The sequence below is a fragment of the Gordonia aquimaris genome (assembly GCF_026262595.1).
In the GTDB taxonomy this organism is placed as follows: domain Bacteria; phylum Actinomycetota; class Actinomycetes; order Mycobacteriales; family Mycobacteriaceae; genus Gordonia; species Gordonia tangerina.
This window is the reverse complement of record NZ_JAPKFM010000024.1, coordinates 1-96,404: the sequence shown is the minus strand read 5'-3', so window position 1 is coordinate 96,404 and position 96,404 is coordinate 1. Positions and strand designations below refer to the sequence as shown.

Sequence of the window (96,404 nt, the reverse complement as noted above, 5' to 3'; positions counted from 1 at the left end):
CCGACGACACCCAGCAGCTCATGACGTTCACGCCGCACAACAGCTACGTGATCTACGAGTGGTACGAAACAACCACCACACAGCAGGACAAGCTGGAACCGACAGTGCGCAAAGCAATCTCACTGCAGACCGCGTTGATCGACCAGTTCCCCGGCACCCCCACCAAAGAGGAAGCTGCCGCCCGCGGTATCACCGGCCCAACCCGTCCCATCGTCGACCAGGACCACGTCCTCATCTACACGCTGCCCTACACCGATGAAGAGATGGACAACGGCAAAACCGGTCTGACCCCGCAAAGCATGCGGGCGGTTTACGGGCCACGCGGTATGGCGCACTTCTCCGGCGATCCCGTCGGCACCTTCAACAACCTCAACGAAGCCGGATCCACCGCCAACGCCGTCGAACGCTCCGTCGTCTACCGCGCCGCCAGCGACGACCAAGCCACCACCCTGATGAACAGCTACCGACGCACCGACAGCCAAGACATCGGAGCGCCCCCCGGCCTGCCGGACGCAGAATGCTCCATCACCGGCGACTCCGAGAACACCACCTACACCTGCCACGTGAAACTCGGCCGCTACGTCGCCGAAATCCACTCCAACAACAAGCAAGACGCCTACCAGCAAACCGCCGCCCAATACGTCCTCTTCACCAAAGCCGAACAGAACGAAAACTGATCGGTCACCCTGCGACAGACCCATTCCCGCGGGTCTAAGTAGAAGAGTTCGGCGGCTGTGGCTGTTAACGCTTGGTAGTTAGGCTGGCCGGAGCAGGTACGCCCGGCGTTCTTTTCGTCAGGGCAACCAGTTCGTCGAGGCAATGTATGTGGGTGCCCACTTCGGCGATCCATCCGTCACGGGTGTGTGGTTGTGCAGGATTGACCGGGCTCGCAACAGTAGGGTCGACGAGGCGCTGTTTCCAGTCCGACTGCTCGGACCGAATCCACACACTCAGGTCGCTCAGATCTCGGCGGCATGTTTCGGCGCCGACAACCAGTGACCGTATCCGCTCGGCAATGGCGGTTCCCTGGCCGCGGTGATAGGCGGCAGCGCGATCGTCGAGCCGAATGACGCTGTCCTGGAACGCCAGCTGTTGGCGTGCCGCCAGGCCGGCGATGGCGGCGTTGAACCACTCGATCATCGTGCGACGTGCCGCTCTTGCGCGAAGGTCGTCGTTGTCGCGGGAAAGGCGATCGGCAATATCGGTGACGCGGTCCGTGGAGACGGCCAGCTGGTCGAGCGAGCGATTCAGCGTCTCCAGAGCTGTCTCAAGTGAGGCGATTCGGGCACGTGCAGCGTGCAGCTCGGCGTAGAGAGCGTGCTCGGTCGCGGTCCCTGCAGTCGGAAGCACGACATCGTCACGTTGATTGCCGCGTATCACACGGTCCTCCGTTCGAAGCCGAAACGGCGCCTTGCGCCTTTTACGCTATCCAGGGTCACTGACATCTCAGCACGGACGCGCGCCAAGTCCCACCGAACTCATGTTCGATGGGACTTGGGAAGTCTGTTCACCGGCGGGGTATGCCCGGAGGGAATCTGGGACCGCACGCACCCCGCCTACTGAATCCGGCCCGAGTGTGCATGGCACTCTCCCACAGACTGCGCACGCACAGGTGTCACGATGCGGTTGCACGCACAGTGAGCGCACGTCATCCAGCGTCCACGAGTGACTGAGCGTGGGCTGGATAGGCGGATCGGCATTCGTCCGCGATGTCTATCCAGCGGCTGATGGTAGTCCTGTGAACGCCGATGATCCTTGCCGTCTCCTCCCGCGGAGCGCCATTTCGTTCACGCACAAGCACGCGCGCAACAGTGGACTCATCGCTCTGGACCCGCCCTCTGCTGCGCACGAGTCGGGCGAGTTGGAGGTCGTCATCGGTGACGTCGACCTCCAACTCGCCCGCATGAGTGTGTGACTGGTCCGAGGCGCCTGCCGTCGGCGTAAGTGCCGGGTTGACCTGCGATTGTGCATGGGGTGCACCAACGGAGGTGTCGGTTTGTGCACAGTCCGAGGACGCGGGTCGATTTTCTACTGGCGCGTGAGCGTGGTCCGTTCGCGACGGTACGGCTACTCGCCCGCCGGCCCACACGTGCATGACGAGCCCGTGGATGCTCGCGAGTAGAGCAAGCGGTGCGACCATAGCGATGGCGACCGCCATTAGTCCGTGCGTGAGGCCGTGGTCACCGGTCGCAAGGAATGCGTGCCCTGCGTTTCCAGCGACGCTGACCGTCGAGAAGACCGCGAGCATGGTGAAGTGGTAGCGCTTGCCGACGTCGTCACGACGTCTGGTTGCCACGTAGACACACCACGTGGCCTGCAAGATGAAGACATCAATGACGACGGGGAGCAGCGGGGACAGGGAGTCGGGAATAGCCCCTGACATTTTCGCGAGATCGGCCAGCGCGTTGAAGCTCAATGTGAATGAGGCACCCACAACGATAAGGCTCAGGATGACCGCTGTAGCCACGCTGGCGGCGTGCGTCGTACCTTCATCCAGGTCGCGGCTGTGAGAAGTAAGGTCGGACATAGATCAACAGCTCCTTCTGTTGGTCGCCGGTCCTGGTGGTGCACCAATCACCGCCAGGACCCCTCAATCAGTGACCCATATGGGTACTTATGGGCACTATGGGTTATTGGTGTGTCCTTATTCGGAGTTTTGTCCAGGGATCGGGTCGAATGGCTTGCCGTCGTTGTATTCCTGCTCCAGTCGTGAGCAGAGTTCGTCGATACCCCACCGGATGAATGCCTGCTGACTTTTGACTCCCGTTCGCGGGGCCGTCCACGCCACGGTGTTCTCCAGACGTGCCTTTTGCTCGTCTGCGACTGACAAAAGAATGTCGCGCGAGAATGCCGGACTGCGCTTCGCGGCCGAGGAGGGCCGTGACACGGGGCTGGCCGGGGCAGGCCTCTCAGCGGGCGCTCGGTGCGCCTGTCGCGTGGGGGGCGGGGTTGGCTTGGATTCCGGCGATCGCGAGGATGCGGCCTCGCTCCCCTGCTGCCCCATCTTCTTCGGCTCGGACGTCGCCTTCTGCGATGACTTCGATGGCGCTGTCGTCGCGACCGGGGTGGCCGTGGCGAACGAGCTCCGGCGTGGCCGGGCTGGTGGCAGGTTGGGCTCTGGAATGTTACTCATGCTGCTGACTGCTCCTCTCTCAGCGCGTTCACTATGGTTTGAAATCCGGCGGCTAGAGTTCGAAGTCTGATCGACGGCGAGCTCATCTCGTCGATTCCCATCCCCACAGCGTTGAGCTTTGACAGGTCGGTACTCACGGGAATGGGATCACCGAGGATCGGGATAGAGTCGGCGGCGGATCGCTGCTTGATCCATTCGAGTTGCTTCTTGTGGTCGTTTCGTCGGTAGTCGACCTGGTTGACGACAAACCCCGCCACTGGGAGCTCTTTGCCGAGGTACCTCTGCAGGTCGTCAATGGCCACCAGGGTGAAGTCGAATCCGCGGAGTGCGTCTGCCTCGGGCTGCAGGACGATGAGAACCTGGTCAGCGGCGATGAACGCGTTCCGCGTTACCAGATCAGTAGCGGGCCGGCAATCGATCATTACGGCGGCGAACTGCCCTGCTGGCAGCGAGTCGAGGGCTCTCTTCACACTGAACTCGGCTCCCGGCCTTCCAACTAGCGTGTCTTGGACTGCCTGCAGTTCGTCGAATCCCGAGGGAACCAGAAAGAGTCCGCTTCGGCGTGTCTCGACTATGGCGTCAGCCAGTGTGGCGTCGCTTGAACGGTCGAGGACGTCGGCCATGCTGACGTTTGGCGGATCGTCTGGTGTGAAGCTGGTGAAGTGCTGCGTGAGGTTCCCTTGCGGGTCGAGGTCGAGAAGTAGGGTCGGAACCGATTGCGCCACGTTCGCATGTCCGAGGTTTCCGACTACCAGGGTCTTTCCCACCCCCCCCTTCAGGTTCGCGACTGCTGTCACCTTCATGTTCCTTCACCCTCCGTCATTGCGAGTCGTTATGGCAGGTCAGGGGCCAGTAGCTCCCCTATTGGGCATACCTACTTGTCATGTATAGCTAGCTGACATCAGCACAGCTTCGGATATGTGAGGTAAGCACATACTTCCTCACATATCGTATCCTAGCATATTCGCATAACATATTACGTTATCTTAGCACCCATATGGGTATATGCGCCTGAGTAGTATATGTAATATTGCGTTATATAAGTACCCATATGGGGATTCCTCTAAGTCGCCCCAGAGAGAGGTCGTCCTGGGGCAGCGCGGCCCCAGTAGAAACCTGCTCCGAAACACATCCGCCACTCACGGTGGCGAACAGGCTGCCTTGCGCCCGGCCAGCCACATCCGTGTGGGTCAGACGGTCTCGTAGAACTTTGAGCCCGGTCCGCATTCGTGCTCGTTCACCTGGTCCTTCTGCGTGGTAGGCCTTGCGTTCACCCACGATCCGCGCCCGGAGTTGTTTCGCTCGCTCGAACGCGCCGCTGGAGGTGGCCGCGGAGTCGACAGCGTCCTGATCTGCCTGGTCAGAGGCGACTGTCCAGCGCGTTCCCTTTCCTGTTCCTATCCGCGTCACCAGCCCAAGCGAACCAAGGGTGTTGAGCAGACCCAGCACGCCCCAGCCCGTCCCACCAGGGGGGAGGCTGGACTTAGTCGTCAGATCGGTGGTGGGGGTGGGGCTCTGGTACGTGCGCAGCAGGGACCAGAGAGCGTAGGCCGGGTGCCCGAGTTGCCCCCAGAGGGGGTGGAGCCTCAGGGGGTCTGTGACGTCATGGGCACCATCTCCCCGGTAAAAGTCATCTGGCACTCGAAGCGAGTACAGGGCAGCTTCGTTGGCTGGTCCGTCGCGCCAGTCTCGGGTCCGAATCAGCAGGCCACGCTCTTGGAGGCGTTGGAGGTGGACGAACGCGCGGCTGTCGCAGACCGACATCCAGGTTGCAAGGCAGCGCTTGGCGATCGGGCGGTCGACGAGGCCGTGGCCGTCGGTGAACCGGTGGGTGACGACGGCGACCGCGGCCGCGACCAGGTCGGGATCGTCCCAGGTGGCGACCTCGGCGAGCGCGTCGTCGACGAGTGCTTGGTCGGCGGGGTCCAGGGGCGGCCGGTAGGTGCTGGCGCGGTCAGCAATGCTCTGCCAGTGCGCGGCACATGCTGACCGGGCGCGCCGGCGGTCGGTGTCGCGGTCGCGGAACTTGGCGAAGGCAGGGCAGTGCGCATAAAACCATCGCACAGCAGCGAACGAGCGTAGGCCGACGTCCCACAACACCCACGCGGCGGCCGTCGCCGCCGCAGAGCGGTCGTCACCTCCGGTGTCGTTGAGGATTCGCCACTGCTCCGCGGAGATAGGAGTGCGACGCCGCCAGGCGCGCGGTGCCTGCCACTGCAACTCACCCGCACCGTCAGTGTCGGGGGCGAGCTCGTGCATCTGCGCGGCCGACGACAGCGCGACCATCGGACCGGGGGTGGGGGAGTGGGAGCTGAGGTCCTCAGTGACCGCGGCCCGGACACTGTCGCCGGCATGGGCAACGACCGTGCCGATACGCACCCGTTTGACTTGACCGTCGCGACGGTGGACCTCGACCTCGAGTCCGGGGCGGTACACCTCGGCGGCGAGTTGCACGCACCACCCATCGTCGTGCCGGGCGAACGTCGCCTGCACCGGTCCTGGTTCATCACTGCCGAGGGCGGCCCGCAACCTCGTGGCGGCCTGAATGGCGGTGATGGGCTCGAGGTCGTCGTCAACGGGTGTGCAGTGGCTGCCGCCTGGCTTCAGCGAGGCGCTGCCCGGCAGACGGAGCAGATGTCCTGGGTTCAGAACGTCGATGCGGCGAGCCGACAGGTTGAGTTGGCGGCGCAGCTCAGCAAGGAACTCGCGGATGCCTCGGTCAGAGGCAGCAGACGCGCACCTGAGGATCACGTGTAGGGAGTCAGGGCTGCCGGAGCGGGCTAGGTAGGCGGCGGTCGCGGCATAGTCGCCAAGCACATCGCGAAGACGCGGCCACACCTGTTCCGCGCACCGGTCGAGGTCGATGACCAGCAGATCACTGCGGATCGGGGCCACAACCGCCCAGATAGCCTTGCCACCACCGGCACGTTCGGCCTCAGTGATCAGCTCAATCGGGTTACCGCTGCGCTCCCGCCGAGCCTTGTTCGCCGTCGCGGTGCCCGCCAGCGCGAACGCCTCACCACCAGGTGCGGGCAGCAACCGGTAAATCTCGGACCACCGCGACTCGGTAACCAAGTCGTGATCCGACACGCATTCATCAGAACTGGCGCCACCAAAAGGGTGCACGCTATCCTGAGACCAGTCCGTCACAGACTGTCCCTTCGGGGATCAGGGAGCGAGATTCCAGCCTCGCCCCTCACACTTAGCGAACGCCCCTCGGCTGCAACCTGGGGGCGTTCGTCATTTCAGTTATGCGGTGTCAGGTAGTTCAAGCACCTCCTGCAGTGGGGGGACACCAGGTAGCTGTTGGCCGGTATCGGCCGCGACAAGGGCGCACAGATAGTCCACGAGACTCATGTTCCGTGCCGCAGCCTCTGCACGAATCACGTTGTTCGCCGTACGTGTGACAGCAAGCGTGATCGGTACGAGAGCTGCACCTGTGGGGTCCTTCTTGGGTCGTCCCGCCATGAGGTCCATTCTTTCTTTAAGGAATGGCGAAACCCGCGTCGACACGCCGCGACAGATGAAACATTTTGATGGCATCGTGTAGTCGCAGTGTAGTCAAACGCGGCGGCTGCTACTCGCCGTGCTTGTCGGCGCGGGTGGATAGCTAACCGGAGGTCGGTCTACAGACGTCTGCTTGCCCTCAGGACGCGAAGTACACACGCATAGGCCGTAGAACGACTTTCGAGACGCCACCGTGAATAGCCGCCACCGACACATCCAGGCGCCCAGCGGAGGCGACGTCGGCCGATATTTCCAACCGAACAGGGTCGTCGTACACGTAGACCGGAGCGGTGAAGCGTGTTTCATAGCCCGTGATATAGCCACCGATCTCACCTAGCCACTCGGCCGCGTGCGCCAGGACGATGCCTACCGTGAGAATTCCGTGCGCAACCGGCGCAGGCAGGCCAGCGGCAGCGGCCGCGTCGGGATCGGTATGAATGGCGTTGTCGTCTCCCGAGAGATTTCCGTACTGCTGCACGCGGGCACGTGTCATGATCTCTGACGCGGTCCAAGTCATAGGTCAGGCTCCTTCTCGATAGGTCAGCGTCGAGACGACCACCGCGACCGTGCCGGCGTCATCCGTGATCGTCCCGGTGGTCTCGAACTGCACTACGCCCGCGCGGTCTCGAACCTTCGTGACGGCGAGCGTTGCGTCAACTCGTCGAGCGCAGTCTGTAAAATTCCGCTCCACAGTGGTCGCCTCCGCTGTATGAACGACACCGTGTGGCGGCACTGCGCCGCTGTCCGCCAACTGACGAGCAACGCCACTCAGGATTAGGTTGGCGAACGTTGGTACCACGACGCTGGATTCATGCGCTCCCAAGACTTGACTGAGTTCATCGAGTTTCGTTCGATCGATCTCGATGCCACGTTCTACGAACGTAAGTCCTACTTCCAGGGTTGAAGTCATGACCGACAAGAGTAACTGGGCAGGAACTTCGATACACTTGACCAGCTTCTTAGGCAAGACGCTGCCTTAGGTTTAGCCAGAGCGTAGTCGGGATGATCTCTCCGGTTGCTTGCTGTGATTGTCCGCACGTTGGGCGTGTCGCGGATGCGGTAGCCTACGCCCGCAACCATGGCTGGCTTGGCAGTACGCAGAAAAGGTGCGCTCTATGAAAGTCTTCGGTCGGGAGATTTCGGATGTCGACGACCTCATTCGGTATGCGCCGCTGACGCCGCCCTGGAGCGTCAGCGACATTGCATGGTGGATCGAGCAAGAGGCTGAACGCGCGGTGCGGTTCCAGCCATGGCCAGAGATCATTACCGCCCGCCGCGTCAGTTGCACTCTGCTCGTTCGCACACCCAGTGAACTGCGCATTTTCTACGAGAACGACAGGTCGGACCGCCACCAGCGCATGCAAGCCGGCCACGAGTTCGGGCACATCATGGAGGGGCACCTCGGACTCGAAGTCGCTGATGGCATCGAAATCGGCGCAGCGTCCAATGCTCTGATCGGGTCTATGGAGATCGGAACACTCGAGTACGTCCTGGGATCGCGTTCGGCCGCGGCTTCGGCCACAGAACACATTCAGCGCAGCAATAGCCGCCGCGGACGATCCGGCAGGCATCCCTACTACTCGGCACAACAGGAGATCGCCGCAGAGATTTTGGGCACCAAGATCGGGGTCTGTATGCGAGGTTCCATCACTGATGACCAGGGACCGAAGGCATGCCGCCAAGGCGCCGGCTTCGTTGAGCGCCTCCGCCAGTGATCGCCATTGCGGCGAGCGAGCTGCTGCAGCGCGAGGCGACCTCCAGCCTCCCCGGGTGGTTGACGCTAGTACTAGTGGTGTGGGTCGGCGGGGTCGTTCTGGTCCGGCAACTAGTGCTGGTAGATGCCACCCCAGCCGACACAGCTGCGCACGTTTGGGTCGGGCTGTCACTAGTTGTCGTGGCGCTCCGCAACGCCACTGTGCAGGGCGTCCTTGCTGATCTCGGCGTGACGCTGACAGATGTCCGCTCGCTGACCCACCTGTTTGTGCTTCTCTCTGCGGCAGCGCTCGCTGTCGTTGGTTTCCTGTGGGAACGCGGACGACTCCCGTCTAGACGCCTCCCTTACTGGTTGGTCGCCGCCGCGTTCGTCATTGCAGCGGCGCTCTGGCTGCTTGCATCACCTGCCCGGTCCCAAGGGATCGCGGTGGAAGAACTGGAGGGATGGCGAACCGCGGCGTACATGACTCTCTACTCATTGCCCACCCCGATCGCCGAGTTGCCCGCACTATTCACTGCGGTTGTCATGCTGCGCGAGCGGTCTACCCGTCCGCGCCTCCTGTTCGGTGCGGTCGTCCTGGTCGCCATTGCCAGCAGCTGGCTCGACCACCTTTATCGCCTGGTCACAGGTTGGTTCCTGGCTTTCGGTGCCGACAATGACTTCACCGACGCCCGCTCAGGGAGTAACGACGCACTGTTCCTGCCGATTCTTGCGGTGCTCGTAATCATCGGGATACCGAACATCGTGTCGTCCTTCCAGGTGAGGTTCGGGCGTGACCCTGATTCGTTGTCGGTTCGATTGCTTGCTCCGCTATGGAGGTCGCTGACCAGCGCTTTGCCGGAGTACCGACTCGTAGAGACCCACACATTTGTACATCCCGCCGAGATGGCATATCGGATGCGAATTGAGATCGACGAGTGCGTGGTGGAGTTGGCCGGTTGGCTCCCCGATGGGGCAACATGGCCAGAGGACGCCACGGGACGAGCGGCACTCCTAGAGGAAGCGCTTGAACGCTTCCGCGCAGGACGTACCCGATCCCACGCGAGCGCTCCCGCATGGCTAAAGTCCGATACTCAGATAGATGACGTGGCGCGAGCCTGGCGAGGTGTCCAGCCGACGCATCTTGGGCGACCATCGACCAGAACGTCAACAACGACCAGCACGCACCTTTGACCTTTCAGGAAGGCAGTCCGCACATGACCGATCAGGCAATCCCACACCCGCCGTGGAGGATTCCGTTCATCGGTGACGTGATAGGTATCGACAGCCTGCGGCCGAATCAGAAGACACTCGAGCAGTTCAAGCGACTTGGACCGATATACCGACGAAGCATCATCGGTGCCGGCGACCTGACCTTCGTCGGAAGTTCCGCGCTGGCCAGCCAGACTCTCGACGAAGCTCGGTGGGAAAGATTCGCGGGGCGGCCGATCAAACGCCTACGGGATATTGCAGGCGACGGCCTGTTCACGGCCGACAACGACAGCGCCGAATGGCAAACCGGCCACGAAGTACTTGCTTCCGGATTCACCCAGGAAGCCATGCGTCGGTATCACGACGACATGTTGGCCACGAGCGAAGAACTAACGAAAGCGCTGGGCGAGGATCATCCCCATCAGTCTTCCGTGGAGACGATCACCAATCGGGCAGCTCTCGACGTGATCGGCAAGTGTGGGTTTGGCTTTCCGTTCTGGGAATCTGACCTGAGCGATCAGTTTGCTGACGCCCTAAAGGGCGCCCTCGCGTTCACTCAGTCCGCGTCCATTCCCGTGGTTGGTGCGGGTATCGAGCGCAAGAAGCGCGCGCAGTTCGATCGAGATGTCGCAGTCCTCCATCAAATCATCACCGATGTAATGGACCGACGTCGCCGCGGCGCCGCCGACTCGCCCCGCGACTTGCTGGAAGTCATGATGGAAAGCAAACAGCTGTCAGACCGTGCTATTCGCGATCAGATCATCACCTTCCTCATCGCCGGCCATGAAACCACGGGCAACCTCTTAGCTTTCGCTTTGTTCTATCTCGCACGAGACAGCGAGCTCGTCGAGGCTCTGCGCTCCGAGCGTGAGGAGTCGTGTAGCGACGGAGCGATCTTGAGCTATGACGACGTAGCACGACTCAAGATCACTCGCGCCGTCGTCTCCGAGACATTACGACTCTGGCCAACAGCGCCGGGCTTCTTCCGAGCAGCGCGTGAGACGACCGAGGTAGGTGGCGTTCGCTTCGAGCCTGGCGAGTGGGTTTTCCTGCTGATGTTGTCGATTCACAGAGATGAGGAGGTGTGGGGACCAACTGCCTCCCAGTTCGAGCACAAACGCTTCCTCAGTAAGACCCCGAGGGATGCGGTCTATCGACCGTTCGGGGCAGGTCCAAGAGCCTGCATTGGCCGACAATTCGCGCTACACGAGGCGACACTGCTGCTCGCAAACCTGGCCTCGGCGTTCAATATGGCGCCAGCAGACAACACACTGACGCCTGCTGTCGACGAAAACCTCACGCTTCGGCCTCGGGTTGCCATCGAGTTCACGCCGCGATGAATGCTCAGTTAGCAACTACCGAAAGATGATGCGGGCGCGTCGGCGTGTCCGCCAGCAGCGGTAGCTGCTCGACGGCAACGATGAGCACTTCCAGGTCATCCTCGGTGGCGTTACGCGCAATGAGGCCTTCGACTCCACGATCGCGTGCAGCGCTCCACAGATGTAGACGGGCATCTTCGTGCTTGATGAGTGAATCTGTTTTGTCGTCGGGGCTCGGCGCGAGGTAGAAGTCAGCTACACCCATCAACGAGCACACAGCGTCGCACACGTCAGCCGGCAGTGAACCAGACCCAGATCGCGCGCAAAGTATGTCACTCGTTGAGATCTCGCGGCCGAGCTTGTTGCCGAGCAAGAATGCAAGTGCGCCGCTGCTTAGCTCGGTCTCGGTGGCTGAGTGGAAGTAGGCGAAGAGCCGATTCAGCTTGTGCTGCAAGGTTAACGGTTGATCGTCGGGTGCAGTCATACGTGCCCACCTATCATTCAGCCTTGGCTAGTCTCCCACCGCATCTGCCAGCGTTGGCGATCGGCGGGGTCTGCATCTTCTTTTCTGCCTAGCAACCATCTTAGGTAACCAATGTCTTCGAGGTCCTGTTCGGGGACCCTCGCGGCGTCAGGTTCCTTGCGTAACTGATCACCGAGCATACGGTTGATGAGTATCTCGTTGCGCTGCAATTCGTTCTGCGACTTCCAAACTTCCGCCTGAACAATGATCCACGAACGGAGCAACCTGTCAACGAGCGTGCCCAGCTCGTCCAACTCTGCACGTCCGTTGATGTCCCGGTGTTCGTTCGCGCGCGAGACCTGATCAACCAGATCAACGAGCGACGAGAGCGTCTCGGTGCTGATCATGACCCCATCGATCGTCGCAACGATCGGCTGAGTTGGGCTGGTGCTTGGCCGCGGTGCAGGCTCAATGGTCTCGGGCAGACCCCCGTCGAACGATCGCGCTGCCGATCCGGGCTGCCATTGCAGTGCCCGGTCCAGCTTGACGAGGGTGTCTCTGCTTGGTTGAGCGACCCTTCCGGCTTCGAGCCGATTAAGGGTAGGGGTACTCGGACCGCCAGCCTTCTGCACGTCCCGCGTAGTGAGACCCAACACACGGCGGCGCTGCACGATGAGCCGCGCGAAGCGAGCGGGATCAGGTGATGACACAGCGGTGAGCTTAGGACGTCTCTGTCGCCGATTTTCCGCAACGGCCGCCGCCCCCAGTAGCGCGCCGCGGCTCGCACCTGGTGCCGAGTGGTGCAGTTTAGTCACTGCGATCCTTTGCCTTTATTGCACTGTTGTCATAGTGAGCTTAGTATTAGTCGCAGTGATAGCAATGTGGGTAAGTAGGACGAGAGACACGGAAGCGGGGTGAGCATTGTGACGACCGGTCTTGCGACCACGCAATTCAACACGGGGGCCCGGACATCGTTCGAGTGCTCCGCGCGCCGCCCGGGAATGGTGTGCGTGATCAGCGCTGAGTCCGATACTGGCGAGCTACTTGGTGCGCAATCCCGGTGCGCAGTGGGGCATCTGATGGTGCCCTACCAGTCGGCTGGTCTTGAGGGCCTCAACGCCTGGCGGAGTATGTGGCGGGCGGCGACTCGTCCGGTTTCCCTCGGCGGCGTGAGCGCCGCGGCGGGCGCCGTAAGGCCGTCGCCCCCCTCGTGCACAGATGGCGCGTCCGCCGAAGGAAGCGGAGCCCTTGGGGAGGGGCGGTCAGATTGCCGTCGAACAGTCCCTCCCCAAGGGTGGTGGCCCAGGCGAGATGAATGATTTGCCGTCGAACCTCTCGCTGGGCGCTGCCTGTTCAACCCACGAGCTCCGAAAGAGTCGGAGTTGAACTGTGTCCAGTCTAAGGGGCCTACCGCTCATGTCGCGGGCATCGCCAGCAGACGCGCGTTCCGCACCGCCTGCTGGAGCTCTTATCCCGCCATCCTCCCTCCCTCACCGACCTCTGTTGGGCTCGATATCGAGGAGTCACGTGTCGCTCTCTGTTCTTCATGACCGACAGAACGCTGTGGCTGTCGTTGCCACCCGTACTCGTCGCAACATACTCGTCGCTTTGTCGGTGCTGGCTGTGCTGCAATTCATCGCCGTCACAACCTCGGCCGCAACGGCGGCGCCGTCACAACCCGCGGGCTGTCCCGGACTGATGGTGTATGCGGTGCAGGGCACGGGCCAGTCATCGCCAGATGCTGATCCGTCGAAGGACGCGGGCTTTCTGTCCCAGGTGCTCCATCCAGCGATCACGGCCGCACGCGGGGACATGGACCGCGCATACGTGCCGTACGACGCCGGTTTCGGTGGCGCTGTAGCTGGTGGGAAGGTCCCGTACGAACAGTCCGTTCAGGGCGCAGTCGCTAAGACGCTGTCCTGGGTCAAGGACAAAGCTGCCGCGTGCCCGGACACGAAGTTCGGGTTGGTCGGTTACTCGCAGGGTGCTCACGTCACCCGGATCGTGTTGAACGACATTGTCGGCGGCAAAGCAGCGATCGGTGCTGACAAGCTGGCGCTGCTGGCTAATCTCGGCGATCCCGGGCGTCCCGAGGGGGCTTCGCTGTTCCCCGGCAAGCCGGGCCAGACCTCTCCCGACCCAGTGCCGGGGACCAGCGGCGCGAATGTGTCCAAGGTTGTGGCGGTGTCGACGACCAACGCCCCCGGTGGCGGTATCGCCCCGGTCGGCGACGTTGAGGACACGGCATATCAGGCCATCGCGGGGCGATACCTGTCTGCATGTACGCCCGGCGATCTCGCCTGTGATGCACCAGCGAATGCGCCGCTCGCGCGGCTGGTGACCAACATTGCCGGTCAGTCCGAACTCAACCCGGATGATCCGATCGGGTCGTTGTCAACGATCGCCGAAGCGCTGGCACTGACCGCAGTCAAGACCGCGGTGCCGGTTGTCAATGACGATATCCAGGCATCGGAGAACAATCTCGAATCCCTGAGTTACCAACCGCGCCAGACGCTGTCTGAGCGGTTGGCCGTGGCCTCAGACCCTCGTACGCCGTTGCCGAGTGCGCAGGATGCGCTGTCGGCGGTTATCAAGGTCGGCACGATCGGGTTCAACGCGGTCAAGACTGTTGTGCAGACGGTCGCTACCCCGAGCACCATCGCTGCGATCGCCACTGCGGGTGCCGCGAATCCGCTGGCGATCGTCGGCATTCTCGGCGCGAAGCTGGGTCAGGCGGCGGTGACCCTGGTCCCACCGGCCACGCAGGAACGGCTTGTCTCTGAGGCGTTTACTGCATTCAAGTCGGAGTTCCAAGCGAACTCCGACCTGTTCAAGGTGTCATCACTGTTGAAGTACTGGGATGCGGCCAAACAGCATGCCTCGTACTCGGAGGTGTCAGCCACACCGACCGGTCAGCCCCCGACGAGGCTGATCGCGGACTGGATCGTGGCGGCCGCACGCGACATCGCCGGCAAGGACAGTGGGTCGTCGAGCTCTCCCGATAGTCCCGATAGCGGCGGCGGCGTCGATGACTTCTCGTGGCTATTCGGCGACGGGTCCGTTGGTTCGTCGACGCTTCCGTCGGTGACTACAACGTCGGTGCCGCCGAGCGCTACGTCGGAACCGGAACCGGTGTATCCGTGGGAGCTCGACACTTCGTCACCATCGGCTCCGTCTGAGACGGTTCCTTCAATCTCCTCGCCGGTCCCGGAAGCCACGCCTCCCGGCGGTACCTCGGATCTTCCGCCGTTCCTCGGTGGGGCCGCGCAGTGAGTCGGATCGTCTCGGCCACCCCCTTTCCAAATTGTGCGGGTGCGGCTTGTGCCGCGCTTGTGGTGGTGGTCGAACCACCACCCACCTCTAGAGCCTTCCTTATTCCACCAGCGCACTTAGCGAATGACTCCGGAAGGAGCGAGTACATGTTCAGTGACAGTGCTATCTGTCCCCCGGTCGGGGGACAGGCCTCTCACAATCCCAGCTATGAGGTTGCGTGGCTGAGTCCGGTCGATCTGGTCACCGCAGTCACCGACCCGGCCACGGCGGTGGTCCTGACCGATGAGAACGGCTGCGCGTCGACTCGATGGGGGAGGGGCGAGGGCCACGGACCCACGCGGATCAGGGGGGCTTACGACGAACGGGCGCGGTGTGTGTTGCCTGGTGATCGCGGTTACTGGCTGAACGCGAACAGTGTTGTCTTGGTTATCGGTTCGAACGCATCGCTGCCGGAGGAACTGCTGGTCGGCGCCACATACCGGGACGTGTTCGACGACACGCTGCACACCATCGACCAGTTCTCGCTGACGGCGGTCCGCCGCGGTGTGTTCGGCGATGAACACCCCCTGCACTGGCACCTCGCCGCGTGCGCTCGCTGGAACAGGGCATACCACCAGGGAAGCGAGGTGAAGTTCGGATGAGTACTTGGCAGAACGACCCGAGTGTTCAGTCCTGGCTGCACACCACCGAACCTCACCCGGATCAGCCCTCCAGGTGGGACGACGAGCCTACGTCTGTTGAGCAGGTCTTCACCGCCTCGATCGATGAGGTCGACGACTTCGACGAGGTGGAGGCGCAGTACGCCGACGGCCCCCACGACGTGACCGAGACCGCCGAGGGTGGGGTCGAATCCGATCCCTACATCGGACACGGTTCTGCCACAGCGGTCATCGATCGCCGTGCAACCTCCGCAACGCCTCCGGCTCAGGGGCGACGTCGGTGGATGGTGGTTGTGGCCTCGTCTGTGGCTGTCGTCGTCGTGGCGGTGCTGCTGATCGCGTTCGCGGTCAAAGCACTCTTTGGCGGCGCCGGCGTAGACGGCATCACTGATCCGGTCGCCGCGATGGACACCCCGGACCCGTTCTCCGATGCCGTGGAATGTCCCTCGACCAGCGAGGGGGCCACCACCACTGGCCGCGACCCGGGCGACCTGACCTCGGGACCGAACGTGATCAAAGCGTTCAACTACGCCTACTTCCACTGGCGGTCGGGCCCGGCCGCGCGAGCGTTGGCCTCGTCCAATGTCGAGGGCATCGGCAGCGCGGTCGATTTGCAGTCGAGCATCGACACCCTCAATCCCCAAGCGCGGTATTGCCTGTCGATCGACGAGACCGGCGCCAATACCTACCGCGCGGAAATCACGTTGATCCTGCCAGACGGCACCCGCGACCCCGATCCCGATGTCCAGAACATCACCACCACCCAGATCGGCGAGCGCACCTACATCGCCTCCGTGACACGAGACAAGAAATAGAAAGGGAAACCCTCCATGCACACAACCACTTCCACGGCACGACAGCACCGGTCGCGCCCCACCCCGCCGGCCGCTGCGCCGCTCGTCGGCTCCGTCCTGGCCGCACTGATGGTGAGCGGATCGTTCAGCGCCACCCTCCTGGTCGACAGCCCGGCCGCAGCCTACGAGCAGGGCGGCGTCGACCAGGGCGAGGCCGACGACGGGTTCGAGCAGGGCGGCGTCGGCGGTGGTGGCGAGGAGGTAGCACCACTGGTCACGCCGCCACAGCCGCCGCAACAGACCCCGCCGAGCTACAGCTACAACCCCGGTCCTGGTGCAATTCCGGCCCCGCCGCAGGAGGCTCCGTATCGGCCCTACACCGCGCCGCAGGTGGACACCGAGCCGACCTACGAGCGTGCCTACAACCCGGCACCGCCGCGGGCCTACACCCTGCCCCGGCCGGTCGCGCCGGTCCGACCGATCGCCCCACCACCGAAGACGTTGCGGGTGGGCAACTTTCTCGTCGACGAAGACCAGCTCAAGCGCGATGCGCCGTGGCTGAGCGACCGTCAGCGGGTTTCGATCAACGAGTGGGCGGCGTTCGGTGAAGCCAAAATCGCCCAAGGTCTGATCAGTGTCGGCGTGCCTGAGGACGAAGCCTCCCGCCAGGCCGCGGCCACCATTATCGGTGTGGCGCTCGGCGGCACCGCTGGCGCAGCCGCCCTCGGCGTGCCCGCAGCGGTAACCGGTGGTGTCGGGGGTGCGTTGATCGGTACCGGGGTGGGTGCGGCCATCGGATCGACCATCGTGGTGCCCTTCCCGGGGGCGAACACCGGGCCAGGCGCGGCGATCGGTGCCGCCGCCGGCGCGGCGATCGGTGCCGCAGCACTGGGTATCCCCGCGGCGGTCATCGGCGGCGTGGCCGGCGGAACCGCCGGTGGACTCCTCGCTCACGCCCTGGGTGCGGGAGATCCGGGTGCCAATCCGCGCCAGCCCGGTCTGCCCGGTCAGCCCGACCCGAACCGCAGCACACCTCAGCCGCCCCGCCCACAGCCCGAACCGCTGCCCAATCCCGGCGCCAACCAGTTCGAGGTGCACCTGCCCGCCGACCAGGCTGCCAAGGCCGGCCTGCCCGCGGTGCACTACCAGGTCAACGTCGACGGAGATGTCAACGCCGAGGCCACCATCGCCGGACAGACCTACACCGCGAACTGGACCGCGGAGCAGGCCGACGCCCCCTACAAGGCCCTCGGCGGCGCGGCCGACCAGGTGAAGAAGACCGTCACCGACGCTGCCGTCGACCTCTCCCGGCAAGCCGAAAAGGCCATCCCCGGTCTCACGGTCACCTTCCCTCAGCTCACACCGAACGGGGCATAGCAACGATGGCCGCGAGTGTGGAGACGGTGTCGGCGCTGAACGCCGGAGCGATTCGGGGTGCGTCGATTCTGCCGCCGAGTGCCTCGGAGATGTTGGGGCGGCGTGCGACTCGGTTGCCGGCGTATCTGGTGGCGGCCGTGGGCTGTCATGGCGGTGCTGGTGTGTCCACGCTCGCGGCGCAGCTTGAGCATGTCGGTGATTCTGGCCAGTTGTGGCCTGGACGTGTCGACGAGCCGCCGTTTGCGGTGCTCGTTACGCGGGAATCGGCCCGCGGCGTGGCCGCAGCGTCTCTGGCCGCGCGGCAGTACGCGACGCACAATGCTCCAGCTCATGTGCAGTTGCTGGGTTTGGTGCTGGTAGCCGGGCGGAAGGGAAAGCCGACCGCCCGGCTTCGCCGCGATCGCGACCTGCTCGTCGGGTCAGGGCTTTTCCCGCACGTATGGCGCGTCGCTTGGCACGACTTCCTCGTCGATACCCCCCTCAACGAGTTGCCCACAACCGGCCCAGACACCGCCCCTGCGTCGCGGCGAAGCGATCCGCGCACCGTCGTCGCCCCTGACATCGCCGCAGTGGGTCGGGGCCTGCGTGACGCCGCAGTCGCGGTGATGGCGGGCGACGCCGCAACCTCTTGACCCTCGACAACCTCGCGAGAAGGAAGAAACCCTCATGATCCTGTCCACTCTGGCCTCGGCCACAGCAACCACCACTTATGTGGCGTTCAACCCGATCCCGATTCCCGGTTTGTCGGAGCGGCTCAACACTTTCGGCGGCTGGGTCACGTTCCTGGCCTACTTCGCCACTGCCGTGGCGATCGTCGTCGGCGGCGGCTACATCGCCTTCGACAAGATCACCGACCGCGGCGACAACAAGGGCGTGAAAATCGCGATCGCCGCAATTGGCGGGACAATGCTGATCGCGACCAGCACCACGATCCTCCAGGCCGCCGGCGGGCAGTGAAGCCGTGCACACCGAAAGCCTCAGCGATGAACACCACCATGACCTTGGCGTACGCGAAGCTGCCCGAGGAGGTGATGAGCAACATCACCCTGATCGGCGGCTGGTTCGTGTTCGTCGCCAACATGCTCGCACTCGTGCATCTGGTCTTTCTGGGCGCCTCGATCGCGTTCGACAAGGTGCGCGAGCATCCACTCGCACAACAGATCACCGCGGGGGAGTGGTTCACCAAGATCATCTTCGGGGTCTGGGTCGTCGCGATCGCCGGCAACATCGCGGCAGCAGTGCTGGTCTTCGGCTGATCAGGCTCCTCAGCACCGTGTGTGCAGTGATCGCCTTGCTGGCGGGATGCGGATCAGACCCCGACACCGCCACACCAGCCACGCCGCAACACATTCCGCTGACCACGCCGCCCACCGACCTGCGATGGGTGGAGTTCAACGGAATGCGCATTCCCCAAGCCGCCGAAGGCCCCGACGAGGTGTCCGATGTCGTCGCCCCCGAAGGGTTCGACCGCACACCACCCGGCGCTGGTTTGGCCGCGGTCAATGCCATCGTGCGGCTGTCGGTCGCGCTCGATGACCAGTGGCCCCAGGTCGTCCGTGAACTCATCGCACCGGGACACACACGCGATGACTTCATCACCCACCGCATTCAGCTGTCGACCACATCCGGGGTTCCCGCGGGTCAGGCACCGCAGGTGCAGGGCTGGAAACTGACCGCTTTCACCCCCGACAAGGCGTCAGTCGACATCTACACCCGACTGCCAGACGCCTCGATGACGGTCAACCACACCACGGTCGTGTGGGCACCAGCGTTCGGCGACTGGCGACTGCTCCTGCCCGACGCAGCAGCAGCGGGCGCCTCACCTGTGGACGCGATCTCAGCCACACCCACCGACATGGTCACCCTGACAGGAGCGTAACCCCACCCATGAGCACCCCCGAGCCTCGCGACGACCCCGGCCGACTCGCAGCCCTGCGCCAGTCGGGCGGCTACAAGGCGACCACGCTGGTGTTGTCGCTGCTGGTGTTGACCATCATCATCGGCATGGCCGTACTGGTCGCTATCCGCGGAGACGGTGACGATACGGCAACACCTCCTCCGCAGGTCACCGCCACGGACACACCGTCGTCGCTGCCGCCACAAACCTCGGTGACCCGACTTCCTGAGGACGCGTTCGGGGTGCCCACCACCGACACCCAGGGCCGTCGGGTGGACACCCCGACCAACCCGCTCGGACAGGTCCTCCCGCAGTCCGGGGACACCCCGGCCACCACCGACCCTGAGGCCGTGCTCCCGCCGCCGCAGGGCTTGATGTGGCAGCGCGTGTACGGCGCGACCATCCCGTTCTCGACGTCGGACGGACCGACCACGATCAGCAACGACGGGGTCCCTACCGGGTTTGCCCGCACCCCGCAGGGCGCGGCGCTGGCGGCCTGGCAGATCGGCCAACGCGCCACCTGGGCACCCGATGACCAGGCCGTCGCGCTGCTCGAACGCGCTGCGGTGGTCTCCGAGGCCGCCCGCCCCGAGGCCGACAACCTGCGCACCAACGGCGCACAAATCTATGCCGGAAACCCGGAGTTGCCCGCGCAGATGCGGGATGTGCCGGTCGCGGTCCGCATCACCACATACTCCACCGACTTCGCCCACGTCGAGTTCGCTCAACCCCTCACCCGTGACGACGGCTTCACCGCCGTCTCCGTCGGTATCGACATGGTCTGGCGCGACGGACGGTGGAAATGGGTGGTCCCCGAACCCGGCAACGAACCCAGCCGCCTACTCGTCTCGACCAGCGGCGATGGATGGACCCCATGGTGAACCACCGCAACGACTCTCGTATTCGGCGAACGCACCGCACCCCCCGACAGGTGCGTCTGCGCGCTCACCTGCCCGGCCGACGAACCCCCGCCGTAGTCGTGATGGCGCTGATCGCCGCGACAGTGTCGTCATGGGCCGGTGCCGGCAAGGCCGCAGCCAACCCGCTGTGCGCCATCGCAGGCCCGTTGAGCCAAGTCGTCTGTGACGCTGCGGGCAGCGCTGCCAGCGCTGCGGCCAGCAGTGCGGTCGGCGGGACATTCGAAAAGATCGTCAACTCACTGCTCGAGGGCTACCAGACCGTGCTGACGTGGGCGCTAGCGTGGTGGATCAAACTGCCGAGCCCACAGCTGGACAACACGTCCTCCCTCATGCAGGAAGTCCACGACCACACCTTGCAGATCCAAGTCGTGGGCCTCACGTTCTCACTGATGTTCTTCGGCCTGCGGATGATGATCGACCGCAAACGGTCGCTGGCTGACGACGCCGAAGAGGGCTTCAAACTGATCTTTCGCTCAGCGATGGCCACCGCCGCGATCCCGCTGGCACTGACCGTGGGCGGCCGCATCGCTGATGGCATCTCCACATGGCTGGTCAGCGAATCCGTGACCGCCGGCGGCGACGGCGACGTCATCAAGAACTTCCTCAAACTCGATCTGCTGACCAACTCCCCACTGGGCACCGCCGCCATCGGGATCATCGCCCTCGTCGGGTTGCTCGGCGCCTTCTTACAGTTGGCGTTGCTGGTGGTGCGCGAGGCGATGCTGCTGCTGGTCGTCGCCGCGCTCCCAGTGGCCGCAGCGTTCTCCGGCACCGGACCCGGGTCTCAGAGCTACCAACGGCTCGTCGCCTGGTCGGTGGCATTTCTGCTGTTCAAACCCGTCGGCGCGCTGACCTACTTCGTGGCGTTTCGCGCCGGGGCCAGCAAAGACAACGCCCAGCAAGTGGTCCTCGGCATGGTGCTGATGCTGCTGTGCGCGTTCGTGTTACCCGCGCTCCTGCGCCTGATCGCCCCAGCGGTGGCGAGCATGGGTGGCGGCGGCTCAGGCGCTGCAGCCGCGGGCGCGGCCATCGGTGCAGGCGTCGCAGTGGGCAAGGTCGCGGCCATGGGCGCATCAGGCGGGGCGAGCGCCGGGGCCGGGGCGAGCGCGGGCGGGATGTCCTCGATCGCCGGTCGCGGCGGCGGCGGACCCTCCGGTGGTATCTCCACGGCGTCCTCACCGTCGCCACCACCACCGTCGGGCGGCGGACCTGGCGCTCAACCCGCCCTGTCCGGCGGACAGGGCGGCCAGGCCAGCGGAGGGATCAGTGGTAGTGGCAGTGGTGGTGCGGGCGGTGGACCCGCGTCCGGTCTGAGCGACGCCATGGGATCGGCCGGCGGACTCGCGGGAACGGCAATGCAGACCGTCAACGACAGCGTCGAATCCGAAGCCGACTCCACCAGCTCCGACCCGTCACTGAGCAGCCCACCACCGATGCGGTCGGGCTGGAACGAACACGCCATGGCGCACTAGCAGCCACCTATCCTCCCATCTCTGACTGTCGAAAGAGGTTGTCATGACAGACAAATCCGGCACCCGCCGACTGCTGTACCGCCCTGCGGCGGCGTTCCGGTCGTCCGGCGCGTTCGGGTTCACCATGTTCTCGACGATGGTGCTGTTTGTTTTCCTGTTCATCACCGTCGTTGGCCTGATGCTGCCGCTGCCCGGGCTGATCAAGTTCTTCGCACTGCCGTTCACGCTGGCTGTGCTGTTCGTGCCTCTGGTGGTGTCGCTGCGGGGCCGCTCAGCCTGGGAGCTGGGCATGGGTGCCCGATCAGTGTCGAAGTCCCGCCGGGCCGGTGAAACCCTGCTGCGGTCGGGGCCGTTCACGATGATCCCTGACGGCACCCCGCCACCGGGGCCCCTGGCCACCGCCGAGACGTTCAACTTTGCACCCGGCGACGGCTCAGCACCGTTCGGACTGATCAAGTTGTCGTCGAAGAACTTCTACACCCTGGTGCTGCGGACCTGGCCCCAGGGCGGGGAGTGGAATGACCAGCCGGTGCGCGACCGTTGGGTCGCCCGCCTCGGCGACATGCTCACCTTTCTCGGACAATCGCCGGATTTCGTGGCCGCCACGATCACGATGGAAACTCTGCCGGAATCGGGAATGCGGGCCTCGACCATCGTGCGGTCGCGGCTCAAAGCCACAGCACCGGCGCTGGCCCGCAAGATCATCATCGAAGCCACCGAAGCGGTGCCGACCGCCGAAGTGCGCCTGGAAGCCCGGATCGGGTTGACCTGGCGCGCAGACACCTTGCACCGCAAACGTGACGCCACCGACATGGGTAACGAATTGGCGCGACGTCTGGGCCGGATTCGGGACTACTGCCACGCCGCCGGTCTGCGGGTACGGCCGATGCTCGAACGCGAAATCTGCGCGATCGCCCGCCGCAGTTTCTCCCCAGCCGACGAGCTCGACCTCGAGATCGGGCTCATGAGCGGTGAACCGATGCGCCTGCGGTGGGAAGACTGCGGTCCGACCTCGGCCTCAGACCAGCACAGCCGGTTCCTTCACGATGCCGCGCAGTCGCTGTCGTGGACGATGCGTAACGAACCCGAGGCGCCCTTCGACTCCAACGTGCTCGTCGACCTGCTGTCGCCACACAGCGACGTACCCCGCAAACGCGTCACCTTCGTCTACCAGCCCTACACCCCGGCCCAGGCCACCACCATCGTCAACAAGGACCACAACGATGCCCGCCAGGCCGTCCGCACCCACGTCGGCAAACTTCCCGAACGCGCACTCGTGCGCCTGGACAGCGCCGAAGACGCCCGCAAAGAACAGGCCCGCGGCGCGGGCATGACCCGGGTATCGATGATCGTGACCGCCACCTGCCCCATCAGCGCCGACACCCAAAAGATCGACACCCTCGTCACCGATCTGGGCCTATCGGCGGCCACCCCACTCGAACCAGCCCGCGACGAACAACTCGTCACCTACTGCGCAGGAATGGGTTTCGGTGTCGTGCTGTCCGAAGAGAGCACCGTCTCCGACAAGCTCGCCGCCTAACCGGGACAGAAAGGACCCCGCAATGCCTACGCTCCCGGCCCTGACCTCGCTGCTGCAGCGCTCCCGCGCCCGCCTGTCCACCTCGGCGACGACACTGCCGCAGATCAGCACCGTCCTGTCGATCACCGAGCACCGCTCGGCCGGCGGCCACGACTACGGCCTGATCCGAGCACACAGCACCGGCCACTACACGGTGGTCCTCGCCGCGACTGGCGCGACGCTGCGCGACTGGCAGCAGCTATGCGACTTCACCCGCATCGATTTCGGCGTCGAGGCCTGGGATATCGTCGCGATCACCGCCGTCGCCGATACCTTCCCACGCACCGATACCGCGCATCGGCAGTGGATGGACACCGATCACCACCACCGCCTCGATGTCGCCGACCTTGCCACCGACACCTATCTGGCGGTGACCTTCGTTGCAGCCACCTCAGCAATGAAAACCACCCCGGACGACATGGCCGTGGAAGTGGGCCGGCGCCTACACACCCTCATCGGGTCTCTCTACGCGGCCGGGGTGGCCACCACACCGCTGACCGCAGCGCAGATCGCCGAGGTCGGGGTGCGGGCCTACCGCGGCGGGATCACCGACGACCCGACTCCAGCGTTCGCCGACATTGCGCCAGAGTCGACACCACACCGGGTGCGGGATGTGTTCTGCCACAACGACCTGCTCTCGGCGACATGGGTGCTCGCCCCGCACGTGCTGGAACCTCCCCACGCGCTGGGCTCGGTACTGGCCCAACTTCTCGAGCGTGACCCGACCATCCCGCGCACCCGGCTGGCGATCACCTGGCGAGCGACCCGTATCGCCGAGACCATCGCCCCCGACGACCTCATTCGGGCGACTTTTCAGCCCACTCTGCAGCGTTTCGGCGCGACGGTGACGATCACCGAACCCCGTCCCCGCACGCCGTCGGTGGACGCCATACGCGCCAGGTTGCCGCTGTTCGCCCGCTTGGGGCTGCGCAACGGCTATGACCGCCACGCCGAACTGTTCGCCGCCAGCGTCGGCCTGGGGGTGCTGCTGCCCGAACACGGCGACATCACCGACGAGGCCCTGCGCCACCGTCACCGCTAACCGGCCACCCCTCACCGATTGCGAGACCACCACCATGACCGTCACCGATCTCCACACAGGCGTCCCTGTCACGGCCACCGACGCGGACACCCCGGCGACGTTGCGCCTGGACGCCGGCGCAACGTCGGCCGCCCCACCAAGCACCAAGGAACGCTCGGCCAAGCCGACGACGTTCTACGACGACGACACACGCGAGGACTTACTCGACACCGCACGCAGCGGTGGTGTCAATGGCTACCTCGCCCGGCAGAAACTGGGCAACGACGCTCGCCGCCGCGAACGCCATGAAGCCGCCAGTGCACGGCCGATCCAGTTCGACGTGCCCACCCTGATTCGCACCAACCGGGGCTTCGACGGCCGCGGTGGTGGCCGCGTGGCCCACGTGCGCCGCCCCAACGAACTGCGCGGCACCACCGCCCACGTGCCAGGGTTCTACCCGTTCCCCATCGGCGCCTCGGCACCCCTGGACGGCGCTCCCGTCGGCTCGCACCTCGACACCGGACAGCCCGTCGGGTTCGACCAGATCGGTTGGTTCGAAGCCGGACAGATCACCGCACCCTCGGCGATGGTGTTCGGTCTCAACGGATTCGGCAAGAGCACTCTCAACAGGCGTATCGTGTGTCACGACCTGGCCACCGGGGTCCGCCCGCTCATCATGGGCGATCACCGCCCCGACTTCGTCAACATGATGCGCCAGATGGTCGTCCACGACAGCGACGGCCGAGTGCAGTACCGCGAGGACGGCACACCGGTCACCCCGCAGGTCACCAGCGTCGGATTCGACTCCCCGATGAACCCCCTGGCCGTGGGTACCTTCGGTAACCTCATCGCCCGACTGCCCAGCGCCGCTCGTCAACTCGCCGAACGCGAGATGCGGGCGCGTCAAGTCACCGCCGCCACCGGACTGCTCGAGATCAGCTCCGGACGGCCGATCGCTCCACACGAGGAGACGCTGCTCACCACCGCGCTGCGAGTGCTCTACAGCACGGCCAACGAGTTCACCCTCACCAATGCACCGCTGCCCGGCGATGTGCTCGCCCTTCTGCGCCAGGTCCCGCAGACTCTCATCGACGCCACCACCAGCGCCGTCGACACCAATCCCGAGTTGCGTCGCGCCCACCAGGACCTCCTCGATGCCTCCGGCGCCCTGGGACGTCATCCCCACGATGCGATCGCCGTCGACCGCTACCTGCTGCTGACCGAGAACCTGCGCCAGTCGCTCGACCAGCTGGTGTCGGGGCAGTTCGGCGAAATCTTCAACGCCCCTACCAAAGAACCCATCGACATAGACGCTCTCGGGGTGTGCGTGGACATGTCGCGGCTACCGGCCAACGCTCGCAAGCTGCGCGCCGCGGTGCTCCTGGCGTGCTGGTCGGATGGGTTTTCGGCAGTCGAGGCCTCGCATCTGCTCTCCGATCACGGCCTGCAAGAGCCCCGCAACTACGACCTGGTGTGTGACGAGTTCTCGTTGGTGCTCGGTGTCGGCAACGGCATCGTATGGCGCGTCGACGAGGTCACCCGCGTCCAGCGTGAACAGGGCACCGGCAGCCTGTTCACCACCCACACCGTCAAGGACCTCCAGGCGTTTGACTCGATGGAGGATCGCCAGCGCGCCATGGGCTTTCTCGACCGCGCCCGGGTCAAGGTGTGCTTCCCACTGCCCGAGGACGAAGCCTCGCTGATGGAAGGCAAGGTCAACCTCAACGAGAAGGAGGCCGCCACCCTCGCCGAATGGGCCACCACCCCGCGCGGGGTTGACGACCCGGTCGTCGAGGAAGTCAGCGAGGAAGACTGGGCCGACGGGGTCCGCCCCGACGGCACCGAAACCAACACAGTACCACCGGGTATGGGTAAGTTTCTCATCAAAGAAGGGGAGCAGCCCGGCATCCCGGTGCAGATGCGGTTGACCCCCGCCGAACGCAAATCCGAAGTGCACAACACCAACAAGCGTTTCGCCCGCGGCCGTGGCGACGCCAAGTCCGGAGCCGCTGCGTGAGCGCCGACAGCGATCCGGCCACGGCCGCGCCTCTCGACCCGATACCTGCGGACTCGCTGCCGGTCAGCGCCTGGGAGCAGGTACAGGACTGGGTTGTAGAACCCAACCCGCGCCGTACCGCCCACCCCGAGGAAGTCCGGCGACTGGCTGTGCGCGCCGTAGCCGAGCTGCTCGCCCGCACCTCGCTATCGCTGACCGCCGCGGCCGCCGATGTCGCCGCGAACGTCGGTGCCGGAACCAACAGCGTTATGCGGTGGTGCCGGGCGGCCGGGGTGGGCCGTGACGTCACCGTCCGCGACCGCGAATGGGCCACCCGCCTCGACGTCGTCCGCTCGATGAACAAGGCCCTCACCGAGCACGTCCGCGACCTCGACCGTGAGATCACCACCGATTACCGGGACCTGCCTCGTGGGTGAAGGCAACGCCGCCAAACTGCTGGTGCCGCTGCTAGCACTGGTCATCGGGTTCTTCGCCTCGTGCACGGTCATCATTTCTGTCGCCGGTGACGACGACGCCTGCCTGCCGCTGACCGGTGGTGTCGATCAACCAGCCGACGCATCGCTGTCGCCCGGCGCGAAGGTCAAGCCGATGAAAGTCAAGGACTTTCAGATCACCTCCGGTTACGGGCCGCGCGGCGGGGCGATGCACGAAGGTATCGACCTGGCCGGCGCACTCGGCGCGCCGATCTATGCCGCCGCCGACGGCACCGTCACCGCCGCCGGTAACGCCTCGGGGTTCGGGCACTGGATCGTGCTCACCCACAACATCAACGGACACGTGTGGTCCACGGTGTACGGTCACATGTTCGCCGACGGCGTGCTGGTCAAATCCGGTCAAACGGTCACCGCCGGACAACACATTGCCAAGCTCGGCAACGACGGCCAATCGACCGGCCCGCACCTGCATTTCGAGGTGTGGGACGGCGGGCACCGCGACTTCACCGGCGGCCACTCGGTCGATCCGGCCGGCTGGGTGTCCACCAGCCCTGAGCCCGGAGCCACGCCGGCCGGACGTGCTCCGGCCCAACCGGGCGGACCGCGGGTACTCGCCGCGCCCCGGGTGACCCCCGCTGCCGACGTTGTCACTGCCGCCGACTGGGATGCGGTCGCCACGCACGAATCCGGCGGCAACTGGAAGATCAACACCGGCAACGGCTACTACGGCGGGTTGCAGTTCGCGGCGGCGACCTGGACCGGCGCCGGCGGCAGCCAGTACGCGCCGACCGCCGACAAAGCCACCCGCGAACAACAGATGGAGGTGGCCAACCGCGTCCTGGGTTCGCAGGGCTGGAATGCCTGGCCGACCACCTCGAAGAAGGCCGGGGTCACCGGCAAGAAACCCGCACCCGCAGGCACGTTCCTCAACGCCGCGACCCACCCGACGGCCGCAAGCGCCCACGTCGTCCCGCCCGCACCGTCGGGTCCGCTGCCGCCGTTGCCGACGTCCAAGGGCTCCGAAGCGCACTTCCAGGTCGACACGATCCGCCTGGCCCGCGCGATCGCCGCCAAGTTCCCCGACATCGAGACCATCGGCGGCTGGCGTGCCGACGGCGGCGGCTACAACGACCACCCCTCGGGTCGCGCCGTTGACGTCATGATTCCCAACTACACCTCCGCACACGGGATCGCGCTCGGCAACGCCGTCAACAAGTACATCCTCGACAACAAGAAGCACTTCAAGCTCGAGTACACGATCTGGCGCCAGACCTATCACCCGGCGGTCGGCAACTCCAACATCATGGAAGACCGCGGCGACCCCACCCAAAATCACTTCGACCACGTCCACGCCACCGTCGAAGGCCACGGGATACCCCGCGGCGGCGAGGTCTACACCGCCCCGGGTATCACCGGCGGAATCGGTGCCGAGGGCGCCGACTGCGGCCCGGTCGACAACCAGCACGGCGGGGGAGTCGACAACCTCGCCGCGGGGCATGTCCCGCCAGCCTACGAACCGTGGTTCCGCAAAGCCGGAAAGCTCTGCCCCCAGATCAGTTCGGCGTTCCTCGCCGGAATCGGCAAGCAGGAAACCGGGTTTAACGCCTCCCTGGTGTCCCCGGACGGGGCGAAGGGGCCGATGCAATTCATGGAGGGCACCTACCCGACCTGGGCTAACGATGACGACGGCAACGGCCGCGCCTCAGCCACCGACATCGGCGACGCCGTCATGGCCGCTGGACGGTTCTCGTGTTCCAACGCCCGCCAGATCGACGACGCGATCGCCGCTGGGCGGGTGAAAGAACCCGCCGAAGGCCGCGAAATTCTCTATGCCTACGCCTACAACGCCGGGCCCGGCGCGGTGCTGGGCGCTGGTGGCACCCCCACCGGCGGTGACTACGACACCCAGACCCGCCCGTACGGCCAGAAAGTCATCGCCTACGCCACCCAGTTCGCCGATCAAGGACTCCCGGAGAAGAACCAGTGAACCACCGACACCACCTCTTGGCTGTCATCGCGATCATGCTGATCGCCGCGCTGCCCGGATGTTCCGGCAGCGACGACACCACCGAACCCACACACAACCATGACCACGGCGAGCACTACAGCAGCCCGCCCGGCCTGCCTGATCGCGCCGAGCCGGTCGGGGTGTTCACCACCACCGTGACCACCATGTTCAGCTGGCAGCCCGGCACCGACACCTCACCCACTGATGCGTTGCGCCGCACCCGCGCCACCCTCACCGGCCAGGCATTGGCCGCCGCGGACAGCACCGCGACCGTGCGTCCCAGCGCCCAGTGGGGCGCATGGAAACAATCCCTCGACGTCATCACCGCCCGCGTCGATAACGCCTCGGCAGTGCTGATCTCAGCGGCGAAAGCCAGCGCACAGGGCACCGTCACCCAAACCGTGCTCGGTGTCGACGCCACAGTCACGCCCTTCCGCACGTTCACCGTCACTGCCGAACTCGTCCGCGTCGACGACCACTGGAAGGTCGCCACCTACCCCCGCGCCGACACCTGAACATTCGCTTCTGACGGCAACCACCCCGAACCTCACACAGAAAGGCACACACCATGCTCGACCCACACAACGTCGCTCAGGACAACAGTCGCGAAGTCGACGACATCTTCGACGAGGCGCGCTCGATCATGCGCCGATCCCGCCGCCACGCCGACGAAGCGTTACGTCAGGTCCGCAACCAGCAGCACCGCCAACGAAGCAGACAGAGCCGCGCTCAACAACGCCTGAACACCGCACGCACCGCCGACGCCCACCGCGACGCCGACACAGGAGCCGGCCGCCAGCCGCTGACACCGGATCTGATGGCCCGCTGGGCCGGGGCGCACGCCGCCGCCGACCTGGCCCGCGAGGCCGCCGCCGAAGCCGCCCGCGACGGTGATACCGCCCGGCAACCCCAGATCGAGGCCACTGCGCAACGCGCCGAGCAGTGGGCGCAAGCCTGGGATGAGCGGCTACGCGAGGCCGGCGTCGACCCCGACACCATCAAAGGTCGCGACCGCGACCAGGACCTCGGCGAGGTCGCCGACACCGGTCTGCTCGACCAGGTGTCGACCGCGGCCGCGAACTACGCCATTGACGTCAACGACGCCGCGGCCGAGGGAGGGCACCGCTGGACCGGTGAGCTCATCGCCGATACCGACCCCGCCCCCGAAGCCGCGCTGATCGCCGCCGGCGACAGCGACTGGCAGACCACCCCGGTCCCCGACATCGGAACCAGCGTCAACCTCGACACCGGAGCACAGCTGTGAGCACCACCCATCGCCGCGACCGCGGCCAACACGAATCCATGGTCGGCTACTACCTGGCCGCAGTCCTCTTCGCGCTGCTGGGCATTGTGTATCTGTGCTGGCGGGCGGGCTGCTGGCTCGCCGGGCAGCCCGGTCCGGTCCTGGTCAACCCGGCCACCGCCACCGTCGAGGGCACCTTCGAGTGGCCGGTGGCCTCCACCGTGCTCCTCGTGGTCGCGGTCATCGCCGCCGCCGTGGTCTTCGTCATCGTGGCGCGTCATCGCGCCGCCACCGCCGTGCTGCGCGAATTCGACCAGGTGGCACAGTTCCTTCCCCGTCCTCGGGAACTGCACGCCATCACCGCCCGCGACGCCAAGCACTCGGCGCAGCGCTTACGCGGGCGCGAGGCGATCACCGGTCACCTCGACTACGGGCTGGCGCTGGGATCGCTGATCGGATCGGGCAAATCCGCTCTCTACATGAGCTGGGAATGGGTCGGACTCATCATCGGCGGACCCCGATGCGGCAAGACCACCGGCTACGCCATTCCGATGATCTGCCAGGCACCCGGCGCCGTGTTCGCCACCTCCAACAAACCCGACATCTACGATGCCACTCGCTGGGTGCGCGGCCGCGACGACCTCGACGCCCCTCCCGCTGCCGCGGCCGACACCAGCCGACAAGGGCTGCGCGCACTGTGGGCCTATCGCACCCAACGGCGCGAACCGCCACGCACCCGCGGAACCATCTGGCTCTCGGACCTCCAGCACATCGCCGGCAACCAGGGCCAGGAGTGGTGGTGGGACCCATTCTGGTGCGTGCACGAACTCTCCGACGCCCGCGAGCTCGCAGCGATCTTCGCCGGCGCCGAAACCGCCGAAGGATCACGCCTGGACGCCTACTTCGACGGCGGCGCCAAAGAACTGCTGGCCCTGCATATCCTGGCCGCGTCTGTCGGCGGGGGAGACCTTAAGCACGTCGACGGCTGGCTCACCGACCCCAAACTCAAAGTCGCCCGCCAGGTGCTGACCCGCCACGGCCACCACGACGCCGCCGCCAAGATCGACACCGCGGCCAACCTCAACCCCCGCCAGCAAGACGGTCTCTACGACATGGCGCGACGATTCATCAACGTCATGACCGTGCCCGCCTACGCCCGATCAGTCCTCCCACCGCAACGGGTGCGGTTCGACGGCGACAACACTGTCGGTGACAACGACATCCGCCACGACCTGCCCCAGTTCGATCCGCAAGCGTTCGTCACCTCCACCGACACCATGTACGCCCTGTCGATGGAAGGTGCCGGCGCGGCTACCGCGCTGACCACCGCCCTGGCCGACACCATTTTCAAAGCCGCCGTCGCCCAAGCACGGCGGAACGGGGGACGTCTGCCGGTGCCGGTCGTGGCGGTGCTCGACGAGGCCGCCAACGTGTGCAAGCTGCCCGAACTTCCCGACTGGTACTCCCACTTCGGCAGCCAGGGCATCGTCATCGTCACCATGCTGCAATCGCTGGCCCAAGCCGCGAAAGTGTGGTCCAAAGACAAACTCGACATGCTCGTGGACTCCTCGAACGTCTACATCTATGCCGGATCGTCCAACAACGAGTCCTACCTGTCGGGCCTGAGCCGCATGATCGGCCAGCGCGACGTCCGACGCCGCAGCCGCTCGCACTCCAGCTCAGGTCTGGGATCGACCAGCACCAGCGAATCCTGGTCCAGCGAACCCATTCTCGGCATCGACGACCTCAAGGCACTACCCGCCGAACGGGCAGTGCTCGCGACCTCCGGTAACCGCACCGTCGTCACCACCAAGAACTCTTACTGGCTCGGCCCCTACGCCGAGCTGATCGACGCCTCCAGGAAGGCCTGCGGGACTGAACGTGCAGCCCAGCAGGCCGCACTGTCCGCAGCACCTCAACCCGCCGCCACCGGCGAAAGGACCTCCCGATGACTACCCCGGACACCGATACCCCCGATGCCGATCCCCGTGCGCACTGGCGGTTCACCTCGGGCGCCGACTGGTTCACCAACTGGCTCAGTCACATCAAGGCCGGACGGTTCGACCGGGACAGCCGCTGGTGTGCGCAGTGGTGGCGCCACGACGAAGTCGTCATTCGCCTCGAGGAACTGTGGAAGGCCTGGGAAACGGCCCGCCTGAGCGAAGACTCCGCCGCCCTCTCGTCGTGGTGGACCACCCATCTCGACGCCCACTGGCGGACCCTCACCGCCGAAAACGGGCCGCTCTACCTGTGCACCCCCGACAAACACACCACCACCGAGACGCTCGCCGACACATGCACCCCGCCCCCACCGGGATGGTTCGACCCGCCCGCCGACCACACCAATGCCGCCTAACCCCCGAGAGTCATCTCATGCCGGTGAGAACCCGCCGTGAGATGTCTCAGGCCCTGACAGGTGCTGGACACACCTGCCAGGGCACTGATCGGTCAGAGATCGAGCCTCTGACCAGTGAGAAACGATAGCCACCCACCCTTGCGCTGGCACAGTCCGGGCGGGGAGTGGACCTCACTTTGGTAGGAGCTCGACGCATGACACGTAACGCCACCCCTGATGACAACACCCCCAATCTGTTCGATCTGCTCGCCGACACCGACCCATCGGGGCAGCGGATGTCGGCACCGCAGAGCAGTATGGATACCCACACCGAGGAGGACACCGATGTTTCACGATCTGCGCACGGCACTGACCGAGCGGTACGCCCAGGAATTGACGCAGATGGACCGCACGCAGTTCGAGGACTTCCTGACCGCGGAAGTGACACGGATGGAGGCCGAGATCGCTCAGGCGCAGTCGCAGACCGAGCTCGCGACGATCGCGGCGTGGAGGGACCAGCACGGGGGCAACGACCCGGACGTGCTGACGACGCAGCGGCTGTATCAGCAGGCCCGGTATTCGGCGGAGGAGACGGTGCTGGCGACGCTGTGGGAGGGATTCAGCAGTCCCGAGGACGACGACCAGCCGGACGACGAGCCGAACCCGGACACGATGACCGGGATGCAGCGGTGGCTGACGCAGTGGGCGATCGAGGCCAGCCGAGAGACCGAACGACTGACCGAGCAGGTGTGGCCGGATCAGACACCACGGTTTCAGGTGTGGGCCGAGCAACTGCTGGAAGCACGTCTGAACGACGGACTGCCGGTGCCCGACGGGCCGGAACATCCGCTGGTTCCAGAGCTGACCGCGATGGTGGACGCAGCGCTGGCCGATCAGGATCGCGCCGACGCCGAGCGCGTGCGGAGGTAGTCGACGACGGCCAGGGACTGCTGTTTGAGTCTCTGGACGATTTGCGGATCCCGACTGACCCGGCCGTGGTCGACCCCGGCGGCACGCCGCTGCCGCCGAAGGCCGACGACGCGCTGCCGCAGGTGCCGCAGTCCGAGACGGGGTTGCCGCTGACCGCGTGGGCGAGCACCCGAGTCGCCCCGGCGCGCCGCCCGGACGGCTCGGTCGTCTACGTCAAGGCCGACCATGTGGTGGCCGGCCTCGAACCCGACCCCACCCCCGACTCGGAGACACCGGAACCGGAGCCGTCGAGCGTCGCGGCCATCGACGAGGCCACCACCCCGGCACCGACCGAGGTGGTGGCTGCGACCCGGTTCACCCATCCTGGGTCGGTGCTGGTGCCCTCCGGGGCCAAGTCCCGCGCCCGCGCCAACATCGCCGCACTCGAGGTCCTCACCGAGACAGCGCGCACCGGCCGCCCGGCGACGCCCGCCGAGCACGAGGTCCTGGCGCGGTGGTCGGGGTGGGGTGCCGCGGCCGACATCTTCGACGAGTCCAAGTCGGAGTGGGCATCCGAACGCGAGCAATTGCGTGCCCTGTTGGATTCGGAGCAGTGGCGCCAAGCGAAGGCCTCCACGCTCAACGCCCACTACACCGATCCGGCGATCGCCCAGACGATGTGGGCGGCGATGACTCGCGCTGGGTTTGACGAGGGACTGGTCCTCGAACCGGGTTGTGGCAGCGGCACGTTCATCGGTCTGGCACCGCCCGGCGCGCAGATGGTGGGGGTGGAGCTCGACCCGACGACCGCTCAGATCGCCCATCTGCTCTACCCCGACGCCCAGGTGCGGTTGGAGGGTTTCGAGACCACCCGCGTCCCGGACGGCTCGTTCGCTGCGGTGATCGGCAATGTGCCGTTCGGCGGGTTCACGGTGCACGACCCGATCCACAATCCGGCCCGCCACCGCATCCACAATCACTTCTTGCTCAAGTCGCTCAACCTCACCGCCCCCGGCGGCTACGTCATGGCGATTACCACCGCCGGAACGCTGGATGCCGCCTCGGACAAGGCGCGCCGCGACATGCACGCCGTCGCCGACCTCGTCGGCGCGGTGCGGTTGCCCTCGACGGCATTCGAACGCGTCGCCGGCACCCAGGTCGTCACCGACGTCTTGGTGTTCCGCCGCCGGGAACCCGACGCCGCCGCACCTGCGGACGCCGACTGGCTGCATTCTGACCTCGTCGCCCTCGCCGACCGGACCGGCGAGACCACCGAGATCGGGGTGAACCGCTACTTCACCACCCATCCCGAACATGTGCTGGGCACGATGCGTGTCGATCGCGGGCTCTACCGCTACGGGATGCTCGTCGTGGCCGCCGAAACCGGCAGCGATGTCGCCGCCGACCTCGACGACCGACTGACCAACATCGTCGACGCCGCACTGGAACGCGGCGACGGACTGTTTCTCTCCGACGACACCGCCACAGCCGGGATGGAGTTCACCGCCGGCGCCCTCGACACCGACGCCCTCTACGGCGAGGACATCCCGATCGGGCACGTCAGCTACGACGAGACCACCGGGGTGTTCACCCGCCGCGGGATCGACGGCGACGAACCGATGAAGGTGCCCGCCACCCGCACCACCGAGACCCGGCACTTGTTGCGGCTGCGTGATCTGTTCGCGGCCACGATCGCCGCCCAGCGTACCCAGAGCAGCCGCGCCGAGCGTGACGCGCTGCGCGCGGACCTCAACGAGGTCTACGACGCATACCTCAACACCTACGGCCCGGTGAACCGGGCGAAGCTGGTGGGCGGCAAGGAACGCACCGCCGAGGAAGCCGCGAAGAAGTTCGCAGAACTCGAAGGCAAGTGGCGTACTGCCAATCGCGACGCCGACGGCGCAGACTATCCCGGCCCGCTGCCCGAGGATGTGGCGGCCGAGCTCGATGAGAAGGCATGGCAGGTCAGCGCACCCTCGCGGCGCCAAACCCATCTCGAGGCGGTCCGCGCCGACCCGGGGATGGCCGGCGTGCTGGCGTTGGAACGCTACGACGACCAGACCGGCACGGTCAGCAAGACCGCGGTGTTCTCCCGCGACGTCGTCGTCGCGCCGGTCCCGGTGTCACGCGCGGACACCCCGGCCGAAGCCGTCGCGATCAGTCTCGGTGAACGCGGGCGAGTCGATCTCGACCGCGTCGCCGAACTGCTCGACCAACCCGCCGCCCAAGCGCGCGAGTCCATCCGTGGGCTGGTCTACGCCGACCCCGACATGCCCGAAGATCTGATACCCGCGCCCACAGCGTTGTCGGGCAACGTGCGCGCCAAACACGCCCGCGCCGCCGAAGCTGCCCGCACCGATCCCGGTAACCGGGACTGGGCAGAGCTAACACAAGCACTGGCGCAGGTGATTCCGGACGACAAGCAACCCTCCCAGATCGGGTCAGTCAAACTCGGACCGACCTGGATCGAGCCGCGCGACTACGAAGCGTTCGTGCGTGAGACCTTCGGCGCCACGAGTGCCCGAGTGACGCGCGCGGCCGGTTCGTGGGGCGTCGAGGTACCACCTGACGAACGCAACAGCGCGCTGATGCGCACCGAGTACGGCGCCGACAATGCCGACAGGAAGAACAAGGCGCTCGATGCGATCGACCTCACCGAAATGCTGCTCAACCAACGGTCGATCGTGGTCAAGAACTCGGGGCCGGCGCAGGAAGAGGGGGCACCGGAAGTCGATGCCCAGGCCACTATCCTCGCCCAGGTCCAAGCCGAGAAGATCACCACCGAGTTCCGGTCGTGGCTGTGGTCGGATGATGAGCGCCGCGACCGCCTCGTCGCCGAATGGAACCGCCGCTTCAACACCTGGGTCCGCCCCGAGCACGACGGATCACGGCTGGCATTGCCCGGTCTGTCCCCGGTGTTCGAGCCGCACCCCTACCAACGCGATGCGGTAGCGCGAATTCTCGCCGAGCCGACCGTGCTGCTCGATCACGTGGTCGGCGCGGGCAAGACCGGCACGATGTTCATGTCGGCGATGGAGCTCAAACGCCGCGGCCTGGTCAATCAGCCGTGGATCGTGGTGCCCACCCACCTCATCGAGCAGTTCGGCCGCGAAGTGAAGATGTGGTACCCCGCAGCGAACGTGCTCGTGGGACGCAAAGGCATGTCGCCTGAGGACCGCCGCGTGTTCGCCGCCCAGACCGCGACCAGCGACTGGGACATGGTCATCATCCCAGCCTCGGTGTTCTCCGCGATCCGGGTCCACCCCCAGCGCCGTGTCGACTACATCGCCGGCCAGCTCGCCGAACTCGACGCCGAATTGTCCGCGAGCGCAGGCGACATGACCCAGGCAACGGTCAAGAAGATCGAACAGGCAAAGAAGCAGCTCCAGAAACGACTCGACGCCGCAACCGATCAGGCCAAGAAGGACCACGGGGTGTTGTTCGAAGACACCGGCGCGGACTATCTGTTCGTCGACGAGGCCCACGAGTACAAAAACAAGGGCCGCCAGTGCACGATCGACTCGCTGTCACTGACCGGGTCGAACAAGGCCGAGGACCTGTCATTGAAGCTGGACTACCTGCGTGAACGCCGCCAACACCAGGCGGTCGCGGCCGGGCGGATCATCACCCCAGGGGCTGAACGGGTCGCGACGTTCGCCACCGGAACTCCGATCGCGAACTCGCTGGCCGAGTCGTGGGTGATGCAGCAATACCTGCGCCCGGATGTGCTGGAGGTGGCCGGGGTCCGCTCGATCACCGACTGGGCGGCGTCGTTCACCGCGACCCGCTCAGAGACGATCCCCAACGCCACCGGCACCAAACTGCGTGTCGTGTCGAAGGTGTCGGCGTTCGCAAACCCCAAGGAGATGTTCGCGATGGCCGCCCAGTACACCGACGTCGTGGTCCGTGAACAAGTCCCAGCCAATCTGCCCACCCATGACGGGCGGCAGATCATCACCAGCACACCCGGCCAGGAACGGCAAGACTTCATCGCCGACCTCGACTACCGGGCCGACAATCTCGACCCGCGACGCGCCGACATCGACAACGTGCTCAAGATCCTCAACGACGGCCGCAACGTCGCTCTCGACCCGGCGCTGGCCAACCTCGAACCGGATCCGGGAAACACCCGCGCCGATGCCGTGGCCGAACAGGTCGCCCGCATCTACCACGCCACCGCCGACAACGACTACCTCACCGAGGAAGGGGAGCGGTCCCCGATCCGCGGGGCGTTGCAGCTGGTGTTCTGCGATCGCGGCACCCCGCAGCCCGACGGCCCGTCAGTGTACTCCAACCTCAAAGACCTTCTCGTCGAGCAGCATCAGGTGCCCGCGGAGAAGATCGCGTTCATCCACGACGCCAAGTCACCCTCGCAGAAACTGGCGTTGCAGGCCGACTGCCGTGCCGGTCGGATCGCGGTGCTGGTCGGATCGACCTCGAAGATGGGCACCGGCATGAACGTCCAAGGCCGCCTCATCGGTCTACACCACATGGACGTGCCATGGCGACCCGCCGATCTCGAACAACGCGAAGGCCGGATCATCCGCCAGGGCAACCAGAATCCGCGGATCGAGATTCTGAACTACGTCACCGCAGGCACCACCGACACCGTCATGTGGTCGAAAGTCGAGTCCAAGGCAGCGTTCATCGAACAGGCCAAACGCGGCCAGCTCGACGACGTCGCCGAAGTCGACGACATCGCCGACGACTCACTGTCTGAGGCGGCCGCGGCGACCAAAGCCGCTGCCACCGGCGACGAACGGTTCCTCGAGATGGCCACCCTGGAAGACGAGGTGAAAAGCCTGTCCGCACTGGCCAGCGCCCACGCCGACTCCCGCTCCCACGCGCGGCGGGTCGTGGCCGCCGCCGACCGGGCCATCCCACGACTCGAAGAAAGCATCGAGAAACTCGACGTTCTGCTGGCCGGTCATCAGGAGTGGATTGATGCCGGTAAGCAGTTCGTCGTCACCGGTGCCCGTCCTCTATCGAAGCGTCCGGAGCGGTCCGAGGCGCTGTTGTCGCGGGTGACGGCGGTCTACCACGAGCTCAAAGGTGCCGGCATGAAGCAGTCCATGCCGATCGCGTCGATACCGTCGGGACTTCAGGCGCACGCTTCGCGCGAGTTCGCCCAGGACAAGGTCCATGTGTGGCTCGATTGCCCGGGGCGGCCCGGGTTCACTCTCGACGCTTCCCAGGTGTTCACCACCGCCGAGCGGCGCACCGCGACCGCATCCGGGCTCGCTACCCGTCTGGAGAACCTGTACACCGGGCTCGACGACACCCGTGCTCAACTGGTCGCTGACATCGCCAGCTACCGCCGTGAAGTCGAGGTCAATGCTCCGCGTATCGACGCACCGCTCGCCCGGGCGGATGAGTTGCAGACCAAACAGGTTCGGCTGCGGCAACTGCGGATGGAGATCGAACGGGCCCAACAGTCCGAGGAAGCGGTCGCCGCCCGCCAGGCTGCCGAGGAACGGATGCGTAGCGCCGGTCGTGAACCCGGCTGGAGCCTGGAACTCAACCCGACACCGGTCATGGTCGGAGAAGCAGGACTCGACCATGCCGCCGACTATGTCGCCGTGATGAAACGCTCCCACCAACACCAAGCAGAGCTCTACCAGGCCGAGAAGGACACCACCACAGCAGACCCGGGAGTCGGAACACTACTCGCCGACACCCGACCCCCACCAGAGGCAGAACGCACAGAGAACACCGGTTCGCAGCCCCCGCCCCACGACCCGCTCGATGACGGGACACAGCCCCACCGCGACCCGGACCTGGACCTGGACCTGTGAGTACAGCAGTGGCGTTCACCGCGCTCAGACGCAGGCGTTGGCGGGTGCGAGCTCGCTGTCGCACCCCCGCCGATGCGGTTCTCGGCCCGGCCGGAGCTGATCTCGAGCAGGCCGCCTCGGACGTGACTCGACGACAAGGGGCAACCGCTGACAAGAACCGGCCGCGTCAAGATCACCTGGCCCCCAGGAGCACAAGCCCACCCCGCGGCGGTGACCCCACCGGACAGGCGTGGCTCGCTACGCGCGACCAGCGTCGCCGGCCACGCCTGTCCCGGGTTCGTGATAGAAGCGAACCGCCAAACCCGCGCACCCATCACCAGCAACCGATACCGAACAGGACGTGACTTCATGCCTTTGCACACAGCTCGGCTCTCCACCGCCGTCAAGACCATCGTCGCCGGACTTCTCATCACCGCCGGCCTCGCCACTGGTCTCGGCCTCGGTAGTGGACAAGCGTACGCGAAGATCGACGACGGCCGATATAAGTACCAGCTGGTCATGTACGGCGTCATCCCCTACCCGGAATCCAACGCGCGAGTGATCGGCAACCGTCTGTTCCAAGACATCTACGGCGTCGGGCCATGGAATGCCACCAACAGCCACATCACCCAAACACGCAACGGCGGCATCGTCTCGATCGCCGGTGACCCAGTCGCGCACTGGTACTCCCGCATCGAACTACGCAAGACACCACACGGCTACAAAGGTGTCTTGTTCGCCGGCGGCGTCCCCACCGGCGACGTCTACCTACGTAAAATCCGCTGACCACACAAAAGGGTCACGCAGGGCTCCGCACCCGACGAAGCCGCAACCGTCCAGATCGGCGAATAGCACCCACCGAGGCGTGCGTCTCGGATCGAGGGATCATCACACTAAACGCTTCACCAGGGAGGTACTCGTGACGGCCGAAAGTGAGCAGTCACGTTGGGAGCCCGACGATTATGACCCCGACGAGTTGTACTCCGATCGTGCATCGGACGAAGAGATCGCCAAAACACGAGATCTTTTACGGCAGCAGGGTGCAGCGCCGCTGACACTGCTCGGTGGAAGACCCCATGGCGGAGCAGCATTGCTCATCGAGCACTTACGGTCTCTCCAGCCGCTTAGTCACTCCGAGCTGGTCGAGAAAGTCACAGCATTCACGCAGCGGCCCCGGCCCCACTTCCCAAGCCGGGGTACCACCGTACGATCTGTCGATCCCGCAAACTCCCGAATCATGGCGTGGGTCGACCCCCGACGCATCCTCCTCATGCGGCCGGGAACGCAGTCGTTCATCCACGATGTATCCAGCGACCGATCCGGCGCGGGAATCGGGGCAGTTGCCCAACTGGCCCAACGCATCCAAACCGAGCGTGGAGCCCCAGCCGGACTCGACAGGCTCTTTGACGCCCCAGCGACGAATGGAGCCGGGCTCATGATCGAGGGATGGGACGCAGGCCCCGACGCTGGATGGGTCTACGTCGTGAGCGTCAACGGTAATCACCGCCTGGCCGCGCTGGCAGCACTCGACGTCCCGTGTGTGCTCGCCGAGGTCACACCTGTTTTCGGGCCATTCGACGCTGAGTTGGACGGGGCACAGCGGAAGCGGACCAGACGATATCTACGCCTGCTGCATACCTTCGGGGTAGCGGCGAGCGACCCGGCACACGAGTGGGCAGCCTCGACGATTGCTACCGAGTGGCCAAGCCTGCTCACTGACCCGGACTCTGCCGTTACATCACTGAACGCCCTTGAGCGGCTTACGGGAACACGTGCGGACAAGATCGGCGAGCTTCCACGTGAGTGGTTCGACAATGCTGCCACCCTCGATCTGGCGGCGGAGGGGGTCGAGCGGCTGCCCGAGCTCTTCGTGCAGCGGATTGAGGAGCTCCTCGATGGTGGCCCGAGCGAACAACCGTCACCACCCGTGCGCGGACGATGGCGGCGCGGCCGCCGGACGTAGCTCGTGTGTCGGATACCTACGGTCGCGCGGACCCGGTAAGCGCGAGATGGCCGTCGTCGAAACCCGAACTTGCCCATGTTCGTGGCGGACGTTCAATCTCACGGTCCTGCGCATCACTAGCCGTAACGATTGGCCGCAACGACTTAGCTTAGCCGCCTGGTTACCAACGGCCTGCTGCTTAGTCGCCGATGCCACGGTCCTGGCCGTAATCCCGCTCCGGCGGTAGGGCGCGGGGGCGAGGAGCAGAGGCCGGCGGTTCGGCTGTCGTGGAGGTATCGCGGCCACCCGTGGGTGCGATCAGATCCCGGATGATGTCTTCGGCGGCACGTTGTTCGGCCGGAAGCGTGTCGCGGCGGGCTACTTCGGCTCGGGCGTGAGCGATGGCGGTGGCTGCGGCGTCGCGGTTGTCGATGGCCTTCTGTGCGAGCTGGCGGGCACGGGTGTCGGCCTGCTCGGCGGCGGCCAGTTCGCTTGCGAGTGTGGTGGTGTCGGCGGCGCGGGCGGTCAGTTCGTCCCATTGGTGTTCGGGGACACCAACGGCCCTGCGGGTCTGTTCGTGGGCGGCGGCGAGGTACTCATGCTGGCGCTCGGCCGCGGCGACCGCCTCGGCGAGGCGCTGGTGATGTTGGTCGTGCTCGGCGCGCGCTTTGCGGCCACGCCCGGCCGGCGGCAGTCCCGCCAACTCGGCGCGCGCCTCAGTGACCCGGGCGGCGGCAGCGGCCAGGGCGTGGCGGGCGGTGCGGGCGGTAGTGATGCGGTCGACAGTGTCGGCGAGTTCGGCGTGGTCGGCGCGCACCCGCGGCGTCCGCTCAGGTGCTGGTCGGCTGGTCCGCAGGTCGTCGACTGCGAGGGTGTGGCGGCGGGTGAGGGTGCGTAGGTGCGCGGTGAGCTGGTCGTCGCTCATGACGCGGAGCGGGTCCTGGTGGAGCCAGTCGCGTAGTTCGGTGTTGGCCGCTGGTTCGGCGACCGCGGTGGCGGTGACTTCGGTGGCGGGGTGGGTTGCCGACAGGGCGACCGCGTCGGTGGTGGCGCCGGGCCCGGTGGCGGTGGTGGGCATGAGGTAGGTGTCGCGGTGGTGGTGAGCGGTGTGGGTGAGGGCGTGGACGTGGTTGAGTCGGTTGTCGATTCGGTAGATGCGGGTGGTGAGGTCGGCGCGGCGGGCGCGGAGGTCAGCGAGGTTGAGTTCGTCGAGTTCGATGGCTTGTAGGCGCGCGAGTTCGACGTCGGTGTCGGTGACGCGCACACCGCCGGATTCGGCGACCGCCGTCTCGAGGCGGGCGTTCGCGTCGTCGTAGACGGTGGTGAGGGCGTCGCGGTCGACGGTCGCGGCGGTGATGCGCCAGTCCAGGGCGGTGGCGTCGGCCTCGGCGCGTAGGGCGGCGAGGCCGGGTGCTTCGTCGTCACTGAGGGGGTCGAGGTCGGTGGTGTCGGCTGCGCGCAGTTGAGCGGCGGTGCGGCGCAGGGCGGCTGCCTGGTTGGTGAGGTCTTCGATGAGTTGTTCGGCCATCATCAGGTCGTGATGGTGACCTGCGGTGTCGGTGGCTGCGGCGAATTGGTGGTCGGCAGCAGCGCGCAACGCCAGGACGTGCGGTGCCATGGCTTGCTGGTGGGCGCTGGTGCCGGTGTTGATCGCGTCGCGTAGCTGCATCACGTCGGCGTCGAGTTCGGTGATTTGGGCGGTGAGTTCGTAGCGCAGCGCGATGCATTCGGCGAGGTCGGACGGCGCAGCGAACCGATCGGGTGCAGAGACCACGTCGGCGGCGAACTCGTCGAAGTCAAGGTCCTCGTAGCGGTCCAACTCCTCGACGTCGAGGTCGTCGACGCCGGGTTCAGGTGGTGGTTCGGTGGCGGTGAGCGCGGCGAGGTAGTCCTCGTCGACGACGAGCTCGTGGTCGGCGGCGGGACCGCTGGAAGGGACCGAAGCCCAGGGGTCGGACAGTCCGGCGGCTTCGGCGGCTGCTTCGGCGGCTGCTTCGTCTTCGGGGGTGGGCGGGGTCGGCGGTAGTGGGGTGGTGTCGGTGGCGTGGCTGCTGTGGGTGACGAGCAGTTCGATCCGCCAGGTGAGCAGGCGGGCGTACTCGTCGAGCCGGACAGTGTGGTCGTCGTCGGCGCCGCTGTGGAGCAGGGTGTCGGCGAGGTCGAGTAGCTCGTGGGGAGTCCACTGGGCGGGGTCGGCGGCGCTGACCGCGGCCACGAGTGCGGGCCAGGCCCGGTCGGTGAGGATCGCTTCGGCGGCCCGGTCCCCGACGATCCCGACGAGAGCGTCTGCCCAGTCCGGGCGCAGGCCGGTGTTGGTGGCTTCGGCCGCAGCAGGAGCCAACTGCCCGGACAGGCGCCACCACAGTGCGGCGGCGGGCATCTCGGTGGGCAGCGGGTTGTCGGCGAGAGCGTCGCGGGCCAAGGTGTGCACGTCGAGGCCGGCGCGGGCGGCCAGCGACAGGTGGTCGGCGAGTTCGGGCCAGTACGGGTCGGCGAGGAGGTGGGGGTCGAGGTCGCGGGCGAGGTCGGCGTAGCGGGCAGCGTCGGCGGTGGTGGTGACCAGGGCGTCGGCGCGTTCGGTCAGCGCGGCGTGACGCCGCGCCAGGGCAATGGAGTCCGGGCGCGGTCCGGCGGGGCGGCGGTCGGTGTCGTCGACGCCGCGGGCGGCACGGAACACGGCGAGTTCGGCGACGAGCTCGCCGCCGCGTTCGGTGTCTGCGAGGAGCAGCGGACGCGCCCACATCGGGGCGGTGGTGGTGTCCCAGGCGGTCGCCTGGTCGGTGACCGTGGCGGCGAGGTCGGTGACAAGGGCGTCGCGCCGGGTGAGGTACGGCGTCCACTGGGGGTCGTCAAATCCGGCGGGGATGCGGGCCAGCCAGGGCAGGGGCCCGCCCCCGGCGGAGTGTTGCTGGGTGGGGTCCAGGCGCCAGTCGAGCACGGCGGCCGGGTCGGCGGCGGTGCCCAGTTCGCGGTGGGTGATCGCTGCCTGTAGGCGCGTGATCGGGTCGTCGCCACCGAGGGCCAGGGTCGCGAGGTGGGTGCGCAGGGTGGGCCAGGCCGCGCACGCGGTGAGCGTGCCTGCGGGGGTGCCGGTGTGGGTGCTGTAGAGGGCGTCGGCGTCGTGTTCGAGGTCGCGCATCGCCTTGGCGCCGAGGGTGTGTTCGGCGGCGGCACCGAGGGCGTGGTCGTAGGCGGCCGCAGCGCGGGCCAGGCGCCGGAACGGGTCGGCGGCTTCGCGTTGGGCGGTGGTCGCCGACTGTTGGGTGCCGTCGCGGCCGAGGATCGCAGCGAGGGTTTCCAGCCCGGTCTGGGGGTGGCGGGCTTTAGGGGTGGTGGCGTTGTGCGGGTCGGTTTCGGTGGTGGGTAGGTAGATGTGGTTGCCGTGGCGGCCGCGTGTCATCGCGACGTAGAGCAGCTGTCGGTCCAGGGCGTCGGAGCCGATGACGTGGCAGGTGTCGGCGGTCATGCCCTGGGCGGCGTGGATGGTGGAGGCGTAGCCGAGGGTGGTGTGTTCGGCGACGTAGTCGGCGGGTAGCTGCACATGCCGGTTGAGGTCGAGATGTTGGGCGGTCAGGGCGCCGTCGGCGCCGATGTGGGTGACCCGCCAGCGGTCTCCGTTGCGGACCCAATCGGTGGTCGACAGGCGCAGATCGCGGCGGTTGCTGCGGGTGCTGATGATGTCGCCGACGCTGGCGGCCAACCCATCGGACAGGCGCAGCTCGGGGCCGCGGAGGTGGGGGTCGATGCCGGCGAGACGGTCGGAGCGGGCGCGTTCGTTAAGTGCGTTGACGGTGTCGCGGGTGGCGGCGAGCATGACGGTGTCGCGTCCGGCGGCGCGGTCGCCCAACCAGGCCTGGTAGGCGTCGTCGGTGGCCACGGCGTCGGACTCGACGTGGATGCGTGCGTGGTCGGCGTAGAAACCGAGGGCGGCGGGGTCGCCGTCACGCAGGGCCAGCGACGCCGCACCTTCGGCGGCGTCGGAGAACCGCACCACCTGGCTCAGGGTGAGCGCCCCGGTTTCGTGGGCGACGTCGCGCAGCACACCGCCCGCCGAGATCGAGGCGAGCTGTTGGTCGTCACCGACCAGCCGCACACTGCCGCCGCGGCCGACGATGCACCGGATCACCTCATCGAGATCGGCTGTCGAGGCCATTCCGGCCTCGTCGACGACGACGAGGGTGTCGGGTCCGATACGGGTGAACCAGTCCGGTTCCTTGGGCGCGACATAGGCAGGGTCGGCCAGCTTCTCCTTGGCCGCGGCCACTCTCGCGGCGAGCTCAGGATTACCGACGGTGCGTGTGTGCGGGGTCGCGGCCAGGGCTCGGTCGCGGCGGGCTTCGGCGAGTTGAACGAGTTTGGCGGCGGTGTCGGTGGCGGTGTTGAGTTCCTCGCGCAGCACCGCAGCTGCGGCGGCGGTGGGGGCCAGGCCGATGAGGGTGCCGCCGCTGTCGGTCCACGCCCGTGCGAGGGTGCGCATGGCGGTGGTCTTACCGGTACCGGCTGGCGCGAGGACCAGTTGCACGCGGCGCCCGGAGGTCGCCAGTTCGCGGACCATGGCGGCTTGGCCGGCGTTGAGTTCGCGGCCGTTGGCGGCTTGCTCGAGCAATGCGATGTCGACGGTGGTCTCGTCGAGGCGGCGGCCGTCGGAGCGCTTGGCGGCGGCCACGATCCGGTGTTCGGCGGCGAGGATGTCGGTACTGGTGTGCAGGGCGACATCGTGGCGCACGAACACTGATTCGCCGTTCGCGCGACGCAACACCTCCGGTTCGTCCAGGTCTCCGTCGAGGGCGTCAGAGGACACCGCGACGCTGGTGTCGGCGGCCAGTGCGGTGTCGACGATGCGCTCCACGGCGACAGCGAGTTCGTCGGTGTCGGTGATGCCGGCGAAGTCGCGGGCGCGCAGTTGGCGTTCGGCTTCGGCACGCAGATGCGGACGCTGCCAGCGGGCGCGCGTGGCCGAGATGGTCTCGATGCAATTGGCGGCGAGCTCGGTGCACAACTCGTCGGTGAACTCCGGGTGCTCACGGGTGCGCGAGTGTGGATGGGTGGCCTCGTGCACGAGGTCACTGATCGCGCGATCGCTGCCGAGGACGCGGCGCGCTTGGTCGCGCCAGGCGTGGCGCTGCTCGGCATACGAGCGGGGTTCGTGCTTGGCGTCGCGGGTTTCCAGGGTGGCTTGTTGGGCCAGATCGAACGCCTCACCGGTGGTGGGTTCGCGGCCGTGATCGGCGTGAAATTGCTGCGACAGCTCGCCGAGACGGTCTTCGATCGCCGCGCGCCGCGACGACCACTGGGCCATCAGTTCGGTGGCGACACCGTCGATCTCACGGACGGGGCGTTTGCGTGCATCGGCCTGTGGGCGTTCGCTGAACGACACCCCGAGGTCGCGCTGGAGATACAGCTCGATGCGCGAGTTGTACACCTCCGACGCGGACACGGTGGCCTTGAACAACGGGGTGCCGTCCAGGGCCATCCATCGGGTGATCCCGGCGGCGTCGCGCACCCGCACCTTGTTAGAGATGGCGACGTGGGTGTGCAGGTCCGGGTCACCGGCACGGGAGTCGCGGTGGGTGAACGCCGCGGCGATCAAACCGTCGGTGTCGACCTGGGCGATGCCGTCGGTTCCCAACCGCGACAGGCACGCTTCGCGTTCGATGAACGCCAGTGCATCGGCGACCGCCTGGCGGTGGGCGGCCTCGATCTTCTCGGCCATCGGTAGCGGCGCAACGGCCCACAACGCCGACACCGATTTCACCGGGCTGAACGTCATGTCGTACCCGGCCACGGCCGATTGACGCCGGCGGCTTTCCTGGGCGATGAACCCTGAGAGTTCGCGCGAATCCCGCGGCGGGCGACGGTAGGTTTTCGTGAATCGTTCGCGGCCCAACTCGGTGCGCAACGCCGCCCGGGTGTCGTCGTCGATGACCGCATCCCAACGTTGCCCGCGGGCGAGGTTGTGGTCGCGGAACACCACCGCGAGTTCCTGTAGGAACTCCGGATATTCGTCGTAGACGGCGTAGGCGTTGCCCAGTTTCGTCGCCGCCAACGCCTGGGCGGTGCGGCAGTCCGAGGACGCCACGGCGTGCTGCTCGATCGCGGTGGCGTTGGGGTGGCGGCCCTCACCGAACAGGGCCTTCATCTGCGCCGCCGACACCATCGACCCGGCCTCGATGGTGCGCGCCTCGGCGAGCTCGTCGGCGACCTCGAGACCTGATCCGACGTCGGCCAATCCGGCCAGACCGGAGCCGATCCACTGCCCCGGCGAGTCGCCTTTGGCGCTGTAGTAGTCGGCGAGGGAGACCCGCCCTTTGTCGGTGGCGTCCATCGCCGCAACGGATTTCGTCAGGTACTCATACCCGTCGCCGGCGGTCAGTTTATGGATGGTCGCGGTCACTCAGGTCACCGCCGGAACGGGCGCAACTCGTTGGTGCGGGCCACCACGTGGACGCTCGCGCGGTGCGCCCGGACCAGCTCGGCGATGACCCCGCTGGCGACCTCGTCGCCACCCTCGATCCGCGCGGTCAAGCCCGCGAGGAGTTCGGCTGTGGCGGTTGGGGAGTCCAGCACCTGGGCGACCGCATCCTGGGCGGTCATCCCGGTCGCGGCGGGCCGGTCGTGGCGGCGGACCCATGCCGCGCGGCGGCAGTCCGTCGAGCACCACCGGCGCGGCCGTCCGCGTCGCGGTGCGCCGTCTCCGGGCAGCACGTCACCGCAGTGATCGCACGTCCCGGCACCGGCCATGGCTGCATTCTGGCACATTAATTTCGTCGGACGAATCCAGAATGCAAGAGGTGTGTGGGAGTGGGAAGGATTTGGCGTTCGGGGTGCGGTTTGCGTCATGGGGGCGATCGGGGGTGTTGATGCAGGTGAGGGCGGAATGAACGGAATGGGGAGGGCGGGAACGGAGGGCGATCGGAAGGGGAGGGGCGGTGAAGTGCGCACCGAGAAGCCGCGTGTGGCGGTGGCGAGTGGGCGTGGGCCGGCGTTATCGTGTCCGGTATGCCGTCGAACAATTCAAAACTCACTGCCAGTCAGGCGCGCGCTGCTGCGCGCAAACGAACGCTCGGGGCGTTGGAGGCGCGCCGAGCCGCGGAACGCGAGAAACTCGAACGCAAACTCGAAGCTGAGTTGAGGGTGATGGAAGCCAACGAGGCCAACATCGCCGAGTTCCTACAAGCCGACTCCGAACTCGCCGCTGCCGAAGCAGAACTGCGAGTGATCACCGAGCGATCAGCGAAGGCGAAAGCCACCGCACTTGCCGCGATCGCCGAGCGAGTAGGAAGTGTTAGTGGCGCGGCCGATCTCGTGGAGATCAGTGCCGCGAAAGCCAAGACGCTGCTGCGTGAGGCGGGCCTGTCCGTCGCGACGAAAAAGGCCACCTCGAGCCAGGAGCAGACACCGGCCCCGGCCACTCCGGACGCGGCCACCGATGAGAGCCGCACCGAGCCATCTGATCCCGCGGTGATGTCGGCCTAGGGTTCTACGGTTCGGCCATGAGTGTCGACCCTGACCATGATCAACTGGGCCTGTTCGCGGTGCCGGCCACCCACCGTGCGGCCGGCACCGCGACACCGTCGCCGGGTGTGGTCACCGACCCGACGCTGACGCCCGATGCTCGCGCCGAGCAACACTTCTGGCAGCACGTCGTCCTCACACCCCGTGGCTGCTGGTACTGGATCGGTGCGGTCAGCTCCCCCGACGGATACGGCCGATTCACCTTCCGCCGAAACAACCGTCAACGAGCGATCAGCGCGCACCGTTTCGCGCTGCTGCTGGTACACCCCGACCTCGGTACCGACGCCGCCGACATCGGCGAGCACTACTGCAACGAACCGCTCTGCGTGCGCGTCGATTCCGCCCACGTACGCATCGGCACCCAAACCAACAACCTCACCTACGCCGTCGGCCTCGGCCGCCACCGCGGATCACGACCAACCACCGCCATCGACCGCGCCGCGCGTTCGGTCATGCTGCGCACCTACCTGCGCGACGGCGGCGACCCCGACCAGGCGCACCGGCTGTTCCAACCGGTGCCGTCCACACCTGCCGATCAGCTCGGCCTGTTCTGAAAACTGACACCCGCCTTGTGTTAGTGCACGGCGCTCACGCGAGGGGATCGTCACCGCGCCTTGCCGTCATCCTCCCGATCCCAGATGGAGACTCCGATGCTCGAACTCAGGCCAACCGACCCGCCGGTAGTGACCGGGCGTTGGCGGTTCAACGTTTTACGCATCGGTGCGATCGTGGTCGCAGCTTGCGGCATACGCGGCCGCGTGCCGAGGAGGCTGCCGACTACCGGCTCGTGATCGGGTTCGCGTTGGCTCACGCCGTCTGCAACGTCTGCGCGGGCTACGCGACGGCGTTCTGGGTGTCGTCGCGGCGTGCGTGATCGCGCGCGGTGACGCATCGGGGCCGGACCGGTCGGTGGATCACCATGACTGCACCGCTGCGTGCTCCCGACCCTGTGCACGCCTGAGGATCGGCTATCGCGGGCACTGGCCCCAAACGCCGGCTCGGGCCGCCTGGGCGTCGCGTTGGGCGGCGTCGAGGGTGTTGGCGTGGCGTCCGGGTTGGTGGTTGTAGACGTAGGTGCGTGCCCACCCTTCGGCGACGAGTGTGTGGTTAAGCATGGTATCGCCGATCCAGACGTAGGCCAGGGCGCGGCCGTAGCGGTCGGTGTGGTCTTGGGTGGGGTCGTACTCGAGGCGTACGGCGGTGCCGGGGGCGGCGAGTGCGCGGGTGCGGTCGCTGGCTTGCGGGCCGCACGGCTGGACCGGGGTGTGGGGTTTGCGGACCTCGGGGGTGTCGATGCCGAGCAGACGCACGGTGAGGTCGGGATCGGTGTCGGTGGCGACGACGATCGTGTCGCCGTCGACGACGCGAGTGACCACGGCGGGCGTGGTGTCGGCTGATGGTCGCGACGGTGCAGCAACAGAGGTAGCCCGTGTCCAGAGGTCGCCGGGTGCGGGGAGTGCGTCGACGACGCCACTGAGGGCCGCGAAGGCCGCCACGACGAGCGCGGCGAGCAGCGCGAGGCGCAGCACGGTGCGGGAGACGAAACGGGCGAGGGTGCGCATGGGCGGGCTCCGAACGAGGCGACGAGGGTCGGTGCGGGCAGGGGTCAGTCGAACAGCGACATCTGCTGTTCGGCGGCGGCGGCGTCGGTGCGGTCGATGTAGGTCTGTGCCCAGTCCTTGACCACGGCCACGGGTTCGTCGAGTGTGGCGGCGACTTGGTCCCAGGTGAGGTTGTCGATGTGGCGCAGGGTGTAGGCGTCGGCGTGGAGCTTGGCCAGATCGGCAGCCGGGTATCGGATGTCGGTGTCGGTGGGCATGGCGGTGTTCCTTTCGGTGTGTCAGTTCGGGCGTAGGGCGGACAGGCGGGTGCGGTGCTCGCGCAAGGCGATGCCGTGGGCGCATATGTAGTCCCACAGTTCGGCCTCGGGGAGGTGGTCGGCGGCGTGGGTGATGCCGTCTCCGGCGGCGCGGTAGCGGCGGCGGTAGGCATCGGCGACGACCATCGCTGCGTAGTGGCGGGCCTGGATGCCGTCGGCGCCGGCGGAGGTCGCCGCGACGAGCGCACGGGTGAGGTGCTCGGCGCCGAGGGTGGCCGCGCGTCCTTGGCGGCGTAGTTCGTGGGCGACGGTGGTGGGGTCGTGCGCGCGGCGTGCGCCGTCGGCGATGAGCTCGGCGATGATCGTGAACAGTTCGCCGTGGGCGGGCACGTAGAAGTCCTCGGCGCAGACCAGGCCGACGATGGCGGTGAGGTTGTCGTGGTGGGCTGGCGTGGCCCACAGCACCGCCGAGAGGAACAGGACCTCTGCGTGGCCGGTGTCGCTGGCCCACCCGGGGCCGTCGGCGAGCGCCACCGCGTCATGGTGGGCGGCGCTCACCGACGGGTCCGATGGGGTCTCGACGGGCATGGGTCAGCTCACCTGGCGGCATCGTTGGGTGTCGCCGCGGCCGTCGTAGTCATGGTCGAGGTGGCTGTGCTCCCGGCGGGCGCGGTCGGCCAGTTCGAGGGCCTGGTCGAGCAGGTGGGGAAGCACGGCAATGTCGGCGCGGCGGGTGGATACTTCCGCGAGCGGGCAGCAGTTAAGGTCACCGTCTTTGTAGACGGCGATGACGATCGGGTGGACCGGCGGGCGGTGCGGGTTGCTCGGCACGAAGACGCCGGCGCCGTTGTCGGTGAGTGCCTGCCAGTCGTTGTCGATCATCACCACGCCCTCGCGCGTGCGGGTGTAGGCGAGGTGCCCGCTGCGCTGCGGGCCGAAGGTGGTGCGGGTGAACACCAGCCCGGTGGTGGCCGTGATGTCGGCGAGGGCCGCGTCGAGGGTGTAGCTCATCGCAGCCGCCGTTCGGCGCGGGCCTCGAGGGCGGCGAGCATGGCGGTGTCGTCCTGGGCGGCGAGCGCAGTCTCTTCGGCGGCGCCGATCTCGCACTCCGGTGCGTGCGGATCGCTGAAGTGTTCCCCGCACCTCTGGCAGCAGTCCGCATGGATGTTGGCCATGGTGATCTGGATGACGCCGTCGTCGACGTTGGCCACGAAGCTGAGGCCGGCGGGAACGGCGATGGAGACGACGAGATCGCCCTCGACGTCGGCGAGCGTGGCCTGCACCTGGGGTGCGGAGGTGTCGGCGGGATCATCCGCTGCGGCTTGGGTTGCCCACAGTGAGGCGTTGTCAGTGGCGATCGCGAGGCCACCGAAGGTCCACTGGGCGTGGTCGTTGGTGGCGGTGGATGGACGGCTCATCCTGGGTCTCCTTGTTCGGCGTTGCGGGTTGGGTGTCGTCGACGGCAAATGCGACACCCGTTTCTGGGGGGCTGGCGGGTCAGGCTGCGGTGGCGAGCGCCTTCACCCGGTCGGGACGGAATCCGCTCCATGACTGCTGGCCGTCGTCGATCACCACGACCGGCGCCTGCAGGTAGCCCAGGCTCATCACGTAGTCGCGAGCGTCGTCGTCGGCACTGATGTCGACCACCTGATAGGCCAGGCCCTGCTTGTCCAACGCCTTGTATGTGGCGTGGCACTGAACGCACGCGGGCTTTGTGTACACGGTGACGGTCATTTCCGAAACTCTTTCCTGAGTGGCTGTTTTCTTTCTTCTATTCTATACACTAATGGCTGTATACGCAAGGGCTACAACGTATTTCATGATCCACGTAAATGCGTACTGACCTGCTGTTAGGGGTCAGTCGAAAGCCTATCTACTCCTCTATTCGAGGATTCTTTTATGCGTTCAGAAAGCGCCACGGAAAGCGCACAGAAACACATCTCGAATGGCGCGGAAGGTGTAGTGACTGCGCCGGTGGGCAAGAGGGCTGCGGCCCTCGCCCGGCGGGCCCGTCAGCGCCGCCGGGTGTGGCGCCGCCGGGTCAGCGGATGGTGGTGATGAGTGCGCTGGGGGTGGTGTGCAGGGCGCGGGCTATCCGGGTGAGGGTGACCACGGTCGGTGCGCGCTCGCCCGCCTCGATGCCGCGCAGGAAGGTCCGGCTGGTGCCGACGGTGCGGGCCAGGGCTTGCTGGCTGATCTTGAGTTCGGCACGGCGGGCGACGATCGCTGCTCCGACGGCGGACATGACGGCGGTCTCGTCGACGCTGATTTCGGACGGGTCGCTCGACATGGATTCGGGCCTCTCGGGGGCGGTCGATGGTCGTGTGGTGTCGAGCTTGCCAGAGCCAGGGAGGGGCGAGTGCGTGCCGTGCCCGGGCCGACGGGTCGGGCACGGCGCGATCGGCGGTGTCGGTCATCGGCCGAGGGTTTCGGCGGCGACGTCGTAGCCTCCCCACAGCGATCGGCCTGGCACCGCACGCCACCCGTGCGGTCCGCGGCGGGTGATCATCGGGTACCCCTGGGGGCGATCCGAGGCGTGCAGCTCGGTGACGGTTGTCTCCCAGTTGAGGCGGGTACGGCGCTTGGGGCCGTCGTCGTAGGGCGCCGAGGGCACGATCGGGTCCTCGCGCCATCCCGGGAAGCAGTGATCCAGGCCCAGCAGTGCCGCGTCGGTGTCGTCGTCGACGACCTCCGAGTGCCAGCCGCAACCTCGGCAGAAGCTGCGCGAGACCAGATCACCCACGCACAGGCAGCCGCGGTGCGAGGTCCGGTTGCATCGGAGGTCAGTTTGCAGGGTGATCGGGATGCACGTGTCGGTCGGTTCGCGGCTGCTCGCGTACTCACCGATCGCGACGTGCCAGCCGTGCGAGTCGCGCAGACAGGCGAGATCAGGCCATGCCTTGCTCCACTGCGCCATCGCGTGCTGGTAGTCAGCAATCGTGTTGCACTGCAACGCATACAAGCTAGGAACACCGGTCGTGCGCTCGGCGTGCACACGCTCATCGCGCGCCGCCTCGGCGAACATGTCGAGTTGCAGGCCACGCGAGGACGGCGCGGTCGGCGCCGTCGGGAGTCTGGTTGCGGTCATGGCTTGACTGTACTCTATAGGGTGCATAGTGTGAACCCTATAAGGTGCATCGGTGTGTCAAGCCAAAAAGTCGGAACATGCGCCATCACAGCAACATTCGGCCACAAGGAGCCTCGATGTCGTGGAGCTACAGCAACATCGTCGCGAGTCCGAGCGCGCGTGAGATCATCCGCGCCACCAGCGTGCTTCAGACCGGACAGGCCGAGCTGGTGCCCATCGAGCACGTGCACGCCATGGTCGATCTGACCTGGTCGAGGTGGGCACTCGGTCTCGCCGAGATCCTCACCACCGGTATCGGGATCGTCCTGGCCGATGACGAGAACCGCGAATGCCTATCCCTGACCCGCACGGCGCTCTACGCCGCCGACTGACACCCCCACGACGTCATCTGAGAGGCCCCCATGACGCGGCGCACATCGTCCGACCACGACAACGACATCAACCTCCTCGATTTGCTCGACGGCACCGCCGAGCGCATCGAAGAGCAACGTCGCCTCGAGGCCGAGGTCGCGACCCTGCGCCAGCTGTGGGAGCAGCGTCGCGCCGGTCGACCCGACGGCCAACCCGTACCAACCGGTGAGGACTGGTGTGGACGCTGCGGGGAGAACACCTTCGACTACGGGCTGGTTATCAACCACGACCTCGGCTACCTCGGCTGTCCGGTCGACGTCGACCCCACCTGGTCGAGATACCAGTGTGTCGGCTTCCGTGGCGCCGTGGACTACCCATCGGGGACACTGACCGTCGAGGACCTCTGTGACCGCTGGGACCGCCAGTTCTTCCCCGACTGCGTATGCGGGCACCCCTGGGGAGTACACACCCACGCAGCCCACCCCACCTGGAGCTTCGCCTGCAACGCCTCGTGTGGCTGCCCGATCTACCGCCAGGAGACGTAAGGGCCTACAACTCGGGTCCGTGATCGCGGGAACGTTCCACCCTCGGCGCCGACGTCTCACTGGATGTCTCGGGTGCCGGTGTGCGGGTCGCCGAGCGTGGGGCGCGGGTGTCGCTGAGCAGTTCTCCGATCGAACGTGGCCTCTCCGAGGTCCACATACCGTCGTCGGGGTTCCACTGGCCGTTCCCGGTCGCGCCCGTCAGGATCGGTTCGATGAGGCTGTTGGCGGCCGTGAGCGCGGCGGCGGCCTGGTGCAGGTGCGCCGGCAACCCGCTGTGAGCGGCGCGCTCTGGGTAGTCGCGCTCCCAGGTCGGGTTGGGTAGCACCAACGGCACCGGGATCGTCAGGTCGCGGCGGTGTTCTTGGTGGCGGATCGCGGTGTGGAGCTGTTCGGCGTCGAAGGTCTGGGTGCGGGCGAGGATGACGAGGTCGACCAGATCGTGGGCACGGGTGGAGGGGCTGTCGCCGTGGGTGCCGTGCAGCTCATAGAGCGCGGCGACTTTGTCGGCGACTGCTTCGGCGGCGGCTTGCATCCGGATCACGGGCATGGGGTCGAGTTCGTCGAGCGCGAGCATCGGGTGCGGGCTGATCGTCTCGGGCGGTAGCAGCATCTCCCGGTGGGTGGCGAGGTCGAGTGTGGCGTCGGAGAATCGTTGTCCGGCAATGTTGTAGCGGATACGTCCGGCGAACAATCCTGGGCTGCGGGTCGCGGTGATCGTGATGTCGAACTCGCCGAAGTCGCCGGGTCCGGGGTGGGCGGCCTGGCGCAGCGAGTGTTGCATGTGTTCGGCATCGAGGCGGGTGGCCAGGTCGGCGTCGGTGGTGGGACGGGCTTGGGTCGGCGCCCGAAATTGCAGGGCGGTACCGCCGGTGAGGATCCACTGGTCGGCGTCGGGGGAGCGGAACAGCCGGGCCAGGAACAACTGGAGGGTCACGGTCTGCGCGAGCTCGTCGCGACTGAACCTGCTCGTGCGAGCTTGAGCGGACAGGCGGGCTTTCAGCCCGGCGCGGAACGCCTCTTCGGACGCATACGGCATCAGCCGACCAACACCGGCTCGGTCGGCATCTGAGCTTGATCGAGCAACGAGGTGAACAGCTCAGCGCCGGAGGCGTACTTCCACCGCGGCGCGGCCCGATCGCACGCCGCGATCAGCTCGTCGGCGTCGACCAGCGATTCGATCAGACAGGTGTGCAGCGTGGTCCCAATGTGCCCGCCGTCGCCGTGGGTGAGCAGCAGGTCGGCCACGGTGCGTGCGGGGGTGGTCACCGGCAGTCCGTCGACGAGGTCCCAGTCGCGGCCGCGGTACCCGATCGGCCGGCGCCAGGTGTGCACCGACGGGTCGCGGACGTTGATGCGGTGCGGGCTGCTCAGCTCAAGCCCGGATGCGGTGATCGTGCCCAATCGCAGCACCTGGGCAGCGGCGGCATGGCTCACCACGCTGTCTGGGCGGGCGCGGCGTTCCTCGATGTCGGCGGCCGGGTGGAGCGCCAACCACTGTGCCGCCCAATCACCGAAGGTCGTCCAGGCCGAGGACTCGGGAAGCTCGTAGACGCCGTGGTGGACCCGGCCGATGGCCTGGCGCGCCGCAAAACGAGCCAGGACGTACGGCGCGACGCCGAGGTGACGGGCCTGGGCGGTGGTGAACAGGCCGAACTGGCGATCCGCCAGGTCGCGAATCGCGCCCCACAGGTCAGCGTCGATCATGCAGCAATATTAGCAAATCGGCGATTGAGTGATTTGATCGCACATTGCCGCTGAAGTGCGCAGGAGCGCGGAAGAAGCGCAGCCGGAAGCGGTCGCTGGACGGTTCACCGGCAGGTGCATTCCCACGAGTCCTCTCAGCGGTCATCGCACAGGTGATCGCATGAGTACTCGCATACACCCGCTACAGGGGAAAAATTAAATGGGTTGATGCGGTTGGCTCCGCGTGCAGGATCGGCGCATAATGGTTCCATGCAGCGCACACAACAGCCGGACTCAACCGGAACAATCCCTGATGAGGGACCTGCCGATCGGTGGGACACTCTCGAACACATTTTACGGCGATCCGGCTCGTTCGACCGGGGCTACGTCCCGATCCACAAGGTCTTCGTTCAGACTCCGCGCGACGCGGTGCCGAAAGGGACGTCACGGGCTGGCCCACTTGCCAAGTTCGTCAAGGGTTCCGACGCCCGGGGCCTGCACGCGTACCTGCTTGCGAATGCCGCGATCACCAGCGGGGATGGCGAGGACGGCTGGAGCGCGGCCTACCCGCTGCCAGTGTGGGCGCGAGCGCTAGGGGTCGGCGAAACAACGTCGTCTCGCTCGACTACCGGGGCGGCGATGTCCAAGACGTTCAAGCGTCTCGAGGACCGCTCCCTGATTACGCGCGCGCGCCGCGGAACCGACCGGGCTGTCCGGATCACCCTCCTGCGGCCTGACGGATCAGGAGAACCGTTCACTCGGGAGGATCTCCGTGGACGCGACCGCTATCTCCGACTGTCGACGTGCCTGTGGGACCGCGACGCCGACTGGCTGGGGAAGCTGGACCTACCCGCCCTGGCGATGCTCCTCACCCTCCTCCACGAACCGCCCGAAGGGGTGGACCTACCGACGGAGAAGATGCAGCTCTGGTACGGCTGGTCCGCCGACACCGCCGAACGAGGGCTACGCCGACTCGAGGACCTCGGCGTCATCACGAAGCAGGGGCACTGGCGCAAGGCGCCCGCCGCACCCGACGGGCGGACGTGGACGAACCACTACCAGGTCATCGGCGACTTCGCCCTCCCCTCCCGCGCGCCGGCCGTCGAGGACACCGACACGTCAGGCGACACGCCCTCGGTCGACGCCTGATCAACCGACCCGGAAGAACGGGACCCTACGAACTAGGAAAGGAGGAAATCCGATGAACGAACCTTCTTGGAACAAGCGAACGACCCCGGAGAAGTGGATCAAACTCTCAATCTGCATCCACATCGCCAAGGCCGCCGCCGACTTCATCGTCCGCTGCTTCACGAACAATTAAATCCCCACACCGGGAGACCAGGACGTCATTGCAGTGGCGTCCTGGTCTCCATTTTATCCACCCCCTCGACCCACGTCGCTGTGATGGCGGTATTTCCTGAATGAGACGACCTGCCGTCTCGGTACGTCGCCGTGGCGCACACCGATCGGCGGGGCACATCAGCTCAGCGGTCCGACAGCCCCAGCGAGGGAACTTCCTCGCCGGGGTTGTTGTCGTTGTCATCCGCTGGTGGGGTGGAGGACTTCGCGTAGGCGGGTGCCGATCCACAGCGGGACGGGTGGGGTGACGGCGTTGCCGTAGCCGTCGATCTGGTCGCGGCCTTTGCCCCAGACGGTGAAGGTGCCTTTCTGGTCGCCGAAGTCGGGGTCGAATCCGCAGCCGCGGCCGACCTCGTGCGGGGTCATCATGCGGAAGAAGCAGTCTTCCAGCGGGATGTCGGCGAGGGCGTCGCGCCAGTGGGTGGCCAGCAGGGCGGTGGTGTCGCGGCTGGTGAGGGTGGTGGCAACGATCAGCAGAAAGGGAAATAGTCGTTGTGCCAGGGCTTGAGCTCGCTCTGATCGGCGCGTTCGTACTGCTCTATGTCGCGCGAAAGCTGTTCGATCGCGGCGACGCGGCGCTCGTGCTCGTTCATCTTTGATCGTTCTCCGTGTTCTGCATCATGCCCGGCCTCTGGTCACGTGGTGTGCGGGCGGTGGCGAGGTCCGCGGCGTCCTGGTCGTCGGCGGCGCCACAAGGCGGCACTGAGCATGCCCGCGATGACCGAGAAGTAGATGACGGCATAGGCAACGGTTCTCAAACGCTGGCCGTCGATGAGGGAGTCCGCGAACGTTGCCACGATGCCGGCGACGAGCACTCCGACAATAGTGAAAAGCGTGAAGGAACGACCGCCGAACAGGTCCTCAAGCTCCGACCAGACGCCGAACAGTCCAAGCACGCTGACAGCCGCCACGGAGAATAGCGTGGCGGCCACGGCGACCAGGACCGCCGCGGCCACGCCGTACTTTTCAGACACAAACGTGGCGGCAGCTCCGTTTACCGATACCGCGACAGCCAAGATGCCCAGTAGACCTGCCAGAGGGCGCAGCAGATGTCGGTGGTAGGGAAGTAGGGATGCGCTGACGAGGAGTAAGACTGCGGCGAGCAGCATTCCGATAGCGATGAATTGGTATGCCCACATCTGCGGCGGTTCCTCTCGATGGTGTGCGTCGCCGCCGGACGTGTCTCAGTGGGCCCGTTCGCAGGCAGGCGTGATGGTGAACGTTCGTGTGCGCCGGGACCTGGGCCACGGCTGATCGCGGCTCCAGAGTCGGAGAACGTGGTCGGCGAGGTCGACGTCGTCTGGCTTGGCGTCGACCGCGGCAGCGAGGCGTTGGTAGAGCGCATGTCGTTCCGTGGCGTTTCGGCGACCGCGTGAGGTGATTCGGCCGCGACGTCGGTTGTCCGCGCGCAGCAGGTCGGCGAGGTGACGTGGAGTGAGCACGCTGTGCGGGGCTGGAAGCTGCATCTGCTTCGTCGTTCTCCTGAGGCGTGGTGGTGGTAGAACCGGTTCTTCCGAAGTACTAGCACGAGCTACCGACACCTCTGCTCGCTGACGGCGCTTTCGTCAGTTGGCTCGTGGAGCTCGTTCGCGGAATAGCTCAAGTACTTCCTTGCGGCGTTCGTCATATCCGGCGGCACTCCGGTTGTGCCATGCCGCTAACGCGTATGTCCACCCGTCGAGGTGCAGTGCGCGCGGCAGTCCTGGGTGGCTGTAGTAGAAGGCGAAATGGGCACCTGGCGTATCCCATCGGCCGGTAGGTATAGCAGCAATCATGGCTCCGGAGGTGGCGTGAATCCACAGGCATGCGCCAACCCCTCCGTCGTCGACGGCGTGCTGGTCAAGCGGGCTAGGCAGCTGGTGACTGGGCACCGACCTCGCCGCTTCGAACCATGCGCCGAGGTCGCGGTTGGTATGCGTCGGTGGTGCGAGCATGGCCTGCGTCCGGCCATTCACGTTTATTCCCAACGTCTTTCCCCTTTCGAAGACTGTTCGCACGGTCTCGGAGAGCGCGCTCCGGGCTTCACTGATGTTCATGGTGTCCATGCCTTGAAAAACCGGATAGCTGACCACTTCAGCGTTCCTGCCTCACAGCTGCTGCCCGATTGATGATGTCACTTCTGGTGGGCAGCTCGAAGAACGCTTGTCAGATGTTCTCAATGTCCCGCGGACCCAAGCGCTCCCGGCGTGGGAGGGCCAGGTCGATCAATAAGTAGACCGTCGCCACTGTGAGCAGCAGCGCAGCTACCGACACAGGGATGAGCGTCACCTCGGCGATGGTCACCCTGATTGCCTCAGGCAGCGTCGTTTGCCCCGGAACGGCGGTCATGGCCAGCCCGATCGCAGCAAAGGGCACCGCCATGATCAGGACCAGAACTGCGCGGTGATACATGCGGACCGCGGGTCGCTCGGCCGCCGTTCTGCGCCAGATCATCGTGTAGCGCGCGATAAGTACGTTCATGATTCTGATCATTGCACCTGACTCTGACATTTCATCGCTGGTGGTTGCGACGATCGACGGGGTGCCTCTCGTCTGCATCGATGCCATGCCACGCGCTGACTAGCCCGTCGTCGAGCGTGAAGGAGATTTCTAAGATTTGGCCTTCGCCGCCCACACTGACGTCGATGATGGTGACCCACTCGCCGCCGGATGAGTGAGAAAAGCCGTTCTGGTGGCGAGGGACTCGGTCACCGGTACGAAGCTCGATCGCGGGAATGGCCGGCCAGTAGCGTCCGGCGCCGTCGACAGCGCACCAGGCCGCGTGAGCGTGGTGTGCAAAGCTGACGGTACGGGCATCGGTCACGGCCACGCACATGTACGGGAGTAACTCTCGCGCCGTGAGTCCTGGGTGCTCGACGACAGCGTCGTGCAGTTGCTCCGGAATCGGTTTGGCCGCAAGGTCGAGACGGCGGGCGAGTTCATCTCGCTGGGCGTCGTCGATAATCCCGTGGCGATACTGTCCGTCCGGTGATGCGACTTTGGGGGCACCCGCCTCGATCCACATGTCGTCGAACCGTGCCTGGTCGGCCTCGCCCCAGTCCGGCGACATCGTCATGGGAGATCGGTTCACGCCGAACCGCTCGCCAGCGAGGATGCGGGTCACCATCGGCTTCGACAGCTCCAGCCTGTCCGCGATCTGCGCATAGGACAGGCCTTCCATCTTGGCTTCTACACAGGCTGTGCGCCTGACCATCTCGTACACTCGGGACCACGACTCGGCCTCTTGCCGAGCGCGCCAGAAAGCGGCAACCACGGCATCATCGAGGTCGTCAGCGTGCGGATTCTTGACCATGAAGTGAACGTTACCACATCCGAATCACAATGAACCGATTCACGGCGAACCGATAATAATGATTATGTAAAGTAAAGCACTGCATATTTCAACAGATGAACCAGGGTCAGACCACCGCATGTCCCTATCGTTACTCCCTCAAACCCGCTGTCCATCAGAGGTTTCCGCCGCGATACGCGCCTGTCGCGGAACACGCGCGACGCCCGCATCACCACCGGCGAGCGTTGCGGATGACTCGCTGACCTGGAGCCTTGACTTGATGATGCATCCGATGAATCATTGATGCAACAGATGAGACAGGTTGTGGAGGCTCCCCATGGCGGTGGACGACGTTGGTCGCGCGTATCTCGTCAGTGCCGTCCGGCCGCTGCATCCTGAGGAACAGACCCTGGCCGAGATGCTTCAGGGATGGCGCAACCAACAACTCAGTCGCAACCTGCGCTTCGAAACGATCGACGCCCGGATCAAGCAGGTTGAGCGGTTCGTACAACACTCGAACGAGCATCCGTGGACCTGGACAGTGGCGATGGTCGACGAGTTCTTCGGCGATCTACGATCCATCCACAATCTGTCCCAGTCGTCCATCCGGTCCTACCAGGTAGGGCTGCGGCAGTTCTGCTCCTATGTCTCCAACCCGGACTACGGCTGGGACCGCGTCTGCGAGGAACTCTTCGGTACGCATCCCTCGCAGGTCTTCTTCGACTGGAACACCGCGCAGCATGTCCAGGACAACGAATCACGGCCGGAGAAGCGCGCATTCACCAAGCGCGAGATTCAGGACTTCTTCGACCATGCCGACGAACAGGTTTCTGCGGTCTCGGCATCAGGTCGTAAGGGGTGGCTCCCCGCTTACCGAGATTCGGTGATGTTTAAGCTCGCATACTCTTACGGTCTGCGGTTCAACGAACTGGCCCACCTCCAAACCATCGACTTCGCTCGAAACCCCCACGCCAAAGAGTTCAGCAAGTACGGGCTCGTCAACGTGCGCTATGGCAAAGCCAAGAAGGGCTCGCCTCCCAAGCGCCGCGGCGTACTAACCGTCTTCGACTGGACTCCCGAGGTCATTGCAGACTGGCTCGAGAACGGCCAGCCCCACATGGACGATGGAATCGACCTGTTCCCCAGCGAACGCGGAAATCTAGTATCGGAAACCACTCTCATCCGTCGATTCCGCCGGTACTGCGATGACCTCGACCTCTCGTCCGGACTCGACCTCCACTCCTTCCGACGTTCATACGCGACACACCTACTCGAAGACGGCTGGGACTCTATGTTCGTCCAACACCAAATGGGACATGAACACGCATCCACCACCGCCATCTACAGCTGCGCAAGCAGCGACTACCGCACCCGAACCCTGCGCAACGCTCTAGATGCGACTATCTCAGCCGCGCTGTCACCCACCGAGGAAGGCGGCGCATCGTGAAACGCGACGTCGACTACACCTGGCGGCTCGCGGAGCTCATGGCCAGCAACCAAATGCACAACAGTACGGACCTTATTCCGCGTCTCAACGAGCGCGGAATCACGCTCTCCCGACCGCAGGTGTACCGGTTGGTTCACCAACGTCCAGAGCGTGTTTCCCTGAAACTCATTGCCGCGCTGTGCGACATCTTCGACTGCGGCCCCGAGGATCTGGTCACCGTGACCGCCGCCAACGCTCGCAAGAAGGCGGCCAGCGCCGGCCGCGAGAACGTTGTCGAATTGAATAAGTCTGTCCGTCCCCGACGCGCAAGGATTGTCAGTGACGACGATTGAACCACGCCGACGCAACACTGTTCGCGGGCGGCCTCAAGCAACCGACGGCGATCTTCAGTGCGCTCGCTGTCAACGCCACATGCGCAAGGCGGCAGTCACATGGCCAGACGGCAGAATCTGCAACTCTTGCTACTACGACGCTACGAGTCTTTTCGGAGACTGTCCTAGTTGCGGAATGGACCGAATGCTGCCTGGTCGCATGGAGATCGGCGGGCAGCCTGTCTGCAGTGGCTGCGCCAGGATCCGAGAACTCCTCGAAGGCGACAGCGAATCACTTCCCTACCGCGTCGCCGGCACGCTGCTTCTCCTCTACGCCCAGCCGCTCGTGAGAGTCGCCGAGCTTCCCATGAACAAGGTGATCGTCTCCCCCGACGGTCTCGCTCTACAGCTCGGGGTGACGCCGTCCCCCGTCCCCGCCCCCTTCGATGCGCTTCTTCGACAACACCTCACCAAACGACCCAACCTGCGAACTGGTGGAGCAGGCAGTCCGTGGCTGTTTCCCGGCTACCGCCCTGGTGAACACCTGCACCCCAACACCCTGATGCTCCGGCTTCGCGACCTGGGGATCGACCTTCTCGGCGCACGAAACACTGCACTTCGGGAGCTCGTGACGCAAGTGCCTGCCCCGGTCGTCGCCGAGATGCTCGGGTATAGCGACCAGGTGACGCAGAGGCATGCTGATCTCGCTTCTGAGCCGTGGGCCAGATATGCCAGCGCACCGAGGCCAAGCACATGACGATAGAAACCGAGCACACCCTGGATCGGCTGCTGGTTGGTCTCGCGCGGCCACGTCGACGAGAACTCGTGCGCTGTCTAGTAGAACAACCCCGATCGATCGCCGACCTGTCCACGATCCTGGACCTTGGAGACAGCGCGGTCTACGAGAACCTGCGCGTGCTCCGTCAATGCAATCTCGTCAGATCCAGTCGTGAGGAAGGGTGGACCCGGTACTACCTCGTCCGCGACGGTCTGACTCCCTTACTCGACTGGTTGCGGACTACCGATTCGACAACAACCCGACGGTCTGCAACGGCGATTAGAACCAGGAGAGAATCAACGTGAGCGAAGAAGAGGCACGCGCACTCGCGCTGATGCTGCAGTCGTCCGGCCCCATGTCGTTGCCGGAATTGGAGAACTACCTAGCAGCGGCGGCCGACCGGTTGCGTGGCTCCATCGACCAAGCTGACTTCAAGGCGTACATCTTCCCGCTGATGTTCTTCAAACGGATCAGCGACGTGTACCTCGAGGAGTATGCCCAGGCGCTAGACGAGTCCGGAGGTGACCACGAGTTCGCCCTCTTCGCCGAGAACCATCGATTCGCGATCCCCGAGGGCAGTCTGTGGGACGATGTCCGCAACCACACCGACAACATTGGCACTGCCCTGCAGACCGCGTTCCGCGAGATCGAAAAGGCCAACCCTGAGACGCTGTACGGCATCTTTGGCAACGCCACCTGGACCAACAAGGACAAGCTGCCGGACCGCAAACTCGCCGAACTCATCGAGCACTTCTCGAGCAAGGCGCTAACCAACGCCGCCGTGCCGCCCGACGTGTTCGGCAACGCGTACGAGTACCTCATCAAGCGGTTCGCTGACCAGTCCAACAAGAAGGCCGGCGAGTACTACACCCCGCGATCCGTGGTGGGCTTGCTGGTCAGCATCCTCGATCCGAAGGAGGGCGACACGGTCTATGACCCCGCCTGTGGCACCGGTGGCATGTTGATTGAGGTGATCGAGCATGTGAAGGCCGCCGGTGGCAGCCCGAAGACGCTCTGGGGCAAGCTCTACGGCCAGGAGAAGGTTCTCGCTACCTCCGCGATCGCGCGCATGAACCTGCTGCTCCACGGTGTCGAAGACTTCAGGATCGTCCGCGAGGACACGTTGCGCAATCCGGGCTTTTACACCGGCAACAATCTCGCCCAATTCGATTGCGTCGTCGCCAATCCGCCGTTCTCACTCAAGAACTGGGGCGAGCCGGAGTGGGCATCGGACAAGTGGGGCCGGAACACGCTTGGTGGCGTCCCGCCGAAGGGGTACGCCGACTGGGCGTGGGTCCAGCACATGCTCACGTCCGCGAAGCCGAGGACCGGTCGCGTCGCTGTCGTCCTGCCCCAGGGCGCACTCTTCCGACAGGGCGCCGAGGCACGGATCCGCACCCACGTGCTGAAGTCGGACGTGGTCGACGCGGTCATCGGCCTTGCGCCAAACCTCTTCTACGGCACCGGGCTCGCCGCCTGCGTCCTGATCCTGCGTCAGTTGAAGAAGCCGGAGAAGAAGGGAAAGGTGGTCTTCATCAACGGTGAGGACCTGTTCAAGCGCGGGCGCAGCCAGAACACCCTTGAGCCGGAGCACGCCCAGAAGCTGCTCGACGCCTACAAGCTCTACTCTGACATCGAGGGCCGTTCTCGCGTCGTCGATCTCACCGAGATCGAGGGCAACGACTTCAATCTCAACATCCCCTTGTACGTCGCTCCGGCCGACGACGGCGAGAAGCTCACGTTAGCTGACGCGCTCGCCAATCTGGAGGCGGCCCATTCGGCTGCTGCCGAGACTCGCGCTGCTCTGGAGGCCGAGCTGGCGAAGTGGGGCCTGTCCGCATGAGCACCCGGATCACTCAGCGCGAGCTGGAGACCTACCTGTGGGGCGCAGCTATCGTGCTTCGTGGCCTCATCGACGCCGGCGACTATAAGCAGTACATCTTCCCGCTCGTGTTCCTGAAGCGGATCTCCGATGTCTACGACGAGGAACACGCCGCCGCGCTGGCGGTGTACGAGGATGAGACGCTCGCCGACCTTCCGGAGAACCACCGCTTCGCCATCCCGGACGGTTGCCATTGGGACGACATCCGCGCCGTCACACATAACATTGGGACCGAGCTCCTGCACGCCATGCGGGCCATCGAGAAGGCCAACCCCGATACGCTCCCCGGTGTTTTCGGCGACGGAGACTGGGGCAACAAGGACCTACTCCCTGACTCGACCCTGGCTGACCTGATCGAGCACTTCTCCACCAAGACGCTCACCATTGCGAACCTGCCCGAGGACGAGCTTGGCAACGGCTACGAATACCTGATCAAGAAGTTCGCCGACGACTCCGGCCACACGGCACAGGAGTTCTACACCAACCGCACGCTCGTGCACCTGATGACGATGATGCTCGAGCCGCAGCCCGGCGAGTCCGTCTACGATCCCACCTGCGGCACCGGCGGCATGCTCATCTCCACCGCCGCCGAGCTCAAGCGTCAAGGCAAGGAATGGCGCAACCTGCGCCTCTACGGGCAGGAGCTCAACTACGGGACATCGGCGATCGCACGCATGAACCTGTTCCTCCACGGCATCACCGACGGCCACATCGCGCACGGCGACACCCTCAGCCGGCCAGCATTCCTCAGCGCCAAGGGCAACCTGGAGACCTTCGATGTCGTGCTGGCCAACCCCCCCTACTCCATCAAGGCATGGAACCGCGCCTTGTTCGCTAGGGACCCATACGGTCGAAACGTCTGGGGCGTGCCGCCACAGGGTCGCGCGGACTACGCCTTCTTCCAGCACATCGCCAAGAGCCTCGATCCCGAGACCGGCCGCGCCGCGATCCTGTTCCCGCACGGTGTTCTTTTCCGCCGTGAAGAGGCAGCCTTGCGTGAGGCGCTGGTGAAGTCCGACCTCATCGAGTGCGTCCTCGGCCTCGGCGCCGGCCTCTTCTACAACAGTCCCATGGAGGCCGTCGTCGTCACCCTGCGTGCCACCAAGCCCGCCGAGCACAAGGGCAAAGTGCTTTTTATCAATGCGGTCAACGAGGTCGCCCGCGAACAGGCCCAGTCCTTCCTTCGTGACTCCCACCAGCAGAAGATCCTCGACGCATACCGAGGCTTCGCCGACATCGATCACTTCGCTGCCGTCGCCACCCTTGACCAGATCGCCGAAAAGGGCTCCAGCCTCGCGATTCCGCTATACGTCGACGGAGTCAATGCCACCGATGACGGTGAGAAGGTCGATGTCGAGGAGGCGGTTGCTAGTTGGCGTTCCGCCGCTTCCGCTTCTGACGCCGCCATTGCCGACGTTCTAGCGCTGGTTCGTGCGGAGGTGACTGCATGACTCTGAACCTCGACAAGTCCGCCTGGCAGCGCATCGCCTTCGGCGACGTCATCGAGAACGTCACCACCCGGGTCGAGGACCCCTCCAAGGCCGGCGTTGACAAGTACGTCGGCCTTGAACACCTCGATCCCGGGGTGATGACCGTCCAGCGCTGGGACACACCCGACAAGGTCGAAGCGCAGAAGCTCCGCTTCCAGCCCGGCGATGTCATCTTCGGCCGGCGCCGCGCCTACCAAAAGAAGGTCGCACTCGCCGAGTTCGAAGGCATCTGCTCCGCGCACGCACTTGTACTTCGAGCGCGACCAGCCTGCATCGATCCCACCTTCCTGCCGGTCTTCCTTTCGAGCGACTACTTCCTCGACCGAGCCATTGCCATTTCAGTCGGCTCACTGTCGCCGACAGTGAACTGGCGGGACCTCAAAATCCAAGAGTTTAATTTTCCACCCCTCGACGAGCAGAAGCGCATTGCCGACCTCCTCTGGGCTATTGAGCGCCACAGACACGCCACCAGAGAGGAGGATGTAGAACTCGCATCGTTGGCAACCGACACGTTCGAATCCGCAGCTGCGGGGAATGAGCTCACACAGCTCGCAACCTGGGTCGAGAGGATTGATGCAGGACGGAGTCCGCGCGCTGCCGCTGAACCCGCGGCGGACGGGGAACTCGGCGTGCTGAAGGTCAGTGCGGTGGGCCGCGACGTGTTTGTGCCCGAGGAGAATAAGCGACTATTGAATGCCGCTGACTTTCGCACCGGCGACATCGTCCATGCGGGCGACGTCCTAGTAACTCGCGCCAATGCCGTCGTCGACAACGTCGCCCGTCCCTGCATGGTCGATCGCGACTTTCCGAACCTCATGCTCAGCGACAAGACCTTACGGCTTGTTCCAACACAGGGATACCCCGGCCGAGTGCTGCTTGCGGCTCTCAGGTCTCCTGCATACCGCGCGTATGTGCGTGAGGTGGTCAACGGCACTGAGGCCAAGAACATCTCGCAAGCGAAGATCCTAGCTGGCCCTGTACCTGTCCTCCAGACTACCGAGGTCGAGCGGGTTGCCAAGACCCTTGCCTCGCTGGACGCGACATCAACCTATTTAAGGTCTGAGATTGACACGCTCGTCGCATTGAAGCGCTCAATTCTCGCGGAAGTCTTCGGAGGGAACTGATGACGCAGTTTAACGAGGCAAATTCGGTCCGTGACTTCGTTCGTGACCTGGTGCGGTCACTGGATGTCGAGTTCGTGCCGGGCAACGAACTGCCGCGACGTACGGACGAGGTGCTACTCGAAGGTGTGTTGAAGGGCGCGCTGATCAACCTCAACCCGGAGATCGAGGCGGACCCGGCGAAGGCGGACGAGGTCATCTACAATCTCCGAGCGATCCTGATCGCAGCACGGAACAGCCCACATCCCGTAGTTGCCAACGAAGAGTTCAGCGCGTGGCTGACCGGGCAGAAGTCGATGCCTTTCGGACCGAACGGAGAACACACCACGGTCCGACTGATCGACCTCGACCACGTCGGCGACGACTCGTCAAACCAGTGGATCGTCTCGACCGAGGTGACCTTCAAACAGGGCCGGCTGGAGAAGCGGTTCGACCTGGTGCTGTGGTGCAACGGGCTGCCACTGGTGGTCGGCGAGGCGAAGACACCGATCCGGCCGGCGTACACCTGGATCGATGGGGCGGCGCAGATCCACGACGACTACGAACAGAGCGTCCCGCAGTTCTTCGTTCCCAACGTGTTCTCCTTCGCGACCGAGGGCAAGGATTTCCGTTACGGCACAGTCGGAATGCCGGTAGAGCTGTGGGGTCCGTGGCGCGAGGACCCAACCGACGAGGATGCGCCGGCGAAGGCCGGGCTCGTTGCGGTCCAGGAGGCGGTCGAGGGTGTCCTGACGCCACGGGCGGTGCTGGACTTCCTGCGGTTCTTCACGCTGTACGCGACTGACAAGAAGCACCGCAAAATCAAGATCATCGCTCGGTTCCAGCAGTTCCAAGCAACGAACCTGATCGTCGATCGGGTGCTCCTGGGCAAGGTCAAGCAGGGTCTGATCTGGCACTTCCAGGGCTCGGGCAAGTCGCTGTTGATGGTGTTCACTGCACTCAAGCTGCGCGCGATGGCCGAGTTGACGAACCCCACGATCTTGATCGTGGTCGACCGCATCGACCTCGACACGCAGATCACCGGCACCTTCAACGCGTCCGACGTGCCCGGTCTCGTGTCCACGGATTCTCGCGCGCAGCTCCAGACGATGCTCAGCCAGGGCGCGCGCAAGATCATCATCACCACGATCCACAAGTTCGGCGAGGCGCCTGGGGTACTTGACACTCGGCAGAACATCATCGCGATGGTCGACGAGGCGCACCGTTCGCAGGAGGGTGACTACGGGCAGAAGATGCGCGAGGCACTGCCCAACGCGTACCTCTTCGGGCTGACGGGTACGCCTATCAACCGACGGGACCGCAACACCTTCAAATGGTTTGGAGCTCCGCAGGACGAGGGAGGCTATCTCTCGCGCTACTCCTTCCACGACTCGATCCGCGATGGCGCAACGCTCCCCCTGCACTTCGAGCCACGTCTCTCCGAAATCCACATCGATCAGCAGGCCATCGACGCCGCATTCGAGGAGCTGGCCGATGACCGTGACCTCTCCGAGAACGACAAGATCACGTTGTCGAAGAAAGCCGCGTCGATTGAAGTCCTAATCAAGACTCCCTCGCGGATCGCAAAGATCGCCGCAGATATTGCGGCGCACTTCCGAGCGAAAGTCGAGCCGCAGGGGTTCAAAGCTCAGGTTGTCGCCTACGACAAGGCATCCTGCGTCGCCTACAAAAATGAGCTCGACCAGCATCTGGGCCCGGACGCCTCGACCATCGTCATGTCGAAGTCCCGTGGTGACTCGCCCGATTGGGCCACGTGGACCCCGGGTGCCGACGAGCTGGAGCAGGTCGTCGCTCGCTTCAACGACGCGGCCGACCCGCTCAAGATAATCATCGTCACCGCGAAGCTGCTTACCGGCTTCGATGCGCCGATCCTCTACTGTCAGTACCTCGACAAGCCACTCAAGGAGCACACGTTGCTCCAGGCGATCACCCGCACCAACCGGGTGTACCCGCCCGACAAGACCCACGGCCTGATCGTCGACTACCTCGGCATCTTCGACGACGTCGCTAAGTCGCTCGCCTTCGACGAGCACGCCGTTCAGCAAGTCGTCTCCAACATCGAGGAACTCAAGAAGCAGCTAGCACCGGCGATAGCCGCCGCTCTCGCCTTCTTCCCCGGCGTCGACCGCACCGTCGGTGGGTACGAAGGGCTCGTACAGGCACAGTCCGCCATTGCTGACGATGTCGCCAAGGACGCCTTCGGTGCGGCGTACAGCGTGGCATCGCAACTTTGGGAAGCGATCAGCCCGGATCCGATGCTGACCGAGTTCCGTGACGACTACCGCTGGCTCACAGATGTCTACGAGTCGGTCCGCCCGTCCGACATCACCGGCCGACTCGTGTGGCACGCATTGGGCGCGAAGACCATTGACCTGATCAATGCACATGTCCAGGTCGAGATCCCGCAGGGCGCCGACACGATCGTGTTGGACGCTCAGACGATCGAAGACCTGATGACAGGCAAGCGCACAGATGTCCCCGTCGAGGAGATCGAGAAGCAAATCACCGCTCGCATCGCACGCCATCTCAACAATCCTGCCTTCGTCGAGCTCGGACAGCGGCTGAACGACCTGCGGGAGCGCTACGCCGACATCCAGCAGTCGAGCCTCGACTTTCTCCGAGAACTGCTTGAGCTGGCGCGTGACACGGTGGCTGCCGAGAAGGCGACCAACGAGATTCCGCGTGAAGAACAGGGCAAAGCCGCCCTTACTGAGCTCTTCGAAGCTCTCAAGGGGGACGAGACTCCGATCATCGTCTCCAACGTGGTCGACCGGATCGACGAAGTTGTCCGGGGCGTCCGCTTCGAGGGCTGGCAATCCACCATCCGTGGTGACCAGGAAGTGCGCCAAGCGCTGCGGAAGACCCTCTATGTTCAGTTCAAGATCCGCGACAATGACGTTTTCGAGAAAGCCCTCGGGTATGTGCGTGAGTACTACTGACGACACCCGCTCTGGCGCAGGTGATTCGGCAGTAGGAGCTGAAGCAGTTACTGCGTTTCGGGCACCGGACGCCTGTGCTCGTAATGTTGAACTCCCCCCTTGCCGGGAGGCCTGATACATGGTGCGCGACGACATTTTCGACCAGCGAGAACGATGGCTCGAGGAACTCCGAGAGTATGTACGTGAGGATGCCTCCGTGATCTGCGAGGCCGGCTACATGTCGCTGCCGGCGATCACTGATGAAATAGCCGAAGCGGCACTCGATCCCCAGCCTCATGACGGGCAGCAGAAGAACGACTGGATCTCGCGGGCGGGGGACCTCGATGACAGCCTGTCGTGGACAGGACCGGAACTCGCTGCTCTGGTCACCGCTGCCGTGAACGATCTCCATAGGTCAATAGCGAGCGAGCTACTGACGGGTCGATCGAAGCCGTCAGTCGACGACTCGAAACGGGCCGTTGTCACGAAGGAGGTAGCTACTCTCGGCGTCCTGCTCGACCGGGATGACGCACTAGTCGCGGCCTGGCGCGACTTGATCGCTGCGTGCAAGAACCCGGACCACACCACTTTTCCGGTTGAACGCGTGAAGTACCTCCGAGACACCGTCTTCGCGCTGTGTCACCGCCGAAAGCAGGACCGTGGCTCATTCGGTCAGCTTCGAACGGCCTTCGACGTCTTGCTTGGATCCGATCACATAGTTCGTCGCGCGCAACGCGACCTAGGCGTCGATGTCGAACCGACTGACCTCGAGATCGGAGCCGACTCGCCGCTGACTTCCGTCGAGCTTCAGTCGCTATCCGAGCGGTGCATTGTGGCGCCAACGTACACCGGTGATTACGTGGTCTGGTTCCGGATCGATCACGCATTCGTCAAGGGTGACCATTGCGTTAATCACGGAGCCGTGACGTTCTATCCGGCGATAAGCCTCGCTGGGGCTCTCACCAATCACGACTCGGCGCGTGATCTATATAGGGTCGTTCCCGAGGAGCTCTTGACCGAGCGGGTCCGTGAGGTTCAACTGTCGAAGGAGGACGGTCCAAACGAGCACAACGGCTTTGAGTACGAGCCAAGCCTCGTTTATGCACGCGTAGAGGTACCCCAGGTCGAGAAACACCTCGCGCGGTCGCGGGCGCGGACTCTGCTGGACGCCGTCCTGAAGGTGATCGGCACCAACGAGAACACCTGGGAAGTACTCGGCGGCGCATTGCTGTTCGGAGAAGGAGAACGGTTTCATTACCACTCACTCAGCTGGGGGCGGAAGCACGCTTTCGTAAGCCACAAACTCGACTACATGAACGACTACTTCACAGAGTCGCTGGAAGACTTCAACAGTCGGGGCGTACCCATAACGGCGGACGCGGCCGAGGCTTTACTCCCGGTCCTCCAACTGCAAGACGAGCTCCTCAACGCCCCCGAGGCAAACCCGGAATCGGTGGTGCGCGCCGCCGTCCGCGCAATCGAGCACTGCAACACATGGACCGAACGCCCGTCATTAAAGTGGACCGAGTTTGTGACCAAGTACCTGTTTGACATTTACACCGTTGAGAAGTTCGCCCACCGCACTGTCGCTGATGTCTTCCAAGGCGCGGTGGCGCACGTCCCGGACCACTCCCCCGGAGCAAGTCCAGTTCCAGAGCTGAGCGACATAGCTGAGGACATCCGCGATCACAAGTGGGATGGACCGATCATCCGGGCAAAGACGGTGGCACATACCGCGGCGCTGCGACGGATATACAAGGATCACTGGCTGGCTCGAAGCCTGGCCGAACTTGACGACATACTCGCCACGCCCGCAGGTTTGGCGGCGGCATTCACGGAGGAAACACAGCGGGTCGAAACGTGCACCGCCCGCCTGCGTCGTGCCCGGAATGCGGCGATACACGGCGGACCTGTCTCGCTCGCAGCCTGCGAGACGATAGCAGTGTTCGCCCGACGGATCGCGGGCATGGCGCTCAGCAACGTAATCGAAGCGGTAATCGACGGGGTGAACGTCGAGGCCCACACTCTCGCACGCCGTACCCGGTATCGGACACGCGTAGAGAACCTCACTCAGTTGGGTGACTTGGAAAACCTCTTTGATCTCCCTGCCTCTGCGCTCTGATCATGATCGCCGATCTCGGCGAAGCGATCGGCCAGCAACGCTTCACCCACCAGTGGCCTGGTCAGGCCCAGGCCACCGCTCTACCTCCACACCCGGCCCGGTGGCACGGCACTGCTCATTGGTGGACTTCGCTCCCTTGAGAATATGCAGTGATCGAATATGCAGAGTTACCAGTAGTGGTTTACACTCTGGCGAAAGAATGGCTTGACACTGCTGCCAGTGACAGCGAAGGTGGGACTGTGACACCCCACATGGGACACTCCCTCGCCGGCATCGTCGATGACTACAAGCGTCGCTCTGGACTGTCGGATGCGGCGATCGCCACCAAGATCGGCATGAGTCGGATGAACCTGAACCTGTGGCGCAGACAGATTCGCGCACTGCCGACCCACGACAACCTGGTCGCGGTTGCCCAAGTGACCGGCACGTCGTACCGGGTCGTGTTGGATGCCGCGCTGGCCGACTGCGGATACCTGGCCACTCCCCCGTCGGGGGACGAGGTGTCCCTGGACGGGATCGTGGCGGTGTCGCGCATCCTCAGCGGCCTGTTGGGGCGCGCCTTGACACCGTCTGAAGCATCACAGCTGAAGACCGCGTGGCGGGCCGGCAGCCCGCGCACGCTGGACTCCATCGCCGAGGCCCTCGACCCCCAGGAAGGTACCAGCCGATGAGCACTCTCGACGCGCCACTCAACGATCTCTACGACCAACTCGAATCACTGCAACGCACGGTCCTCGGCCTCGAGCGCGACTATCGCGCGCTGGCCGAGCGCGACGACCTTGCCGTCGACGATCTCGGTGACGAGATGACGCCCGGAGAGTGCATCGCCCGCATCAGCGAGTCGCTCGCGGCGGTACGCCGCAGCATCAGCGATGCCCAAACGAGGCATTCGGAGGCGAAGGAAGCCGCGGCACGCCTTTTCACCGTTCACCGCCTCTAGAGCCGCGACAGTCGGTCGGCGCACCGCTCGCCGATAGCTGAGCCGGGTGGTTGACGTAGGCCGTTGGGCCACGGTCATAGGGCAAAGTCGTTTCATGTTGTTATGTGAGTCGCCGGGACACAGGGCGTCGCTTCGACGACAGTGAAGTCTCATTCGTAGGCGCGCCACGCTGCGTCAGGAAGTCCGCGCGCACGCGTCCGGACTAAGGGGCCGGTCCGCGGCAGTGGCCAGCAGTCAGCAGCTCGCCTTGGGCGAGTCGTCGTCAGGTACCGCGATCACAGTGGTTGCCGTAAGTCCACGGCTGGTGATTGGTTCAAGAGTGCCGAGAGATGCTGTTATTCCTGCCTGCGTCTCGGCGGTGAGATGCGCTGCGCCCATAGTATTTTTTCGTGCTTGTTCATGGGTGATCGCCGGAAGCTTTTCGGTCGCTATGCGATAGCGGTTTGCATGCTCCACGCCGTCCGCGCGGTGCTTGAGCGTTTCAGCATTGCTCTTCTCTGCCGCATTGATGGCTTCGGCCAGTAGCGCCTGGTCGTTGGCTTGTTTGATTCTCTTGTAGGTTTGTCTTCCGTCCGACGTGAAGATCGTGTAGAGCAATCCCAAAATTTTACTGTCGTGTCGTTTCAGCAGATCACGGATCGTGAACCCACCGCCGACGCCGACAAGGCCACCGCCGGGCGCGGCCAATTGCCAGTTCTCGAGAAACCACACAATGAGGTCGCTGCCGTAATGTAGCCGCCTGGTAGTGATCTCGATGGAGCCCGGCGACTGCGTTGCGACGGCAAGTCCTGCGGAACCTGGACCCGCATTGGGAGGAGTGATGTCGACGCCCACCTTGACCACTAACCTGGCGAGCGCGGCAAATGCTTCCACAATCTGGGCTAGCTCGGATGGGTCGATACCGTCGGGTAGTGGAATCCGAAGTTCGGTCAGTCCCACAAACACCCGCGGCGGAAAGACTTGCTCGTCCGCTCGTCGAGGCGCCTCCGCCTTGCCCCAGGACACGATTGGCTCAGGCAAAGCACCTCGGTCAATCCTGCCGGAGGGTCGCAGCGGAAACGCGTCTATCTGAACGATAATCTCGGGAACAAGGTATTCCGGGAGTATCTGACGCAGTGCCGAGAGCATATACCCGACATCGTCACCTGAGGGGTTGGCCGGGACTATATAGCCGCAAATTCGGTTGTCGCGAACCACTGCGACCGCCTGCGGGGACCCAGCCACTGTCCGGAGTGCGGCTTCGATCTCGTCGAGCTCGAAACCAAAGTCCGAGGCTGTCACTGTTGATCGCTGCGATTCTGATAGGTCGGTGTCGGACAGGTCCGCGCCGGCCAGGTCCGCACGGGTCAAGTCCGCACGGGTCAAGTCCGCGCCGGTGAGGTACGACTGGGTCAGGTTTGCGCCACGCAAGTCCGCGCCGGTCAAATCCACGCCAGTCATGTTTGCGTTGCTCAACTCCGCGCCCGCAAGGTTCGCGCCAGCAAGTCTCGCGCCGTAAAGATTCGCACCGGACAGGTATGCGCCGGTCAAGTCCGCCTCGGCCAGGAACGCGCGGGTCAAGACTGCCTCGGCCAGGAACGCAGCGGACAGGATCGCACCGGACAGGATCGCACCGGACAGGTTCGCGCGGGTCAGGTCCGCCTCGGCCAGGATCGCGACGGACAGGTACGCACCGGACAGGTCCGCGCCAGGAAGTCTCGCGGCGGTCAGGTTCGCGCCGGTCAAGTTCGCACCGGACAGGTCCGCGTCGGTCAGGTACGCACCGGACAGGTCCGCGTCGGTCAGGTACGCACCGGACAGGTCCGCGTCGGTCAGGTACGCACCGGACAGGTCCGCGGCGGCCAGGTCCGCGCCGGACAGGTCCGCACGGGTCAAGTCCACGACCTCCACCTGCCGACCAGGTCCGCGCCGCCACTCGTTCCAGGCGGCGATGTCGCCGCCGGTGAGTAATTGCGCCGGTATGTTCAAGTCAGCCACACCCAGAATCGAACCACACGCTGTGGCGTTCGCAGGGTTTTCTCCGGGTCGCGGCGAATGCAGATGAGCACGGTGTCGGCGACCCAATCCTGGGCGACGCACTGTCTCGCGGGGATGTTTCTCGCCTATCAAAGAACTGGCGGATCATCCCCGCCGAGGTCATCAAAGCGTTGTTGACCGAGGAATCCGCCGGCCGCGCCCGCTCGATGCTGGCCTCGCGCCGCAAAGCCGCGAACTTCCCCACCGGCAAAACCTTTGACGTGTGGGATGAGTCGGCGTCGTCGATCCCGATCCCCACCCAACACGCCCTGCAAACCCTCGAATGGGTCGGTCGGCGGGAGAATCTCGTCGTGTGTGGGCCCGCCGGCACCGGTAAAACGTTCTTCCTCGAAGCGCTCGGGCAGAAAGTCATCGAAGCCGGCATGCCGGTGGCCTGGTTCAGTCTCGAACACCTCGGCATGCTCGTGCGGGCCCATCGTGCCGATGACACCCTGGGCAAGGCGATCGCCAAGATCGTGCGCGCCGAACTCATCATTATCGACGACGTGGGCCTGCTGCCGGTGGGTGCCGACGCGGCCGAAGGGCTTTACCGGATCGTGGAAGCCGCCTACGAACGTAGATCGGTGGCTGTGTCGTCGAACCTGCACCCCTCAGGTTTCGACGAGCTGATGCCCAAGACGCTGGCGCCGGCGACCGTGGACCGGCTGCTGCATCACGCCCACCTCTGCCAAACCAGCGGCGACTCCATGCGCCTGGCCCAAGCCCCTGGCCGGGAAGGGGGTCACCACCCTGACCTAACCAACCCCGGTGGCGGACCAGTGGGCAGAATCGTGTCCGCCACCGGGCACCCCCTCGTGACCGCCCACGGGCAGTTTTCGTGACCGTCAGTGGGCAGTTCCCGGTGTCCCTTGACATCTGTCGGCGGACATGAAAACTGCCCATGGGCGGTCACGAAAGTGCCCGCTGACGGCCAATAAGGACTGCCCGCCCGCGGTCAGGAAAGTGCCCGTTGGCGGACACGATTTTGCCCACGCCGAACGCCGCCGGCTACTCCATCGCTTCGATCTTGACCGTGAGCCCCACCGCCGCGGTTACCTTGGCCAGGGTCGCCACCGAAACATCGTCGCCGCGTTCGATGCGCGCAATGGTCGGCCGTGACACCCCGGCTTCCGCTCCCAGCTGAGTCTGCGACCACCCACGTTCACGGCGGGCGTCCCGGACGGCGTCACCGACGGATGCGAGGCTCACGGCTGGACCGGCCATCGCTACTCCGAGGGCTCCACGGGGCGGAACTTCCAGCCTTTGGCCTCAGCGTGAGCGAGCATTGCCTTCGCGACGAACAGACAGGCACCTCTGTCACCAGCGGGCACGTCGTTGAAGTCGATGTGCCCGTGGTCATCTGGGCGATCGGCGTTCATCGAGTCGTCCCACACGGTGAGGGGTGTTCGACTGCCCTCGGAGGACTTGATCTCCACGGACTCGACCTCATCGACCGTCACGGCCAAGACGCCGACCGGAGGCACATACGCCTTTCCCTTCTCGTCACAGCGCTTCCTGATATAGGACGCTCGGTCGGCGTAGGCCTGACCGGGAGTCGTTGCGTCACCGCGCACGATGGACAAACGGTTGGAGTCCTGCTTGTCCGCACTACTGAGGTTGAACGCCTGGGGCGCGACAACCCCCTTGTCGTCGCACCAGGCACTGATGATGGGGCGCAAAAGCTCGATCTCGCCAACGGCAATCCGCTCTCGTGTTGCGTCTTCACTCATGGTCGGCGTCCTCCTCGACCAGCCATGCTGCGAGTCGATCAGTGAGGTCAGCGTCCGTCGGCACCGCTTCGTCTCGGAACGTCCCCGCCGCCACGTCAGCGGTGTGGATGTAGAGGGCACCAGAGGGCTCGACGTCGATCGTCAGCTGATTCTCGGCGCGCGGCCAATAGAAGCGGACACCGCCTTCTTCGGTTGGGAAAACCGATCTCGTGACGTTGCCAAGGTCCTCCATTACGTCGATCACGTGGGCACCTCGACTGATCACCTCTGCCGCAATAGCTTCCCCGGCGTCGCCATCGACCCAACCCTCCTCAAGAGAAGCCAACGCGCCAAGAGCCATGCGCGCAGTTCGCGCATCTTCGGCCTGGTCGGGGTCAGTCAGAACGTCGACAGGTCTGCGGTACTGCGTGTGGATGGTGTCCGCCGCGATGTCAGTGATCGCCTGCAGGAACGCTGGATCCGTCATGTACGACTGAATCTCCTGCGCTTCACTGACCGTCTTCAACACAGCGAGACCGACAGCACCGCTGAATCCCTCAGACGCCTTGAGCTGCGCGACGGTGTTGTTCTTCGCCATCGCCACGGCCTCCTCGTTTGCGTCGAGGAAACCCCAGAACGTCGTGATGAACCCGGACACGCTCTCCGGGCTCACATCGACCCCCTTGGCCTGGAACATCTCGTTCACCTTGTCGATGGCCTCGTCGAGCGGCCCCCGCTGCGGTGTTCCATCGCCGCCCTTGTGCTCTCCCTCGAAGGTGGGCAGCTTGATGCTTTCACTGCTGCCCTCGCTCAGCGAGTGGTCCTCGCCGATCGCGGCCGGTACGAGTTTCACGCCCGAGAGCTGCACTCCCTCCAAGTAGCTGTCGTCGTAATCCTCGCCATCGGAGTGAAGGTTGCGCGCAAGCAAGGTCGTGAGGATCGCGCGACGAGCCAAATCCAGATCTTGGTAGTCGACGATCTGGCTGAGGAACTGCCAGGCGTTGCGGTAGCTGATCACGTCGGCGCGGAACTGCTCGAGTTCCTCCCGCTTCGCCTTGTCCTTGCTGAGCACCGCCTGCCGCATCTGACCGCTCCAGCGGTTCTTGATCGGAGCGAGGGCCTTGGCGATCGCCTCGCCGCCGGACTCGGAGCGGTACGCGTCGACGACGGCGTTCATCTCGTCATACGAGTACATGTCTGCGGTGTCGAGGCGGTCGCCGAGGGTGTAGAGGGCGTTGGGGTCAACGTCCCCTTCGACGTGGGCGTCGGAGTAGTAGAGCTTGAAGTCCTTCTGGATGCTCGCCGGTGAGTTCCGGAAGTCCACGACCATCGGGGCGGTCTTGCCCGGGTGAGTGCGGTTGAGCCGCGAGAGCGTCTGAACCGTGGCGACACCGGTGAGCTTCTTGTCGACGTACATCGCCATCAGACGCGGCTCGTCGAAGCCGGTCTGGAACTTGTTGGCGACGATCAGCACCCGGTACTGGCCCTCCTCACGGAAAGCGCGGCCGACGTCGCTGCGGTTGTTGAGCGAGACCTCGGTGACCGATTCGCCGGTGTCCTCGTCGGTGAGTGAACCGGAGAACGCGACCAGCGTCTCCATGTCCGTGTACCCCTGATCGGCGAGGTAGGCGTTCATCTTCTTTGACCAGTTGTACGCCTCGGGCCGCGAGCTGGTGACGACCATTGCCCTTGCCTCACCGCCGAGCATGTCCATCACGTTCCGCCGGAAGTGCTCGATGACGACACGGACCTTCTGCGCGATCGCGGTCGGGTGCAGCCGGGCGAACCGAACGATGTTAGTGACCGCCTCGCCTGTGTTGACGCGGATCTCTTGCTCGTCCTCCAGCGCGTTCTTCACCCGCAGGAACATGTCGTACGTGGAGTAGTTGGTGAGCACATCGAGGATGAAGCCCTCTTCGATCGCCTGCGCCATCGTGTACGTATCGAAGGCTTCCCAGCGGCCGTCGCGCTCGTTGCCGAACAGCCGCAGAGTCTTCGCCTTCGGGGTAGCGGTGAGCGCCACGAAGGTGATGTTGCTGGAGGCGGCGACCGCCGAGTCCTTCGCCAGCAATAGGTCATCGGCACTGATGTCCTCGTCGTCCGGGTCGAGGTCGACGTCGACCAGGAGTTCCTTCAGCTTCTTCGCTGCGGAACCTGACTGCGAGGAGTGCGCCTCATCGGCAATCACTGCCCAACGCCGGCCGCGCAGTTCCTCGGTATCCTCGATCAGCTTCATGACTTCGGGGAACGTCTGCAGGGTGCAGGTGATGATGTGGTCACCCTCGACGAGTGCCGCCTTCAGCTGCGGCGACTTTGCCCCGGACTTCTCCCCGACGCTGACGACCAAGCCCTTGCTGGACTGCACCAGGTGCATATCGTGGCGGATGTTCTCATCGAGCACGTTGCGGTCGGTGACGACAATGACCGAGTCGAACGTCGACTGCGTGTCCGCGCTCATGTGCCGGATCAGCCGGTGGCTCAACCACGCAATCGTCTTCGTCTTGCCGGAACCGGCCGAGTGCCAGACCAAGTAGCGCTTTCCAGTTCCATTCGCCTCGATGTCACCGACGACGCGTTCGACCGCGCGCAACTGGTGGAAGCGCGGGAAAACTAGCCGGCCGTCCCTCTTGCCGACCTTGCTCGGCTCGAACAGCGCGAAGTCCTTCAGGACGCGCATGAACGTTGGGCGGGCGAGGATCTCGCGCCACAGATAGTTCGTTGACGAACCAGTACCCGACGGAGGATTACCCTCGTGACCTTCGTTGCCCTGGTTAAAGGGCAAGAACACAGTGTCCTCGCCCTCCAGCTTGGTGGTCATGTAGACGAGGTCGTTCGACACCGCAAAGTGCACTAAGGCACGGCCGGGCGCGAGCAGCGGGCGGTTCTTCCCGGGCCGGCGATCCTCCTTGTACTGGCGGATCGCATGGTTGACCGTCTGCGTGTTGTCGGTCTTCAACTCCAGGGTCACGACCGGCAGGCCGTTCGCGAGGAGCACGACGTCGATGGTCTCGTTGGTCGCGGTATCGAAACGCACCTGCCGCAGGATGCGCAGGCGCACAGAGTCGGCAGCCTCCACCACCTCGGTGAGGTTGGGGTTCGCCGGCGGGAACTCCATCATCGGCCCGAACTTCGCGGCTGGGCGACCGACCTGAGCGTAGGCAAAACCTTTGCGCAGCACGCCGAGCAAACCACCGACGGGGTGGCCCGTAGTGGCGTCCATCTTCGTCTGCTTGGCGAGCTCTTTGGTGATGTGCTGCAGCAGTTTCCGCTCGGCTAAGGCTTTCTGCTCACCGACAAGGTCTGCGGGTACGGCTTTCTCGTACTCGTCCGGGTACTGCGTCGCGAGCCAGTGCAGTACGTCGGCGGGGACCATCGCCAGGCTGATGTCCCAACCCGTTGGCTTGCCCTCGTCCTCGTACAGCCATCCCCGCTCCGCGAGCTCCGTGCAGAGGTTGCGCTCGAACTCCGACTCCATCAGCTGCTCATCGCCCATCAGGCGACCTCTTTCCGACCGGTGACGACGTCGGTGATGAGCGCCGCGCGCCGCTCCAGGAGTAGAGCCTTGAGTTCAGCGACCTTCGTCAGCATGGCGTCGACGAGTGCGGTGGCTTCGTCCAGCTGATCCGCGATCTTGATCTGCTCGTCGAGGGGCGGAAGCGGGACCGGGGTCGCGTCTAGCACGGTCTTGGTCACCCGTTGTGCGTTCGGTCGGACGCCGGTTGCGATGGCGGCAAAGTAATCGATGTACCGAGAGCTTCGGAAGAGGTGGTGGACGTAGCGGGGCTCGAAGCGGTCCGAGATCCAGAACGCCTTGTAGTCGGGGCTGATGTAGCCGGTGAGCGACGATACGCCGATCCCGCCGTGGTTGAGCCACATCATGTTGGCTGCGAGCTGCCCGGGTCGCACGACGCGGTACTTCGACACATCCAGCGACGCCTGTTGGCCCTCAGTACGCGTGTTGAGCTCCACGCCCCGGTACTCGGAGATCGACAGGAGTGGGCCTGGCGGGTTGTCGTCGTTCCGCTCGGTGCTCTCAGTGAAGTCGTATCCGAACTTAGTGCGTTGCCAGTGATCCGGAATGCCAGACAAAGGCGAGCGGCTGGAAACTTGGTTGGAGTGATGACTTGCGGAAATGCCGCACACCAAGGCTGTACGAACAAGGGATTCGCGGTGCCGCAACGTACTGGCCAAATCATCGAGCCGGCCGATGATCTCTTCGATCTCAGTTGTTTCCCTGTCTAGGTACTTGCCGATGCGGGCCTGATCATCGCGCGACACATCCAGCACTTTGTACTCGTGTACAAAGCGCGGAGTTATCCGCCGGAGGTTGCCCACGCCTTGTAGCGAATGAGCACCCTCGTCCAGGAACGGCTGGCTCTGAAACGTGTACTGCAGGAATCTAGGGTCCGTGTCCTCGTTTGCCCTGACGACGTGAACCTCAGTGGAGGCGAGACCAACGACCGATGGGGTCTCAGCGATGATCGTGCGTCCGGCCTCGAACGTCGGCGTGATCTTCGGCACGAGGATATCGCCGCGTCGGAACTGCGCGTAGCTCAGCTTCGGCGACCACGGCAAGGTACGACCGTAATCGCAGCTGGCACCCGGCCATATCGCCTCCAGCGGCATAAAGGTGACATCGGTCCCCTCAACCAAAGACTTGAACTCGGGGGTCGCAGGACCGACTACTGCGAACTTCCAGACCGGAGCAAAGGCGGTCACTTCGTGACCACAATTCGGAACAAGTCACCTAGCTCGGTCATGATCTTTTCAACGTCGGAGTCGATCTCCGAGAGGGGGCGCGGCTCCTCAGGCACGTAGAAGATTCGGGCGAACGGGATGTCCGTGCCGTGTTTCGCCTTCGTCTCGTCCCACTGAGCTCCAGGCGCATACGGCAGCACTTCGCGCTCCATGTGCTCGTCCAGATCCTCACTCAGAGGCACGCGCTCCGTGATCTTCCACCCGGGGACGATCACGGGTTTGCCCTTACGATCGACTGCCAGGGGTGCGGAGTCATCCTCCACAGCCATCGCCTTCATGACGGCATCGACCAAACCGACTGGGGACTTCAATCCAGCCGATCTCGCGGCCTCCGGAAACGCCTTCGGGAGGTCGTTCCACGGGGTGCCGTCGAGGGAGCGCAGGATCGCGGCGTGACCCTCGGTGAAGTCGCGTCGGCTTCGCAGTGGCTCAACGAGTTCGTCGTTGAAGCGCGTGGCGAAACGCGCCTGCTTGTACACGGGAACGTCGCGGAACATGAAGTCCTCGGGAATCATGACGCGAGAGATCGCAGGGTCGGCCTGATCGAACGCCTTGTACGCCTCCATCAGCGTCTTCCGACGGTTCTTCCCCATCTCGCGGCGCTTGTCGCCCATGGGCTTCCGCAGAGAGTCCCACTGGCCGGAGCCGTCGATCAGCTGGATCTTGCCCTTGCGCTCAGGGGCCTTATTCGTGTCGAGGATCCAGACGTACGTCGCGATACCGGTGCCGTAGAACATGTTCGTCGGCAGTGCGACGATTGCGTCGATCAGGTCTTTCTCGAGGAGCCATTGGCGGATCGAGTTCGGCCCGTTGTCGCTGTTGAACAACGGCGATTGGTTCGAGACGACGGCTGCTCGACCGCCTTGACCATTCTTCGCTGCCGGGCTGAGCTTGGAGGCGCAATGCGCGAGGAACAGCATCTGACCGTCACTGGTACTCGGCAGCCCGTGGCTGAATCGCGAACCATGAACTTTTGCCTGTTCCTTGACCGCCTTCTCGTCCGCCTCCCAATCGTTGCCGAACGGAGGATTGGAGAGCACGTAGTCGAAGGTCTGATCCGCGTACAGATCTTCGATGAGGGTGTTGCCCTGCTTGATTGCGTCTGGCCGGCCGCCCTGGATCAGCAGGTCGGCCTTGCCGAGTGCGAACGCCGACGGCATGAGTTCTTGCCCGTAGAGCGTGGCGTCGATATTTCCGTTCATCCGCTTGAGCGCGTCCTGCGCGACGAGCAGCATGCCGCCGGAGCCGGCCGTGGGGTCGTAGATTGAGCGCAAGGCGCTCTCGCCCGCGAGGCCATCGTCATCGTTGGTGATCAAGATGTCCACCATGAGCTTGATCGCATCGCGTGGGGTGTAGAAGTTACCTGCGGCCTTGCCCTTCTTGTTGAACGCCCGGTACATCACGTCCTCGAAGACGTCGCCCATGGCGGTATTCTCGAGTTGGCCTGGTGACAGGTCGAGCTTCGAGAAGTGCTTCACCACAGAGTGGAGACGGTTGGCGTCGGCGAGAACTTTCGCGCGGCGGTTGAACTCGAAAGAGGTCCAGATGTCGGCGATGTTGTTCGAGAAACCGTCGATGTAGCTCTGCAAGGAGTTAGCCACGTTGTCGTCGACCGAAGCGATCGTCGCGAGGTCGAGCGGTGAGATGTTGTAGAAGCTCAGCCCAAACTTGTCCTTCACCGCGATGTCGATCAGATGGGGCGGCATCCCTGCGAGGGAGGCAACGAACGCAGTCACCTCCCGTTTGGTGTCCGCGAGCATGCACTCCAGCCGGCGGAGCACCGTAAACGGGAGGATGTAGTCGCCGTAGTCCTCCTCGTCGACTATGTGTCGGAGGTACTTGTCGGCCGTGTCCCACACGATCCGTGCGGTCGTACTGTTCGCTGCGTCAGCCAATGTGTTGCCCTCAATCGGTCCCGGTCACCCGCCAGAATGTATCGGAAACGTTACATCGGCGTAGGGACAATCGAAGAGTCGCCCGAGGCTCATGTCGTGCATGCGCAGAGCCGGCAGCGACTGGGCCGCTGCCAGCATCGGTGATCGAGCGCGTACTGACGACTACGCGGTGAACGTGCCCTTGAGATCGACGGAGAGGTTGTTCCCGAACCGGTAGTGGAGCAGGCGTTTGCGGTGCATCTGGTGCACAGCTACCCCCGGAGAAATCCCCACCTGCCTCGCGGCGTGGACGATCTCGCCGTCCCGGCTGAGCCCCTCGAACGGCGCGATGCCCTGCTCGCCGAACAGTGTCTCGAAGGCGAACTGGTTCGCGCCCTTCTCGGCGGCGCTGGTGCGCTTCTTCTCCGTCTTGTACTCCAGGTGCATCTCACCGCGGGGGTCGTTGAGCACATGACCGAGTTCGTGGAACAAGGTCCAGGTCACGAACCCGTCCTTGCCCCAACGGCCCGTCTGCTGGATCACCGGAACCCGTTTGTCAATCCACCGTGTCATCCCGAGCAGCGGGAAGTTCTTCGGAGGCTCGACGACAACGAAGACGACACCAACCTCCGAGAGCAGGCTGGCGATGTCACGGAGCATCGTGGCGTCGGGACACGCGGCCCGGGCACGGAGCTCCGGCAGCGCGGCACGCAGCTGCGCCCCGTCGTAATCGTACTTCCGGCCTCGTTCGAACGGCTCGGTGAGTTCCGCGGCGCGAAGCCATGTCGTCAGAGCGGTCGGCGCGACGTCGGCGCCGGACTCCTTCAACGCCGCGAGGGCGTAGTCCCCCTGCGACGCGGTCTCATGGAGGTGCTCGTAGACCTCCCATGTCCCGCAGCGGTGGAAGGCGAGGAAGTCCGACACCAGTCGGCCCGGATTGGCTCGCGTGGCGGTGGTCGCGCCGAGGCTGCGCAGGTAGGTCGCCGCGTTCGAGTCAATGACGCCGGCGTGCTGCGCCAGGTCCCCCTCGTCGGCTATGCGGTTAAGGTCCGCACGGTACGCGGCTTCGTATCGCAGCCACGCGTCGGCGGGTATCCCCACGACACGCTCCAGCCGCCCCGCGGTATCTGGTGTGATCGGAGCACGTCCGTGGATGATCTCGTTGACCTGCTTACGGCTGCAGCCCAGCATCTCGGCGACGCGCTGCTGGGAGAAGCCCTGGTCGTCGACCCACTCCTCCAGGTACTCCCCGGGGGCGACGGCGTAGTTGGTGGTAGTCATTGGCTTCTCCTCTCAGTGGTAGTCATTGATCTCGGTGACAGTGACGGTGACCGCGTCCCAGGGCTCTACCTCGCCTTCGGGGCGAATCAGCAGCCTGTAGTTGCCGCTGAGCTTCCCGGCCCACTCGCCGGCGTGGTCCTCATGAAGCTGGTGCCAGTAGCCCAGCGGGTCGATGGTTTCCAGTTCGCCAACGTTTGTGGCTATGCGCAGAGCGTTTACTCGCAGACGCAGCTTCGCGGCGATGTCACCACGCTTCTTCCGCATCGCGCGCTCGTCCGTGCACAACTTCTGGAGCTTCCGGTCCTCATAAAGCACTTCCAACAGGTGTCACCGATTCCGTTACAGTCTAACGCAGGCCGATCGCGCATTATGCCGCATGTGACGAACAAGGCCCACCGAGATTCGTCGTACGGACGCAGCCAGAACTCCGACCTGCATCCGTGGCGATCTGAGGGTATCGACGGGGCGCAACAGGACCATGACGCCATGCCGCTGGTCGCCCGTTCGGGCCACAGAGACGGGCACCGTTGCATCCGGAGGAAACCTCGCGTTGCAGGCGACTCTCGCCCTATGGCCGCGGCATGGAACCAGGCCACGAGCAGCTGTTGACGATCGCCCGAGACGATCGACCGGTTGCGCATCAGCCGGACCATTTCGAGCCGACGGGCGCGTAAGGGTAAGGCTGTCCCGTCTCGGTTGATCTGATACGGCCCACTTCCCTGACCTGCGGTGCGTCAGATTGTTTGAGACGAACGTACGGGCGCGCCGCCTCAGTTGATCTGACGTAGATCATTGAATGAACGCCTTCCCCGGTTCTTTGCCGAGGCCGGATTGAGGACCGCCGACGCCGACCCGCCGCTGGTGCCGCCACAGACCGTGTCGTCATAGTTGTTGCGCCACAACGTGATCGGGAGGGCCATGCGCCAACTGCAATGAGACAGAACAGTTCAGTTGCGCCCATTGAACTGAGACACGCCGCGCGAATACGTCAGATCACCCGAAACTGCGCCACATCAGAGGAGACAGGACATAGGCGTGCCCACTGACCTGCTTGTCATTGAGCCAAATGTGCGCCGCCGATAATCGTCACCTATGTCAGCACCTCGCCCGAGAGAGTGAGCAGCACGATGGTCGAACTTCTAGGCCGGGCCCGTGGGAGTAGGGCTGCTCGATCCCGGAGGCCGGTCGGTCTCGCGCCCTGAAGGCCACCACGCGGGTGCATCAATGCCGTCGGCCCATAGTTCGCGTTCGTGACGCAGAAGCTCGTGGGTCTGTTCCCAGAAACCTGCAGGTGGTAGGGACCAATCATCGGCTGGACCGTCGGACGAGCTGGCCGCGTCGATGTCCTCCGTCATGTGTTGTCCTCCTCGTGGACGGTGATCGCTTCGGGTGGCACCCCTAGCATGATCGTGGCTGTCGACAGATGATTCGCACTGGCGACACGCATTCGGCAGATCCCTCTCCATAGACCGTTCGCCAGTCGAAGCCAGACGATCTGATGTGCCGGCAACAGAGGTTCAACCCGCGCCCCGAACGCACGTGCCCCGCAGGGATCGATCCACCGTCTGCGAAAGCGGGCGGGACGGCCGCATGACGGGTCGATCGCACCCACGTCGAGCATCCCGGACGTCGAACACAGGTTCGAGTGTAGTGGTAATGTCACGGCTCGGGGGTGCGAGAGCCAGGCTCTGCCTCGTTGCGCCGGGAAGCCCTACGTCCAGCAGACCGAGTTCTCGCACCCCTCAGTCGTTGGTTGCCCAATCCTGTTGCTCTGCGGAACATCAGCCACTCATCGCTGCATCTGATCGTCGTTGCCAACACGACGATGAGCGAAGGAGAACATGGCGATGACGGACGACAATGACCTGCGCACCGAGTCGGCATCCGCCGAGGGCGTCACTGGCGAACATACTGTTGACCAGTCCCTGGTCGACGGTCCGGCCGTCGTCGTGATCGTCGTGGCCCTGGGCGGTCTGCTGACCGGCTGGTTCGGCGCCCTGACGTTGTGCGGATCGGGGGCGGTGGCGGCGGTGATGCTCGCGGTGGTGGTGGCTGCGGTCGCGGCCCTGTTCTGGGCGTTCGACAAGGCTCCGGGCGCGTTGACGGTGTTCGTGGTCGCGGTGGCGGTTGGATTCGTGATGTGTCTGATGTATCTCGTCTTCAGCGTGTAGTCCGCCGGGCGGGGCTCCTGCCCTCGCGGGCAGCTGCCGACAGCCCGGCGGCGCGATACCGTTCCCGACTGGCGGGGACTGTGGTGGCCTACGATGCGGGCAGTTGAGCCGAAATCGGCTGGCGAGTGGGGTGAAGGGACGGGCGGGTGGCGGTTGTAGCGGTCACCATGGGGGTGCATTACCGGTGGGAGTTGCCGCCGGCGGTGCAGGGACAGTTGCGGTTGGCTCATGCGTTGCGTGATGAGTTGGTCACCGCCCAGTACGAGGTGGATGCGGCACTCAAGGCGGTGTGGTCGCAGGTGCCGCAGGTCGCCGCGGCCGAGGAGACGTTAGCGGCCGCCCAGCGTGAGGTGGAGGCGGCCGAACAGGTGGTGGCCACGCTGCGCGGCGATACCCGCCGCCGGGTGACCGGTCCGACGGCGGCGCGGCTGGCCGAGACACGCAAGACCGTGCGGGATGCTCGTGTGCGCCGACGCACCGAGATCAACCAGGCCCGAGAGCTGGTCGACCCACAGATCCGCGAGATCCATCAGCAGCTGTATGCGCGGCACAAGCAGCTCTACCAGCAGTATTGCACCGACGGCGACCTGTTCTGGGCCACGTTCAATGCGGTGGTCGCCGACCACAAATCGACAATGAAAAAGATAGCGGCACAACGCAAACAAGGACGCAGCGCCAATCTCAACCGGCGCCGGTTCGACGGCACCGGCACCATCACCGTGCAGCTGCAGCGTGAGGCCGGCGGTCCGCCGCGCAGCCCGCAGGCCGTCGCGGATCCGGCCGGACGGTACCGCAACCTGCTGGTGGTGCCGTGGACTGATCCGCAGCAGTGGGCGGCGTTGACGCGTGCCGAGCAACGCCGCCGCGGGCGGGTGACGGTCCGGATGCGGTGCGGGCAAACCGATGGGCAACCGCAATGGATCGAGGTGCCTGTTCAGCAGCATCGCATGCTGCCCGCCGACGCCGAGATCCTGCTGGCGCGGCTGACGGTGTGGCGGGTCAGTGACCAGCGGCGTGCGCAGATCTCGCTGGTAGCACGTGTCAGCGACCCGCCAGACCTCGCGCGGACGGGGCCGGATGTGGCGGTGCGGTTGGGATGGCGCGAGGACGGCGAGTGTCTGATTGTTGCCGACTGGCGGGCCAGCCGGCCGATCACGATCGGCGAGCATCTGCGTGAGCTGGTGTCGGTCGACGCTGACGGGATGACCGGGCAGGTGCGGCTACCGCGGTCGGTGCCCGATCAGGTCGGCTACGCCGCGACGCTCGGCGCGCAGCGTACCGAGGCGATGCTCGAGACCCGGGCGGCGGTGGTCGACTGGCTCGCCGCGCATGGCCCCCTCCCCCACCCTGGCGACCCGACACAGCTGCTGCACCACACCGAGGTGGCCCAGTGGGCCGGGCCAGGGCGGCTGGCGTGGCTGCATCAGCAGTGGTCACAACAGCCACCCGACGGTGCCGCCGACATCATCGGGGTGCTGCAGCGGTGGCGGCACACCGATATTCCGGTGTGGCGACGCCAGGAACACTCTCGCCGCAAAGCAATGCGCCGGCGCCGCGACTTCTACCGGCAGGTCGCCGCCCACCTCGTCGATCTGGCCGGCCGGGTGGTGGTCGACGACCTGGCGCTTGCGGACGTGTCGGCGGCGGCGGCGCGTGGTGACAGTGCGCTGCATCCGCAGGTCCGGCGTGCGGTCGCGCAGCGGCGCAGGGTCGCCGCTCCGGGGTCGCTGCGGGAGTTGCTGGTGGCTGCGGCCGCCCGTGAGGGAGTAGCGGTGACCACCGTGTCTGCGTCGGGGTTGTCGCGCACGCATCCTGCTTGCGGTCACCTCAGCGCCACACGCACCGTTGTCGACGGTGCGATGGTGTGTGCGGGCTGCGGGCAACGCTATGACCACCATCGCGCGGCGACAGCGACCATGCTCAGCCGCGCATCAGGTGATGAACATGCTGCTCGCCCAACACGTTAGGGACGTATAAGCGTGATTGTCGATGCTGGGGATGGTGCATCGCTACCAGTAAGCGCGAAGTTTACCCACCCCATCCGATACACCAGCTGGGAGGCCCCGTGGGTGTGGTGTTCGCGTTACCATGCGTCGGCACTGTCTGGTGTGCCGCTACCTACCCTCAGCCTAGTCCGGTGGTGGTCGTCGCTGCGCGGCGGTGGGTCGCAGGTGACGCAGCAGGTCTGGTCTGCCCTGGTCGAAGGAGTTCTGCGCGCGGCGGCGGTGACTGTCGCCGCTGATCAGCCCGACCCTCGGTGAAATCCCGTGAGCCACACGGTACTCGGCGGCGGTCATGTCGTGGCCGGCGAGATGTCGAGCGTTGATGTGCCGCAGGCGGCGGCCACATTCGTGGCACAGCACGGTGTGTCCGTCGTCGTCGAGGCGACCGTAGATGCCGAACCCCGACCGGGCGATCTCGTCGCCGTCGGCGACCGGACGGGTGGTGCGGTCGCGGACCTCCAGGACGCGGTGGCGCGAGCAGTAACCCGACCCGGTCGCACGGTCCGGACACCCGCGGTGCGCGCACCGCCACACCTGCCCCAACTGGTGCGGGTCGACACTGAACAGGTCGGCGAGCACCACGGGCAGCGACACGGATGGTGCGGTGAACGCGGCGGCGAGCACAGCTGCGACCGCCTGGCGGGTGCGGTCGACCGGTACCGCCAGATTCCATCGTCCGACCAGCACCGTCTGGGCCAGGATGTCCTCGGACACTCCGGCCTCACGACAGAGGGTGGCCAGCATCTGCGCGACGTCGACGACCTGGGTGGAGCGGCGGCCGACCACACCGGCCACCTGCCCGATCACCGCATCACCCTCCGGCCGGTCGGCGGCGTCGTCGCAGATCCGCGCGACTGCGGCGGCCACGAACGACGTCAGCTCCGCGCTGCGCGGGTTGCGGTGATCCGCCGAGGCAGCCGCGATGACCGCGGCCAGCGCGGGAATCGGTCGCGCGATCGGGAGCCCGTCGATCACTTGCGCCTGCGCCCAGTCGAGCCGATCGGGCGGGGCCAGGATGCGCGCGGTCGATCGGTAGGACCGTTGGGTGTTCATGGCGATCTCCGGCACCACCACGCCGGCATCGGGGGTGATGCCGTGCAGGGTCAGTGCTGTCGTCGCGGTCAGCACCGCGTCCGGGGCCGGCAACGCCAGCCGGTCCTCACCCCACATCGCCGGGCGCGTCAGCAGCCAGGCACACCGTGCGTCAGACAGCACTGTCGGCACGGTTTCGGTGACGCTGTGATGGCGATAGAGGCCACGCTGCAGGGTGATGAGCAGTCCGGCCTCGCGCATGCGTTTGGTGTCCTGGCGGTTCAGGCCCAGCATCTCGATCTGCGCCGAGGTGATCAGCCCCCACTGGCGGGCACACGCCGCGGCCACCCGCCGCTGTTTGTCCTCGGTCACCCGCACCGTGTGCACCCTCTCCCCGGCAGCGAACTCAGCGTAACCGCGCGGCTCGCGCCCCCAGAGCGGCAGTCACCGAGGGCAGTCGGTGGCGTAGGTCACAGGTGACGGTGGGGAACTTTCCCGGCTGCTCCGTGCATCTGATCGGTGTCCATACGCCACACCGTGGCACACCGAACATCACTCGATAGGAGCACCGATTCATGGCTGCAACACCGATCCGCCGCGTCCTCGCCGGCACCCTGCTCGCCGCCGGGCTGGCCACCTTCGGAGCCGGAGCCGCATTCGCCGCCGATCCCGGCGGCGCCCTGCCCGCACCCGAAGGGTCGTCGAATGGCAGCGTCCTGGACCTGGTGGTCACCCAGGACTTCGGCGATCCCGGCGGGGATGACCTCACCCGCAAGGGCTACGGCGACCCGATCGGCGACGCCGGCCAGCTCAAGGTGTATCGCCCCTACTGACCGCTTCCTGAGCAGTATCCGCGCGATCCGGCCCGCCACGATCCAGTGGCGGGCCGGATCTGTTGCTACCCGCAGCGCGGGTGGCCGCACAGCGGCGGCGAGTCTGTCCGACTGTGCTGTGATGATGAACGGCACCGCCCTTTCGAGGGGGAGAAATGGTGCCGATGGCGAACCGGGCGGTGGCCACGAGCTGATAGGAGTCGTTCACGTGAATGATGCAGCGCATGGCGGCGACCCGTGCACCGCGTTGCGGCGCATGGTCAGCGACCTGACTGCGGTTGCCAGCCGGGGTGCGCATTGCCCGTCGACTTGTGCGGAGCTGCGGGCAGCAGCGGCCGCGCTCAACAACAGCGATCCTCGTTTCTGGGGTGGCGCCGACGGGGTCGATCCTGCGGTGGTGGCCGACCTGATCGCCGCCTCCCTGGCCCACCAGTTGCGCACCGACGCCATCGCCAACCCCGAGGTCGGCCGCTACGTCGCCGCCGGCCGCCGATACTTCGCAGACCTGGCGGTGCAGTATCGACAGCACACCCCTGTCTGAGCAGAAAACTGCAGTTCATACGGCTCACGCGTAGGTCGATGTGACCGGTTAGGGTGTCGGCGGGAACAAAACGATGGTCGGGGGACATCAGACTTCCGACACGTTCGCCTGACACATCATTTCGAGGGGAAAACAATCATGTCGGACAGCACCGCCACCAACACCACGCCCGCGCAGCCCACCATCAGCCCGGACCGCCCGTATGACGAGTCCACCGATCCGGCCGCCACACCCACCCCCGCGGCGCAGCCCGCGTCGGCTGCCGAACCCGCGGCCGCGCAGCAGCAGCCGGCACCGGTCGGCGGTGAGGACAACGTCAGCTACACCACCGACAGCGCCGGCAACGATGTGGCCGTGCACTACGACGAGGCCGGCAATGTCACCCTGATGGAGGCCGACACCAACGCCGACGGCCTGGTCGATATCGCTGCAGCGCCCACCGCCGACGGTGGGGTGGAGATCATCTCCGACACCGACTACGACGGCGAGGTCGACACCATCGCCCATGTCGACGAGGCCGGCAACACCACCCAGATCGACATGGTCGACGATGGTCAGATCGTGGCTACCGCAGTCGATTACGACGGCAACGGCCAGATCGACACGCTGGTCGCCGACACCGACCGCGACGGCCGCGCCGACGGCATCGCCGTGGACACCGACGGCGACGGCACCTTCGACTCTTACGGCGCCGACACCGACGGCGACGGCCAACTCGATACCTACGGCGTGGACTACGACGGCGACGGCCAGATCGACTCCTACTCCGACGATTCGGGTAACACCTACGGTGAGGACCCCAGCCCGAGCCCGGAAGGCCCCGACACCAGCGGTGGCTACGACGACACGATCGTCTGACAGACTCCGGACAGCCGCAGCCCCACAGCACCAGCCACTGCCATCCATGACGGCCGTGCCGCAACAGTGCGGCACGGCCGCAGTGGTATTCACTCACCGTATGCCCTCGGGATGAAGTGCGCGCAGGGCCGCCGATTGGCCCCGCCTCAGTTCGTCTCAGGACTGGCTGGGGTCATGCTCGCGCAGACGGGCGGCCAGCTGGGTGCGAGCTCGGTTCAGTCGGGATTTGACCGTCTGTACGCCGACACCCTGGTGGGCGGCGATGTCGGCGTAGGTGAGGTCGCCGAACTCGCGCAGCACGATCGCTTCGCGGAAGTCCTCGGGCAACGCGGCCAGGGCGTCACGGACGGCGTCCCGCAGCGCGATCTGCTCGTCGAACGCGGCGCTGCCGTCGTCGTCGACGAGCTGGATCGGCTGCTCAGGGTCGGTGAAGTCGGTGAGGTGGGTGTTGGCTTTGCGTTTGCGTACGATCGCCAGCGCGTTGTTGGCGGCGATGCGGTGCAGCCAGGTCGAGAACTTGGCCTCGCCACGAAATTTGTGCAGGTTCTGCCACGCCGCGACCAACGTGTTCTGCAGGGCGTCCTCGGCGTCGTGGGTGTTGGTGCAGATGTTGAGGCACACCGCCCACACGTGGGTGCGGTGCGCGCCGACGAGGTCGGCGAAGGCCTGCTGGTCGCCGCTGCGGGCCGCTACCAGTAGCTCCGCTTCGTCCATCAACTCCCCCACCTCGGTGCGCTCATCGCACTGACCATTTCAGAGATCGTACTGTCCCTCGTCATCGCCGCCGTCGACGTCGTGGCTGAGCGCGGCAGCCTCGTCGTAGTGTTCTGCGTGGGTGCCGGGATCGACGTCGATGTCCTCGGCAGCGACCGCCGCGAAATCCGGCGACTCGTCGCCGGATTCATGGTCAGCGGTGGCGACATCGGTGTGATCGGCGTCGTCGTCTGCGGTGATGATCATGTCGTCATCGTCGGGCGTTGGGGTGTCATCCATGTCGGGCACCGTGTCCGGGTCCGCAGTCGCCGACGGATCGAACGCGGCCTGCACCGCGTGGTCCCACACCCCTGCCGGCGGCGGTGGTAACGCATCGACATCGATGCCTAGCGACGCCAGTAGCGACGGCTCCTCAGGCATGGGCGAAGTCTCCAATCGAGTATCGGATGTGCTGTCACCGCCCACTGGTGCCGGCGGCTACTCACAGCATCTGATGCTACGGCCACCGGCGATTGTTCCCACCGCTGTCTCGCCCTGGCCTGGTCCGCCAGCTATCCAGACGTCCTCGCCCTGCGCTCGGACCCAGCGGCATTCCACTACCGGCGGCCCCCCCCCCGGCGGCCTGCCCGTTTCCGTCTGGCCCTGGCCACGACTGTGGTCGCACCCTTTCGTGCCGTGCGTCGGCACACACCAACACTGTGTGTGTTCCAGAGCACACGGCGGTAAGGGAACTTCCGGCTGGAGTCCCGGCATCTCATCTGTGTCTTTGCGAATGCGCTACACCACACAACACCGACAACAAGGAGCTTCCTGATGTATCCCTCTCAGTCGTCACCGTCTGCATCGCCGCGCCCGACCATGCCGCCGCCCGCGCCGCAGCGCGCGAGCACCCCGATGCCGGCCACGAATGTCGGCTGGGCGGTAGCAGCCGTGATCTTCTTCTGGCCGTTGGCGTTTGCCGCGTTCACTCACTCGTCGAACGTGACCGGGCTGTGGTTGTCCGGAGATCACATCGCCGCAGAAGACGCCTCCCGTCGCGCCAAAACACTCGGCAAGGTCGCGCTGGCGATCTGGGCGGTCCTGACCGTCGCGGTGATCGTGTTCTACGCGGTGGTGATCGCCACCGCCCTGGCCTCGGCCAGTTCCTACTCCTACTACTGACCTCCTGCTGGGGCCGTTCACGCTTCGCGTGGCGGCCCCAGCGTCATGTCTGCCTACGCCCGGGCGGCGTCGGTGACTCCTCACCGCTACTCGTCATCCGATCCTGCAGTGACACAGCGCCCCTGGGGGTGACCCCCGGGTTCCCCGATTCGATGCCCCCGGCCCCAAGCCACTTGTCATCGGCACGAGGTTGGCACCTGCCCCAGCCTCGAGTGAGGAGCTCCATGTATCCGCGTCAACGCAACACCGACACTTCCACCACGCCCGACCCGAACGCACCGGACGCACCGGACATGCCCGACCCCCATGCCGGGTGGGCCGGTGTCGGTCTGGTGTTCTTCTGGCCGCTGGGGATCGTCGCACTCCACCATGCCTCCCGGGTCACCGGGCTGTGGCTCACCGGCGACCACGCTGGTGCCCACCATGCCTCCGAGCGCGCTCGGGCGTTGGGGTCGCTGGCACTGGGCGTCTGGACGTGGGCGGTTCTGGTCTGCGCATTGGTCGCCTGGTCGATGCTGTGACGCACGGGCCCGCTGCGCAGCACGGGATCACTCGTGGACACCAACTGGTGTGGGGTGTTGGGGAACATTCCCGGCAGTCGGACGCATCTCATTATTGTCCCGGTCGGGACCAGGACAGGGTAATTGGCGTCAAATACTGTGCGCCACAAACATATCTGTCCTGCACTACCAACAACGAAGGGGAAAGATCACCCATGTCAGAACGACGACGACTGTTCACTCGCCAGCTGCGTATCACCGCAGTTACCGGGTTGGCGGCCGCAGCGGTGGCAGGTTCGGCCCTGGCTGCCGGCGCTGCGAGTGCCGGGGGCGGCCCGGACGGCTATGTCTACACCCCGCCCACTCACGCCAAACCGTCGGTGCCGCATCAGGGGGGTACCTCCCCCACGGACGTGGCTCCGAGGTCTTCCTCGAAGGCTCCCCATCAGAGGGGCACCTCTCCCACCGACGGTGCGCGCATCGGGCATCAGGGGGGCACCTCTCCCACCGACGGGGCGCACATCGGGCATCAGGGGGGCACCTCCCCCACCGACAGGGCGCCACGCTGAGCTAGCGTCCTGCTGCACTCCCGACGGCCCGCGTCTCCTACCTGGAGGCGCGGGCCGTCGGCCTGTCTGCCGCATCTCCCCCGGCTGGTCGTCGTCGGGGTGGCCGATCACTCATCACCACATCGGATCGATACTGGCGATCGGACCGGTAGCCGAACGCCCGGCCCGGATGCTGGTCGGGCGTGGCACGACACTTTACTGCTGGATCGCTACCTGTAGCGCCGGCGCGGTGAGGGTGGGCAGCGCCTTGCCGAGACGGGCGGCGCTGTCGGCGAGGATCGGCCAGGGTTCGATCAGCTCGGCCTGCCAGCACGCCCAGGGGATCGGGCCGGCACCGAACATGTCGGCCAGCATCGGGTGGCGACTGCGGGCGATACGGTCGGCTTGTACCTCGACCGCTGCGACCAGCTGCCACCGCACGGCCGCGGGGAGGTAGGCCGGTAGCCGACGGGCAGCCTCCTCGACCGCGTCGGTTGATCCGGTCGCAGCGGCGATGAGGTGGGCGGCACGCTCGGCCAACGCCCGTGGGGTGGGTTGCACCATGCGCTCGACCGGAGATGACGGGTCGAATCGCACACTCGGTGCTGGGTCGCCTGCTCTATCGGTCATGGTGTCGCAGTGTAGCGTCCGCTCTGCGCGCCGCGAGAAGTCTGACCTCGGTATTCAGTGGCGGGTGGTGTGCAGGCGGGTGCTGATGTAGGTGATGAGCAGTGTTGCGGTCAGCAGCAGGGCGCTGCCCGACAGCACGAGTGTGGTCGCCGAT

Annotated in this window: 89 protein-coding genes and 2 pseudogenes; 51 read left to right on the top strand and 40 right to left on the bottom strand. The window is 65.4% G+C overall.

Features of this window, described 5'->3' with window-relative positions:
• Positions 1–677, top strand: a 677-nt coding sequence (locus OSB52_RS19520) for a double-stranded RNA binding motif domain-containing protein (protein ID WP_266063185.1), incomplete at its 5' end; no start/stop codon positions are given.
• Between the two features lie 64 nt (positions 678–741).
• Here OSB52_RS19520 and OSB52_RS19515 read toward each other — a convergent pair.
• The 6 genes from OSB52_RS19515 to OSB52_RS19490 all read right to left on the bottom strand — a co-directional run bounded on the left by OSB52_RS19515 (position 742) and on the right by OSB52_RS19490 (position 7,550).
• Entirely contained in the window at positions 742–1,380 is a 639-nt protein-coding gene (locus OSB52_RS19515) for a hypothetical protein (protein WP_266063184.1), read from the bottom strand.
• Between the two features lie 268 nt (positions 1,381–1,648).
• Positions 1,649–2,527 carry a DUF2637 domain-containing protein gene (locus OSB52_RS19510; protein ID WP_266063183.1) on the bottom strand — a complete coding sequence of 293 codons (879 nt, stop codon included), beginning with the start codon at positions 2,525–2,527 and terminating at the stop codon, positions 1,649–1,651.
• Between the two features lie 602 nt (positions 2,528–3,129).
• A complete protein-coding gene (locus OSB52_RS19505) occupies positions 3,130–3,936 on the bottom strand; it encodes a ParA family protein (protein WP_266063182.1) in 807 nt (268 codons plus the stop codon).
• A gap of 232 nt (positions 3,937–4,168) precedes the next feature.
• Positions 4,169–6,223 (bottom strand): hypothetical protein, encoded by a 2,055-nt coding sequence (locus tag OSB52_RS19500; protein WP_266063181.1) that lies wholly within the window; start codon positions 6,221–6,223, stop codon positions 4,169–4,171.
• Between the two features lie 556 nt (positions 6,224–6,779).
• Positions 6,780–7,157: a MaoC/PaaZ C-terminal domain-containing protein gene (locus tag OSB52_RS19495; protein ID WP_266063180.1), complete on the bottom strand. Its 378-nt coding sequence runs from the start codon at positions 7,155–7,157 to the stop codon at positions 6,780–6,782.
• A gap of 3 nt (positions 7,158–7,160) precedes the next feature.
• A complete protein-coding gene (locus OSB52_RS19490) occupies positions 7,161–7,550 on the bottom strand; it encodes a hypothetical protein (protein ID WP_266063179.1) in 390 nt (129 codons plus the stop codon).
• A 205-nt stretch (positions 7,551–7,755) separates the two neighbouring features.
• Here OSB52_RS19490 and OSB52_RS19485 point away from each other — a divergent pair, with 205 nt between their 5' ends.
• The 3 genes from OSB52_RS19485 (at position 7,756) to OSB52_RS19475 (ending at position 10,885) form a co-directional block, all read left to right on the top strand.
• A complete protein-coding gene (locus OSB52_RS19485) occupies positions 7,756–8,355 on the top strand; it encodes a hypothetical protein (RefSeq protein WP_266063178.1) in 600 nt (199 codons plus the stop codon).
• A 179-nt stretch (positions 8,356–8,534) separates the two neighbouring features.
• Positions 8,535–9,527, top strand: coding sequence for a DUF6545 domain-containing protein (locus tag OSB52_RS19480; RefSeq protein WP_266063177.1), 993 nt, complete (start codon positions 8,535–8,537; stop codon positions 9,525–9,527).
• Positions 9,528–9,550: 23 nt separating this feature from the next.
• Positions 9,551–10,885, top strand: a complete 1,335-nt coding sequence (locus OSB52_RS19475; protein WP_266063176.1) for a cytochrome P450 — start codon at positions 9,551–9,553, stop codon at positions 10,883–10,885.
• Positions 10,886–10,889: 4 nt separating this feature from the next.
• On the opposite strand, the gene OSB52_RS19470 is transcribed toward OSB52_RS19475, so the two are convergent.
• Both OSB52_RS19470 and OSB52_RS19465 read right to left on the bottom strand, forming a co-directional pair.
• Positions 10,890–11,348 (bottom strand): hypothetical protein, encoded by a 459-nt coding sequence (locus OSB52_RS19470; RefSeq protein WP_266063175.1) that lies wholly within the window; start codon positions 11,346–11,348, stop codon positions 10,890–10,892.
• Positions 11,349–11,365: 17 nt separating this feature from the next.
• The gene (locus OSB52_RS19465) at positions 11,366–12,037 is read right to left on the bottom strand and encodes a helix-turn-helix domain-containing protein (protein ID WP_266063174.1); all 672 of its coding nucleotides are present in this window, start codon (positions 12,035–12,037) and stop codon (positions 11,366–11,368) included.
• A gap of 817 nt (positions 12,038–12,854) precedes the next feature.
• On the opposite strand from OSB52_RS19465, the gene OSB52_RS19460 reads away from it, so the two are divergent.
• The 23 genes from OSB52_RS19460 (at position 12,855) to OSB52_RS19340 (ending at position 41,002) form a co-directional block, all read left to right on the top strand.
• Complete coding sequence (locus tag OSB52_RS19460) at positions 12,855–14,600, top strand: cutinase family protein (RefSeq protein ID WP_266063173.1); 1,746 nt, start codon at positions 12,855–12,857, stop codon at positions 14,598–14,600.
• A 422-nt stretch (positions 14,601–15,022) separates the two neighbouring features.
• Complete coding sequence (locus OSB52_RS19455; protein WP_266063172.1) at positions 15,023–15,241, top strand: hypothetical protein; 219 nt, start codon at positions 15,023–15,025, stop codon at positions 15,239–15,241.
• Positions 15,238–16,074: a DUF8176 domain-containing protein gene (locus tag OSB52_RS19450; protein ID WP_266063171.1), complete on the top strand. Its 837-nt coding sequence runs from the start codon at positions 15,238–15,240 to the stop codon at positions 16,072–16,074. Before OSB52_RS19455 ends, OSB52_RS19450 begins: the two co-directional genes overlap by 4 nt.
• Before the next feature lie 15 nt (positions 16,075–16,089).
• Positions 16,090–17,430, top strand: coding sequence for a hypothetical protein (locus tag OSB52_RS19445; protein WP_266063170.1), 1,341 nt, complete (start codon positions 16,090–16,092; stop codon positions 17,428–17,430).
• Positions 17,431–17,435: 5 nt separating this feature from the next.
• Positions 17,436–18,062: a hypothetical protein gene (locus OSB52_RS19440; protein ID WP_266063169.1), complete on the top strand. Its 627-nt coding sequence runs from the start codon at positions 17,436–17,438 to the stop codon at positions 18,060–18,062.
• Positions 18,063–18,096: 34 nt separating this feature from the next.
• Positions 18,097–18,387, top strand: a complete 291-nt coding sequence (locus OSB52_RS19435) for a hypothetical protein (protein WP_266063168.1) — start codon at positions 18,097–18,099, stop codon at positions 18,385–18,387.
• A gap of 26 nt (positions 18,388–18,413) precedes the next feature.
• Positions 18,414–18,686: a DUF8064 family membrane protein gene (locus OSB52_RS19430; protein WP_266063167.1), complete on the top strand. Its 273-nt coding sequence runs from the start codon at positions 18,414–18,416 to the stop codon at positions 18,684–18,686.
• A gap of 26 nt (positions 18,687–18,712) precedes the next feature.
• Positions 18,713–19,309, top strand: a complete 597-nt coding sequence (locus OSB52_RS19425) for a DUF8175 domain-containg protein (RefSeq protein ID WP_266063166.1) — start codon at positions 18,713–18,715, stop codon at positions 19,307–19,309.
• An 8-nt stretch (positions 19,310–19,317) separates the two neighbouring features.
• Positions 19,318–20,208 (top strand): DUF8175 domain-containg protein, encoded by an 891-nt coding sequence (locus tag OSB52_RS19420; RefSeq protein ID WP_266063165.1) that lies wholly within the window; start codon positions 19,318–19,320, stop codon positions 20,206–20,208.
• A 50-nt stretch (positions 20,209–20,258) separates the two neighbouring features.
• On the top strand, positions 20,259–21,719 hold the full coding sequence (locus OSB52_RS19415; protein ID WP_266063163.1) for a TrbL/VirB6 family protein: 1,461 nt from the start codon (positions 20,259–20,261) through the stop codon (positions 21,717–21,719).
• A gap of 43 nt (positions 21,720–21,762) precedes the next feature.
• The gene (locus OSB52_RS19410) at positions 21,763–23,259 is read left to right on the top strand and encodes an SCO6880 family protein (RefSeq protein WP_266063162.1); all 1,497 of its coding nucleotides are present in this window, start codon (positions 21,763–21,765) and stop codon (positions 23,257–23,259) included.
• Between the two features lie 22 nt (positions 23,260–23,281).
• Positions 23,282–24,340, top strand: a complete 1,059-nt coding sequence (locus tag OSB52_RS19405; protein ID WP_266063161.1) for a hypothetical protein — start codon at positions 23,282–23,284, stop codon at positions 24,338–24,340.
• Positions 24,341–24,374: 34 nt separating this feature from the next.
• On the top strand, positions 24,375–26,336 hold the full coding sequence (locus tag OSB52_RS19400) for a hypothetical protein (RefSeq protein WP_266063160.1): 1,962 nt from the start codon (positions 24,375–24,377) through the stop codon (positions 26,334–26,336).
• On the top strand, positions 26,333–26,752 hold the full coding sequence (locus OSB52_RS19395; protein ID WP_266063159.1) for a hypothetical protein: 420 nt from the start codon (positions 26,333–26,335) through the stop codon (positions 26,750–26,752). Before OSB52_RS19400 ends, OSB52_RS19395 begins: the two co-directional genes overlap by 4 nt.
• Positions 26,745–28,757 (top strand): transglycosylase family protein, encoded by a 2,013-nt coding sequence (locus OSB52_RS24885; RefSeq protein WP_308203681.1) that lies wholly within the window; start codon positions 26,745–26,747, stop codon positions 28,755–28,757. The genes OSB52_RS19395 and OSB52_RS24885 overlap by 8 nt, the downstream gene beginning before the upstream one ends.
• Positions 28,754–29,293, top strand: a complete 540-nt coding sequence (locus tag OSB52_RS19375) for a hypothetical protein (protein WP_266063158.1) — start codon at positions 28,754–28,756, stop codon at positions 29,291–29,293. Before OSB52_RS24885 ends, OSB52_RS19375 begins: the two co-directional genes overlap by 4 nt.
• A gap of 53 nt (positions 29,294–29,346) precedes the next feature.
• Complete coding sequence (locus tag OSB52_RS19370) at positions 29,347–30,042, top strand: hypothetical protein (protein WP_266063157.1); 696 nt, start codon at positions 29,347–29,349, stop codon at positions 30,040–30,042.
• Complete coding sequence (locus OSB52_RS19365; protein ID WP_266063156.1) at positions 30,039–31,973, top strand: type IV secretory system conjugative DNA transfer family protein; 1,935 nt, start codon at positions 30,039–30,041, stop codon at positions 31,971–31,973. The genes OSB52_RS19370 and OSB52_RS19365 overlap by 4 nt, the downstream gene beginning before the upstream one ends.
• Complete coding sequence (locus tag OSB52_RS19360; protein ID WP_266063155.1) at positions 31,970–32,377, top strand: DUF4913 domain-containing protein; 408 nt, start codon at positions 31,970–31,972, stop codon at positions 32,375–32,377. The genes OSB52_RS19365 and OSB52_RS19360 overlap by 4 nt, the downstream gene beginning before the upstream one ends.
• Positions 32,378–32,701: 324 nt before the next feature.
• Complete coding sequence (locus OSB52_RS19355) at positions 32,702–33,286, top strand: hypothetical protein (protein WP_266063154.1); 585 nt, start codon at positions 32,702–32,704, stop codon at positions 33,284–33,286.
• 65 nt (positions 33,287–33,351) lie between these two features.
• Positions 33,352–39,060, top strand: a complete 5,709-nt coding sequence (locus tag OSB52_RS19350; protein ID WP_266063153.1) for a helicase-like domain-containing protein — start codon at positions 33,352–33,354, stop codon at positions 39,058–39,060.
• A 348-nt stretch (positions 39,061–39,408) separates the two neighbouring features.
• Positions 39,409–39,825, top strand: coding sequence for a hypothetical protein (locus tag OSB52_RS19345; protein ID WP_266063152.1), 417 nt, complete (start codon positions 39,409–39,411; stop codon positions 39,823–39,825).
• A 649-nt stretch (positions 39,826–40,474) separates the two neighbouring features.
• On the top strand, positions 40,475–41,002 hold the full coding sequence (locus OSB52_RS19340) for a hypothetical protein (protein WP_266063151.1): 528 nt from the start codon (positions 40,475–40,477) through the stop codon (positions 41,000–41,002).
• A gap of 178 nt (positions 41,003–41,180) precedes the next feature.
• On the opposite strand, the gene mobF is transcribed toward OSB52_RS19340, so the two are convergent.
• Positions 41,181–47,375 carry a MobF family relaxase gene (mobF, locus tag OSB52_RS25050; protein WP_266063150.1) on the bottom strand — a complete coding sequence of 2,065 codons (6,195 nt, stop codon included), beginning with the start codon at positions 47,373–47,375 and terminating at the stop codon, positions 41,181–41,183.
• A gap of 5 nt (positions 47,376–47,380) precedes the next feature.
• Positions 47,381–47,722 (bottom strand): hypothetical protein, encoded by a 342-nt coding sequence (locus OSB52_RS19330; protein WP_266063149.1) that lies wholly within the window; start codon positions 47,720–47,722, stop codon positions 47,381–47,383.
• Between the two features lie 258 nt (positions 47,723–47,980).
• Here OSB52_RS19330 and OSB52_RS19325 point away from each other — a divergent pair, with 258 nt between their 5' ends.
• Together OSB52_RS19325 and OSB52_RS19320 are read left to right on the top strand one after the other, a co-directional pair.
• Positions 47,981–48,457: a hypothetical protein gene (locus tag OSB52_RS19325; RefSeq protein ID WP_266063148.1), complete on the top strand. Its 477-nt coding sequence runs from the start codon at positions 47,981–47,983 to the stop codon at positions 48,455–48,457.
• A 17-nt stretch (positions 48,458–48,474) separates the two neighbouring features.
• Positions 48,475–49,050, top strand: a complete 576-nt coding sequence (locus OSB52_RS19320; RefSeq protein ID WP_266063147.1) for a hypothetical protein — start codon at positions 48,475–48,477, stop codon at positions 49,048–49,050.
• Positions 49,051–49,464: 414 nt separating this feature from the next.
• Here the strand turns inward: OSB52_RS19320 and OSB52_RS19315 are convergent, their stop codons facing one another.
• The 8 genes from OSB52_RS19315 to OSB52_RS19280 form a co-directional block, all read right to left on the bottom strand.
• A complete protein-coding gene (locus OSB52_RS19315) occupies positions 49,465–50,058 on the bottom strand; it encodes a thermonuclease family protein (protein ID WP_266063146.1) in 594 nt (197 codons plus the stop codon).
• 44 nt (positions 50,059–50,102) lie between these two features.
• Entirely contained in the window at positions 50,103–50,315 is a 213-nt protein-coding gene (locus OSB52_RS19310; protein ID WP_266063145.1) for a hypothetical protein, read from the bottom strand.
• 21 nt (positions 50,316–50,336) lie between these two features.
• Entirely contained in the window at positions 50,337–50,903 is a 567-nt protein-coding gene (locus tag OSB52_RS19305; protein WP_266063144.1) for a DnaB-like helicase N-terminal domain-containing protein, read from the bottom strand.
• A gap of 3 nt (positions 50,904–50,906) precedes the next feature.
• Positions 50,907–51,326 (bottom strand): hypothetical protein, encoded by a 420-nt coding sequence (locus OSB52_RS19300; protein ID WP_266063143.1) that lies wholly within the window; start codon positions 51,324–51,326, stop codon positions 50,907–50,909.
• The gene (locus tag OSB52_RS19295) at positions 51,323–51,733 is read right to left on the bottom strand and encodes a CHAP domain-containing protein (RefSeq protein ID WP_266063142.1); all 411 of its coding nucleotides are present in this window, start codon (positions 51,731–51,733) and stop codon (positions 51,323–51,325) included. The genes OSB52_RS19300 and OSB52_RS19295 overlap by 4 nt, the downstream gene beginning before the upstream one ends.
• A gap of 79 nt (positions 51,734–51,812) precedes the next feature.
• Positions 51,813–52,049, bottom strand: coding sequence for a glutaredoxin-like protein NrdH (gene nrdH / locus OSB52_RS19290; protein WP_266063141.1), 237 nt, complete (start codon positions 52,047–52,049; stop codon positions 51,813–51,815).
• A 307-nt stretch (positions 52,050–52,356) separates the two neighbouring features.
• Complete coding sequence (locus tag OSB52_RS19285; RefSeq protein WP_266063140.1) at positions 52,357–52,605, bottom strand: helix-turn-helix domain-containing protein; 249 nt, start codon at positions 52,603–52,605, stop codon at positions 52,357–52,359.
• Between the two features lie 123 nt (positions 52,606–52,728).
• The gene (locus OSB52_RS19280) at positions 52,729–53,403 is read right to left on the bottom strand and encodes a DUF6349 family protein (RefSeq protein WP_266063139.1); all 675 of its coding nucleotides are present in this window, start codon (positions 53,401–53,403) and stop codon (positions 52,729–52,731) included.
• 116 nt (positions 53,404–53,519) lie between these two features.
• Between OSB52_RS19280 and OSB52_RS19275 the strand changes: the two genes are divergently transcribed.
• Complete coding sequence (locus OSB52_RS19275; RefSeq protein WP_266063138.1) at positions 53,520–53,774, top strand: hypothetical protein; 255 nt, start codon at positions 53,520–53,522, stop codon at positions 53,772–53,774.
• A gap of 30 nt (positions 53,775–53,804) precedes the next feature.
• The gene (locus tag OSB52_RS19270; protein WP_266063137.1) at positions 53,805–54,299 is read left to right on the top strand and encodes a hypothetical protein; all 495 of its coding nucleotides are present in this window, start codon (positions 53,805–53,807) and stop codon (positions 54,297–54,299) included.
• A 4-nt stretch (positions 54,300–54,303) separates the two neighbouring features.
• Here OSB52_RS19270 and OSB52_RS19265 read toward each other — a convergent pair whose 3' ends face one another.
• Both OSB52_RS19265 and OSB52_RS19260 read right to left on the bottom strand, forming a co-directional pair.
• Complete coding sequence (locus tag OSB52_RS19265) at positions 54,304–55,335, bottom strand: nucleotidyl transferase AbiEii/AbiGii toxin family protein (protein ID WP_266063136.1); 1,032 nt, start codon at positions 55,333–55,335, stop codon at positions 54,304–54,306.
• Positions 55,335–56,003, bottom strand: a complete 669-nt coding sequence (locus OSB52_RS19260) for a type IV toxin-antitoxin system AbiEi family antitoxin domain-containing protein (protein ID WP_266063135.1) — start codon at positions 56,001–56,003, stop codon at positions 55,335–55,337. The genes OSB52_RS19265 and OSB52_RS19260 overlap by 1 nt, the downstream gene beginning before the upstream one ends.
• A 249-nt stretch (positions 56,004–56,252) precedes the next feature.
• Here OSB52_RS19260 and OSB52_RS19255 point away from each other — a divergent pair, with 249 nt between their 5' ends.
• Positions 56,253–57,131, top strand: coding sequence for a winged helix DNA-binding protein (locus tag OSB52_RS19255; protein WP_266063134.1), 879 nt, complete (start codon positions 56,253–56,255; stop codon positions 57,129–57,131).
• A gap of 390 nt (positions 57,132–57,521) precedes the next feature.
• Here OSB52_RS19255 and OSB52_RS19250 read toward each other — a convergent pair whose 3' ends face one another.
• From OSB52_RS19250 to OSB52_RS19220, 7 genes are all read right to left on the bottom strand, one after another.
• A complete protein-coding gene (locus tag OSB52_RS19250; RefSeq protein ID WP_266063133.1) occupies positions 57,522–57,710 on the bottom strand; it encodes a hypothetical protein in 189 nt (62 codons plus the stop codon).
• Between the two features lie 101 nt (positions 57,711–57,811).
• Entirely contained in the window at positions 57,812–57,934 is a 123-nt protein-coding gene (locus OSB52_RS19245) for a hypothetical protein (protein ID WP_266063132.1), read from the bottom strand.
• A 42-nt stretch (positions 57,935–57,976) separates the two neighbouring features.
• Complete coding sequence (locus tag OSB52_RS19240) at positions 57,977–58,480, bottom strand: hypothetical protein (protein ID WP_266063131.1); 504 nt, start codon at positions 58,478–58,480, stop codon at positions 57,977–57,979.
• Positions 58,481–58,525: 45 nt separating this feature from the next.
• A complete protein-coding gene (locus OSB52_RS19235) occupies positions 58,526–58,807 on the bottom strand; it encodes a hypothetical protein (RefSeq protein WP_266063130.1) in 282 nt (93 codons plus the stop codon).
• Between the two features lie 99 nt (positions 58,808–58,906).
• Complete coding sequence (locus OSB52_RS19230) at positions 58,907–59,413, bottom strand: type II toxin-antitoxin system Phd/YefM family antitoxin (protein WP_266063129.1); 507 nt, start codon at positions 59,411–59,413, stop codon at positions 58,907–58,909.
• A gap of 73 nt (positions 59,414–59,486) precedes the next feature.
• On the bottom strand, positions 59,487–59,801 hold the full coding sequence (locus tag OSB52_RS19225) for a hypothetical protein (protein WP_266063128.1): 315 nt from the start codon (positions 59,799–59,801) through the stop codon (positions 59,487–59,489).
• Between the two features lie 31 nt (positions 59,802–59,832).
• Positions 59,833–60,633: a hypothetical protein gene (locus OSB52_RS19220; protein ID WP_266063127.1), complete on the bottom strand. Its 801-nt coding sequence runs from the start codon at positions 60,631–60,633 to the stop codon at positions 59,833–59,835.
• 316 nt (positions 60,634–60,949) lie between these two features.
• On the opposite strand from OSB52_RS19220, the gene OSB52_RS19215 reads away from it, so the two are divergent.
• The 11 genes and pseudogenes from OSB52_RS19215 to OSB52_RS19170 all read left to right on the top strand — a co-directional run bounded on the left by OSB52_RS19215 (position 60,950) and on the right by OSB52_RS19170 (position 73,621).
• Positions 60,950–62,059, top strand: coding sequence for a tyrosine-type recombinase/integrase (locus OSB52_RS19215; RefSeq protein ID WP_266063126.1), 1,110 nt, complete (start codon positions 60,950–60,952; stop codon positions 62,057–62,059).
• Positions 62,056–62,391 (top strand): helix-turn-helix domain-containing protein, encoded by a 336-nt coding sequence (locus OSB52_RS19210; protein ID WP_266063125.1) that lies wholly within the window; start codon positions 62,056–62,058, stop codon positions 62,389–62,391. Before OSB52_RS19215 ends, OSB52_RS19210 begins: the two co-directional genes overlap by 4 nt.
• 235 nt (positions 62,392–62,626) lie before the next feature.
• A pseudogene (locus OSB52_RS19205) lies at positions 62,627–63,127 on the top strand (recombinase XerD); the annotation flags it as partial.
• Positions 63,124–63,453, top strand: a complete 330-nt coding sequence (locus tag OSB52_RS25195) for an ArsR/SmtB family transcription factor (RefSeq protein WP_372512454.1) — start codon at positions 63,124–63,126, stop codon at positions 63,451–63,453. The pseudogene OSB52_RS19205 and the gene OSB52_RS25195, both read left to right, overlap by 4 nt.
• Positions 63,454–63,482: 29 nt before the next feature.
• A complete protein-coding gene (locus OSB52_RS19200; RefSeq protein ID WP_266063123.1) occupies positions 63,483–64,991 on the top strand; it encodes a type I restriction-modification system subunit M in 1,509 nt (502 codons plus the stop codon).
• Complete coding sequence (locus tag OSB52_RS19195) at positions 64,988–66,481, top strand: type I restriction-modification system subunit M (RefSeq protein ID WP_266063122.1); 1,494 nt, start codon at positions 64,988–64,990, stop codon at positions 66,479–66,481. Before OSB52_RS19200 ends, OSB52_RS19195 begins: the two co-directional genes overlap by 4 nt.
• Entirely contained in the window at positions 66,478–67,644 is a 1,167-nt protein-coding gene (locus OSB52_RS19190; RefSeq protein WP_266063121.1) for a restriction endonuclease subunit S, read from the top strand. Before OSB52_RS19195 ends, OSB52_RS19190 begins: the two co-directional genes overlap by 4 nt.
• Entirely contained in the window at positions 67,644–70,580 is a 2,937-nt protein-coding gene (locus tag OSB52_RS19185) for a type I restriction endonuclease subunit R (RefSeq protein WP_266063120.1), read from the top strand. Before OSB52_RS19190 ends, OSB52_RS19185 begins: the two co-directional genes overlap by 1 nt.
• A gap of 118 nt (positions 70,581–70,698) precedes the next feature.
• The gene (locus tag OSB52_RS19180; protein ID WP_266063119.1) at positions 70,699–72,681 is read left to right on the top strand and encodes a hypothetical protein; all 1,983 of its coding nucleotides are present in this window, start codon (positions 70,699–70,701) and stop codon (positions 72,679–72,681) included.
• A gap of 239 nt (positions 72,682–72,920) precedes the next feature.
• Positions 72,921–73,352 (top strand): hypothetical protein, encoded by a 432-nt coding sequence (locus OSB52_RS19175; RefSeq protein WP_266063118.1) that lies wholly within the window; start codon positions 72,921–72,923, stop codon positions 73,350–73,352.
• Positions 73,349–73,621, top strand: coding sequence for a hypothetical protein (locus tag OSB52_RS19170; protein WP_266063117.1), 273 nt, complete (start codon positions 73,349–73,351; stop codon positions 73,619–73,621). The genes OSB52_RS19175 and OSB52_RS19170 overlap by 4 nt, the downstream gene beginning before the upstream one ends.
• Positions 73,622–73,855: 234 nt before the next feature.
• On the opposite strand, the gene OSB52_RS19165 is transcribed toward OSB52_RS19170, so the two are convergent.
• Complete coding sequence (locus OSB52_RS19165) at positions 73,856–75,598, bottom strand: pentapeptide repeat-containing protein (RefSeq protein WP_266063116.1); 1,743 nt, start codon at positions 75,596–75,598, stop codon at positions 73,856–73,858.
• 140 nt (positions 75,599–75,738) lie between these two features.
• On the opposite strand from OSB52_RS19165, the pseudogene OSB52_RS19160 reads away from it, so the two are divergent.
• Positions 75,739–76,396 (top strand): annotated as a pseudogene (locus tag OSB52_RS19160) (ATP-binding protein); the annotation flags it as partial.
• Between the two features lie 249 nt (positions 76,397–76,645).
• On the opposite strand, the gene OSB52_RS19155 reads toward OSB52_RS19160, so the two are convergent.
• The 8 genes from OSB52_RS19155 to OSB52_RS19120 form a co-directional block, all read right to left on the bottom strand.
• Positions 76,646–76,861: a helix-turn-helix transcriptional regulator gene (locus tag OSB52_RS19155; protein ID WP_266063115.1), complete on the bottom strand. Its 216-nt coding sequence runs from the start codon at positions 76,859–76,861 to the stop codon at positions 76,646–76,648.
• A 2-nt stretch (positions 76,862–76,863) separates the two neighbouring features.
• Positions 76,864–77,367, bottom strand: a complete 504-nt coding sequence (locus tag OSB52_RS19150) for an endo-1,4-beta-xylanase (RefSeq protein WP_266063114.1) — start codon at positions 77,365–77,367, stop codon at positions 76,864–76,866.
• Positions 77,360–80,839, bottom strand: coding sequence for a type I restriction endonuclease subunit R (locus OSB52_RS19145; RefSeq protein ID WP_266063113.1), 3,480 nt, complete (start codon positions 80,837–80,839; stop codon positions 77,360–77,362). Before OSB52_RS19145 ends, OSB52_RS19150 begins: the two co-directional genes overlap by 8 nt.
• Positions 80,839–82,065 (bottom strand): restriction endonuclease subunit S, encoded by a 1,227-nt coding sequence (locus OSB52_RS19140; RefSeq protein ID WP_266063112.1) that lies wholly within the window; start codon positions 82,063–82,065, stop codon positions 80,839–80,841. The genes OSB52_RS19145 and OSB52_RS19140 overlap by 1 nt, the downstream gene beginning before the upstream one ends.
• Positions 82,062–83,999, bottom strand: coding sequence for a type I restriction-modification system subunit M (locus tag OSB52_RS19135; protein ID WP_266063111.1), 1,938 nt, complete (start codon positions 83,997–83,999; stop codon positions 82,062–82,064). Before OSB52_RS19135 ends, OSB52_RS19140 begins: the two co-directional genes overlap by 4 nt.
• Before the next feature lie 162 nt (positions 84,000–84,161).
• The gene (locus OSB52_RS19130; RefSeq protein ID WP_266063110.1) at positions 84,162–85,259 is read right to left on the bottom strand and encodes a HigA family addiction module antitoxin; all 1,098 of its coding nucleotides are present in this window, start codon (positions 85,257–85,259) and stop codon (positions 84,162–84,164) included.
• A gap of 12 nt (positions 85,260–85,271) precedes the next feature.
• Entirely contained in the window at positions 85,272–85,523 is a 252-nt protein-coding gene (locus tag OSB52_RS19125; RefSeq protein WP_372512453.1) for a plasmid maintenance system killer protein, read from the bottom strand.
• 506 nt (positions 85,524–86,029) lie between these two features.
• Positions 86,030–86,179: a hypothetical protein gene (locus OSB52_RS19120; RefSeq protein WP_266063109.1), complete on the bottom strand. Its 150-nt coding sequence runs from the start codon at positions 86,177–86,179 to the stop codon at positions 86,030–86,032.
• A 927-nt stretch (positions 86,180–87,106) separates the two neighbouring features.
• On the opposite strand from OSB52_RS19120, the gene OSB52_RS19115 reads away from it, so the two are divergent.
• On the top strand, positions 87,107–87,430 hold the full coding sequence (locus OSB52_RS19115) for a hypothetical protein (RefSeq protein WP_266063108.1): 324 nt from the start codon (positions 87,107–87,109) through the stop codon (positions 87,428–87,430).
• 146 nt (positions 87,431–87,576) lie between these two features.
• Complete coding sequence (locus OSB52_RS19110) at positions 87,577–89,397, top strand: hypothetical protein (RefSeq protein ID WP_266063107.1); 1,821 nt, start codon at positions 87,577–87,579, stop codon at positions 89,395–89,397.
• Between the two features lie 162 nt (positions 89,398–89,559).
• On the opposite strand, the gene OSB52_RS25045 is transcribed toward OSB52_RS19110, so the two are convergent.
• Complete coding sequence (locus OSB52_RS25045) at positions 89,560–90,837, bottom strand: MucR family transcriptional regulator (protein ID WP_266063106.1); 1,278 nt, start codon at positions 90,835–90,837, stop codon at positions 89,560–89,562.
• A gap of 203 nt (positions 90,838–91,040) precedes the next feature.
• Between OSB52_RS25045 and OSB52_RS19100 the strand changes: the two genes are divergently transcribed.
• From OSB52_RS19100 to OSB52_RS19090, 3 genes are all read left to right on the top strand, one after another.
• Positions 91,041–91,298, top strand: a complete 258-nt coding sequence (locus tag OSB52_RS19100) for a hypothetical protein (protein ID WP_266063105.1) — start codon at positions 91,041–91,043, stop codon at positions 91,296–91,298.
• 208 nt (positions 91,299–91,506) lie between these two features.
• Complete coding sequence (locus OSB52_RS19095) at positions 91,507–91,839, top strand: hypothetical protein (RefSeq protein WP_266063104.1); 333 nt, start codon at positions 91,507–91,509, stop codon at positions 91,837–91,839.
• A 138-nt stretch (positions 91,840–91,977) separates the two neighbouring features.
• Positions 91,978–92,697, top strand: a complete 720-nt coding sequence (locus tag OSB52_RS19090) for a hypothetical protein (RefSeq protein ID WP_266063103.1) — start codon at positions 91,978–91,980, stop codon at positions 92,695–92,697.
• 156 nt (positions 92,698–92,853) lie between these two features.
• Here the strand turns inward: OSB52_RS19090 and OSB52_RS19085 are convergent, their stop codons facing one another.
• Both OSB52_RS19085 and OSB52_RS19080 read right to left on the bottom strand, forming a co-directional pair.
• Positions 92,854–93,411 carry an RNA polymerase sigma factor gene (locus OSB52_RS19085; RefSeq protein WP_266063102.1) on the bottom strand — a complete coding sequence of 186 codons (558 nt, stop codon included), beginning with the start codon at positions 93,409–93,411 and terminating at the stop codon, positions 92,854–92,856.
• A gap of 39 nt (positions 93,412–93,450) precedes the next feature.
• The gene (locus tag OSB52_RS19080) at positions 93,451–93,831 is read right to left on the bottom strand and encodes a hypothetical protein (RefSeq protein WP_266063101.1); all 381 of its coding nucleotides are present in this window, start codon (positions 93,829–93,831) and stop codon (positions 93,451–93,453) included.
• Between the two features lie 393 nt (positions 93,832–94,224).
• Between OSB52_RS19080 and OSB52_RS19075 the strand changes: the two genes are divergently transcribed.
• Together OSB52_RS19075 and OSB52_RS19070 are read left to right on the top strand one after the other, a co-directional pair.
• Positions 94,225–94,572 (top strand): CD225/dispanin family protein, encoded by a 348-nt coding sequence (locus OSB52_RS19075; RefSeq protein WP_266063100.1) that lies wholly within the window; start codon positions 94,225–94,227, stop codon positions 94,570–94,572.
• A gap of 224 nt (positions 94,573–94,796) precedes the next feature.
• On the top strand, positions 94,797–95,093 hold the full coding sequence (locus OSB52_RS19070) for a CD225/dispanin family protein (protein ID WP_266063099.1): 297 nt from the start codon (positions 94,797–94,799) through the stop codon (positions 95,091–95,093).
• 743 nt (positions 95,094–95,836) lie between these two features.
• On the opposite strand, the gene OSB52_RS19065 is transcribed toward OSB52_RS19070, so the two are convergent.
• The gene (locus tag OSB52_RS19065; RefSeq protein ID WP_266063098.1) at positions 95,837–96,250 is read right to left on the bottom strand and encodes a hypothetical protein; all 414 of its coding nucleotides are present in this window, start codon (positions 96,248–96,250) and stop codon (positions 95,837–95,839) included.
• Positions 96,251–96,404: the final 154 nt, after the last annotated feature.

Bases quoted from the DNA above. Each gene is read 5' to 3' on its own strand.
- OSB52_RS19265 (WP_266063136.1), bottom strand. From the start codon at position 55,335: ATGCCGTATGCGTCCGAAGAGGCGTTCCGCGCCGGGCTGAAAGCCCGC.
- OSB52_RS19180 (WP_266063119.1), top strand. From the start codon at position 70,699: ATGGTGCGCGACGACATTTTCGACCAGCGAGAACGATGGCTCGAGGAA.
- OSB52_RS19100 (WP_266063105.1), top strand. From the start codon at position 91,041: ATGGCTGCAACACCGATCCGCCGCGTCCTCGCCGGCACCCTGCTCGCC.
- OSB52_RS19420 (WP_266063165.1), top strand. From the start codon at position 19,318: ATGAGCACCCCCGAGCCTCGCGACGACCCCGGCCGACTCGCAGCCCTG.
- OSB52_RS19320 (WP_266063147.1), top strand. From the start codon at position 48,475: ATGAGTGTCGACCCTGACCATGATCAACTGGGCCTGTTCGCGGTGCCG.
- OSB52_RS19430 (WP_266063167.1), top strand. From the start codon at position 18,414: ATGAACACCACCATGACCTTGGCGTACGCGAAGCTGCCCGAGGAGGTG.
- OSB52_RS19295 (WP_266063142.1), bottom strand. From the start codon at position 51,733: ATGAGCCGTCCATCCACCGCCACCAACGACCACGCCCAGTGGACCTTC.
- OSB52_RS19080 (WP_266063101.1), bottom strand. From the start codon at position 93,831: ATGCCTGAGGAGCCGTCGCTACTGGCGTCGCTAGGCATCGATGTCGAT.
- nrdH (WP_266063141.1), bottom strand. From the start codon at position 52,049: ATGACCGTCACCGTGTACACAAAGCCCGCGTGCGTTCAGTGCCACGCC.
- OSB52_RS19400 (WP_266063160.1), top strand. From the start codon at position 24,375: ATGACCGTCACCGATCTCCACACAGGCGTCCCTGTCACGGCCACCGAC.
- OSB52_RS19355 (WP_266063154.1), top strand. From the start codon at position 32,702: ATGTTTCACGATCTGCGCACGGCACTGACCGAGCGGTACGCCCAGGAA.
- OSB52_RS19270 (WP_266063137.1), top strand. From the start codon at position 53,805: ATGACGCGGCGCACATCGTCCGACCACGACAACGACATCAACCTCCTC.
- OSB52_RS19215 (WP_266063126.1), top strand. From the start codon at position 60,950: ATGGCGGTGGACGACGTTGGTCGCGCGTATCTCGTCAGTGCCGTCCGG.
- OSB52_RS19445 (WP_266063170.1), top strand. From the start codon at position 16,090: ATGCACACAACCACTTCCACGGCACGACAGCACCGGTCGCGCCCCACC.
- OSB52_RS19225 (WP_266063128.1), bottom strand. From the start codon at position 59,801: ATGAACGTACTTATCGCGCGCTACACGATGATCTGGCGCAGAACGGCG.
- OSB52_RS19435 (WP_266063168.1), top strand. From the start codon at position 18,097: ATGATCCTGTCCACTCTGGCCTCGGCCACAGCAACCACCACTTATGTG.
- OSB52_RS19260 (WP_266063135.1), bottom strand. From the start codon at position 56,003: ATGATCGACGCTGACCTGTGGGGCGCGATTCGCGACCTGGCGGATCGC.
- OSB52_RS19325 (WP_266063148.1), top strand. From the start codon at position 47,981: ATGCCGTCGAACAATTCAAAACTCACTGCCAGTCAGGCGCGCGCTGCT.
- OSB52_RS19240 (WP_266063131.1), bottom strand. From the start codon at position 58,480: ATGTGGGCATACCAATTCATCGCTATCGGAATGCTGCTCGCCGCAGTC.
- OSB52_RS19405 (WP_266063161.1), top strand. From the start codon at position 23,282: ATGCCTACGCTCCCGGCCCTGACCTCGCTGCTGCAGCGCTCCCGCGCC.
- OSB52_RS19285 (WP_266063140.1), bottom strand. From the start codon at position 52,605: ATGTCGAGCGACCCGTCCGAAATCAGCGTCGACGAGACCGCCGTCATG.
- OSB52_RS19220 (WP_266063127.1), bottom strand. From the start codon at position 60,633: ATGGTCAAGAATCCGCACGCTGACGACCTCGATGATGCCGTGGTTGCC.
- OSB52_RS19130 (WP_266063110.1), bottom strand. From the start codon at position 85,259: ATGACTACCACCAACTACGCCGTCGCCCCCGGGGAGTACCTGGAGGAG.
- OSB52_RS19245 (WP_266063132.1), bottom strand. From the start codon at position 57,934: ATGAACGAGCACGAGCGCCGCGTCGCCGCGATCGAACAGCTTTCGCGC.
- OSB52_RS19070 (WP_266063099.1), top strand. From the start codon at position 94,797: ATGTATCCGCGTCAACGCAACACCGACACTTCCACCACGCCCGACCCG.
- OSB52_RS19150 (WP_266063114.1), bottom strand. From the start codon at position 77,367: ATGAGTGAAGACGCAACACGAGAGCGGATTGCCGTTGGCGAGATCGAG.
- OSB52_RS19330 (WP_266063149.1), bottom strand. From the start codon at position 47,722: ATGGCCGGTGCCGGGACGTGCGATCACTGCGGTGACGTGCTGCCCGGA.
- OSB52_RS19440 (WP_266063169.1), top strand. From the start codon at position 17,436: ATGGCCGCGAGTGTGGAGACGGTGTCGGCGCTGAACGCCGGAGCGATT.
- OSB52_RS19090 (WP_266063103.1), top strand. From the start codon at position 91,978: ATGTCGGACAGCACCGCCACCAACACCACGCCCGCGCAGCCCACCATC.
- OSB52_RS19235 (WP_266063130.1), bottom strand. From the start codon at position 58,807: ATGCAGCTTCCAGCCCCGCACAGCGTGCTCACTCCACGTCACCTCGCC.
- OSB52_RS19485 (WP_266063178.1), top strand. From the start codon at position 7,756: ATGAAAGTCTTCGGTCGGGAGATTTCGGATGTCGACGACCTCATTCGG.
- OSB52_RS19195 (WP_266063122.1), top strand. From the start codon at position 64,988: ATGAGCACCCGGATCACTCAGCGCGAGCTGGAGACCTACCTGTGGGGC.
- OSB52_RS19250 (WP_266063133.1), bottom strand. From the start codon at position 57,710: ATGATGACCCCGCACGAGGTCGGCCGCGGCTGCGGATTCGACCCCGAC.
- OSB52_RS19280 (WP_266063139.1), bottom strand. From the start codon at position 53,403: ATGACCGCAACCAGACTCCCGACGGCGCCGACCGCGCCGTCCTCGCGT.
- OSB52_RS19115 (WP_266063108.1), top strand. From the start codon at position 87,107: ATGACGGACGACAATGACCTGCGCACCGAGTCGGCATCCGCCGAGGGC.
- OSB52_RS19275 (WP_266063138.1), top strand. From the start codon at position 53,520: ATGTCGTGGAGCTACAGCAACATCGTCGCGAGTCCGAGCGCGCGTGAG.
- OSB52_RS19085 (WP_266063102.1), bottom strand. From the start codon at position 93,411: ATGGACGAAGCGGAGCTACTGGTAGCGGCCCGCAGCGGCGACCAGCAG.
- OSB52_RS19370 (WP_266063157.1), top strand. From the start codon at position 29,347: ATGCTCGACCCACACAACGTCGCTCAGGACAACAGTCGCGAAGTCGAC.
- OSB52_RS19450 (WP_266063171.1), top strand. From the start codon at position 15,238: ATGAGTACTTGGCAGAACGACCCGAGTGTTCAGTCCTGGCTGCACACC.
- OSB52_RS19120 (WP_266063109.1), bottom strand. From the start codon at position 86,179: ATGGCCCTCCCGATCACGTTGTGGCGCAACAACTATGACGACACGGTC.
- OSB52_RS19075 (WP_266063100.1), top strand. From the start codon at position 94,225: ATGTATCCCTCTCAGTCGTCACCGTCTGCATCGCCGCGCCCGACCATG.
- OSB52_RS19170 (WP_266063117.1), top strand. From the start codon at position 73,349: ATGAGCACTCTCGACGCGCCACTCAACGATCTCTACGACCAACTCGAA.
- OSB52_RS19495 (WP_266063180.1), bottom strand. From the start codon at position 7,157: ATGACTTGGACCGCGTCAGAGATCATGACACGTGCCCGCGTGCAGCAG.
- OSB52_RS19510 (WP_266063183.1), bottom strand. From the start codon at position 2,527: ATGTCCGACCTTACTTCTCACAGCCGCGACCTGGATGAAGGTACGACG.
- OSB52_RS19310 (WP_266063145.1), bottom strand. From the start codon at position 50,315: ATGCCCACCGACACCGACATCCGATACCCGGCTGCCGATCTGGCCAAG.
- OSB52_RS19190 (WP_266063121.1), top strand. From the start codon at position 66,478: ATGACTCTGAACCTCGACAAGTCCGCCTGGCAGCGCATCGCCTTCGGC.
- OSB52_RS19305 (WP_266063144.1), bottom strand. From the start codon at position 50,903: ATGCCCGTCGAGACCCCATCGGACCCGTCGGTGAGCGCCGCCCACCAT.
- OSB52_RS19255 (WP_266063134.1), top strand. From the start codon at position 56,253: ATGCAGCGCACACAACAGCCGGACTCAACCGGAACAATCCCTGATGAG.
- OSB52_RS19145 (WP_266063113.1), bottom strand. From the start codon at position 80,839: ATGGGCGATGAGCAGCTGATGGAGTCGGAGTTCGAGCGCAACCTCTGC.
- OSB52_RS19345 (WP_266063152.1), top strand. From the start codon at position 39,409: ATGCCTTTGCACACAGCTCGGCTCTCCACCGCCGTCAAGACCATCGTC.
- OSB52_RS19200 (WP_266063123.1), top strand. From the start codon at position 63,483: ATGCTGCAGTCGTCCGGCCCCATGTCGTTGCCGGAATTGGAGAACTAC.
- OSB52_RS19065 (WP_266063098.1), bottom strand. From the start codon at position 96,250: ATGACCGATAGAGCAGGCGACCCAGCACCGAGTGTGCGATTCGACCCG.
- OSB52_RS19505 (WP_266063182.1), bottom strand. From the start codon at position 3,936: ATGAAGGTGACAGCAGTCGCGAACCTGAAGGGGGGGGTGGGAAAGACC.
- OSB52_RS19360 (WP_266063155.1), top strand. From the start codon at position 31,970: ATGACTACCCCGGACACCGATACCCCCGATGCCGATCCCCGTGCGCAC.
- OSB52_RS25195 (WP_372512454.1), top strand. From the start codon at position 63,124: ATGACGATAGAAACCGAGCACACCCTGGATCGGCTGCTGGTTGGTCTC.
- OSB52_RS19315 (WP_266063146.1), bottom strand. From the start codon at position 50,058: ATGCGCACCCTCGCCCGTTTCGTCTCCCGCACCGTGCTGCGCCTCGCG.
- OSB52_RS19410 (WP_266063162.1), top strand. From the start codon at position 21,763: ATGACAGACAAATCCGGCACCCGCCGACTGCTGTACCGCCCTGCGGCG.
- OSB52_RS19125 (WP_372512453.1), bottom strand. From the start codon at position 85,523: ATGCGGAAGAAGCGTGGTGACATCGCCGCGAAGCTGCGTCTGCGAGTA.
- OSB52_RS19300 (WP_266063143.1), bottom strand. From the start codon at position 51,326: ATGAGCTACACCCTCGACGCGGCCCTCGCCGACATCACGGCCACCACC.
- OSB52_RS19185 (WP_266063120.1), top strand. From the start codon at position 67,644: ATGACGCAGTTTAACGAGGCAAATTCGGTCCGTGACTTCGTTCGTGAC.
- OSB52_RS19470 (WP_266063175.1), bottom strand. From the start codon at position 11,348: ATGACTGCACCCGACGATCAACCGTTAACCTTGCAGCACAAGCTGAAT.
- OSB52_RS19490 (WP_266063179.1), bottom strand. From the start codon at position 7,550: ATGACTTCAACCCTGGAAGTAGGACTTACGTTCGTAGAACGTGGCATC.
- OSB52_RS19155 (WP_266063115.1), bottom strand. From the start codon at position 76,861: ATGGCCGGTCCAGCCGTGAGCCTCGCATCCGTCGGTGACGCCGTCCGG.
- OSB52_RS19340 (WP_266063151.1), top strand. From the start codon at position 40,475: ATGATCGAGGGATGGGACGCAGGCCCCGACGCTGGATGGGTCTACGTC.
- OSB52_RS19475 (WP_266063176.1), top strand. From the start codon at position 9,551: ATGACCGATCAGGCAATCCCACACCCGCCGTGGAGGATTCCGTTCATC.